The sequence below is a fragment of the Modestobacter muralis genome, from assembly GCF_010682105.1.
GTDB lineage: Bacteria > Actinomycetota > Actinomycetes > Mycobacteriales > Geodermatophilaceae > Modestobacter > Modestobacter muralis.
Window position 1 is genome coordinate 1 of record NZ_JAAGWH010000041.1, and the last position, 113,993, is coordinate 113,993.

A 113,993-nucleotide genomic window follows, 5' to 3' on the forward strand; every position below is an offset into this window, starting at 1 on the left:
CGCAGGCTCCGGCCCCACCTGAGCAAGGCCCCCGCTACCCCCTGCAGCGGGGCCCGACCGTCCTCGACCCGTCGCGGGGTCCGTGGTGCGCCGGCCGGGACGCAGGTCCGGCGGCCGGGTGCGACGTCCGCCGGAGGCCCCGAGAGGGAGCCGGGTGGGGGCTGGTCCCGGCAGGGGGGCGCCCGACAGGGGTCCGGGAGGTCCCCCCAAGGGGGTGAGTGGGCCGACACGCCCCCCTCTCGGTTGACCGGTCACCGGCCCCGGCCTACGGTCAGCGAATCACGTGCGTGGAACTCGACGAGCACCGTGGCGTGACCTCCCCGGCGCGAGCCGGGGACGGCCCAGGCGACAGTGCTGGGTGCGGGACCCTCGTCCCGGTCCACCCGGACCGCCGCGTGAGCGAGGACGAGAGCACAGCAGGGCCGCGCACGCGGCCGACGAGCGCCAGCGAGGAGTGCCCGTGAGCGACCACCACGACGGTTCGCAGGGTCAGCTGTTCAGCGACGCAGCGGTGGGTGCTCCCTCCTACGACGACATCGACAGCGACGTCGTCGGCTACCGCGGCCCGACCGCCTGCTCCGCCGCCGGCATCACCTACCGGCAGCTGGACTACTGGGCCCGCACCGGCCTGGTCGCCCCCTCGGTGCGCACCGCCACCGGCTCGGGCACCCAGCGGCTGTACTCCTTCCGCGACATCCTCGTGCTCAAGGTCGTCAAGCGGCTGCTGGACACCGGCGTCTCCCTGCAGAACATCCGCAAGGCCGTCGACCACCTGCGCACCCGCGGGGTCAAGGAGCTCTCCCACATCACGCTGCTGTCCGACGGCGCCACGGTGTACGAGTGCACCTCCGCCGAGGAGGTCGTCGACCTGCTCGCCGGCGGCCAGGGCGTGTTCGGCATCGCCGTCTCCGGCGCGCTGCGGGAGCTGTCCGGCGAGCTGGCCGAGCTGCCCGCCGAGCGGGTCGACGGCAGTGGTCCGGTCAACGCCGACGACGAGCTCTCCGCCCGCCGACGCCGCCGCGCCGCCTCCGCCTGAAGAAGGTCGAAGACCCCCCCAGCCACGGGGATGGGATCGATCCCATCCCCGTCCTGTGGCCCACCTCACGACCCCGTCGGACCCTCCGGCGGGGTCGTTGCACGCTGGTAGCGTCGGGCCAATGGTCGACCGTTCGTCCGAACTGGACGGAACCCCGCCCCGCACCACCCCGCCGCTGACCGGAGCGCTCCCGTCGCTTTCGGCCCTGTCCCCGCGGGGGGAGTTCGCGGCCCGGCACATCGGCCCGCGGCCCGCCGACACCGCGGCGATGCTCGAGGTGGTCGGCCACGCCTCGCTGGAGTCCCTCGCCGACGCCAGCGTCCCCGAGGGGGTGCGCGACCGCCGTCCGCTCGACCTGCCCGCCGCCGCCGACGAGGCCACCGTCCTGGCCCAGCTGCGCGAGCGCGCCGAGGCCAACGAGGTCCTCACCTCGATGATCGGGCTGGGCTATCACGGCACGCTGACCCCGACGGTCATCCAGCGCACCATCCTGGAGAACCCGGCCTGGTACACCGCCTACACGCCCTACCAGCCCGAGATCAGCCAGGGCCGGCTCGAGGCGCTGATCAACTTCCAGACGATGGTCGCCGACCTCACCGGCCTCGACGTCGCCGGCGCCTCGATGCTCGACGAGGCCACCGCCGCCGCCGAGGCGATGACCCTGGTGCGCCGGGCCGGCCGGGCCAAGGCCGACGCGGTCTTCGTCGTCGACGCCGACACCCTGCCGCAGACCCTCGCGGTGCTCCGCACCCGCGCCGAGCCCCTGAGCATCGGCCTGCACGTCGCCGACCTGTCCGCCGGCTGGCCCACCGACCTGCCCGCCGCCGGTGCCTTCGGCGTCCTGCTGGCCTTCCCGGGCGCCAGCGGTGCCGTGCGCGACCACCGGGCGCTGGCCGAGGCCGCACACGCCGCCGGTGCCTCCGTCGTGGTCGCCGCCGACCTGCTCGCCCTCACCCTGCTGGAGGCCCCGGGGGAGTGGGGCGCCGACGTCGCCTGCGGCACCACCCAGCGCTTCGGCGTCCCGATGGGCTACGGCGGCCCGCACGCCGGCTACCTCGCCGTCCGGCAGGGGCTGGCCCGCCAGCTGCCCGGCCGGCTCGTCGGGGTGTCGGTCGACGCCGACGGCGACGTCGCCTACCGGCTGGCGCTGCAGACCCGCGAGCAGCACATCCGCCGGGAGAAGGCCACCAGCAACATCTGCACCGCCCAGGTGCTGCTGGCCGTCATCGCCGGCGCCTACGCCGTCTACCACGGCCCCGAGGGCCTGACCGCGATCGCCGCCCGGGTGCACCGCAGCGCCCAGGCGCTCGCCGGGTGGCTGCGCGCCGGCGGGGTCCCACTGGTGCACGAGCAGTACTTCGACACCCTCGCCGTCTCCGTGCCCGGCCGGGCCGCCGAGGTCGTGGCGGCGGCGGTGGAGCGCCGGGTGAACCTGCGGCTGGTCGACACCGACACCGTCGCGGTGGCCTGCGACGAGACCACGACCCCCGCGGTCCTGGCGCTGGTGGCCGAGGCCTTCGGCGTGGCCGCCGACGTCTCGACCCTGGACGACGATGGCGCCGACGCCCTGCCGGTGCAGCTGCGGCGGGCCACCCCGTTCCTGACCCACCCGGTCTTCGCCCAGCACCGCTCGGAGACCGCGATGCTGCGCTACCTGCGCATGCTCAGCGACAAGGACCTCGCGCTGGACCGCACGATGATCCCGCTGGGCTCGTGCACGATGAAGCTCAACGCCGCCACCGAGATGGCCGCCATCACCTGGCCGGAGTTCGCCGGGCTGCACCCCTTCGCCCCGAGCGAGCAGGCCCGCGGCTACCACCAGCTGATCACCGAGCTGTGCGAGGGCCTGGCCGAGATCACCGGCTACGCCGCGGTCAGCGTGCAGCCCAACGCCGGCTCGCAGGGCGAGTTCGCCGGCCTGATGGCCATCCGGGCCTACCACGCCAGCCGGGACGACGCGGGCCGCGACGTCTGCCTCATCCCGTCCTCGGCGCACGGCACGAACGCCGCCAGCGCGGTGATGGCCGGCATGCGGGTCGTCGTCGTGGCCTGCGACGAGGCCGGCAACGTCGACCTTGCCGACCTGCGCGCCAAGGTCGCCGCCCACGCCGAGCGGCTCGCCGCCATCATGATCACCTACCCGTCGACGCACGGGGTGTTCGAGGTCGAGGTGCAGGAGATCTGCGCGGCCGTGCACGACGCCGGTGGTCAGGTCTACGTCGACGGCGCCAACCTCAACGCCCTGGTCGGGCTGGCCCGCCCCGGCCGGTTCGGCTCCGACGTCAGCCACCTGAACCTGCACAAGACCTTCTGCATCCCGCACGGCGGTGGCGGCCCCGGTGTCGGCCCGATCGGCGTCCGGGAGCACCTGGTGCCCTTCCTGCCCAGCCACCCGCTGGTGGAGACCGGCGGCACCGGTGCGGTCATCTCCGGGGCGCCCTTCGGCTCGGCCGGGATCCTGCCCATCTCCTGGGCCTACCTGCGGCTGATGGGCCCCGACGGGCTGCTGCGGGCCACCCAGCACGCGATCCTGGCGGCCAACTACGTCGCCGAGCGGCTGCGCCCGTACTACCCGGTGCTCTACGCCGGTGCCGACGGGCTGGTGGCCCACGAGTGCATCCTGGACATCCGGCCGCTGACCAAGGCCACCGGCGTCACCAACGACGACATCGCCAAGCGGCTCATCGACTTCGGCTTCCACGCCCCGACGATGAGCTTCCCGGTCGCCGGCACGCTGATGGTCGAGCCGACCGAGAGCGAGGACAAGGCCGAGCTCGACCGGTTCGTCGAGGCGATGATCGCCATCCGCGGCGAGATCGAGCAGGTCGCCAGCGGTGCGTACGACGCGACCGACAACCCGCTGCGCAACGCCCCGCACACGCTGAAGATGCTCAGCGGGGCCTGGGACCGGCCCTACTCGCGGGAGACCGCGGTGTACCCGGTCCGCGGCCTGACCGGGCGGGGCTACCTCGCGCCGGTGCGGCGGATCGACGGCGCTTACGGCGACCGCAACCTGGTCTGCTCCTGCCCCTCCCCGGAGGCGTTCGAGGAGCCGCACGTGCCGCACCAGCCGGTGGCCACCGAGCCCACCCGGGCCCAGGGCGCCCCCGACGACCTGGGGACGACCGCCGACGTCGTCGGCGCCCAGGCCTAGAGCCCGCCGTCCGGCGGCCGGTCGACCCGGCCGCCGGACGATGCGTCCACCGTCAGGCCCGGGTGGGGCGGATGAAGGCCGCGGAGTCGTAGTAGGTGCGCACGCCGGTGACCTGGTCGCCGACCACGTCGATGACGGTCACCCCGCTGTAGGTCAGCTCGGCGCCGTCGGTGAGCGTGCTGCGCGAGACCCACTCCAGCGACGAGCCGGTCTCACCGTCGAGGGTGGAGGTGAACTCGGTGGTGATGGTGCCGAACACCGAGCGGTAGTCGTCCCAGAAGACCCGGGCGCCGTCGGGCCCGGTCTCCTCCTGGTGCCGGTCCAGCTTGCGCAGGACGGCGCCGGGAGCGGTGAGCTCCACCATGGGGCCGGTGTCGCCGTGCTCGTCCAGGTGGTGCAGGGCGGCCATGAAACGGTCGCTGACAGCGCTCATCGGTTCTCCTCCAGGTGCCGGACCCTCTGCCCGTCCCTGGTGGCCTACCCGGTCGTGCGGCATCGACCCACCCAGCGCCCGTCGGCCCCGTCGCAGGGCCCCGCCGCGAGTTGAAGGACCCCGTCCTCCTCACCCCTCGCGAGCTCGGGGCGAGCCTCGGGACGGGGCCGGGGGCGACGGGGTCCTCTCAGAGCTTGCGGAGCAGGACCCGCCGCACGGAGTGGTCGGCGGACTTCTGCAGCACCAGCTTCGCCCGGGAGCGGCTCGGGGCGATGTTGCGGCGCAGGTTGGGCTCGTTGACGCCCCGCCAGATGCCCAGGGCGGTGGTGGTCGCCTCCTCGTCGGTGAGGTCGGCGAAGCGGTGGAAGTAGGCGCTGGTGTCCTGGAAGGCGGTGCGCCGCAGGGCGAGGAAGCGCTCGACGTACCAGCGGGAGATGTCGGCCTCGGTGGCGTCGACGTAGACGGAGAAGTCGAAGAAGTCCGACAGGAAGACCTCCGGCACCCGCCCGTCGGCGCTGCCACCGGCCTGCAGGACGTTGAGCCCCTCCAGCACGAGCACGTCGGGGCGGTCGACCACCTGCCGCTGCCCGGGCAGGACGTCGTAGGACTGGTGGGAGTACAGCGGGGCGCTGACCTCGGGCCTGCCGGACTTCACGTCGGCCAGGAAGCGCAGCAGGGCGCGGCGGTCGTAGCTCTCCGGGAAGCCCTTGCGCTCCAACAGCCCGCGGGACTCCAGCTCGGCGTTGGGCAGCAGGAACCCGTCGGTGGTGACCAGGTCGACCCGCGGGGTGTCGGGGGCGGCAGCCAAAAGCGCCTGCAGCAGCCGCGACGTGGTGCTCTTGCCGACCGCGACGCTGCCGGCCACGCCGATCACGAACGGCACCTTCTCGGTGCGGGCGCCCAGGAAGCGGGTCTGCTCGGCCCACAGCCGCCGGCTGGCGGTGACGTGCAGGTGCAGCAGCCGGGCCAGCGGCAGGTAGACCGTGGCCACCTCGTCGAGGTCGATGCGGTCACCGAAGCTGGCCATCGCCCGGACGTCGGCGCTGTTCAGCGGCAGCTCGCCCCCCGCGGCCAGGGCCCGCCAGGACCCACGGTCGAACGCGGTGAAGGGCGAGACCTGCGCTCGCGTTCCGGCCGTCACGGCGTTCATGGTGCCGTCTGCCCGCCCGGGCCCCCCCGACCGGGTGGTCCCAGGGCGGCTGGCGGCCCGCCCGGGGGGCCCGGGCGTCTAGGGTCCTGGGCGTGTCGTCGCCCGGGCTGCTCGACCGGATCGAGCGTTACTCCGCTCTCGCACCGCTGGCGGAGGCCCAGGTGCACCTCGTGGGTGCCCTCCAGGTCCCGATCGGCACGGCGGAGTGGCCCTTCCCGGCCCGCCCGGTGGCCGGCCGCGAGGCCGACGTCACCCGGGCCGACGTGCAGGCCGCGGTCGCGATGCAGGAGGCGGCCGGGCTGCCGGTGTCCCTGGAGTGGCTGGGCGACCGCTGCCGGGGGCTGGCCGCCGTCGCCCGCTCGACGGGGCTGGTCGTCGACGAGCTGCCGCTGCTGGTGGCCGACGACCCGCTGACGGTGCTGCTGCCCGCCGGCGTCCGGCTCTACCTCGTCGGCGCCGACGACCCTCGGCTGGGGCTGTACCAGCGGTTGACCGCCCTCGCCTTCGCCCAGCCCCGGCCGGTCGCCGTCCCGACCGGTGGGCCGTCGGCCCCCGGGGTGCCGGAGGTGGCCGCGGACGACCCGGGCCCGGAGCACGTGCCGGCGACCGAGGTGCTGCGCGAGCGGGTGGCCTCGGGACGCACGGTGATGATGGTGGCCGTCGAGGACGGCCAGCCGGTCGCCATCGGCTCCCACCAGCCCGTCGACGTCGACGGCACCGAGATCAGCGAGGTCGTCGGCGTGGCCACCCTGCCCCGCTTCCGCGGCCGCGGCCTGGGCGCCGGGCTCACCTCGGCACTGGTCGAGCACGCCCGGCAGACCGCGGACCTGGTGTTCCTCTCCGCCGGGGACGACGACGTCGCCCGGGTGTACGAGCGCGCCGGCTTCGCCCGGGTCGCCACCAGCTGCGTCGCCGAGCGACCGGGCGGCTGAGCGGTCCGGCGGGGGAGGGGAGCACCCGCCCCCGCCGCCGCGAGGTCAGTCGACCGAGAAGGTCGCGACGATCCGCGCCCGGGCCAGGGTGTGGCCGAACAGGTTGAAGCCCAGGTAGGCCGGGGTCGCCTCGGCCGGCACGCCCAGGTCGTCGGTGTCCAGGGCGTGCACGACCACGTAGTACCGGTGCGGGCCGTGCCCGGCCGGCGGGGCGGCGCCCACGAAGCCGGCGAACCCGGCGTCGTTGCGCAGCTGGACGGCGCCCTCGGGCAGCCCGCCCTCGGACGCACCGCTGGGCAGCTCGGTCACCGACAGCGGGATGCCGGTCACCGCCCAGTGCCAGAAACCGCTGGTGGTGGGGGCGTCGGGGTCGTAGACGGTGACGGCGAAGCCGCGCGTGCCCTCGGGGAAGCCGGACCAGGACAGCTGCGGGGAGCGGTCCTCGCCACCGGGGACGCCCATCGCGCCGCTGGTGTGCGGCGCCGGGAGCACCGCGCCGTCGCCGACGTCGGTGCTCGTGAGGTCGAAGGACGGCACCTGGGGCAGGAAGTCGTAGGGGTCGGGCGGGATCGGTCGACCGGTCATGCCGGGTCCTCCTCGGGTCGGGTGGCTCCCACGCGGTGATCGCGGGAGCGGCTGCTCCCGACACTAGGCAGGTCGGCCGTGCCCCGCCCGGTCGCCCCCACCCGTTCCGCGACCGCCCCCGGTCGTCCGGCCGTCGGGTCCGGGGACCGCGCCGTGCTGCTCCGGCGGCGCGCGGGTGCACCGGGCGGGCGACGGCTCCACCTCACCTCCCGTACGACCGTTATCCCCAACAACCGCGCCGACCGCCCGGCCCGCCGTCCCGGCCGGGGGAGCGGAGCGCTCCCGAGCGCGGACGCACGGCGCAGCGGCCAGCGGGGACACCGGCACCGGACGGGGCGGACGGCGCGGCGGGCTCCGGCAGGCTCACCAGGTGCCGGTCGGCAGCGCGCCGTACCGTGACGCCCGTGCTGGGACTCCCCGAAGACATCCGGGCCTGCTTGTTCGACCTCGACGGGGTCCTGACCCAGACCGCGAAGGTGCACCAGGCTGCCTGGAAGCGCACCTTCGACGAGTTCCTCCGGGGTCGGGACCCGTCGGCGGCCGAGTTCAGCGGCGACGACTACAACACCTACGTCGACGGGAAGCCGCGCAAGGACGGCGTCCGCGACTTCCTGGCCAGCCGGGGCATCACCCTGCCCGAGGGCAGCGACGACGACCCGGCCGACGCCGCCACCGTGGCCGGTGTCTCGACCCGCAAGAACGTGCTGGTGCTCGCCGAACTCGACGAGCACGGCGTCCAGGTCTACGAGGGCTCGATGCGCTACCTGCGCGCGGTCAAGGCCGCCGGCCTGGCCACCGCCGTGGTGACCGCCTCGGCCAACGGCGAGTCCGTGATCGCCGTCGCCGGGTTCGCCGACCTCATCGACACCCGCATCGACGGGCTGGTCGCCGCCGCCCAGGGGCTGCGCGGCAAGCCCGCGCCGGACCCCTTCCTGGCCGGTGCCCGGGCGCTGGGCATGGAGCCCGCGCAGTGTGCCGTCTTCGAGGACGCGCTGTCGGGGGTCGAGGCCGGCCGGGCCGGGGACTTCGGCTTCGTCGTCGGCGTCGACCGGGTGGGTCAGGCCGAGGGCCTGCGCGAGCGCGGTGCCGACGTCGTCGTGGCCGACCTCGACGAGCTGCTGGACGGTCAGCAGTGACCGCGGGCCGCGCGCACTTCGTCGTCGAGCCCTGGTCGGTCACCGCCATCGGGCTGGACCTGGCCTCCCTCGGCGTCAACGAGTCGGTGTTCGCCCTGGCCAACGGGCACATCGGCATGCGGGGCACCTTCGAGGAGGGCGAGCCCGTCGTCGTCCCGGGCACCTACCTCAACGGCTTCTTCGAGGAGCGGCCGCTGCCCTACGCCGAGGCCGGCTACGGCTTCCCCGAGCAGGGGCAGACGGTCGTCAACGTCACCGACGGCAAGATCATCCGGCTGCTGGTGGGCGACTCGCCCCTGGACCTGCAGTACGGCGACCTCATCGACCACCGCCGCACGCTGGACCTGCGCGACGGCGTGCTGCGCCGGACCACCGAGTGGCGCTCGCCCAGCGGCCGCCAGGTCCGGGTCACCAGCACCCGGCTGGTCTCGCTCACCCGTCGCTCGATCGCGGCCATCGAGTACTCGGTGGAGTGCACCGACGACCTCGGCGACCTCTACATCGCCCTGCAGTCGGACCTGCTGGCCAACGAGGCCGTCTCCACGACCGAGACCGACGACCCGCGGGCGGCCTCGGCCATGGACCGGCCGCTGGCCTCCGAGCTGCACGAGGGCTCCGCCCGCCATGCGGTGCTGGTGCACCAGACACGCCGCAGCCGGCTGCGGGTCGCCGCCGGGATGGACCACGAGGTGGAGATCCCCGACTCGGCGTCCGAGGAGCTCGAGGTGTCCCCGGACCTGGCCCGCTACCAGCTCGCCGCCCGGCTCCCGGCCGGCTCCAAGCTGCGGCTGGTCAAGTACCTGGCCTACGGCTGGTCCAGCCGGCGGTCCTCGGCCGCCATGCGCGACCAGGTGGAGGGCGCGCTGGCGACGGCGAAGCTGGCCGGCTGGGAGCGGCTGCTGCGGGAGCAGCGCGAGCTGCTGGACACCCACTGGGACGAGGCCGACGTCGAGATCGAGGGCGACGACGAGCTGCAGCAGGCCGTGCGGGTGGGCATGTTCCACGTCCTGCAGGCCGGGCTGCGTGCCGAGCGTCAGCCGATCCCGGCCAAGGGCCTGACCGGTGACGGCTACGACGGCCACACCTTCTGGGACACCGAGACCTACGTCCTGCCCGTGCTGACCTACACCGCCCCGCAGGCCGTGCGCGACGCGCTGCTGTGGCGGCACTCGATCCTCGACCAGGCCCGGGAGCGGGCCCGGGTGCTGGGGTTCGACGGCGCGGCCTTCCCGTGGCGGACCATCCGCGGGGAGGAGACCTCGGGGTACTGGCCGGCCGGGACGGCGGCGTTCCACATCAACGCCGACATCGCCGACGCCGTAGCCCGCTACACCGTGGCCACCCGCGACGCGGTGTTCGACCGTGACTACGGCACCGAGCTGCTGGTGGAGACCGCCCGGCTGTGGAGCTCGCTGGGGCACTTCGACGGCGAGCAGAACTTCCGCATCGACGGCGTCACCGGGCCCGACGAGTACACCGCCGTGGTCGACAACAACGTCTACACCAACCTGATGGCGCAGCGGAACCTGCGGGAGGCCGTCGCCGCGGTGGGCCGCAACCCCGACACCGCCGTGCGGCTGCAGGTCGGGGACGACGAGGTGGAGCGGTGGTCCCGCGCGGCGGAGGCCATGCGGGTGCCGTTCAACGTCGCGCTGGGCGTGCACGAGCAGTCCGAGGGGTTCACCCACCACGAGGAGTGGGACTTCGCCGGCACCCGGGCCGACCAGTACCCGCTGCTGCTCAACTTCCCCTACTTCGACATCTACCGGAAGCAGGTCCTCAAGCAGGCCGACCTGGTGATGGCGCTGCACCTGCGCGGGGACGCCTTCACCCTCGAGGAGAAGATCGCCGACTTCGCCTACTACGAGGCGCGCACCGTGCGGGACTCGTCGCTGTCCGCGGCGGTCCAGGCGGTGGTGGCCGCGGAGACCGGGCACCTGCAGCTGGCCCACGACTACTGGGGCGAGGCGGCGCTGACCGACCTGCAGAACCTGCACGGCAACAGCGGCCACGGCCTGCACATCGCCTCGCTGGCCGGTGGCTGGATGGTCGCCGTGGGCGGGTTCGGCGGGATGCGCGACCACGGCGGCCGGCTGGCGTTCGCCCCGCGGCTGCCCCCGCGGATCACCCGGCTGCGGTTCCGGATGGTCTTCCAGGGCCGCTGCCTGTCGGTCACGGTCACCCCGGACCGGGCCACCTACCGGCTGGTCTACGGCGACGAGCCGTTGGAGATCCACCACCACGGCCAGCGGGTGCTGGTCGCCCAGGACGGCGTGGACCTCCCGATCCCGCCGCCGCTGGACGTGGCCCCGGTCAACCAGCCGCCCAACGCCGCCCCCCGCCGCCGCAACCGCCCCACCAGCGACTGACGGCGGACCCCCTCGCCCAGCCACTGCGCGTACCCCGCGGTGGGTGGGCGAGGGGGTCGCTCCTCATGCCGAGATCTCGCGGTCGGTGACGCACTGACGGCGTCGTCCGCGCGGCTGCTCGCCCCGCCCGTCGGGGCGGGGCGAGATCTGCAGTCTCGTGGCCACCGACGCCGGGAGGCCACGAGTTCGCAGATCTCGCGGTCGAGTGGACGGCGTCCGGGCGCGGCGGGCCGGGCGGCCAACAGTTCGTGAACGGTCGGTGCAGCGCGTGTACGCAGGTCGGGACGGTGCAACATCCGGGCATGACACAGCTCCCGCAGGTGCCGCTCAGCCGACGGCGGTTCCTGGCGGCCGGGGCCGCCACGGGCGCGGCCGTCGTCCTCTCCGCCGCGGCGGGGGCGCCGGACGCGCGCGCCGCCGGGCCGGGACCCCGGGTGTACGTCCTGGTCGTCGACGGCTGTCGGCCCGACGAGATCAGCCCGGTGCTCACCCCGCGGCTGGCCGCGCTGCGCAGTGCCGGGACGACGTTCCCGCTGGCGCGCTCGCTGCCGGTGATGGAGACGATCCCCAACCACACGATGATGATGACCGGGGTGCGGCCGGACCGGACCGGCGTCCCGAGCAACTCGGTGTTCGACCGGGTCGAGGGCGTCGTCCGCGACCTCGACCGGCCCGGTGACCTGCGCTTCCCGACCCTGCTCGAGCGGCTGCGGACCGGCGCCCGGACGACGGGCAGCGTGCTGAGCAAGGAGTACCTGTTCGGCGTCTTCGGCACCCGGGCCACCTACCGCTGGGAGCCCTTCCCGCTGCTGCCGGTCACCGACCACGCGCCCGACGCGGCCACCACGGACGCGCTGATCGCCATGGTCGACGGCCCGGACCCGGACTTCGTGTTCACCAACCTCGGCGACGTCGACCGGTTCGGGCACGCCGACGTCACCGGCACCACCGTGCAGGCCGCCCGCCGGCTGGCGCTGGCCTCCACCGACCTGCAGGTGGGCCGGTTCGTCGACCACCTGCGGGCCACCGGCCGCTGGGAGCGCAGCGTGCTGCTGGTCCTGGCCGACCACTCGATGGACTTCTCCCTGCCCACGTCGACCATCTCGGTGAACCGGGTGCTGGCGCCGCGGCCGGACCTGCAGGCCTCGATCACGATCGCCCAGAACGGAGGCGCCGACCTGCTGTACTGGACCGGGCCGCCCGCCCGCCGCAAGGCCGGTCTGACCGAGGTCCGCCGGCTGGTGCAGGCCCATCCCGGCGTCCTGTCGGTGCACGTCCCCGGGTCGCTGCGGCTGGGTCCGGAGGCCGGGGACCTGCTGGCCTACGCCCGGCCCGGCTGGCGGTTCACCGACCCCGAGCCGACCTCCAACCCGATCCCTGGCAACCACGGGCACCCGGCGACCGAGCCGATCCCGTTCTTCCTCTCCGGCGGGCACCCGGCGCTGCGGCAGGGCCTGAGCAGCAGCGCCCAGGCGCGCACGGTCGACGTGGCGCCGACGGTGGGGGCGGTGTTCGGGCTGACCGCGCCGACCGGCGGCTACGACGGCGCCCCGCGGCGCGAGGCGTTCGTCGCGCTGCCGCTTCGCTGACAGGGCTGCGCGGTCAGTCCGGCTGACCGCGCAGCCCGGCTCGGATGAGCGGGATGGGGAACTGCGCGGCGCGCATCGGGTCCAGGGTGTCGTCGGTGATGCCGGCGGTGAACCGCTCGAAGCCGAACACCCGGAACAGGGCCTCGCGGCCGAACTTGGCGCTGTCGGCGACGAAGAACGCCTCGCTGGCGACCGAGAGCATCTTCCGCTTCAGCTCGATCTCGTAGCTGGAGGAGGCGTAGATGCCGTCGTCCATCACCGTGCCGGCGCCGAAGACCGCCACGTTGACCCGCATGTGCTCCAGCTGCTGGATCGAGGTCGGCCCCCACATCGCGTAGCCGGTGGGCAGCAGCTCCCCGCCGATGAACACCAGGTTGATCCGCGGCTTGCGCGCGATCTCCAGGCCGATGCACAGATCGTGGGTGACCACCGTCAGCCGGGTGTGCCGCAGGTGCCGAGCGACCGCGAGTGTCGTGGTGCCGCCGTCGAGCAGGATGGTCTGGCCCTCGAGGATCCGCTCGGCCATGGCCGCGCCGATCGCGTCCTTCTCCGCGCGGTGTGAGTCGTCGGTGCCGCGCACCGGGACGTCGTCCCCGCCGCGCACCGCCGAGGCACCCCCGCGACTCCGTTGCACCAGGCCGTCGGCCTCGAGCTTCTCCAGGTCGCGCCGGACGGTCGAGCTGTCGACGTCGAAGCGGCGGGACAGGTCGCCCACCCGCTGGAACCCGCTGTCGAGCAGCAGTTCGACGATGTCCTCCCGTCGACCCATGACCATCTCCCTCGAGTGTGAGCGTGCAGGTTAGCAGGGCCAACGACACTGCATCGTGCAGAAAGCTCTGGTGATCGCGCAGGATCGCGCAGCGACATGCGCGGATTTTGCCCGAGTGGTGCTCGACACATGCTCACAATCGGGCTACCTTCATGCAGCCGCCGGACAGAGCTGTTCGGCGCGCGGGCGCCTCGCGCGTCCGCGGTCGACACAAGGGAGTGGTCGAATGACGCGCAGGGGAACTGCAGGGGTCCTGGCCTCGGGCCTGGCTGTCGCACTGCTGGCCGGGTGCAGCTCGGTCGGCGGCGGGTCCACGGGCACCGCAGCCGAGGGTGGCGGCAGCGCCGCGCCGGAGGACCTCACGATGGTCACGGTGGTCAAGCTGACCGGCATCGCCTGGTTCGACCGGATGGCCGAGGGTGTGGACGCCTATGCCGAGCGCACCGGAATCGACGCCCGCGTCGAGGGCGGTGACGACGTCAGCCCGGAGAAGCAGATCCAGATCATCCAGGACCTGATCGCCCAGCGGCCCTCGGCGATCACCGTCGTCCCGAACTCGCCGGAGGCGCTGTCCAACGTGCTCGCCTCCGCGCGCAGCCAGGGCATCAAGGTCGTCTCGCACGAGGCGACCGGGATCGAGAACGTCGACGTCGACATCGAGGCGTTCGACAACGCCGTCTACGGCACCCAGATCATGGACGACCTCGGTACCTGCATGGGCGGCGAGGGCAAGTACGTCCAGTTCGTCGGTGGGCTGACCGCCAAGACGCACATGGAGTGGGTCGGTGCGGCCGAAGAGCACCAGAAGACCGAGTTCCCGGGCATGACCCGGGTCGAGGACCCGATCGAGAGCACCGACAACGAGAACGCCGCCTACGAGCGGGCCAAGGAGGTCCTGGCGAAGTACCCCGACATCAAGGGCTTCCAGGGCTCGGCCGGCAACGACGTCCCGGGCATCGCCCGGGCGATCGAGGAGGCCGGCCTGGAGGACGAGGTGTGCGTCATGGGCACGTCCATCCCCTCGGCGGCGGCCAAGTACCTGGAGACCGGCTCGATCGACAAGATCTACTTCTGGGACCCGGCCCTGGCCGGTGAGGCCCAGCTGGAGATCGCCCGCATCCTCTCCACCGGCGGGACGATCGAGGAGGGCACCGACCTGGGGATCGAGGGCTACGACTCGCTCAAGAAGCTCGAGGGCTACGACAACGTGTTCTACGGCGACGCGTCGGTCTCCGTCGACGCCAGCACCGCGTCCCAGTACGACTTCTGATCCCGTCCCGCGACCACCCGGTGCCTGGCGCGCGGTACGTCCCGCCGCCATGCACCGGGCACCGGAAGGTGCCCCATGACAACTCCTCCCTCCCCGCGCGAGTCGGTGCCGGTCCTGCAGGTGCGCGACATCGTGAAGACCTACGGCGGCGTGACTGCCCTGAACGGCGTGTCCCTGGACCTGTTCCCCGGTGAGGTGCTCTGCCTGGCCGGGGAGAACGGGTGCGGCAAGTCCACGCTCATCAAGATCATCTCAGGCGTCGAGAAGCCGGACTCCGGCGAGATCATCGTCGACGGGGTGGCCCACCCGGCCATGCAGCCGGCGGACGCCATCAAGTCCGGCATCCAGGTCATCTACCAGGACTTCTCGCTGTTCCCGAACCTCACGGTCGCGGAGAACATCGTCCTGACCTCGGCCGTCGCCGACCGGCGCCGGCTGTACTCGCCGGCCGGGTCCCGGCCCGCCGCGCAGGCCATCGTCGACGAGCTGGGCCTGGACCTGGACCTGGACGCGGACGTGGACTCCCTGTCGGTGGCCGACAAGCAGCTCACCGCGATCTGCCGGGCACTGGTCAGCGACGCCCGGGTCATCGTCATGGACGAGCCCACCACCGCCCTCACGCACACCGAGGTCGAGCGGCTCTTCGCCCTCGTCCAGCGGCTGCGCGACCGCGGGGTGGCGCTGGTCTTCGTCTCCCACAAGCTCGACGAGGTGCTCCAGGTGTCCCAGCGGGTCACCGTGCTGCGCTCGGGTCGGCACGTCATCACCGCCGACGCGGCCACCCTCGACCCGCGCTCCGTCGCCCGGCACATGACCGGCCGGGACGTCGACGACTCCCGATCGGTGGGCCTGGTGCCGGTCGAGGGGCCGCCGGTGCTCGAGGTCGTCGACCTGAGCCTGACCGGTGCCTACGAGGGCATCAGCTTCACACTGCGCCGCGGCGAGGTCCTCGGGGTCACCGGCCTGCTGGGCTCGGGCCGCACCGAGATAGCCGAGTCGCTGTTCGGCGTCCTCCCCGCCGAGCGCGGCACGGTCCGCGTCGACGGGCAGGAGGTGCGGCTGCACACGATCCGGGACGCCGTCCGCGCCGGCATCGGCTACGTGCCCGAGGACCGGCTGTCGCAGGGGCTGTTCATGGACCGCTCGATCGCCGACAACATGATCGCCGGGTCCCTGGACGCCCACCGCACCCGCTGGCGCACCGTCGACCGGGCCGGCACCCGGACCACCATCCGCGGTCTGTTCGACCGGCTGCGGATCAAGGCACCGAACGTCGCCGCTCCCGTGCGGTCGCTGTCCGGGGGCAACGCCCAGCGCGTGGTGCTGGCCAAGTGGCTGGCCACCAAGCCCAAGGTGCTCATGCTCAACGGCCCCACCGTCGGGGTCGACGTCGGCTCCAAGGAGGAGATCCTGGCCATCCTGCGCGCCGAGGCCGCTGCCGGCATGGGGGTCATCGTCATCTCCGACGACGCCCCCGAGCTGGTCGCCAGCTGCCACCGGGTCCTGGTCATCCGCCAGGGTCGTCTGGCTCACACCCTCGAGGGTGAAGGCATCAGCGTCGACACGATCCGTGAGCGGGTGGCGGCGTGAGCGGCGGGCTGGCCCGTTTCCGCGGCCGCAACAACGAGGGCGTCCTGGCCGTCGTGCTGCTGCTGCTGGTGGTCGGGATGTCGGTGGCCAACCCGGCGTTCTTCAGCCTGTCGACCGGCTTCAGCATCCTGCGGGGCTCGATCGTGCCGTTGGTGTTCGCCCTCGGTGTGCTGCTGGTGATCATTTCCGGCGGCATCGACGTCTCCTTCGCTGCGATCGCCGTCTTCGCGGCCTACACGACGGTGAAGGTCGCCGGCAGCACCGCGCTGCCGCTGGGAGTGCTCGGCGCGTTCGGGCTCGCCCTGGTCATCGGCGCGCTGCTGGGCCTGGTCAACGGCCTGGTCATCGCACGCTTCCGGCTGCCCACGCTGATCGTCACCCTGGGCACGCAGGGCATCTTCAAGGGCGTCCTGCTCACCTACGTCGGCGCCCGGTTCATCGCCGACCTGCCCGACTCCATGGCCGGGCTGTCGACGACCAACCTGCTGACGATCGGCTCCGGGCAGGGCCGCGCCCAACTGCACGTGCTGGTGCTGCCGGCGATCGCGCTCGCCGTGCTGCTGGCCTGGATGCTGCGTCGGACCATGTTCGGCCGCAGCATCTACGCCATCGGCGGGGACCAGGAGGCCGCCCGCCGGGCCGGCATCCGGGTGATGCGCACCCAGGTGTGGGTGTTCGCCCTCGTCGGCATGATGGCCGCGGCCGGCGGCATGTTCCACATGATCATGGGCCGCAGCGCCAACCCACAGGACCTCGTCGGCGGGGAGCTGGACATCATCGCCGCCGTCGTGCTGGGCGGTGCGTCGATCTTCGGCGGCCGTGGCTCGGTGCTGGGCACCGTGCTCGGCGTCCTGCTGGTCCAGGTGATCAACAACAGCCTGATCCTCGTCGGCGTCCCCAGCGCCTGGCAGCGCACCGCCGTCGGCGTGCTGCTCATCGTCGGCGTCGGCGTGCAGGCACTGGCGGCCCGGCGCTCGGCCCGCAAGGTCCATGCCAACGTCATCGACCAGCAGGAGGTGGCGGCATGAGCCGCACCGACCAGACCCCGCCGCAAGCCGTCGCCGACGGCGGACGGGCCCCGGGCTCGCTGCTGAGCCGGGTGCAGGCCGACCGCAGCGTCACGCGCATGGTCGTGCTCGTCGTGGTGGCCTTCGCCTTCTTCGCCGTGCTCAACCCCCGGGTGTTCCTCAGCTCCATCAACCTGCAGAACATCGCGATCTCCTCCCCGGAGATCGGGGTGCTGGCACTGGCGATGATGCTGGCGATGCTCACCGGTGGCATCGACCTGTCCCTGGTGTCGATCGCCAACCTCTCGGCGATCACCATCTCCACGCTGTTCACCGCGGTGGGGGAGAACGACCCGGCGCTGGCTCAGAGCCTGGCCCCGCTGTTCGTCCTCGCCGGGATCGGCGTCGGGCTGCTCGGCGGGCTGGTCAACGGGTTCCTGGTCTCCCGGGTCGGCATCACCCCGATCCTGGCCACGCTGGGCACCATGCAGGCCTTCAACGGCCTCGCGGTGGTGTGGACCGGCGGCACGGTGCTCTACGGGTCGCCGGACTCGCTGACCTCCCTGGGCCAGACCGCCATCGCCGGCGTGCCGGTGCTGTTCGTCGTCCTGCTGGTCACCGCAGCCGTGGTCGCGGTGGTCGTCAACCGGACGCCGATCGGGCGGAAGGTGCAGCTGCAGGGCGCCAACCCGGTCGCGGCCCGCTACTCCGGGATCGACAGCAGGCAGGTGCTCATGCGCACCTACCTGATCTCCGGGGCCCTCGGCGGCCTGGCCGGCGTGCTGTTCCTCAGCCGCAACCCCACCGCCTCGGCCGACTACGGCGCCTCCTACGTGCTGCTGGTCATCGTCATCGCGGTGCTGGGCGGCACCAACCCCAACGGCGGCTTCGCCACCGTCACCGGCGTCGTCCTGGCCACCCTCACGCTGCAGATCGTGGCCAGTGGGTTCACCGCGATCCGCCTGTCCTCCTACCAGTACGCCATCGCGCAGGGAGCCATCCTCATCGCCGTCATGGTCATCGACCAGGTGCGGTGGCGACGCCGGCCCCCCCGGCGCAGAGCCGGGACGTCGCAGGCCTCCACCCCTGCCTGACGCCGACCCCGCCGCCCCTCCCCGGACCCAGAAGGAAGTGACCGCACCGTGAAGAAGATCATCAACACCCCCGAGGCGTTCGTCGACGAGATGATCGAGGGGATCCTGCTGGCCCACCCCGACCAGCTGCGCACCCCCGGCGACGACCCGCGCGTCCTCGTCCGTGCCGACGCCGGCGCCCCCGGCCGGGTCGGCATCGTCACCGGTGGCGGCTCGGGCCACCTGCCGCTGTTCAAGGGCTACGTGGGCACCGGGCTGTGCTCGGGCGTGGCCATCGGCAACGTGTTCAGCTCCCCGAGCTCCCAGCAGGTGTTCGAGGCCACCCAGGCCGTCGACGGCGGCGCCGGCGTCCTCTACCTGTACGGCAACTACGGCGGCGACGTCTTCAACTTCGACCTCGCCGCGGACCTGTCCGAGCTGGAGGACATCACCACCCGCACCGTCGTCGGCCGCGACGACGTCGCCAGCCAGCCCAAGGAGCGCAAGGCCGACCGGCGCGGGGTCGCCGGCATCTTCTTCGCCTACAAGGCCGCCGGCGCCGCCGCCGAGCGCGGCGACGACCTGGACACGGTCGCCGCGATCGCCGAGGACGTGGTGGAGCACACGGCCACCATGGGCATCGGGCTGTCCCCGACGATCCTGCCGACCACAGCTCAGCCCAGCTTCACCCTGGAGGACGGTGAGATGGAGATCGGCATCGGGATCCACGGCGAGCCCGGCATCCACCGCGGGATGCTGGAGACCGCCGACCAGATCGCCGACCGCATCGTCGGCGCTCTCGTGGCCGACCTGGAGCTGACCGCCGGCGCCCGGGTCGCCGTCCTGGTCAACGGGATGGGAGCCACCCCGCTGGAGGAGCTGTACGTGCTCTTCCGCCGGGTCCACCAGGTGCTGTCCGGCCTGGAGGTCACCATCGCCCGCAGCTACGTGGGGGAGTACGCGACCAGCTTGGAGATGGCCGGCGCGTCGATCTCACTGCTCGCCCTGGACGACGCCCGTCTCGCGCTGCTGGCCGCCCCGGCCCGCTCGCCGTTCTTCGAGGAGGTCTGACCGTGCTGGCCACCGAGCTCAACGAGTCCATCCGCCGCAGCCTGACCGAGCTGGTCCGCTACGCCGACGAGCTGCGCGACCTGGACCAGGCCCTCGGCGACGGCGACCTCGGGATCACCGTCTCCCTGGGCGCCACCGCGGTGATCGCCGCGCTGGAGGAGCTGCCGGACGCGGCGACCCCGGCCGAGATCGCCAAGGCCTGCGCCAAGGCCTTCGCCAACGCCAACCCCTCGACGATGGCGGCCCTGGTCGCCGGCGGACTGCTGGCCGGGTCCAAGACCTGGACCGACACCACCGAGGTCGACGTCGCCGCGGCCGCGCGCTTCATCCGGGCCGGCGGGGCCAACATCGGCCAGCGCGGCAAGACCGAGCTGGGGGACAAGACGATCCTCGACGCGATCATGCCGGCCGCCGACGCCCTGGAGGCCGGGGGTGACGCCGTGACCGCACTCGACGCCGCGATCGCCGCCGCCGAGCGCGCGGTCGTCGAGACCCGCGGCCTGCAGTCCCGCCGGGGCCGGGCCTCCTGGCTCCAGGAACGCAGCATCGGGCTGCAGGACCCTGGCGCGACCGCGTTCTGGCGGTACCTGCAGTCCTGGCGCGCGGCCAACGTGGCCGGCGCAGAGCAGCTGAGCGGAGAACTCGCATGACATCGATCGCCTTCATCGGCCTGGGCACCATGGGCCGCGGCATGGTCGGCAACCTGGTCCAGGCCGGTCACGACGTCACCGTCTGGAACCGCAACCCCGCGCGCGCCGAGGGCGTCGACGGGGTGACGGTCGCCGGCAGCATCGCCGAGGCCGTCACCGGCCGGGACGTCGTCCTGTACTGCCTGGCCGACGACGCCGCGGTCGAGGCTGTGGTGTTCGCACCCGGTGGGGTCCTGGAGAGCGTGGGCACCGACACCGTCGTCGCCGACCTGTCCACGATCAGCGTCGGGCTGTCGGACCGGGAGACCGCCGCCTTCGCCGAGCGCGGCGTGCCCTTCCTCGACGCCCCGGTCTTCGGGTCCAAGGGCGAGGCCGCCGCCGGCGGGCTGTGGATCGTCGTCGGCGGTGAGGCTGCGGTGCTCGACCGCGTCCGGCCGGTGCTCGAGGCGCTCAGCGAGACCGTGCACCACCTGGGCGCCGGTGGCTCCGGGGCGCGGATGAAGTTGGTCGGCAACCTGCTGGTCGCCGCGCAGCTGCAGGCCCTGGGTGACGCGCTCACCCTCGCCCGGGCCGCGGGCCTGGACCTGGCCCGGGTGCTCGACGTGGTGTCGGTGACCGACTTCCGGTCCCCGATCTTCGACGGCGTCGGGGCCTCGGTGCTGGTCGGTGACTACTCGCCGTCCTTCGCCCTGGACCTGATGCTCAAGGACGCCCGGCTCATCCAGGACCTCGCCTCGACCGTCGGCGCCCCGGTACCGGCCACCGACCTGGTCGAGCAGACGCTGGTGACCGCCGTGGAGCGCGGCTACGGCAACGAGAACGCCTCGGCGCTGATCAAGGTCATCGCCGAACGCGCCGGCGTCCAGCTGCCGACCGCGTAGTCGGCGTCCGGGTCGCCGTCCGCACCGGACGGCGACCCGGACCGCTCGGGCCCCCGGGTCCGCCGGCCGGGGGACACGGACGCCATGGCGTGCGCCGGCCGGCGGGCCGCGGGTCCCGCTCAGGGGAGCAGCCAGTGAGTCCCGAGCACCAGCGCGCCGCCGTCCACCAGCAGGAACAGCCCCACCCACAGCAGCCCCGGCAGCCGGGTGAGCCGGGCCAGTTGGTCGGCGTCGGAGTCCTGCGCCGTGCCCCGCCGCCGGGAGCGCTGCAGCTCCAGCACCGTGCGCGGGGCGGCCAGCAGCAGGAACCAGGTGACGCCGTGGGCGAAGGCGGCCTGCCCCTGGGCCGGCATCCACCAGGTGGCGGCGAACACCAGTGCGCCGGTGGCCAGCACCGACCACAGGCCGTACCAGTTGCGGATCTGCACAAGCAGCAGCGCGAGCAGCAGCAGCAGCACCCACAGCAGCCCGACCGCGTACCCGGCGGCCAGCAGCGCGGCCGCCCCCAGCCCGAACAGACCCGGCCCGGTGTAGCCCGCCGCCGCGGTGAGCACCATCCCCGGTCCGGTGGGCCGGCCGGCCGACACGGTGACCCCCGAGGTGTCCGAGTGCAGCCGGATGCCCGCCAGCCGGCGCCCGGTGACCAGCGCGGCCAGCCCGTGCGCGCCCTCGTGGGCGATCGTCACCGCGTGCCGGGAGGACCGCCACAGCGCCGGGGAGAGCACCAGGAGCGCGGCCAGGGCGGCGCTGAGGGCCAGCACCCACGCCGGCAGCGGGGGAGAGGTGGCGCTGACCCGGGTCCAGAACTCCTCGACGGCCGCCATGCCCCGATCATGACCAGCCCGGCTGTGCGCGGGCCCGGCGGCGCGCGGGGGACCCGCGTGCCACGTCCCACCCAGTGGACCGCGATGCTGTGCCCCATGGAGAGTGCTGCACCGGCACCCGCAGTACCGGAGACCCCGGAACTGCCGGTGACCGTCTCGTTCACGCGGCGCGCCGACCCGGCGCACGCGATGGAGATGACCGCCTGGATCCGGGCGGGGCTGACGATGGCCGAGGGCTTCCCCGGCTTCCTGGGGGGCGGCTGGGTCCGTCCCCGGCACGGCGCGGACGAGTGGCACATGCTGTGCCGGTTCGCCTCGCCGGCCACGCTCGCCGCCTGGGAGGCGAGCTCCGAGCGCCGCTGGTGGCTCGGCTCGGCCCAGGGCCTGGCGGAGGTGACCCGCACCGAGCGGCGCACCGGCATCGAGGGCTGGTTCGACGTCCCCGTCGACGCCGCGACCGAGCTGCCGTCGGCCCCGCCGCCGCCCGCCCCACCGCGATGGAAGCAGGCCGTCACCATCTGGCTGGTCTTCTTCCCGCTCAACCTGCTCGCCACGGTCACCCTGGGCGCGCTGCTGGCCGACGTGCACGTCGTGCTGCGGGTGGCGGCGATGACGCTGACCCTCACCCCGCTCATGACCTACCTGCTGCTGCCCTGGATGACCCGCCGGCTCGGCTGGTGGCTCCAGGGCCGCCGCTGGCGGGACCGCCGGATCGCCTGAGGCCCGCTGGGGGCCGCGCACGCGACGCGGCCCCCGACGGACCGGGCTGCCCGTCCTGCGGCCGTTATCCCCAACGACCACGCCGCACACCCGCCGGGGAAGACCAGCCACGACGGGGGAGGGGCCCCGGTCCGCCCGGGCCGCTCAGACCAGGTCGGCGTCGTGCACGAGCAGCGCGATCTGCACCCGGTTCGCCAGCTCGAGCTTCACCATCAGCCGGGACACGTGCGCCTTCACCGTCGCCACGCTCAGGTACAGCTCGGCACCGATCTGCGCGTTGGACAGCCCGCGACCCACGGCCAGCGCCACGTCGCGCTCCCGCTCGCTGAGTGCCGCCAGCCGGTCCCGCGCCCGCTGCTGCCGCGCCTCACCCGGTGCCACCGCCCCGGCCGCCGACACGTGCGCGATCAGCTGCCGCGTCACGGTCGGTGAGAGCATCGGCTCCCCGTCGGCGACCCGGCGGACCGCGTCCACGATCGCCGCCGGCGGGGTGTCCTTGAGCAGGAACCCGCTGGCACCGGCCCGTAGCGCCCGCAAGACCTGGTCGTCCGCGTCGAAGGTGGTCAGCACGATCACCGCCGGGGCGTCGGGTGCGCGCATCAGCGCCTCGGTGGCGGTCAGCCCGTCGGTGCGCGGCATCCGGATGTCCATCAGCACGACGTCGGGCCGGGTGCGCTGCACCGCCGCCGGCACCTCCGCACCGTCGGCCGCCTCGCCCACCAACTCCAGGCCCGCGGCCCCACCGAGCACCATCCCCAACGCCGAGCGCACCAGGGCGTCGTCGTCCACCACGAGCACCCGCACCGGCCCGCTCGTGCCCGTCCCGCTCACGCCGGCCACGGCAGCGTCGCGGTCAGCCGGAACTCCCCGTCCGCCGTCCAGCCGTGCGCCAGCCCGCCACCGGCCAGCGTGACCCGCTCCAGCAGCCCGATCAGGCCCGTCCCGGCCCCGGGCAGGGCGTCGGCGTGCACCCCGCCGGTCCGGGCGGGGTTGCGGACGTCGACGGTCAGCCCGGTGCCCGGGCCACCGGTCACCGCGACGGTGGCCACGCTGCCGGGGGCGTGCTTGCGCACGTTGGTCAGCGCCTCCTGCACCACCCGGTAGGCGGTCCGGCCGGTCACCGAGGGGGCGGCACCGAGGTCGGCCACCCCGTACTCCGCCCGCACCCGCAGCCCCGCCTCCCGGCTCTCCTCGACCAGGGCCGGGACGTCGGCCAGCCCCGGCTGGGGTCGGGTCTGGCCGCCCTCGTCAGGCGACTCCCGCAGCACCCCGATCACCTCACGCAGGTCCTCCAGGGCCTGTCGGGCGCTGGCCCGCACCACCCCGGCCGCCGCGGCGACCTCGGCCGGCGGGGCGTCGGGCCGGAACTCCAGCGCGCCGGCGTGCATGCTCAGCAGCGACAGCCGGTGGGCCAGGACGTCGTGCATCTCCCGGGCGATCCGGGTGCGCTCGGTGTGCCGGGCCTGCTCGACCCGCAGCAGCTGCTCGCTCTCGGCCCGCACCGCACGCTCCCGCAACGACACCACCAGCTCCCGCCGCGCCCGGATGGCCATGCCCCAGGCCACGACGGCCGCCGTCACGAGCACACCGAAGACCACCACCCAGACGAACGAGAGGTCCTCGGCCGGCCGCAGCAGTGCGAAGACCGCGCTGCCGGCCAGGTTGGCGGCGGCGACGGCCAACACCACGGTCGGCCGGCGGTGCACCGCGACGGTGAACAGGGCGATCAGGGCGGCCGGGGCGACCATCTCGGAGAAGCAGCCGATCACCGCGAGCAGCAGCGCCACCGCCACCGGCCACTCCCGGCGCCACCACAGCGCGAGGGTGGCCGCGCCACCGACCGCGATGTCGGCGAAGACCAGCACGGCCGCCGGCGGGTCCGGCTCGCTCACCGTGATGCCCACCAGGACCAGGCCGGAGGCGACCGCGAGCAGGAAGCAGGTGACGTCGACGACCCAGTCGCGCGCCGAGCGCCGGGAGCGGGGCCGAGGGCCGGAGGGCACCGGGGCCGGCAGCGGCCAGGCGTGCTCGCTGCTGCCCGGGACGGCCTGTTCGGGCAGCCTGGTGGTGGTCACCCCGCCGAGGTTACGGACGGCGGGACCCGGCAGGAACCGACCGAAGTAGGGGGCCGGTGCGACCTGTGGCCCACCCGCCGGCGACCGAGGTGACCGTGGCCGCCGACTCCTGGGCGATGTGCCCGATCCCGTCCGGCGGCCAGGCTCGTCGGCATGATCACCGTCGACCACCTCACCAAGCGCTACGGCGCCCGGACCGTCGTCTCCGACGTGTCCTTCACCTGCACACCGGGGAGCGTGACCGGCTTCCTGGGTCCCAACGGCGCGGGGAAGTCCACCACCCTGCGGGCGCTGGTCGGGCTCACCGTCCCGACCAGCGGTACGGCCACCATCGCCGGCCGCGCCCACCGTGACCTGCCCAACGCCGGCCGGCAGGTCGGCGTCCTGCTCGACGCCGGTGCCCAGCACGCCGGCCGCACCGGCCGGGAGACACTCACCCTCACCGCCATGGTGCTCGGCGTGGACACCGAACGGGTCGACGAGGTGCTGGGGCAGGTCGGCCTGGCCGGGCGCCCGGCAGGCACCCGCGTGGGCAGCTACTCCCTCGGGATGCGCCAGCGGCTGGGTCTGGCGGGCGCACTGCTCGGGGACCCGGAGGTGCTCGTGCTCGACGAGCCGGCCAACGGCCTGGACCCCGAGGGCATCTGGTGGATGCGCGGGCTGCTCCGTGGGTTCGCCGACCGGGGCGGGACCGTGCTGCTCAGCTCCCACCAGCTGCGCGAGGTGGAGGCGGTGGCCGACCAGCTCGTGGTCATCTCCGGCGGCCGGATCGTGGCGCAGGGGAGCAAGACCGAGCTGCTGGGCCGCCGCGGGACCGTCGTCCGCGGCCCGGACCGCGCTGTGCTGGCCCGTGCGCTGCAGACGGCCGGCATCGCCGTCTCCGCCGGTGACGACGACGCCCTGGTCGCCGACGCCGACCCGCTCGCCGTCGGGCAGGCGGCGGCCGCCGCCGGTGCGGTCCTCACCGAGCTCGGGCAGGCCGGCGGCGAGGGCCTGGAGGAGTTGTTCCGGGCGCTCACCGCGTCTCCCGGTACCGGCACGCAGCAGCCGGCGGTGGCGGCATGAGCACCGCGGTCCTCGAGACGAACCCGCGCCGGCTGACCGGGCCGGGAACGCCGCCGTCCCTGCTCCGGCTCACCCGGGTGGAGCTGCGCAAGTCCTACGACACCCGGGCCGGGCGGTGGCTGCTGGTCGCGATCGCCCTGGCGGCCGCCGCCACGGTCGCGCTGGCCCTGTTCACCGGGCACGACGCGATGGGCCTGGCCGACCACCTCGAGCTCACCCAGCTGTCCACCAGCCTGCTGCTGCCGGTGCTCGGCATCCTGCTCGTCACCAGCGAGTGGTCGCAGCGGACGGCGATGACCACGTTCACGCTGGTGCCCCGGCGCTCCCGGGTGCTCTCCGCGAAGGTCCTGGCCGCCTCCGCCCTGGCCCTGCTCGGGGTGGTCGCGACCCTGATGACCTCGGTGGTGGCCGTCGTCCTCACGCCGCTGGTGACCGACGGCGCGCGGGACTGGTCACTGGGTGCGGCCGAGCTCGGCCAGGTGGTGCTGCTGCAGCTGGTCTACGTGCTGTCGGGGGTGGCGTTCGGCATGCTGCTGCTCAGCTCGCCGCTGGCGATCGTCCTGTACCTCGTCCTGCCGACGGTGTTCACGATCCTGGTCAGCACGGTCGGGGCGCTGGACTGGGTGGCCGACTGGCTGGACCTGACGACGGCGAGCGCCCCGGTGTTCGACGGGGGACTGGACGCCCAGGGGTGGCTGCAGCTGGCCACCGCGACCGGCCTGTGGCTGGGGCTGCCGATGGGGCTGGGCTGGCTCCGGATCGAGCGGGCCGAGATCTCCTGACGCATCCCGACACGTCGGGGTGGGCCGGCACCAGTCGGCTCACCCCGACCTCGCCCGTTGACACCGTTATCCCCAACAACCCGCTCGTTGACCGGCCGACGGGAAGACAAGCAACAATCGGGGGAGGAGCGCAGGCCGCGAGGTCGATGGACCGGTGTACGAGGTGCACACCCGGACACCGGTCTGCATTCCGTCACAGTCGTGGGGTCGGCCCCTCAGGGCCACGGCGCCGCACCCGCCCGGAGGAGAGGCTCTGGACCGCTCCGACGTGGCCGGCGGCCTCACCACCTCACCAGGGGAGGGGCGGACACCGCCACGGAGACCTGGACGGCCGCTGTCGCACGTCTGGTCCTCGATGCGGTTGCCGTGAGCGGTCTCGACCAGGAGCCGGCGGTGGCAGCCGTCCCAGGGGTCGAGCCACAGCTCGCTGACCCGTTCGGTGGACGTCACCGTCGCCGGCCGACCTGCCGATGACGTGGATGCAGCACCACCTTGTCCATCACCGTTATCCCCAACATTTTGCCATACACCAACTACGGAAAAACCAACCATCACCCACCAACGACGGGGGGCCTGGCCGCGGTCCAGGGGAGTGGTCGCGGTGCGTCATCCCGTCCGCTGGACGGCGCGGGAGTACAGCGCCGACCAGTCGGACAGCAGCTGGAGCAGCTCCGGGGGTGACTGCACGGTGAACTCGTGGCCGAGGGAGCCCAGGGCCATGGCCGGCCAGCTGAGGTCGTCAGCGGTCATCTCGAGGCGACAGCTGGTCGGTGAGACGGCGGAGACAGTGCCCCAGCGGCTCACGTGCGCGACCACCTCGGCGGCCGGTGCCGCGACGAGCACCTCCACCCGGTAGGGGTCGCGTCGGCCGTGCAGCCCGGCCAGCACGAAGGTGGCGGCGTCGGCGGCCGGCAGCCGGCGGGGGGCGAAGTGCTGCCCCGTGTTCGCGGCCTCCGCCAGGCGGTCCAGCCGGAAGGTGCGCCAGTCCCCGCGGCCGAGGTCGTAGGCGACGAGGTACCACCGCTGTCCGACCGGCACGAGTCGGTGCGGCTCGACGTGCCGGTCGCTGTGCGCGCCGTCGGAGGCGACGTAGTCGAAGGTGAGCCGCTCGGCGTCCCGGCAGCACTGGGCGACGGTGGTGAGCGCGAGCGGGTCCACCGGCTCGGTGCCGGCCTCGCCCCAGGCGGCCGGGACGGTGACTGCCTGTAACGCCTCCACGCGGCGACGCAGGCGCTGCGGCATGACCTGGACGACCTTGGTCAGCGCCCGCACGGACGCCTCGGCCATGCCGCTGACCGACGAGTGCGTCGCCGACCGGAGCCCCACGGCCAGGGCGACGGCCTCGTCGTCGTCGAGCACCAGCGGCGGCAGGGAGACCCCGTGGGTGAGCTGGTACCCGCCGTCGACCCCCCGGCTGGCCGCCACCGGGTAGCCCAGCTCACGCAGCCGCTCGATGTCACGCCGCAGGGTGCGACCCGAGACGCCCAGCCGGTCGGCCAGGTCGGCGCCTGGCCAATACCGCTGGCTCTGCAGCAGGGACAGCAGCCGGAGCGTGCGCGAGCTGGTGTTGGCCACCGGGCCATCCTGCCCTGTCTCAGGACAGGAAATGACCGCAATGACCCCTAGCGTCATCCGTACCACCGACGACAGGGGCACCCGCCATGACCACCACCGACACGACCACCCACCCAAGCCCGTCGCACGGCACCGACCCACTGGACCGGGAGCGCACCGACCTGCTCGAGAGCCTGGGGCGCCACCGCTTCTTCCTCCGCTACACCGTCCGGGGGCTGACCGACGAGCAGGCGAGGCTGCGGCCGACGGTCAGCGAGCTGTGCCTGGGCGGGATCGTCAAGCACGTGGCGGCGACCGAGGCCACCTGGGCCGACTTCATGGTCCGCGGAGCGGCCGCCTTCCCGACCGTCGACTGGACCAGCCCCCAGATGGCCGAGACCTGGGCCGCCGAGCACCACCTGCTGCCCGAGGAGACCCTCGCCGGCGTCCTCGAGCACTACGCCGCCGTCGCCGCCCACACCGACGACCTGGTGCGCACCCTGCCCAGCCTCGACGCCGACCACCTGCTGCCGAAGGCGCCCTGGTTCACCCCTGGTGGCCGCCAGTCGGCGCGACGGACCCTGCTGCACCTCATCGCCGAGACCGCCCAGCACGCCGGCCACGCCGACGTGATCCGCGAGACCCTCGACGGCCAGAAGACGATGGGCTGACCGGAAACGCGGTGCGCCGCCGTCGGTGGGCGACCAGGATGACCCGGTGCACCCACCCCGACCCGACTGGCCTGACGTCACGGAGCGTGACCACTGGACGGCGGCGCTGGCGGACGTCGCGGCGCGGATCGAACGGGACAGGGGAGTGGCCGACCCCTGGCGGCTGGACGTCGAGCACTCCCTCCTGTGGGCGCAGTACGGCGGCACGCGCATCGCCGTCGCCGGACCGGACGCCGATGTCCGCAGCGCCGAGGAGCTGTTCGAGCAAATCGACTCCTGGGTGGCGTTCGAGAGACACGCCGGACCCGGCCAGGTGCTCGAACGCGATCGGCAGGCGGTGGCCGACTGGCGCGCTCAGCTGGCCGTCCAGCAGCCGCGCTACCAGGCGGCCACCGCCCGGGTGTTCCTCGACATCCGGGCAACGACCACCATCGACCTCGGCTGGCGGGTGGCCGTACACGAGGAAGAGCTCGACTGGGCAGCGCTCCGCAGCCAACTGCCCCCCGAGCTGCTCGGCGCCACAGAGGGAACCACGGGCGGCATCGCCGGCCACGAGTTCGTCGGGCCCGGCCCCTGGCCCGACGGCCCGCCGACCCGGCCGGTGCCCTTCCCGCAGCTATACCTGGAGACCCGCACCGCTTCCGGACGGGGTTCCGACGACGTCCTGGACGTGGCCACGGACCTCGACGATGCAGTGTGGGAGGTGGCCGCCACCGTCCAGGACCTGGTGATGGAGGAGGTCCACGGTGCCTGGCCCGCATGCCCGGGGCACTGGCACCCGATGCAGACGGGGCCGTCTTCCTCCGGTCCTGTGTGGCGCTGTCCCGCCGACGAGCGGGTCGCCGTCCCGATCGGCCGGCTCGTCGAACTGGTGGCGTCCGAGGGAGACGCGCAGGCCTGAGACCTGTCAGTGGTCGGCAGTAGCGTCACAGACGTCGCACCGGCCCGTCCGAGCAGCAGGGAAGTCCCCATGACCACGCTGACCGATCGTCCGAACACCGCCCTCCTCGTCGTCGACGTCCAGCAGGGCGTGGTGACCGGCGCCCACCAGCGCGACCCCGTCGTGGCCAACATCGGCGCCCTGGTCGACCGGGCTCGGGACGCCGGTGTCCCGGTCGTGTGGGTGGCGCACTCCGACGAGGAGCTGCCCCAGGACAGCGACGATTGGCAGTACGTGCCCGAGCTCGCCCGTCAGGAGTCCGAGCCGCTGGTGCACAAGCACTACGGCGACGCGTTCGAGGGCACCGACCTCGAGGCCGTCCTGGACGCGGCCGGCGTCGGCCGCCTGGTGGTCGCCGGCGCCGAGTCCGACGCGTGCATCCGGTCGACCATCCACGGTGGCTTCACCCGGGGCTACGACGTGACCCTGGTCGGCGACGCGCACACCGCCGGGGACAAGTCCGCCTGGGGTGCTCCGCCGGTCGAGCAGGTCATCGCGCACACCAACCTGTACTGGCGCTTCCAGGCGGCACCCGGACGGTCGGCCGGCGTCGTCGAGACCAAGGACGTCACGTTCACCGGCTGAGCCCGGGGAGGGGGCGTCCTCTCCGCTACTTGACATAATGTCGATTATCGGCGCACCGGATCCAGCCCGAGAGGGGCAGTCGAGCGGGGTTCTGCTCAAGGTCAGCCGAGACCCGATGGACCCGCGCCGCGACGTCCGCGCTGACATGGACCCGACCACCGGGTCGACATCGCGGACGGCCGAGCGATCGACGCTCGTCAGCGGCCACGTCGTCCGCCCGACGCAAACCCGGCGACGTCCGCGGGTCGTGTGGCGACGATCGTTCGTCGTGGACACCTGGATCGATCCATCGAGAAGTTGATCATCGTGGCGTGCTCGGTCATCCGACATGAGGTCACCGTCCCGACCATCCGAGCCCTCAGGGCACCTCAGGCCTCTTCCCGGTCGGTCCACCTGGACCACCCTGGTTACGTCACGCTGACGTAATGGGCTGTGATTCGGTGGTCTCAGGGAGCGCCAATGGCGAACCCTTCGTAGGGTCGAGCCATGAACATCCGACGCCCGGTGGCAGCCCTGTTCGTCGCGCTGGCTCTGGTCGGTGGGCCGGCCACGATGACCGCCTGCAGTGCGGCCGGCGGTGGTACCGAACGCAACGACGGCGACAGCAGCGACAACGAGACCGCGAACACCGGCGGCAGCGACCCTGGTGGCACCTCGCAGGGCAACCTGCCCAGCAACCAGAACAAGGAGCCCGACGGCGAGAACGAGTCCGGCGACGACGAGGGCAACAACGGCGGCGACAACAGCTCGGACGGCTGAGCGAACCCCGGGGCACCCCTCCCCTGCGCGACCTCGGCGACCCTGCTCATTGCGTCACGTCACGCAATGAGCAGGGTCAGCCTGCGTTCTTGCCGTTGAGCCACAGCCGGTCCAGCCGGCCGGTCGAGCGCACCAGCTCGGCCAGTGACTTCTCCAGCTCGGCCTTGGTCGGCTTCTCCGACAGCACGGTCTGCACGTCCTCGATGGCGCAGCGGAGCTGGTAGAGCCGGTCCTGCAGGCCGTCGAGCTCGGCCCGGGTCACCAGCACCACGTCGTCGGACAGCCCGGCCTTCGCCGTCGCCGACCGCTGCTCGTACGCCCGCTGCCGGCACGCCTGGCCGCAGTACAGCCGCGGGCGGCCGACCGACTCCTGAGCGGGCAGGACGCTGCGACACCAGCCGCAGCGACGTTCCTCGCCCTTGGTGCGTCGGGTCCGTGCGGCCGGACGGGCCACGGCCTCGTGCTCTACAGCCACGGCAGCGACGGTAGACGCCCGGTACGACAGGACGACAATGGACACGCCAGGGCGGCGGTGCACGCGGGCACGGTCAGCCGCCGAGCACCCGTTCCACCCCGTTCGGTGCCCGGCACTAGCGTGGTGGTGTGCCGGGCCCGCGTTATGCATTCCTCGACGGCCCGACCCCGGTGGCGATGGCCCACCGCGGTGGCGCCATCGAGCACCTGGAGAACACGTTCCCGGCCTTCGAGGAGTGCGTCGCCCTCGGCTACCGGTACCTGGAGACCGACGTCCGGGTGACCTCCGACGGTGAGCTCGTCGTGTTCCACGACGCCACGCTGGACCGGGTCACCGACCGCACCGGCCGGGTCGAGTCGATGCCGTGGCGGGAGCTGCAGACGGCGCTCATCGGGGGCCGCGAGCCGATCCTGCGGCTGGAGGACCTGTTCGGCGCCTGGCCGGACGTGCGGTTCAACCTCGACATCAAGGCCGCCGGCGTGCTGGCGCCGCTGGTGCGCACCGTACGGCGGCTGAAGATCGAGGACCGCATCTGCCTGGGCTCCTTCTCCGACGCCCGGATCGCCGCGGCCCGCCGGGTCTTCGGCCCCGCCGTGTGCACCTCGCTGGGGCCGAAGGGGGTGGCCGCGCTGCGGCTGTCCTCCTACTCCCCCCGGGCCGCCGGGCTGGTGCGCATCCAGGCCGGCTGCGCCCAGGTGCCACTGGCGCTGGGTGGGCGGCCACTGGTCGACGAGCGGTTCATCGCCGCCGCCCACGCCCGCAGCCTGCAGGTGCACGTCTGGACCGTCGACACGGAGTCCGAGGCCACCGAGATGCTCGACCTGGGCGTCGACGGGCTCATGACCGACCGGCCGGCGATGCTGCGTGACCTCCTCATGGCCCGGGGTCAGTGGACCGGCGCGTGACCCGGTCCAGGACGGCGGGGGCGGCCGGTCGGCTGGGCCGCTGGCACCTGCCGACCCCTCCCCTCCCGGCCCAGCTCGCCGACCAGGTGGGCCCGGCCGACCCGGAGTGGTTCCCCCGTGAGCTGGCGGTCGCCGCGGCCCCGACGTGGTGGGCGTGGCGGTTCGTGCTGGACCGGCTGTCCTGGGTGCCACTGGCCTTCGGTCGGCTGCAGCTCACCGGGAAGGTGCCCGCGGAGCTGCTGGACGGTCCCCTGCTGCTGGCGGTCAACCACATCGGTGACTTCGACCCCTTCCTGGTCGGCGTCGCGCTGCACCGGGCCGGGGTGCAGCCCCGGTTCCTGGTCAAGAGCGGGCTGATGGACGTCCCGGTCCTCGGGGCGCTGCTGGAGCGCTGCGGCTGCATCCGGGTGGAACGGGGCACCGACCTGGCCGGGCACGCCGTCCGGGTGACCGAGGTGGCTCTGGCGGCCGGTGCGCACGTGGTCGCCTACCCCGAGGGGCGGATCGGGCTGACCGGTGACGGGTGGCCCGAGCGCGGGCGCACCGGGATGGCCCGGATGGCACTGGCCGCCGGCATCCCGGTCATCCCCGTCAGCCAGTGGGGCGCGCACGAGGTCGTGCAGTACGGCCTGGGCCGGGGCAAGGTCAGCAGCCTGCTCACCGCGCTGTGGCGCCGGCCCGCGCTGCGGGTGCGCATCGGCCCCCCGGTCGACTTCACCGACCTGCGGCCCGGCCGGCTGGGCGACGCCAACCGGGCCCGCACCCGGATCGACGCCGCACTGACCCGGGGGCTGGCGCCGCTGCGGGCAGGTGAGCCCACCGACCGGATCGCCCACGGCGACCTCACCCGGCCCACGACCGCCAGGGCGGCCTTCCCCGGCGGCGTGGTCCCGCCCGAGATCCCGTGACCTGCGGCGGATCTCGTGACCGGCCGGTGCTGGACCGGGGTGCCGGTGCCTGACACGCTGCGCCGGTGAGCGCCCTCCCTCAGGTCGAGTCCGCCCCCCAGCCCGACCGTGCGCTGCGCCGCGAGCGGGCCGGCTGGTACTCCTACGACTGGGCCATGTCGGCCTTCAACACCACGGTCATCAGCGTCTTCCTGGCCCCGTACCTGACCTCGGTGGCCGAGGCGGCTGCCGACGCGCAGGGCCGGATCCACCCGCTGGGCATCAGCATGCCGCCGGGCAGCCTCTTCGGGTACGTGGTGTCGCTGTCGGTGGTGCTGCAGGTGGTCGTGCTGCCGCTGACCGGTGCGGTGGCCGACCGGTCCGGGCGCAAGCGCCAGTTGCTGGCCGCGTTCACCCTGATCGGGTCGCTGTGCACGATGGCGCTGTTCTTCCTCTCCGGCGACGGCTACCTGCTGGGGTCGGGGCTGTTCATCGTGGCCAACATCGCCTTCGGTGCGGCCACGGTCGTCTACTACTCGTGGCTGCCCGACCTGGCCGCCCCGGACGAGCGGGACGCCGTCTCCAGTCGTGGCTGGGCGCTGGGCTACCTCGGCGGGGCGCTGCTGCTGGCCGCCAACCTGGCGCTCTACACGCAGTACGAGTCCTTCGGCCTCACCGAGGGCGAGGCGGTGCGGATCTGCCTGTCCTCGGCCGGGGCGTGGTGGGCCGCGTTCGCGGTCGTCAGCATCGCGCTGCTGCGCAACCGCACGCCGTCGGGGGACGTGGCGCCCTCCACCGGGGCGGCGTTCCGGGCCAGCCTCGGGCAGCTGCGCAGCACCCTGCAGGACATGCGGCAGTACCGGCTCACGCTGTGGTTCCTGGGCGCGTACCTGCTGTTCAACGACGGCGTGCAGACCGTCATCACCGTCTCGGCGCAGTTCGGCTCCGAGCAGCTGGAGCTGTCCCAGACCACCCTGGTGTCCGCGATCCTGCTGGTCCAGGTGGTCGCCTTCGTCGGCGCCCGCGCGATGGGCCGGATCGCGGAGTCCGCCGGGGCCAAGCGCACCGTGCTGTGGTCGCTGCTGGTCTGGGTCGGTGTCCTGGTCGCCGCCGTCTTCCTCACCCCGGGTGCCGCGGTGCAGTTCTACCTGCTGGCCGTGGTCATCGGCTTCGTGCTCGGTGGCACCCAGGCGCTGTCGCGGTCGCTGTTCAGCCAGCTCATCCCGCCGGGCAAGGAGGCGGAGTACTTCGGCTTCTACACGATCTCCGACCGCGGGACGAGCTGGCTGGGCACCTTCCTGTTCGCCCTGACCTACCAGCTGACCGACTCCTATCGGTACGCGATCATCAGCCTCGTCGTGTTCTTCGTCGTGGGCGGCGTCCTGCTCGCCCGGCTGGACATGCGCCGCGCCATCGTCGAGGCCGGCAACACACCCCCGGAGCGTCTGTGACCCCCGTACCACCCGCCGCCGACCTCGCCGGCCCCTCCGTCGTCCCGGCCTCCGGTGACCGCCGGCGGCACCCGGCGCCGGCGCACCTGGTGTTCTTCCACGGTCCGATGGACTGCGGGAAGTCCACCCTGGCCCTGCAGGTCGACCACAACCACACCCGGCAGGGCCGGCACGGGCTGCTGCTGACCCAGGGCGACCGGTCCGGCACCCCGCAGATCAGCTCCCGGGTCGGGTTGCGCCGGGAGGCGGTCGAGCTGGACGGCGACACCGACCTGCGGCTGCTGGTGCGCGACCGCTGGGCGGCCGGGCACCGCGTCGACTACCTGATCGTCGACGAGGCGCAGTTCCTTACCGGCGCCCAGGTCGAGCAGCTCGCCGAGCTCGTGGACACCTCGCACGTCGACGTCTACGCCTTCGGGCTCACCACCGACTTCCGCACCCGGCTGTTCCCCGGCACGCAGCGGCTGTTCGAGCTGGCCGACGACGTCCAGCGGGTGCAGGTCGAGGTGCTGTGCTGGTGCGGCCTGCCCGGTCTGCTCAACGCCCGGGTGGTGGACGGCGCGATGGTGCGCGAGGGCGCGACCGTGGTGGTCGCCGACACCGCGCCGGCGTCGCTGGCCGGTGAGGAGGCCGATGTCGACGGGGCGGCCGTGCGCTACCAGGTGCTCTGCCGGGGCCACTACACCCGCGGCCAGCTCGAGCCCACCCCGACCGGTCCCGGGCAGTTGTCGCTGCGCTGAGCTCCCCCGCACGGGGTGGACGAGCGCTCGAACACCACTCCATGCGATGATTGACCGCTGTCGACACGGAATTCTTTGCATTCTCGTGTCGTTCATCTTCCTAGACACCCGCACCGCACGCGTGAGCGTGTGGTGGTCCGGGCAGTCCTGTAACGACCTACATAAGCACGAGAGGACGGTGTGCCATGGGCGAGCGATCCCTGCGTGGAAGCCGACTGGGCAGCGTGAGCTACGAGACCGAGCGCAACACCGCGCCCATCGAGCGGCAGTACGCCGAGTACCGGTGCGCTCAGGGGCACCTCGTCACGGTGCCCTTCGCCGATGACGCCGAGCTCCCCGACACCTGGGAGTGCAAGTACGACGGTTCGGCCGCCAAGCTCGTCGGTGGCGCCGAGCCGGCTCCCAAGAAGGTCAAGCCCCCGCGCACGCACTGGGACATGCTCCTGGAGCGCCGTTCGGTCGACGACCTCGAGGAGGTCCTCGCCGAGCGCCTCGAGGTGCTCCGCGGGCGCCGTACGCGCGCCAGCTGACCAGCAGAAACGGAACGGCCCCGGTGGGATCTCCCACCGGGGCCGTTCCGCGTCCGGGGTCCTCCCCTCAGGGAGCGACCTCTCCCTCGATGACCCGGGTGGCCGGGCCCGCGCGGTAGGGCTCGGCCGGGCCGGTGACCGTCTCGGTGCGCACCGAGCGCACGTGCACCGGGCCGCGCAGCCGGTCGGGCAGGTTGCGGAGCAGGACGCGGGCGAACAGCGCCCGGGGCAGGGCGCGGGTGAACGGCAGCAGGCACAGCAGCCCGAGCAGGTCCCCGACGAAGCCCGGCAGCACCATCAGCAGCCCGCCGACGGCGACCAGCCCGGCGTCACCGAGTGCCCGGCCAGGCGCCCGGTGCTCCTGCGCGCGCAGCCGCAGCTCCCCCAGCGCCGCCCGCCCCTGCCGGGCGAGCAGCAGGGCACCCAGAGCGCTGGTGGCCACGGTGGCGAGCAGCGTCCAGCCCAGCCCGATCCAGGAGGCGACGAGGACGTAGACGACGACCTCGGCGAGCGCGCCGAGACCGATCACCGTCCGCAGCCGGGACGGCCGGCGTCGGACCGGGGTGTACGTGGTGGCCATGCGTGTCCTCCTCCGCCCGCCGGACGGCAGTGGTCCTGCCTCCCGCACGGGTCGTCACCGGGTGCAACGAACGGGACGGCGATCGTGCTCCCGCCGTCCGCTGCCGGCGTACCGGCGGGTCAGGCCGCCGACCGACGACGCCGGAGCACCGCAGCGAGGACGGCGCCCAGGCCCAGCGCGGTGAGCAGCCACTCCGGGGTGGCCCCCAGGCGCTCGGCGACCGTGCGCTGGTCCCGCTGGGCGATCGGCTCGACGAAGGTGTCGGCGGTGTAGAGCGTCGACTCGTGCACGACGGTGCCGTCCGGCGCCACGATCGCGCTGATCCCGCTGGTGGCCGCGACGACCACGGTGCGCCCGAACTCCACCGCGCGCAGCCGGCTCATGGCCAGCTGCTGGACGCTCTCGTCGGTGTACCCGAAGGTGGCGTTGTTGGTCTGCACGACGAGCATCCCGGCGCCGGCGTCGACGACGTCGGACACCAGCCCGTCGTAGGCCACCTCGAAGCAGATGACGTCACCGACCCGCGCGCCGCCGACGTCCAGCGTGCCGACCCCGGTGCCCTGGGTGAAGTCCCGGCGCACCAGGTCCACCTTCTCGCTGAAGAAGCGGAAGAAGGGGCGGTAGGGCACGTACTCGGCCAGCGGTACCGGGTGCCGCTTGACGTAGGTGTCGCCCGGCCCGGTGACCGGGTCCCACACGATGCCGGTGTTGGACAGCTTCTCGCCCGGGCCCTCGACCACCGCGCCGACCAGGACGGGGACGCCGATGGCGCGGGCGGCCCGGCTGATCACCCCGGCGGCGTCGGCGTTGCGGTAGGGGTCGATGTCGGAGCTGTTCTCCGGCCAGATGACCAGGTCGGGCTGGGCGGCCTCGCCGCGGGCGACGGCGTCGGCCAGGGCCAGGGTCTGGCCGGCGTGGTTGTCCAGCACGGCGCGGCGCTGGGCGTTGAAGTCCAGCCCGGCGCGGGGCACGTTGCCCTGGATCACCGCGACGGTGCGGGTCGGGCCGCCCTCGGTCAGCGAGGAGCCGGCCAGCGGCAGTCCGGCCAGCACCCCGACCAGCGGGACGGCGAGGACGCCGACCAGGGCCAGCACCGCCGCCCGCCGTCCCGGTCGGCGGCGGACCACGGCGAGGACGCCGGCGGCCAGCAGCGTGCCGGTGAGGGCGACGGCGAGGCTGACCAGCGGGACGCCGCCGTACGCGGCGAAGGCGGTGAAGGGGCCCTCGGCCTGGCTGAAGCCCAGCCGCCCCCAGGGGAACCCGCCGAACGGCGCCCGGCCACGCAGTGCCTCGTCGGCCACCCACAGCGCGGCGGCCCACAGCGGCCAGCCCGGCAGCCGGGACACCGCGGCCGCGGCCCCACCGAGCAGGGCGAAGTACAGCGCCTCGAACACCGCCAGCGCCAGCCAGGGGAAGGCGCCGACGTAGATGCCGGTCCAGGACAGCAGCGGCAGCATGAACACCAGGCCGAGGACCAGCCCCAGCCAGGCACCGCCGCGCACCCGCTGCCCGCGGACGGCCAGGGCCAGCGCCGCCGGGCCGAGCACGGCCAGCAGGGACAGGTCGTGCCCGGGGAAGGCGAGGAACAGCGCGAGTCCACCGGCGGCGGCCAGGACGGTCCGCCAGGGCCACCGCACCCGGGAGCGCCGCCGCTGCTGCTCCGCCGGGACGCCGGGCGTGCCCGCGTCGACCGGGCCGGCCGAGACCGCTGACGCCACGCCCACCTCCTGCTCGTCTGGTCCGGTCCGCGCTCGGACCGGCCGCCGACCATCATCCCACCCGCTGCGCCGTCCCCGGCCGACGTCCCGCCGTGGGTGCGGCGGGCCGGTGCACCCACGGCGGGGCCGGCGGGCGCCCGGCGGCGGGCTCAGGCGCCGGGCAACAGCGGCTCGCCGGCCACCAGGAGGTGTCGGCAGACCGGCCTGGCCCGCTCGGCCAGCACGGCCGACAGGGTGGACCCGGTGGACCACAGGGCCAGGTCGGCGGGGGCGCCGACGGCCAGCGGGCCCTCCGGGTGCTCGGACCGCGCGGCCGCCCACCCGCCGTGGGTGGCGGCGTCGAAGGCGTCGAAGGGCCGCATGCCCGAGCTGCGCGTGGTGTGGTCGACCGCGGCGTGCACCCCGCCCCAGGGGTCCAGCGGGGTCACCGGGGCGTCGCTGCCGAGCGCGACGGTCACGTCGGCGTCGACGAGGTCGGCCAGCGGGTTGACCCCGGCCGCCCGGTCGGCCCCCAACCGCTCGGCGTACATCCGGGACGGCCCACCCCAGGTGGCGTCGAACGCCGGCTGGACGCTGGCGACCATGCCGAACCGGCGCATCCGGTCGATGGCGGCGTCGCCGACCATCTCCACGTGCTCCAGCCGGTGCCGGCAGGCCCGGACGGCGTCGCGCCCCAGCTCCTCGACCACCGCGGCGACGGCGTCCAGCACCTGGTCGACGGCGGCGTCGCCGATGCAGTGGAAGCCGGCCTGCAGCCCCGCGGCGGTGCACGCCCGGACGTGCTCGACCAGTGACCCCAGCTCGAACCGCAGCGACCCGGAGGTCTCCGGCCGGTCGGTGTAGGGCTGCGACAGCGCCGCGGTGTGCGAGCCCAGGGCACCGTCGCAGAACAGGTCACCACCGGCACCGGTCAGCCCGAGCTCCCGGACGACATCGAGCCCGCCCCGCTCGGACAGCTCGCCCCAGTAGCCGACCACCCGCGGGCCCGGGGTCCCGGCGACCAGCTCGAGCAGCTCGGCGAGGTCGGTGGCGCTGGAGACCTCGGGGCCGGCCATCTCGTGCACCGTGCCGATGCCCAGGGCGGCCGCGGCGGCCAGGGCGGCGCGCTGGGCGCTGCGGCGCTGGTCGGCCGGCACCGAGCCGTAGGCGGCGTTGCGGGCGGCGGAGTGGGCGTCCAGCCGCAGCCGCCCGTCCGGGCTGTACCCGGCCAACTGGGTGATGCCGGGGACCCGGTCCAGCAGGGCAGTGGAGACCGTCGCCGAGTGGACGTCGACCCGGGCCAGGTAGGCCGGCCGGTCCCCGACCACGGCGTCGAGGTCGGCGCGGGTCAGCCCGCGGCCCTCGGGCCAGTCGGTCTCGTCCCAGCCGGTGCCCAGCACGGTGCCGGTGGGTGCGGCCGCAGTCTGCCGGGCGAGCAGCGCGACGGCGTCCCGCAGGCTGGCCGCGGCGTGCAGGTCCAGACCGGTCAGCGCGAGGCCGGTGGCGGTGGCGTGCACGTGGGCGTCGACGAACGCCGGGGTCAGCAGCGCACCGGCGCCGTCGAGGACCCGGTCGGCGGCCGGGGCGTCGGCGGCATCACCCAGCCAGCTGATCCGCCCCGCCTCGACGTGCACCGCCCGGCCGGGACGGTCCCCGACCGTGACGTCGGTGACGAGCAGCCCGCTCACCGCGCCACCCGCGCGTCGACCATCGCCTGCACGCCCGGCGTCCGCCGGTACAGGTCCAGGGCCAGGGCCGCGTGCCCCGGCGTGTAGCCGTTGCCCACCAGCATCGTCACGTCCGTCGCCATCCCCTCGGCTGCTCCGGCCGCTGCCTGGCTGGCGGGAGCCGGGGAGAAGAAGACCACGGTGCCCCCGTCGGCCGTCGTGAGCACCGCGGCCTGCTCCGCCCCGGGGGCGTCGACGCAGACGACGGTGACGTCGACCGGCTCCCCGACCGCGGCGGCGACGGCCAGCGGGTCGCTGGTGTCGGCCACCACGACGAGGTCGGCGAGCCGGGCCGCGCGCAGCTCGGCGGCGTCGGCCTCGGTGGCCACCACGCCCACCAGCCGCCCGGCGCGGGCGTCCCGGGCAGCGGCCAGGCTCAGGCACCCCGAGCGGCCGGCGGCACCCAGGACGGCGACGGAGGGTCGGTGACCCGACCGGTGGACGGCGCGCTCGGTGGCCGCCGGGGCGCCGCAGACCTCCAGCACCGCCAACGCCGTCTCCTGGGGCAGGTCCTCCGGGAGGACGGCGGCGACGGAGCGGGCGAAGAGCACCGCGGTCCCCGTCGTGGGCACGTGCCGGCTGGCGCCGTCCCAGGAGGCCAGGCCGTCGGTGACCCGCAGCGGCACCCCGGTCAGCGGGACCAGTGTGACCACCCGCTGACCGGCGTGCAGGCCCAGCGGGGAGTCCAGGCCGGCCTCGTCCACGACGCCGATGACCATGCCGCGGGGGCCGACGTCGAGCTTGCCGTCACGCTCGATGCCGGCCAGGACGGCGGCTCGCACCGCGTCGCCGTCGGCACCGTGCTCCGTGGGGTCCCAGGTCGCGGCGTCGAGGTCGATGCGGTGCACGTCGACGCGCACCTCGTCCGGGGCGAGCCGGGGGTCGGCGTCCAGCCGCCGGGCCGCCGCGGGGAGCACCCCGACCGGGTCGAGCGCCCGGTGCACACCCAGGCTGCGGTGCAGCACGCTGTCGAGCACGTGGAGTCCCTCCGTCGTCCCGGACCCGCGCCCGGGGTGCCCATCGTCCCCGAGTGCGCGTTTCCCCGCGGCCGGACGGCGGTAGCTCTCCCCGGTGGAGCTGCTGTGCACCGACCGGCTGCGCCTGCGGGCCTGGACCACCGCGCCCGCCGACCTCGCGCGGCTGGCCGACGTCTACAGCCGCGACGAGGTGACCCGCTGGCTGGGTGGGCCGCCCACCGTCTCCCCCGCCGAGCTGGTCGAGCGCTGGCGGCTGGTGCACGAGCTGAACCCGGTGCACGGCTGCTGGGCGGTCGACCGGCTCGACGGCGGGCCACCGGCGGGCACGATGCTGCTCAAGCCGCTGCCCAACGGCGTCGGTGAGGTCGAGGTCGGCTGGCACCTGCACCCGGACAGCTGGGGCAACGGCTACGCCACCGAGGCCGCGCGGGCGGTCGTCGAGCGGGCCTTCGACGAGGGGCTGCTGGAGGTCTACGCCGTCGTCCGGCCGGGCAACGAGCCCTCACTGGCGGTGTGCCGGCGGCTGGGGATGCAGCCGCTGGGCCGTACCTCCCACTGGTACGGCACGGAGCTGGAGTCCTTCCGGCTCGAGGCGCCGGCGGTCTGAGGGCGGAGGGGGCGGCGTGGACTGGGCAGTGGACCCCGGCGCCTGGGCCGGCCGGCTGGTGTTCACCCGCGGCCTGGCACTGGTGTACCTGCTGGCCTTCGTCGCCGCGCTCCGGCAGGCACCGGCGCTGATCGGCGCGCACGGGCTCACCCCCGTGCCCCGGTTCCTCCGCGCCACGTCGTGGCGGACCGCCCCCAGCCTGTTCCGGCTGCGCTTCTCCGACCGGCTGCTGGGCGCGGTCTGCTGGACCGGCATCGTGCTGTCGGCCGCGGCGCTCGTCGGGGTCGCCGACCGGCTGCCGATCGCCGGGTGGATGGCGCTGTGGGCGGTCCTCTGGGCGCTCTACCTGTCCCTCGTCAACGTCGGGCAGATCTGGTACGGCTTCGGCTGGGAGTCGCTGCTGGTCGAGGCCGGGTTCCTCGCCGTCTTCCTGGGGCCGGCGCACGTCGGGCCGCCGCTGCTGGGCCTGTGGCTGGTGCGCTGGCTGCTGTTCCGGCTCGAGTTCGGCGCCGGGCTGATCAAGATGCGCGGCGACCGGTGCTGGCGGGACCTGACGTGTCTGGCCTACCACCACGAGACCCAGCCGATGCCCAACCCGCTGAGCTGGTGGTTCCACCGGCTCAGCCCGCGGCTGCACCGGGTGGAGACGCTGGCCAACCACGTCACCCAGCTGGTGGTCGTGTGGGGCCTGCTGCTGCCCCAGCCGATCTGCGGGATCGCGGCCGCCGTCATGGTGGTGACCCAGGGCTACCTGCTGATCAGCGGCAACTTCGCCTGGCTCAACGCCCTCGCCCTGGTGCTGGGGCTGGCGCTGCTCGACGGGCGGTGGCTGGCCGCTGTGCTGCCGGTCGAGCGGCCCGCGGAGCTGAGCTCGCCCACGTGGTTCAGCGTGCTCGGCCTCGTGGTGGCTGCCGGCGTGGCGGTGCTGAGCATCGGCCCCGTGCGCAACATGCTCTCGCCCCGGCAGCAGATGAACACCAGCTTCGACCCGTTCCGGCTGGTCAACAGCTACGGGGCGTTCGGGTCGGTCACCAAGGTGCGCCGTGAGCTGCTCGTCGAGGCCACCGACTCCCTCGGACCGGACGCCGAGTGGCGGGAGTACGAGTTCCGCGGCAAGCCCGGCGACGTGCACCGCCGCCCGCCCCAGTGGGCGCCCTACCACCTGCGGCTGGACTGGCTGATGTGGTTCGTGGCGCTCTCACCGGCCTACGGCCGCGCGTGGCTGGTGCCCTTCCTGCGCACGCTGCTGGAGGCCGACCCCGCCACGTTGCGGCTCTTGCGGTCCGCGCCGTTCGGTGCCGCGCGCCCGGCCGCCGTCCGGGTGCTGCTGTACCGCTACCGGTTCACCACCCGCGCCGAGCGGCGGGCGACCGGCGCCTTCTGGCACCGCACCTACGAGCGGGAGCTGGTCGGCCCGCTCACCTCTGACGACGTCGCCCAGCGGGTGCGCTGAGCGCCCCTCACCGGCGGGGCAGACGTGCCCGGAGCCGGGCCAGCCGTCCCGTCTTCGGCACGACGACCTTGTGGCCGGCGGCGTTCCGGTCGTCCAGCACGGCGGCCACCTCGGGGGTCGGGGCGGTGCCTCCCAGGTGGGCGGGCAGCCACCAGCGGTCGTCGTCCCCGGCGGGCTGGTCCGGGTAGGTGCGCTGCGCCTCCTCGACGAGGGCCTCGATCGCCGCCTTGGTGCGGCGGAGCAGCGCTTGCACCTTCTCCCCCGGCTCGGGCACCAGCGGCTCACCGATGATCACGGTGACCGGGACGTTGCGGCGGAACCTGACCTTCTGTCGCTTGGTGGCGATCCGCTGACCGCCCCAGACGGCGGCGGGCAGGATCGGTACCCCGGCGTCGACGGCCATGCGGGCGGCGCCGGCCTTGAGCTGCTTGACGACGAACGAGCTGCTGATCGTGGCCTCGGGGAAGACCCCGATGACGTGGCCGTCCTTGAGCGACGTCACGGCCGCCTCGAAGGCGGCGGTGCCGGCGGAGCGGTCGACCGGGATGTGCTGCATGGCGCGCATGAACGGGCCGGAGAACCAGTGGCCGAACACCGAGGCCTTCGCCATGAAGCGGACCAGCCGGTGCTGCGGCAGGGCGGCCAGCCCGAGGAAGGTGAAGTCCAGGAAGCTGACGTGGTTGCTGCAGATGATCGCGCCACCGGTGGCGGGCACGTGCTCCTGGCCGCGGACGTCGAACCGGAAGCGGAACAGTCGGAAGACGATCAACGCGAACCGGATGACGAACCGGTACGGACGGTCCCGCCGGTCCGGGCGGTCACCGAACAGGTCGCGGCGGACGACGTCGCCCCAGCTGGCCGTGTACATGACAGCGGACCCTAGCCAACGCCGCAGACAGCCGTGTCGTGCGTCCTCCTGCGGGCGACCGCCGGCGCCGCTCGGGCTCGCCTGGTGGTCCTCGGCGCTGCGGCGCCCGGAGGGTGCCGTACGTCTTTCGTTTGTGATGCATAAGCTTCGTTGGGGATAACGGAGCACGTGAGTCGTTGTGTGCGAGTGCCGGTGTGCGCGCCCTCGCCGAAGCGGACATCGGCAGGACCGCCGGCCGTGCGAACCCCCGCGACTCCCGGTGGCCAGCGCCGCTCGGACGGCGCGGCCGTGGACCAGCTGCTGACCCATGGCCGACCCGGTGTCCCGGTGACGAGGCGGGTCACCGGCGGCCGAGCCCGTCGCTGGCACCGGGTCGGCGACCTGTCCCGACTCGTGCACTGCTGCCGCACACAGGACGAGGGCCTCCTCCTCTGTCCCGCGCTCAGTCGTCCAGGACGCGGTGTCGTCCGTCAGGACCTGCGCGAGGTCGTGCGTGCCATCCCGCGTGGCCGAGCGGTCGAACAGTGCCCCACGCCTCAGGGCCAGCAGCCCCCTTGTCAGCGCGTGTGTCGTCCGCGTTGGCGGTTGGTGTGTTCGTTGTCTTCCTGTGAATTGCGGCGAGAGCGTCTGTTGGGCATAACGGGTCAAGAGGATGCGGACGGTCATCGGGGCCGCACCTGCTGATCGCGCACCGGCCGGCGCGAGGGTTGCGCGCTCCGCCTGCGCAGCCCAGCGGCGGCGCCGTACTGGTGTGACGCTTCTCCGGCAGCCCTCGCCTGCTCCCCGCTCCGGCGATCGCAGCGGTCGGGACAGGCCCCGCTCCCCCGTGCCGGTCGTCGTCCCGCCAGCCACCGGGACGACCGTCGCCGCGCCGGCATGACCACTCGGCGACCACCCGACGATGGACGGCCCTGAGGCCGGCCCGTTCGCGCGTCGATCACTCCACGGCAGGGCGCCCCTTTCCTCGCTGCTCGGCTCTTCACCTCAGGGCGGCGAGGCGAAAGTTGGGGATAACGGTCTAGAAGTTGCGGCTTGGGGCAGTTGCATCTCTCGGTCGCCCCCCGGTCGTGGGCTAAACGGTCAGAGCACCTCCTCTCTCAGCGCTCGGGTGTCGAGCCGAGATCTAGACCCGCCCATGAGCGCTCTGACGCCGAGCTGGTCAGCCGCTACGGGCCTGGATCGGCGCCTGTGGTGCGACTCCCCCGGTGCCGGGTCCGGCGTGCCATGCTGAGTCGGTAGTTGGGGATAACGGTATGGTGGGTTCATGACCGAGGGCTTCCATCCCGCGCTGCCCGACATGCCGTCGCCGCCGGCCGTCCGCGGCTGGAACCGGCTGCGGGCGCCACTGGGCTACCAGGACCAGTGGCGGCGGCTGATGGAGGCCGCACTCGAGCTCGACCTGGGTCCTGACGACCTGGCGCACGCCGGCCTCGACCCGCTCGCGTCCGCCCGGGACTGGAAGCCGGCGACCGTCGCGCTCTACACCAAGGTCGCCCGCTACGGCGGCCTGCAGATGCCCCAGCCGCGCACCCCCGAGCCCGACCCGGTGACGCTGGACCTGCGCGAGCTGACCCGCGTCCGGGGCGAGGCACCCGAGCACCTCCGCACCGTCGCCTGGTGCGCCATCGCGCTCGGCTGGCCGGGCACGGTCGGGCAGTTCCGCTCGCTGCGCCGTGACCAGGTGACCGCGACCACCCGCCGGCTGCTGGTGTCCACCGACGACGGCGACTGGGCGGTCCCCGGTGCGCTGACCGCCTGGCATGCCTGGGAGGAGGTGCGCAACCGCTTCCCGGCGCTGGAGTCCAGCCCCTGGGTGCTGCCGGCGCTGCGACGCGGACCGGGCCCCACGTCGCACGTGGGCGGGAAGCTGTCCACGCAGGCCCTCCAGGTCACCTTCACCAAGCACGCCGTCCGGACCGCTCTGCAGCTGCAGGCCTCCGCCGCCCCCTCGCAGACCGCGACGGCGGAGTCGCTGGCCAGTCACTACGCGCGACTGTCCTACGACTCCTACCGGCGGCTGGTGCTCAGCAGCGGCGTCGAGCCGGTGGCGCCCCGGGGGGCCGTCCGGGCCGAGCGCGCCGTGCGACGGGCGGCCCGGCAGGCCGACTGAGGCCTCAGCACAACGACAGCTGCTCCGGCTCCTCGTGCACCACCGGCGTCGCCGGCACCAGCTCGGGCAGGCTGCCGGCCGGGAAGGACGCCGCCGAGTCCCCCGGCAGGCCCAGCGAGCCGTCCTCGCCGATGCCCCGCGCCGCTCCCCCGCTCGCCCGGTCCAGGCCGTGGGCGGCGAGCAGCGGTGCGACCCGCGCGGCCAGCCAGGAGCGGTACTCCGCGGGCACGTAGGCGCCCCGGCCGTACAGCTGCTGGTATCGCCCGACCAGGCCCGGGTGCTCGCGGGCGAGCCAGCTGGTGAACCACTCGCGGGCGCCGGGACGCAGGTGCAGCGGGACGACGGTCACCCCGGTGGCGCCGGCGGCGGCGATGGCCCCGATCGCGGCGGCCAGGTGCTCCCGCGAGTCGGTGAGCCCGGGCAGGACCGGGGCGAGGAAGACCCCGCACGGCAGCCCGGCCTCGGTGATCGCCCGCACCAGGTCCAGCCGGGCCCGGGGCGTGGGCACGCCGGGCTCCAGGGCGGTGTGCAGCCCGTCGTCCCAGATGGCCATGGACACCCCCATGCCGATGGGGACGTCGCGCGAGGCGGCGGCCAGCCGCGGCACGTCCCGCCGGGCCAGCGTGCCCTTGGTGAGCACGGAGAACGGCGTGCCGGAACGGGCCAGGGCGTCGATGACGCCGGGCATCAGCTGGTACCGGCCCTCGGCACGCTGGTAGGGGTCGGTGTTGGTGCCCAGCGCCACGTGTTCCCGCTTCCAGGACGGCCGGGCCAGTTCCCGGCGCAGGACGTCGACGAGGTTGGTCTTGACCACGATCTGCTGGTCGAAGTCGGTGCCGCTGTCCAACTCGAGCCACTCATGCGTGCCCCGCGAGTAGCAGTAGACACACGCATGGGAGCAGCCACGGTAGGGGTTGATGGTGTGACCGAACGGCATCGCCGAGTCCTTGGGGACGGCGTTGAGCGCGCTCTTGGCCCGCACCTCGTGGAACGTGAGGCCCGGGAACTCCGGGACCTGCACGCTGCGCAACAGCCCCCGGACGTCGGGCAGCCCGGGCAGCGTCGTGGGCTCGTCGAGGTCCAGCCGTTGGGCATCCCAGCGCATGCCCCCATCCGAACACATGTTCGACCAGCTGTCGACCACCAGCCCTCGGCCCCCTCGCAGGGTCCCGCTGCGAGCGTGCGAGCGGTGGGTCAGGCCCTGCTGCAGGGGCCCGTGCTGAGCTCGCGGAGCACGGGGGGCAGCAGGGTCCTTCCACCTTCGTCTACACCGGCGGCCGGTTCTCGTATGCGGTCGAGAGGACCACCGTCGTCCGGGTGCTGACGTTGGCCACCGCGCGGATCTCGTGCAGCAGCGCCTCGAGCGCGTCCGGCCCGGCCACCCGCACCTTGAGGATGTAGCTCTCCACCCCGGCGACCGCGTGGCACGCCTCGACGGCGGTGAGGTGCGCCAGCAGGGCCGGGGCGTCGTCGGGGTGCCCGACGTCGATGGGCGTGATCGAGACGAACGCGGTCAGCGGCAGGCCCAGCGCCCGGGCGTCGACCTGGGCGGCGTAGCCGGTGATCAGCCCGCGCTGCTCCAGGCGGCGCACCCGCTGGTGCACCGCGGAGACCGACAGCCCGACCAGCTCGGCCAGCTCCGTGTAGCTGGCCCGCCCGTCCCGGGACAGCGCGGCCAGCAGCGCCCGGTCGACGTCGGGGGCCGCCGGCTGGCCGCCGGGCTCAGGCGCCGAGCTCGACGAGGCCACGGGGACGGTTGTTGAGGACGCGGACGCCGTCGTCGGTGCACACCACGATGTCCTCGATCCGGGCGCCGTAGCGCCCCTCGAGGTAGATGCCGGGCTCGACGGAGAACGCCATGCCCGGCTCCAGCGGCAGGTCGTTGCCGGCCACGACGTAGGGCGCCTCGTGGGTGTCCAGGCCGATGCCGTGCCCGGTGCGGTGCACGAAGTGCTCGCCGTACCCGGCCTTGGTGATGACCCCGCGGGCCACGGCGTCGACCTGGGCGCAGGTCACCCCCGGGCGGACGGCGGCGACCGCGGCCGCCTGGGCGCGCTCCAGGACGGCGAACCACTCCTTGAGGCCCCGGGCGGCCATCCCCCCGACGATGTAGGTGCGGGTGCAGTCGGAGCGGTAGCCGCTGGCCGTCTCACCGCCGATGTCGACCACCACCAGGTCGCCGGCCTCCACGACCCGGTCGGAGAGCTCGTGGTGCGGGCTGGCCCCGTTCGGGCCCGAGGCGATGATCGTGAAGTCCACGGCCACGTGTCCCTCGGCGAGGATCGCGGCGGCGACGTCCGCGCCGACCTCGGCCTCGGTGCGCCCGGGGCGCAGCCACTCCCCCATCCGGGCGTGCACCCGGTCGATGGCGGCGCCGGCGGCGGCCAGCTCTTCGACCTCGGCCGGGGTCTTGACCATCCGCAGCCGGTCGATGACCGGGCTCGCCAGCTCCAGCACCGAGCCGGGCAGCGCCTGCTGCACGCCCAGGGCGTGCTCGGCCCAGGTGCGCGAGCCCACGGCGACCCGGGTGGGGGCCGCGCCGAGGCGGGCGGTGACCGCGGCGGCCAGCACGGCGAAGGCGTCGTCCGTCTCGTCCCAGGCCAGCAGCTCCAGGCCCAGGGCGCCCGCCGGTGAGGCGCCCACCATCGGCGCCTCCAGCCGCGGCACCACCAGCAGGGGCTCGCCCCGGCGCGGCACGACCAGCGCGGTCAGCCGCTCCATCGCGTGGGCGTCGTAGCCGCACAGGTAGCGGAGGTCGGCGCCGGGGGTGAGGACCACGACGTCGATGCCGAGCTCGTCGGCCACGGCGCGGGCGGCGTGCACCCGGTCGACCGACACCAGGGGGGACGAGGGAGCTGGGGTGGCGGACACGTCGGCAGACTAGCCAGCGGATGTGACGACCACCGCCGCCCGTGTTCGTCCCGTTACCGTCCCCGCGTGACCACGATGCTGCTGGACGCGGCGAGCCTGTACTACCGCGCCTTCTACGGGGTGCCCACGACCGTCACCGGCCCGCACGGGCGGCCGGTGAACGCCGTCCGGGGCTTCCTGGACATGACCGCCCGGCTGGTCGTCGCCCACGCACCCGCCCGCCTGGTGGCCTGCTGGGACGACGACTGGCGGCCGGCGTTCCGGGTGGCGGCGCTGCCCACCTACAAGGCGCACCGGGTCGCCCCCGCGGGCGGTGAGGAGACCCCGGAGGAGCTCGCCCCCCAGGTGCCCGTGCTGGTCGACGTCCTGGCCGCCGCAGGGCTCGCCCGGGTCGGCGCGCCCGGGTACGAGGCCGACGACGTGATCGGCACGCTGGCCACCCGGGCCCGCGGCCCGGTCGACGTGGTGACCGGCGACCGGGACCTCTTCCAGCTGGTGGACGACGAGCGCGGGGTCCGCGTGCTCTACACCGCGCGCGGCATCAACGACCTGGAGTTCGTCGACGAGGCCGCGGTGGCCGCCCGCTACGGCATCCCCGGCCGCAGCTACGCCGACTTCGCCGTGCTGCGCGGTGACCCCAGCGACGGACTGCCCGGGGTGTCCGGGGTGGGCGCCAAGACCGCGGCGGCGCTGATCAACGAGTTCGGCTCGCTGGCCGGCATCCGCACGGCCGTCGCCCGCACCGTGGTGCCCCGGGCGCCGCTCACCGCCGCGGTGCTGAAGAAGCTGCAGGCCGCCGGCGACTACCTGGACGCCGCGCCCGAGGTGGTCGCCGTCGTCACCGGCATCGACCTGCCCCCGGTGGACGGCGCCCTGCCGCGGCACCCCGCCGACCCCGACGCGCTCGCCGCGCTGGCGGCCGAGCACGGTCTGGAGTCCTCGGTGCGCCGGCTGGGTGCGGCCCTGGGCTGGCCGCAGGACTGACCGGCCCGGGGGTCAGCGGTCGGTCCAGGTGTAGGCGCCCTCGTCGTCGGTGACCCGGATGGTGACGGTGACCCGCTCGTCGTCGTCGGTGCGGCCCTGGCACTGGTAGCTGCGGCCCACCTCGACGGTCATGTCCTGGCCGCAGTCCAGGTCCAGCGCCACGCCCTCGATCTCCTCGAACTGCTCGGCGACGTCACGCTGCACGGCGTCGGGGTCCAGCCGGGTTCCCCCGAGCCCGGAGCCCTGGGCAAGCGCGGCGACGACCAGCACCGCGAGCGCCAGGATCCCGACCACCAGCGCCAGCCGCCGCTGCGAGCGTCGGCCGGCGGGCTCGGGCGGCTGCCCCCAGCCCGCCGGCGGCTGGCCGGGGAACTGACCGTGCGCCTGCTGGCCGTACTGGCCGGGGGGCCCGTACTGGCCAGGTGGCCCCCACTGCGGCTGGCCGTACTGCGGCTGCCCGTACTGCGGGCCGTACTGGCCGTGCGGGCCGTACTGGCCGTGCTGGCCGTACTGCGGCTGCTGGCCGTACTGGTCGGGCGGGTACTGCTGCGGCTGCCCGTACGGAGGACGGCCGTACTGCGAGGGCTGACCGTAGGGAGGCTGTTGCCCGTACGGGGGCTGACCGTAGGGAGGCTGGCCGTACGCAGGCTGCCCGTACGGAGGCTGCTGGCCGTACGGGGGCTGCCCGTGCCCCGGCTGCTGGCCGTACTGCGGCGACGGCGGACCCCAGCCAGGCGCGGCCGGGCGACCCTCCTGTGCGGCTGGGTCCTCGTGCCCCCGGTCCGCGGGCTCGTCCGGCTCCCGGTCCCACGGCGTCCAGTCGGGCCGGTCCCGGTCCTGCGGCGGCTGGCTCATCGTCGCTCCTCGTCGTGGGCCCGGCCCCGCTGCGGGGCGCGCGCGGCGATCGTGCCCTACCCGGTGACCGAGGCCGACACGACCCCGCGCCGCACCCGGCCCACCGCCGACCGGGCGATGCCGGCCAGCGGCTCGTCGGCGATCTTGGCCAGCTGGTCGAGCAGGTCGATGAGCTGGCGGGCCCAGCGCACGAAGTCCCCGCCCGACAGCTCCGTGCCGGCCTGTTCGGCGCCGGCGAGGACCCGGTCCAGGGTCTGCCCGTCGGCCCAGCGGTAGGCCGCCCAGACGAACCCGAGGTCCAGGTCGCGGGTGACCGGGACGCCGTGGTCGCGCTCGACGTCGGCCAGCCGCTCGTGCACCCGGCGCATCTCCGCCAGCGCCCCCGTCACCTTGCCGGCCGGCACCGAGGGCTGGGCGACGGTGTCGCGCCGCGCCTCGAACACCAGCGCGGACACCACCCCGGCCAGCTCGGCGGGGGTGAGCCCGCGGAAGACCCCGGCGCGCAGGCACTCGGCGGTGAGCAGGTCGGTCTCCGACCAGATCCGGCCCAGCCGCCGTCCGGCGTCGGTGACCAGCTCCGGGCGCTCGTCGACGTCCGGGGCGACCACCGGCTCGGGGACGAGGTAGCCCAGCTCGGTGAGGACGTCGCAGGTGCGGTCGAACTGGGCGGTGAGCGACCCGGTGCGCTCGGCGATCTGGCGGCGCAGCTGCTCGGCCTCGCGCAGCACCCGCAGCCAGCGGTCGGCGGCGCGCACCCGCTCCTCACGGTCGGGCAGCGCGTGCACCGGGTGGGCGCGCAGCGCGTGCCGGAGGTCGGACAGCACTGGGTCGTCGTCGGCGCCGGAGCGGCCCCGGGTCCGGCGGGCGCCGAGGTCGTTCTCGGTGCGGGCGTTGCGCAGCGTGGAGGCCAGGTCGCGGCGGGCGTGCGGGCTGCGGTGGTTGAAGTTCTTGGGCACCCGCAGCCGGGTCAGCGCGGTCACCGGGGTCGGGAAGTCACCAGAGCCGAGCCGGCCGGCCCACTTGTCCTCGGTGAGCACCAGCGGGTTCGGGTCGGCGAGTTCGGTCAGGCCGGGGTCCAGCACGACGGCCAGGCCCTGCCGGCGTCCGCTGGGCACCCGGATGACGTCACCGGCCCGCAGCGCGGCCAGGGACTCCGCGGCGTCGGCCCGGCGCTTGGCCTGGGAGTCGCGGGACAGCGCCTTCTCCCGCTGGGAGATCTCGCTGCGCAGCCTCGCGTAGCCGGCCACGTCGAACACCTGGTCGGCCAGGCCGCCGCGCACCTCGGCCTCCAGCCGGGCGGCGTCCTCCTCGTGCCGGGCGGCGGAGCGGGCCAGGCCGACGACGGAGCGGTCGGCCTGGAACTGGGCGAAGGAGGCGGCCAGCAGCTCCCGGGCGCGCTCCCGGCCGAAGGCGCCGACCAGGTTGACGGCCATGTTGTAGCTGGGCCGGAACGAGGAGCGCAGCGGGTAGGTGCGGGTGCTGGCGAGCCCGGCGACGACGGCCGGGTCGACCCCGGGCCCCCAGACGACGACGGCGTGCCCCTCGACGTCGATGCCGCGGCGCCCGGCCCGGCCGGTGAGCTGGGTGTACTCCCCCGGCGTCACCTCGGCGTGCTCCTCGCCGTTCCACTTGACCAGCTTCTCGAGCACGACGGTGCGGGCGGGCATGTTGATGCCCAGGGCGAGGGTCTCGGTGGCGAACACGGCCTTGACCAGTCCGCGGACGAAGCACTCCTCGACGGTCTCCTTGAACGCGGGCACCAGGCCGGCGTGGTGGGCGGCGAACCCGGCGAGCAGGCCCTCGCGCCACTCCCAGAAGCCCAGCACGTGCAGGTCCTCGTCGGGCAGCGCCCCGGTGCGCCGGTCGATGATCTCGGCGATGGCGGCGCGCTCGTTCTCATCCGTCAGCCGCAGACCCGAGGCCAGGCACTGGTGCACCGCGGCGTCGCAGCCGTTGCGGCTGAACACGAAGGTGATCGCGGGCAGCAGGCCGGAGCGGTCCAGCCGCTCGATGACGTCGGGCCGGGACGGCGGGGAGTAGCGCGGCTTGGAGCCGAAACCGTTGCGGCCGTTGCCGCCACCGCCGTGCCAGGAGTCGAAGCGCCGCTCCTGCTCGTGCACGTAGCGCACCAGCTCCGGGTCGACCACGGCCCGGCCGCGCTCGCGGGTCGACAGCCCCCGGGGCGTCTGCTCCCACTCCCCGGCGTGTGCGGCCGGGCGCAGGGCGAACAGGTCGAACACCCGCCCACCGACCAGCATGTGCTGCCACAGCGGGATGGGCCGGATCTCGCTGACCACGACCCGGGTGTCCCCGCGCACGGTGACCAGCCAGTCGGCGAACTCCTCGGCGTTGCTCACCGTCGCCGACAGCGACACCAGCCGGACGTGCTCGGGCAGGTGGATGATCACCTCCTCCCAGACCGCGCCGCGGAACCGGTCGGCGAGGTAGTGCACCTCGTCCATGACCACGTAGCCGAGGTCGGTCAGCGCCGGGGAGTCGACGTAGAGCATGTTGCGCAGCACCTCGGTGGTCATCACGACCACGGGGGCGTCGCCGTTGATCGCGTTGTCGCCAGTCAGCAGGCCGACGCGGTCGGCCCCGTAGCGCTCGCAGAGGTCGCTGTACTTCTGGTTCGACAGCGCCTTGATCGGCGTCGTGTAGAACGCCTTGCGGCCCTCCTGCAGGGCCTTGTGGACGGCGAACTCCCCGACCACGGTCTTCCCGGCACCGGTCGGGGCGCAGACGAGCACGCCGGACCCCTCCTCCAGCGCCTCGCACGCCTCGACCTGGAAGGGGTCCAGGGAGAAGCCGAGCTCGGCGGTGAACTCCGACAGGGTGGGGTGTGCGTTACGCCGGCGGGCAGCCGCGTACCGCTCAGCCGGGCTGGACATGCCCCCACAGTAGGGACCTGTCAGCCCTCCGCCACTCGCACGCTCGCGCGGGCCCTGCTGACGGGCCGGACGACGACGGCGGGTCGACGGCGGGCGTCAGGCGCGGGGGGTGCCGGGCTCGTCGAGGGGGCCGGCCCGGACCACGCCGGGTGCCTCGAGCGGGCTGGACACCACCGTGTCGGGGGCCTCCAGCGGGCTGGACGTGACGCGCTCCGGTGCGTCGAGCGCGCCGGCGTCCAACGGAGTCGCGGCCGCGATCGCCGGGGAGGCCTCGTCGTCGTCGAGCCCGGCCAGCCCGTCGGCGGCCGCCCGCTTGGCCCGCCGCTTGTCCACGACCCGGGCGACCTGGATGGCGAGCTCGAACAGCAGGCACATCGGCGCGGCCATCAGCAGCATCGTGAACGGGTCCTGCGTGGGGGTGATGAACGCGGCGAAGACGATCGTGAGGAAGTACAGCCAGCGCCGGCTCTTGGCCAGCACCGCGTAGGACAGGACGCCGATCAGGTTCAGCGCCACCGCGATGAGCGGCAGCTCGAAGCTGACGCCGAAGGCGACCAGCAGGGAGATGACGAAGCCGATGTAGTCCTGGGCGGTGAGCGCGATGGTGACGCCGTCACCGGCCAGGCCGAGCAGCAGCTCCAGGCCCTTGGACAGCGACACGTAGGCCAGCGCCGCACCGAGGACGAATAGGCTGGAGGAGGCGGTCACGAACCCGACGCCGTAGCGCTTCTCGTTCTTCTTCAGGCCCGGGGTGAGGAAGGCCCAGATCTGGTACAGCCAGAACGGCGCCGACAGCACGATGCCGACGATGAAGGCGATCTTCAGGCGGATCAGCGCGCCGCCGAAGACGTTGGTGACCAGCAGGTTGCAGTCGCCATTGGCGTTCGTGCCGAGCCCGCGCAGGTCGGGGTCGAGCCCGCAGTAGGGCGCGCGGATGAACTCGCCCAGGCCGTGGTCGTACCACCAGAACGCCACCGCGGTGCCGATCAGCACGAATAGCAGCGCGACGCCGATGCGGTTGCGCAGTTCGCGGAGGTGGCCGACGAGGCTCATCGTCGCCGCGGCGTCCCTCTCGGGACGCCGCGGAGCACGATCGCGGGTGCGCCCTGCCAGGGTCACGGGCGGCGGGTGGTGCTGCGGGTCAGCGGGCGGTGTCGGCGGAGGCCGCCGACGTGCGGGCGCGCTCTGCGGCGGCGCGGGCGGTGGCTGCCCGGGCCTCGGCGGCAGCCGCCTCGGCCTCGAGGTCGACCGGGGTCACCGGGGTGGCGCCGGCCACGGGCGAGGGGGCCACGATCTGCCCGGTCACCGGGGTGGTGCGGGCCTCGTCCTTGGCGCGGACGTCGTCGTCCTTCATGCCCTTCATCTCGCTCTTGAAGATGCGCATCGAGCGCCCCATCGAACGGGAGGCGTCGGGCAGCTTCTTGTAGCCGAAGAGCAGCAGGACGGCCAGGATGATGAGGCCGATCTCCATCGGGCCGAGGTTCATCGGGTCCTCCGAGTCGTTGGGGCGAGCAGCGCCGACTCTACGCCCGGCCCCTGTGGGGTCCAGGTCTCGCCGAGCCTGTACGTGCGGCGTCCACCTGCAGTTCAGGACGGCGTCGCCGAGGCGTTCGCACCCGGGACGCCGACCGGTTCAGTCCGTGGACGCCGGACGCTCGGCCCGCGCGGCGGCGGCGCGGGCCGCGGTGGCCTGCGCCTCGGCCAGCAGCGGGGCGGCGTCGCGCTCCAGCGCGCGCAGCTCCCGGCCCAGCCGCCCGGCCGCGCCCAGCACGTTGTAGGCCAGGGTGCCCAGCACCAGCAGCACCAGGACGGCGACGGCGATCCACACGATCAGCAACACGGGCCGACCCTAACGGTCCCCGGCCGCCGCGGCCCTCAGTCGGCGTACCGGGCCAGGGCCGCGCGGGCCTCGCCGGCGACCTGTGCGGCGAGCTCGGCCGGGGAGTCGACCAGCGCTGCCCCGCCCAGGGAGGAGACCAGCCGGCGGGCCCAGGACAGGTCCGACGTCCTGATCGCCACGGCCAGGCCCCCGGCCGGGTCGTCGACCTCCTCGACGTCCTCGACCGGGTAGTAGTCGGCCACCCAGCGCGCGGTGCGGGCCAGCCGCAGGCGGACCAGGGGTGACCCCGCGCCGGGCTGGTAGAGCCCGGAGTCCAGGTCGCGCTCGGTCGCCTCGGCCGGCGGGGCGGCCGGGGAGTCGAGCACGGTGGCCTCGTCGATGCGGTCGAGGCGGAACAGCCGGGTGCCCTCGACGTTGCGGCACCACGCCTCCAGGTACCAGCGGCCGTCGACCAGCAGCAGCCGCATCGGGTCGACGGTGCGCTCGGTGCGCTCGTCGCGGCTGGGGACGTAGTAGTGCAGGTGCAGCGCCCGGCCCCGCTCGAGCCCGTCGCGGACCACGGCCAGGGACTGCTCGGCCGCGCCCACGCTGACCGCGACGGGTGCCTGGACCTCCCCCGGGTGCCCGGCGGCGGCCGAGACCTTGGCCAGGGCGCGGCTGACGGCCTCCCCCTCGGCCAGCCCAGGCATCTCCAGCAGGGTGCGCAGCGCGACGATCAGCGCCACGGCCTCGTCGGTGCTCAGCCGCAGCGGCCGCACCATGCCCGCGGTGAAGGTGACCCGCACCCGGTCGCCCTCGAACGCCAGGTCGATGAGGTCACCGGGGCCGTGCCCGGGCAGCCCGCAGACCCACAGCAGGTCCAGGTCGCGGCGCAGCTGGGCCTCGGTGACGCCGAAGTCGCCGGCGGCGTCGGCCAGCCGGACCCCGTCGGGGCGGGCCTGCAGGTACGGGACCAGGGTCAGCAGCCGGGTCATCCGCTCGGCGGTGCTCGGGGCCGTCATGCCGGCTCCCCCAGCGCGGCCAGCCGGGTGAGCCGCTCGATCACGGCGGCGCGCACGCTCTGCGGTGCCTCGACCAGCACGTCGGCACCGTAGGCGGCGAGGGTGTCGGCCAGCTGCTCGGGCTCGGTGGTGCGCAGCTGCAGCCGGTCGTCGCCGTCCTCGGCGGCGCCCAGCGGCTCGGCGGTGCGGCGCAGCCCGATCGCCGTCCCGGGGCTGGCGCGCACGACCACCAGCTGCTCGGCGCGGGACTCCTGCCGGGCCACCACCGCGGCCAGGTCCAGGTCGGCCGGTGGGGAGAACGCGCCGGCCGGGCCACTGGCCTTCGGCGTCCCGGTGACCCGGGACAGCCGGAACACCCGGGGGGCCCGGCGGTCGAGGTCGTGCCCGACCAGGTACCAGTGGCCGTGCCAGGCGACGACGCCCCAGGGCTGCACCCGGCGGCGGTGCGGGGCCTGCTCGTCGGGACGGCGGTAGTCGAAGGTGAGCACCCGGCGGTCGCGGGCGGCGACGTAGCAGGGCTCGAAGGCGGGCTCGCCGGCGTCCAGCCGGGGCTGGATGGGCACCCCTCGGCCGGAGTCGACCTCGATGCCGGCGGCGCGCAGCTTCACCAGTGCGCTCTGCGCGGCCCCGGCCAGCTGCGCCGACTGCCACAGCCGCAGCGCCAGGCCGACGGCCGCGGCCTCCTCGCCGGTGAGGGTGATCTCGGGCAGTTCGTAGTCGACGCGGGCGATCCGGTAGCCGTCCTCGGTGTCGAAGGCGCTGGTGCGGCCGGTCTCCAGCGGGACGCCGATCTCGCGCAGCTCGGCCTTGTCGCGCTCGAACATGCGCTTGAAGGCCTCGTCGGCGCGCTCGGTGCCGTCGTCGGGCTCATAGCCGGGGACGATGGACCGGATCTTGGCCGCCGACACGTACTGCCGGGTGCCGAGCAGGGCGATGACCAGGTTCACCAGTCGTTCTGCCCGCTTGGCTGCCACGCGCACAGGCTAGTGCCCCGCGCGTGTCGGGCTGCTCCTGAGGCGGGGCCCTCAGCTCCCCTACTCTGCTCCGGTGACCGACGCCCCCTCCCCCGCCCCCGGCTCGCGGATCCGCTGGCGCCGCGGTGAGGTGACCGGGCTCGGCCGGACGTGGCACGACGCCCGCGAGCTGACCGTGGCCGTGCCCGGCGACGGCGCGGTCCCGGCACTGGCGCACCCGTCGGTGGTCGGGTCCCCGCAGGTGGGCGACACGGTGCTGCTGAACACCACGGCGTGGGCGCAGCACCTGGGCACCGGTGGGTACGCCCTCGTCGTCGCCGTCCCCGACCGGTTGCCGCTGGACCCGACCGGCCCCGGGCACCTGGTGAAGGGCCGCTACGGACCGCTGCAGGTGACCGCGCCCGGCGTCGACGAGCAGGGCAGCGCGCACCACGCGACCATCGCCGAGGCCGAGGACCTCGACGGGATGCCGGTGGTGGTGGCCGACCTGCACTCCGCGCTGCCGGCGGTCGTGGCCGGGGCACACGTCACCGACCCGGCGCTGCGGATCGCCTACGTGATGACCGACGGCGGCGCGCTGCCGGCGGCGTTCAGCCGGACCCTGGACGCACTGGCCGGCTCGCTGGTGGGGGTGGTGACCGTCGGGCAGGCCTTCGGCGGTGACCTGGAGGCGGTCACCGTGCACACCGGGCTGCTGGCGGCCCGGCACGTGCTGCACGCCGACATCGCCGTCGTCACACAGGGCCCGGGCAACCTCGGGACCGGGACGCCGTGGGGCTTCTCCGGCGTGGCGGCCGGGGACGCGTGCAACGCCGTGGCCGTGCTGGGGGGCCGCACCATCGGGGCGCTGCGGATCTCCGACGCCGACCCCCGGCCGCGGCACCGCGGGGTCTCCCACCACTCGCTGACCGCGTTCGGCCGGGTGGCGCTGGCCGGGGTGACCCTGGTGGCGCCGCGCGGGCTGGGCTCGGAGCTGGGCAGCCAGATCGAGGAGGACCTGGCCGGGCAGCCCGAGCGCAACCCCGTGGAGTGGGTGGACAGCGCCGGGCTGGACGACGCGCTGGCCGCCTCCCCCGCGCAGCTGTCGACGATGGGCCGCGGGCTGGCCGAGGACCGCGCCTACTTCCTCTCCGCCGCCGCGGCCGGCCGCTACGCCGCACAGATCACGCTCTTCGGCCCGCCCCCGGCCTGACCCGCCGCGCTGCGCCGTCCCGCTCTGCACGCGTTCCGTGCGCACTGCTCGTGCTGCAGGGCAGGTGAGGCGTACGGAACGCCTGCGACGCCGTCAGGCCCAGCGGCGGAAGCCGCCCTCGGCGTCGAGGGTCTGGCCGGTGACCGAGCGGGCGTCGGGGCCGGTCAGCCACGCCACGACACCGGCCGCCTCCTCCGCGGTGTTCCACCGGCCGCGCGGCATGGCCCGGGCGACCAGGTCCGCCTGCGCGGGGCCGGCCCACCCGGTGTCGGTCGGGCCGGGGTTGAGGCAGTTGCAGGTGATGTCGGCGTCGCTGAGCGCGTCGGCCAGCGACAGGGTCATCTGCTGGATCGCGCCCTTGCTGATCGCGTAGGGCAGTTCGTCGGCCATCGGGCCCTGGTGCTGCCCGGAGGTGAACAGGACGACGGAGCCCGGTCCGGCCGCGGGCTCGTACTGGGCCGCGAAGGCCTGGGTGAGCAGCAGGCTGCCCCGGGTGTTGACGGCGAAGCAGGCGTCGACCTCGGCGGCGTCGACGTCGGCCAGCCCGCCCCGGGCGCTGCGGGCGTGGGCGGCGACCAGGGTGCTGAGCGGGCCGACGGCGTCCCGGGCGGCGGCGACCAGTGCGGCCGGGGCGGCGGGGTCGGCCAGGTCGCAGCTGACGTGCGGCGGGTCGCCCAACGCGGCGAGGACGGCGGCCAGGTCGTCGCCGCCCCAGGGCTGCTCCGCGTCGTGCGCGGCCCAGGAGGAGACGACGACCCGGTCGCCACGGTCGAGGAGCCGCCGGGCGATCGCTGAGCCGATGGAGGCCCGGCGGCTGACGCCGGTGACGAGGACGGTGCCCATGACCGGAGTCTCCCGGGCCGGCCAACCGGTTTCCTCAGATCGGCGCCCAGTGCGGAGGGTCGTCGTCCAGACGCCGCCAGTGGGTCGGCTCCCTGAGCTCGGGCAGGTCGGTGAGCCACCAGGTGGCGTCGGGAGCGGCGCCGGCCAGCACGGTGTGAGCAGCCGTCCCCGGCACGGGAAGAGCCCGCCCGACGGTGGACAGGTAGCCGTCGACGGTGAGGTGGACGGCGTCGAACTCCTCGGCCATGGACGACCAGTCCGGGAGGATCCAGTCGGCGTCCTGCCCGGTCGTCCGGTACCAGTCGTGTCGCCGGGACGCCGTCGCCGGCAGCGGGTGCCGGCCGACCAGGGCCGCCCAGTCGTCCGGTCCGGTGACCTCGTGCACCCGGGCGCCCGCCGGGACCGGCACCGGCCAGCTGCGGGCCGTCGCCCAGCCCCACCCGTCCTCGACGAGGACCAGCCCGGCCGGCGCCGGCAGCTCCTGCCCGTCGAGGTCGGCGACACCGGGGATGCGCCGGCTGGTGACCACCACCGCCGACGTCGCCGGCGTGCACCACCACCGACCGCTGAGCAGGGCGTCGAGGTCCCGCGGCCGGTCAGCGGCGGCCCGGCGCTCGTCGGCGCCGGTGTCCGTGCGCCAGTCGCGCAGCGCGGCGTGCACCCCCGCGGTCTGCGGGGACGTGTACCGGGGCGGGTCGCCCGCCGGCCAGGCGACGGCGTGCTGATCGCTGCGGGCGAGCGGGTCGGCCCACCACCGGGTGTCCGGGGCGGCCGTGACCGTCTCGGCCACCGGCGCCAGCAGCGCCGCGAGGGCCGGGTCGGCGAGCAGCTGGTCGGCGTCGTCCGGTGGCTGCCAGTACATCGCCCCGTCGACGGACGTGACCAGGGCCTGGAGGACGTCCGCCCGGCCGATCGAGGAGAGGTCGGTGGCGGCGACCTGGGCGGCGAGTGACGCGTGCACCTCCAGCGCCTCGACGCGGCCCACGGGGTACCCACTGACGCCCTGCCGCCAGGTGAGCGGCGGCCACCCCCACGGACCCGCCCCGGCCACGACGATCTGCAGGCACAGCCGGCGACCGCGCGGGCCGGCCAGCAGGGCGTCGGCGCGGCTGGTCACCGCGGCAGTCTGCCGGACTCGTCACATGCTGGAGATCAGCTTCTCCACGCGCTCGTCGACGGACTTGAACGGGTCCTTGCACAGCACGGTGCGCTGGGCCTGGTCGTTGAGCTTGAGGTGCACCCAGTCGACGGTGAAGTCCCGCCGCTTCTCCTGCGCGCGGCGGATGAACTCACCGCGCAGCTTGGCCCGGGTGGTCTGCGGCGGCACGTTCTTGGCCTCGAAGATCGCCGGGTCGTGGGCGACCCGCTCGACCTGGCCGGCGTTCTGCAGCAGGTAGTACAGGCCACGGTCGCGGCGGATGTCGTGGTAGGCCAGGTCGAGCTGGGCGATCCGCGGGCTGGACAGCGGGAGGTCGCGCTTGGCCATGTAGCGGTGGATCAGCGAGTGCTTGATCGCCCAGTCGACCTCGCGGTCGATCAGCGACAGGTCACCGGTGTCGACGGCCTTCAGCGTCCGGCCCCACAGCTCCAGCATCTGCCGGTGCACCGGGCCGTAGCCCTCACGGTCGACGAACTCGGCGGCCCGGTCGTGGTACTCCTGCTGGATCTCCAGCGCCGACATCTCCCGGCCGTTGGCCAGGCGCACCCGGCGCCGTCCGGTGAGGTCGTGGCTCATCTCGCGGATGGCCCGGATCGGGTTCTCCAGCGTCATGTCCCGGATGGGGACGCCCTGCTCGATCATCCGCAGCACCAGGTCGGTGATGGTGACCTTGAGCAGGGTGGTCGTCTCGCTCATGTTCGAGTCGCCGACGATGACGTGCAGTCGGCGGTACTTCTCGGCGTCGGCGTGCGGCTCGTCGCGGGTGTTGATGATCGGCCGGGAGCGGGTGGTGGCGCTGGAGACGCCCTCCCAGATGTGCTCGGCCCGCTGGCTGACGCAGTAGACGGCGCCGCGCGGGGTCTGCAGGACCTTGCCCGCGCCCACGACGATCTGCCGGCTGACCAGGAACGGGATGAGGACGTCGGCCAGGCGGCTGAACTCGCCCTGCCGGCCCACCAGGTAGTTCTCGTGGCAGCCGTAGCTGTTGCCGGCGGAGTCGGTGTTGTTCTTGAAGAGGTAGATGTCGCCGAACACGCCCTCCTCGTTCAGGCGCTGCTCGGCGTCGATCATCAGGCCCTCGAGGATGCGCTCCCCGGCCTTGTCGTGGACGACCAGCTCGGTGACGTCGTCGCACTCGGCGGTGGCGTACTCGGGGTGGCTGCCGACGTCGAGGTAGAGCCGGGAGCCGTTCCGCAGGAAGACGTTGGAGCTGCGCCCCCAGGAGACGACCCGGCGGAAGAGGTAGCGGGCCACCTCGTCCGGGGAGAGCCGGCGCTGGCCCTGGAAGGTGCACGTGACGCCGTACTCGGTCTCGATGCCGAAGATCCGTCGTTCCACGGTGCGAGCCTAGGCGCACGATCCGGCGTCGCGCTCGTGCGCTCGCACTCCGTCGGCACGGGTCCCCCTCCCCCGCGCCGGTGCCCCGCGGACTGTCGGTGATCGAGGGGACAGTGGTGGCGTGCCGCTGCTGCCCGCTCCTCCGTCCCCGTCCACCGGCGCCACCCCCACCGACGTCGCCCGGTGGGTCGCCGCGCACCTCGGCGACCTCACCCGCGAGGGCCCCGACGGCGTCGCGCCCGGCGTCGTCCGCGGCGGCCAGAGCGCCGCCGACGCCGCGCTGGCCGCACTCGACGTCAGCGGCTACGCCGGCAACCGGAGCACCGTGCTCCCGGTGGCCCGACGCGGGGCCAGCCGGATGTCGCCCTACATCCGGCACGGGCTGCTGCCGCTGCCCGTGGTGTGGACGGCGGTGTCCGGCGCACCGCCGCGTGACCGGACGAAGTACCGCGACGAGCTGCTGTGGCAGGAGTTCGCCCGGCACCTCTACGCCCGGGTGGGCCGGCAGCTCGGCACCGAACTGCGCCATGCCCAGCCTGACGTCGCGGTGCCGGCCGGGGCACCGTGGGCCGACGACCCGTGGCCGGCGGAGATGAACTGCACCGCCACGGTCGCCAGGGAGCTGCGCACCGACGGCTGGCTGGTGAACCAGACGCGGATGTGGCTGGCCTCCCAGTGGTCGGTGCGCGCGGGCGCCGACTGGCGGGCCGGGGAGGACGAGACCTACGTGCACCTGCTCGACGGCTCGCGGGCGGCCAACCGGCTCGGCTGGCAGTGGACCGTGGGCACCGGCAGCGGAAAGCCCTACGGGTTCAGCCGCTGGCAGGTGCAGAAGCGGGCGCCGGAGCTGTGCCGGGGCTGCGCGCTGGCCGATGCCTGCCCGATCGAGCAGTGGCCCGACGCGGACACCGGTCCGCGCGTCGCGGGCCCCGACCTCGGCCGGGCGCCGGTGCCCGCCGGGCCGGTCGAGGTCGAGGGCGGCGGGGCGGCGCAGGTGTGGCTGACCGCGGAGTCGCTGGGCACCGCCGACCCGGCGCTGGCCGCAGACCCCGACCGCCCGGCGGTGTTCGTGTTCGACGAGCCGCTGCTGGCCCGGCTGCGGCTGTCGGGCAAGCGGCTGGTGTTCCTCGCCGAGACCGTGGGCGAGCTGGCCGCCACCCGGCCGGTCGAGGTCCGCCGGGGTGCGGTGGACAGCGAGCTCGCCGGCCGGTCGCTGGCCTCGACGTGGGCGCCGGTGCCCGGCTGGCAGCGGCTCGCCGGCCGGCTGCGGCCGACCGAGGTGCACCCGTGGCCGTGGCTGGTGCGCCCGGGCACGGTGTCGGTGAGCTCGTTCAGCGCCTGGCGCCGGGACAGCGGCCGCGCCGTCCCCCGCTGACCCCGCGGACACGGCGCGGCTGAGGGGTACCGGCCGGACCGGGCGCTGGGTGAGGTGGTCGAGCCGGGGCCCCGGCAGGTGACGCCGGGGCTCCGGCGGGGTCAGCTGGCGGTGTCGCCGAGCCGGTCGGCCTCGCCGTCATTGCCGGTGCCGCCGTCGGTGCCGTCCTGGGTGGCCGGGGCGACCTCGGCACCGCCACCACCGGCTCCGCCACCACCGGCGGTGTCGATGTCGGCCGGGTCGCCGAGGCCCGGCGGGGTGCCGGGCTCAGGGCGGCTCGGGGCGTGCGCCGGCTGAGGGGACTCGTCGGCGGCCGGATCGGCGGCCACGGCGTCCGCCTCCGGCGCCTGCGGGTCGAGCAGGGTGCGCAGGGCGGCCCCGACGACACGCCTGAACGCCCGCTTGGGCCGGCGGCGGTCGAGCACCGCGACCTCGAGCTGCTCGGCGGGCATGCGGTCGTGGCCCCCGCCGTTGGCCGCGGTCGCCGAGCTCACCGTGGCCAGCGCGGCGACGCCGACCGCCAGGGCCTCTGCGAGCGGCAGGCCCGCCCGGAAGGTGTTGCGCAGGTGGCCGGTGACCGCCTCGGCCTGCCCGCCCATCACCACGAAGTCGGGCTCGTCGACGATCGAGCCGTCGAAGGTGAGCCGGTACAGCTGGTCGGTCTCCGCCGTCGCGCCGACCTCGGCGACGCAGAGCTCGACCTCGTAGGGCTTCATCTGCTCGGTGAAGACCGCGCCCAGGGTCTGTGCGTAGGCGTTGGCGATGACCCGGCCGGTGACGTCGCGCCGGTTGTAGGAGTAGCCGCGGACGTCGGCCAGCCGGATGCCGGCGACCCGGAGGCTCTCGAACTCCGAGTACCGGCCCACGGCGGCGAAGCCGATCCGGTCGTAGAGCTCACTGACCTTGTGCAGCGTGGAGCTGGGGTTCTCGGCGATGAACAGGACGCCGTCGGCGTAGGTGAGGACGGCGACGCTGCGGCCCCGGGAGATGCCCTTGCGGGCGTACTCGGAGCGGTCACGCATGACCTGCTCGGCGGAGGCGTAGTAAGGCATCGTCATGGGTCAGCCCTCCTCGTCCTGGCGGGCGGACCGCTCGGTGATGATCGTGTCGGCGACCGCGGCCACCTCGGCGTCGGTGAGCCGGACGGCGCCCTCGGCGTCGACGCGGTAGACGATCGGGTACAGCCGGCGCACCGGGTCGGGACCACCGGTCGCGGAGTCGTCGTCGGCAGCGTCGTAGAGGGACTCGACGACGCTGTGGGTGGCCGCCTCGGCGGAGAGCCCGGGCCGCCAGGTCTTCTTCAGCGAGTTCTTGGCGAACAGCGAGCCGGAGCCGACCGAGGCGTAGCCGCGCTCCTCGTAGTTCCCGCCGGTGACGTCGTAGCTGAAGATCCGGCCCGGGCTGGTGCCCTCGGCGGCGTCGAGGTCGTAGCCGGCGAAGAGCGGGACGACGGCCAGGCCCTGCATCGCCGCACCCAGGTTGCCCCGGATCATCGCGGCGAGGCGGTTGGCCTTGCCGTCGAGGGACATGGTCATCCCCTCGATCTTCTCGTAGTGCTCGAGCTCGACCTGGTAGAGCCGGACCATCTCGATCGCGATGCCCGCAGCCCCGGCGATGCCGATGACCGACCAGGAGTCGGCGGCGTAGACCTTCTCGATGTCGCGGCTGGAGATCAGGTTGCCCATGGTCGCCCGCCGGTCACCGCCCATCAGCACGCCGCCGGCGTAGGTGGCCGCGACGATGGTGGTGGCGTGCGGGGACAGCTCCCCCACCGGTACCGCAGGCAGTGTGCGGCGACCCGGCAGCAGGTCAGGGGCGCTGGAGCCCAGGAAGTCGGTGAACGAGGAGCCCACCCGGTCCAGGTACGCGGGCGAGAAGCCGCTCCGGCCCGTTGACGCGTCGGTCACCCATCCACCTCTCTCGCCGCCAGGGGTGCACGGCCTCGACTGCACAGGCTCGCCCGTCGGGACACCGACGGACCTCGTTGCGACCCTACCGGCGGGCTCGTCGACCGGTTGGTCACCGTCGCTGACCCGGGACCGGCCCGGCGAGCTGACCAGCCCTATGCGCCTCGAGGTACCGGGCCGCTGCCCGCAGGAGCGCGGGGTCGTCCTTGAACTGCCCCAGGCCGCCGTTGCAGTTGAAGCACAGCAGGTCACGTACGGCACCGGTGGCATGGTCGTGGTCGACGTGGGCCGCCGGAGCGGCTCGACAGAGCCCGCAGAGGCCGCCCTGGTCAGCGAGCATCGCGTCGGCCTGGGCTGCGGTGATGCCGTATCGCCGTCTCAGGTGATAGGTCCGCTCGCCACCCACAGCTTCCTTGGACGTCCGCCCCCTGGCGTTGTGGCAGGGCTTGCAGTAGCTGTTGATGCCGCTCTTGTTGCCGGCGTTCCGACCGAATGCAGAGAGCTCTTTGACCGTCCCGCAATCCGGACACCACTTACTGCCCACAGGAACCACCGTGTCGCGAGCGAATCGCGCCCGCGGACCACCCGTACGACGGTCTCGACTGGCCCGGTGACGCCGACGCGCGTGGTCTCTGCAGTAGAACGCGTACCCGTCACGACTGTTGCTGTTCTTCGTGAAGTCCGTCAACGGGCGGGCATGGCCGCAGTCGCGGCACACCTTGCTGTCCATGACAGCAGCCGATACTAGATGATCTTGATCACTGACCCCCTTTTTGTATATAAGATTTCACGAATTCTTCTGCATTCTCTTCCAATACGCCGTCAATTTCGTCGAGAAGTGAGTCGACGTCGTCGGTCACCTCCTTGGTGCGCTCGGAGACCTCGGTGTCGACCGAGGCCTCCACCTCCTCGGTCTCCTCGCGTGAACGCGTCGACCGCTGCTGCCCGCCGGTGTCCCTCGTGGCCATCTCACCCTCCGGTGTGTGGTGTGGGTCCTGTTGCAGCGAACCTACTCGCGGGATGTGACAGTCCGCCGTCGATCTGTGGACGCCTGCTGCCGCTACCGTCGCGGCATGGCCGAGCGCTCAGCCCTCAGCGGTCTGGTCGTCCCCGTGCCGGAGGCCGAGCCCGTGGTGGCCGCCCACCGCAGCCGGCTGGACGCGAACGCCGCCCTGGGCGTCCCTGCACACGTGACGGCCCTCTTCCCCTTCGTCTCCCCCGCCGACCTCACCGCCGACGTCCTCGCCCGCGTCGCCCGGGTGGTCAGCGCCGTCCCGACGTTCGACCACCGCTTCGGTCGCACCGACTGGTTCGGCGACGACGTCCTGTGGCTGGCGCCCGACGACCCGGCACCCTTCGTCGAGCTGACCGAACGGCTGCACGCCGAGTTCCCGGACCACCCGCCCTTTGGTGGGGCCTTTCCCGAGGTGGTCCCGCACCTGACGGTCGGCCACGGGCACCCGCGCCCGGCCCTGACCGAGGCGGAGCTCGCCGTCCGCGCCGGCCTCCCCGTCTCAGGGACCGCGACCGCGGTGCACCTGCTGACCGAGGACGAACCGGGTGGCCGGTGGACGCTCCGGGCTCGCTTCCCTCTCCGCTCTCGCTGAGCTCTCCTGTGCTGCGATGATCGGCGCGGTGTTGGGGATAACGGCCGTAGACCGGGAACTGGTGAGATGCTTGCGCCGCGGCGGCGCTCCCTCGGGGCGCCCGAGGCGCGGCCCGACGACGGAGGCACAGATGACCGAACACGACGTCCGGACCTGGGTGGCGCAGACCTGTGAGGGCCTCGCCGACCTGTTGAGCGACGACACCTGGGACGCCCCCTCGCTCTGCGCCGGGTGGCAGGTCCGGCACGTGGTGGCGCACGTGACCATGCCCGCGCGGCTCACCCCGGCACAGTTCGGTGCAGAGATGGCCGCGGCCCGCGGCGACTTCGGTGTCCTCTCCGACACCGTCGCCGCCCGGGACGCCGCGCTGCCCCCAGCCGAGCTGCTCGCCGCCCTGCGCTCGCCGCAGCTGCACGACTGGCAGCCGCCGGGCGGTGGCGCGGCCGGGGCGCTGAACCACGCCGTCGTCCACTCCCTGGACGTGACCGTCGCCCTCGGCGCACCGCCGACCGCCCCCGCCCCCGCGCTGACCGCCGTCCTAGACCAGCTGGCCGACGGCACGGTTTTCGGGCTCGACCTGACCGGCGTCCAACTGGAGGCGACCGACGGGAACTGGGGCTCCGGCGAGGGGGACGTCGTCCGCGCCGACAGTGGCGAGCTCGTCGCGCTGCTCGCCGGCCGCACGCTCCCCGACGGCCGGGCCCTCCCCCGGGTCAGCGCGCGGTGATCGTGTCCACGAGCTCGGCGGCGGTCGAGGTCGAGTCGAACAGCGCACCCACGTGCTCCCGGGTGCCCCGCAGCGGCTCCATGGTCGGGATGCGCACCAGGTTCTCCCGGCCCACGTCGAACACCACCGAGTCCCAGGACGCCGCGGCCACCTGGGCCGGGTAGCGCCGCAGGCACTCACCGCGGAAGTAGGCCCGGGTGTCGGTGGGCGGGGAGGTCATCGCGGCGGTGACCTCCTCGTCGGTGAGCAGACGCTGCATCGACCCACGCGCCACCAGCCGGTGGTACAGCCCCTTCTCCGGCCGGACGTCGGAGTACTGCAGGTCGACCAGCTTCAGCCGCGCATCCCCCCAGGACAGCCCGTCGCGCTGCCGGTAGCCCTCGAGCAGCCGCAGCTTGGCCGGCCAGTCCAGCCGGTCGGCCAGCCGCATCGGGTCGATCGAGAGCTCGTCGAGCACCTCGCCCCACCGGGCCAGGACGTCGGCGGTCATCGGGTCGTCGTCGCCGCGGGAGGCCACGAACGCCCGGGCCTGGGCCAGGTACTCCTGCTGCACCTCCAGCGCGGTGAGCCGCCGGCCGTCGCGCAGCCGCACCCGGTGGGTGAGCGTGGGGTCGTGGCTGATCGCCTGCAGCGCCGCGACCGGCTCCTCGATGGTGAGGTCCGCAGGTAACGCCCGGGCCTCGATCATGGCCAGCACCAGCGCCGCCGTCCCGACCTTGAGGTAGGTGGACAGCTCGGAGAGGTTGGCGTCGCCGATGATCACGTGCAGCCGGCGGTACTCGTCGGGGTTGGCGTGCGGCTCGTCGCGGGTGTTGATGATCGGCCGCTTGAGCGTGGTCTCCAGGCCCACCTCGACCTCGAAGAAGTCCGCCCGCTGGGAGAGCTGGAACCCGTCGACCCGGCCCTCGACGCCGATCCCCACCCGGCCGGCACCGGCGAACACCTGGCGGGTGACGAAGAAGGGGATCAGCCCGCGGATGATGTCGATGAACGGCGTCCGGCGGCTCATCAGGTAGTTCTCGTGCGCACCGTAGGAGGCGCCCTTGCCGTCGGTGTTGTTCTTGTAGAGCTGGATGGGCTGGGTGCCGGGCACCTGCGCCGCCCGGCGGGCCGCCTCGGCCATCACCAGCTCACCGGCCTTGTCCCACAGCACGATGTCGCGCGGGTTGGTGCACTCGGGCGTGGAGTACTCCGGGTGGGCGTGGTCGACGTAGAGCCGGGCGCCGTTGGTGAGGATGACGTTGGCCATCCCGGCGTCGTCCTCGACGTCGTTGTGGTCCAGCGCCGTGGCCGGGGACAGGTCGAAGCCCCGGGCGTCGCGCAGCGGCGACTCCTCCTCGAAGTCCCACCGCGGCCGGCGCCGGCTCGGCGCCCCGGCCACCGCCCAGGCGTTGACCACCTGGCTGGACAGGTTCGTCGGGTTCGCCCCTGGCTGACCCGGTACGGAGATCCCGTACTCGAGCTCGGTGCCCATCACCCGTCGCACGCTCATGCGGCTCAGGTTAGGCGGGCCCGGTGGACGGCCGGTGGACGGACGACGACCTGCGCTCCCCCTGCACCGATGACTGTCCCCCTGCACCAACGCTGGTGCGGGAGGACAGACGGTGATCAGGTCACCTGATCACCGGCTGCGCCCCGACCGGGACCGGACGGGGACGGCGAACGGCCCCTGCCGCGGGTGCAGCAGGGGCCGTTCGGGACACCGTCGGTCGTCAGAGGTACTGGCCGGTGTTGGTCGCGGTGTCGATGGCGCGGCCGCTCTCGGCGCCCTTGCCGCTGATGAGCGTGCGGATGTAGACGATCCGCTCGCCCTTCTTGCCCGAGATCCGCGCCCAGTCGTCGGGGTTGGTCGTGTTGGGCAGGTCCTCGTTCTCCTTGAACTCGTCGACGCAGGCGGTCATCAGGTGCCCGACCCGCAGGCCGCCGACGCCGGTCTCCAGACGGTCCTTGATGGCCATCTTCTTCGCGCGGTCGACGATGTTCTGCAGCATGGCGCCGGAGTTGAAGTCCTTGAAGTAGAGGACCTCCTTGTCACCGTTGGCGTAGGTCACCTCGAGGAAGCGGTTCTCCTCGGTCTCGGTGTACATCCGCTCGACGGTGCTCTGGATCATCCCGGCGATGGTCGCCTCGCGGCTGCCGCCGTGCTCGGCGAGGTCGTCGGCGTGGATCGGCAGCGTGGTGGTGAGGTACTTGCCGAAGATGTCGCGGGCCGCCTCGGCGTCCGGCCGCTCGATCTTGATCTTCACGTCGAGCCGACCCGGGCGGAGGATCGCCGGGTCGATCATGTCCTCGCGGTTGGAGGCGCCGATGACGATGACGTTCTCCAGCCCCTCCACGCCGTCGATCTCGCTCAGCAGCTGCGGCACGATCGTGGACTCGACGTCGGAGGAGATGCCGGACCCGCGGGTGCGGAAGATCGAGTCCATCTCGTCGAAGAACACGATGACCGGCGTGCCCTCGCTGGCCTTCTCCCGGGCCCGCTGGAACACCAGGCGGATGTGCCGCTCGGTCTCCCCGACGTACTTGTTGAGCAGCTCGGGGCCCTTGATGTTGAGGAAGTAGGACTTCCCCTGGCTGCGGTCGGCATCGCCGTTGAGCTCGGCGACCTTCTTGGCCAGGGAGTTGGCCACCGCCTTGGCGATGAGCGTCTTCCCGCACCCGGGCGGGCCGTAGAGCAGGATCCCCTTCGGCGGGCGCAGCTCGTACTCGCGGAACAGGTCGGCGTGCAGGAAAGGCAGCTCCACGGCGTCGCGGATCTGCTCGATCTGCCGGGAGAGCCCACCGATGTCGGAGTAGTCGATGTCGGGGACCTCCTCCAGCACGAGCTCCTCGACCTCGCTCTTGGGGATCCGCTCGAACACGTAGCCCGACCGGGGCTCCAGCAGCAGCGAGTCACCGCTGCGCAGCGGCTGCCCCTCCAGGGAGTCGGCCAGCCAGACCACCCGCTCCTCGTCGGTGTGCCCGACGACCAGCGCGCGGCGCGGCATGCCGGGCAGCGGCTCGAGCAGCTCCTTGAGGAGCACCACGTCGCCGGCCCGCTCGAACCCGCGGGCCTCGACGACGTTCATCGCCTCGTTGAGCACGACCTCCTGGCCGTGCTGCAGCTCGGCGACCGCGACCTCCGGGGACACCGCGACGCGCAGCTTGCGGCCAGCGGTGAAGACGTCGATCAGACCGTCCTCGCAGCGGTCGAGGAAGACGCCGTAGCCGTTGGGCGGCTGGGCCAGCCGCTCGACCTCCTCCTTCAGCGACACCAGCTGGTCGCGCGCCTCGCGGAGCGTGCCGGCCAGCTTGTCGTTGCGGTCGGAGAGGAAGGCCGCACGCGCCTCTGCCTCGGACAGCCGCTCCTCCAGCGCGCGCACCTGGCGCGGGCTGTCGGACACCTTGCGTCGGAGCAGGCCGATCTCCTCCTCGAGGTAGGAGATCTGGCTGACCAGCGAGGCGACGTCACGCTCACGTCGCGCACGGAACTCGTCGGGACCCAGGGCCATCGCGCACCTCCACAACCATCGGGGGGAGAGCCAGGACGCCAATCTATACACGCCGGGACCGACCGTGCCGCGCCTCGCAGGGCGGCTGGGCACGGTGGGTCCCGGCGTCACCGGCCCGACACGTGCCGGCGTCCGCGAACGGGTCAGACGAGCTTCTTGCGGCGCTGCCGCATGGGTGCCACGGCCCCCTCGGCGAGCCGGCGGGCGGTGACCAGGAAGGCCGTGTGGGCGACCATCCGGTGCTCCGGGCGCACCGACAGGCCCTCGGCGTGCCAGGGGCGCAGCAGCGTCTCCCAGGCGTAGGGCTCGGTCCACAGGCCCTGCGCGCGCAGCGCCTCCACGTAGACCGACAGCTGGGTGGTGGTGGCGACGTAGCCGACCAGGACGCCGCCGGGCCGGAGCGCGGCGGCCACGGTGGGCAGCACCGCCCACGGCTCGAGCATGTCCAGGACCACGCGGTCGACGGTCTCGGTGGCCGGGTGCTGGTCGAGGTCGCCCAGCCGCAGCGACCAGTTGGCCGGGATCTCGCCGAAGAAGGCCCCGACGTTCCCGCGGGCGACGTCGGCGAAGTCCTCGCGGCGCTCGTAGCTGGTGAGCGTCCCGTGCTCGCCGACGGCGCGCAGCAGCGAGCAGCTCAGCGCCCCGGAGCCGGCGCCGGCCTCCAGCACCCGCATGCCCGGGCCGATGTCGCCGAAGCCCACGATCTGGGCGGCGTCCTTGGGGTAGATGACCTGCGCGCCGCGGGGCATGGACAGCACGAAGTCGGCCAGCAGCGGGCGCAGCGCCAGGTAACCGGTGTTGGCCGTCGAGTGCACGACCGACCCCTCGGGCGCGCCGATGAGGTCGTCGTGGGCGATGGCGCCGCGGTGGGTGTGGAACTCCCTGCCCGCCTCCAGGACGACGGTGTGGTGGCGCCCCTTGGGGTCGGTGAGCTGCACCCGGTCGCCGACGACGAACGCGCCCTCCACCGGCTCGCCCGGCACGGTCGGCACCGGGTCGGCCGGCACCGGCTCGCCCTCGACGACCACCGGCTCCAGCGGGACGTCGGCCAGCACCTCGCTCGCGGTGGGGGTCTGGTCGGGGGCGTCCTGCGGGTGCTCGGTCTCGTCGCTCACGTACCGGGAGGGTACGGACGGCGGGACGCCGCACCGCCGGGGCGGACACGCGGAACTGTCGGAGGGCCGACCTAACCTCGGTCCCATGACGGCCACGCTGGACACCCACGAGTCCGTGGAGCCCCTCGCGACCGGGGCCACCGCGGCGAGCCTGGTGGCACGCACCACGTCCGCCGACACCGCTCCCCGCCGCCCCTCGCTGTCCCCCTCCCGGGCCGCGGACTTCAAGTCCTGCCCACTGCTGTACCGCTTCCGCACCATCGACCGGCTGCCGGAGAAGAAGTCCCGGGCCGCGGTGCGCGGCACGCTGGTGCACTCGGTGCTGGAGAAGCTCTACGACCTCCCGCCGGCCGAGCGCACCGTCGACGCCGCCCAGACCCTGGTCGAGCCGGCCTGGGCGGAGCTCCGCGAGGAGCCGGGCGTCGCCGAGATGTTCGAGCTGCCCGAGGGCGCCGAGCCACCGGAGGACAAGGACAGCCTGGAGTCCTGGCTGGCCTCGGCCGGCGAGCTGGTGGAGACCTACTTCCGCCTCGAGGACCCGACCCGCATCCAGCCCGCGGGCCGTGAGGAGCTGGTCGAGGTGACCCTGCCCGACGGGCTGCTGCTGCGCGGATTCGTCGACCGGCTGGACGTCGCCCCCACCGGCGCGCTGCGGGTGGTCGACTACAAGACCGGCGGGATGCCGCGTGAGGCGTTCGAGGGCAAGGCGCTGTTCCAGATGAAGTTCTACGCGCTGGTGCTGTGGCGCACCCGGGGCGTGGTGGCCGCCCAGCTCAAGCTGCTCTACCTCAAGGACGGCGACGCGCTCACCTACTCCCCTGACGAGGCCGAGCTGCTGCGGTTCGAGCGCACCCTGCAGGCGATCTGGTCGGCGATCGAGCGGGCCGTGGCCACCGGTGACTTCCGGGCGAACAAGAGCAAGCTGTGCAGCTGGTGCGACCACCAGGCGCTGTGCCCGGCCTTCGGGGGCACCCCGCCGCCGTTCCCCGCCGAGGCCGCCGCAGCCGCCGGCTGGCGCACCACCCTGGCGGTCACTCCAGTCTGACCGCAACACCCCGCCGCCGGCACGAGATGGCGGCGGGCACCTGGTCCGCGTCGTCCACCCGGGGCTGGCAGGCGTCCGGGTGGGTCAGTCGAGCAGAGCGGCCAGGTCGGCGGCCGTCAGGCCCGCCAGCGTCGTCCGCAGGGTCAGCCCGGGCTGTGGTTGCAGTCGCTGTACCAACGGGATCCCGAGCACCGCGACACCGGCGGCCAGCCCGGACGCCGTCCCGACCTGGGAGTCCTCGATGACGAGGCTCGACCTCGGGTCGACCCCCAGATCCGCCATGGCCTTGCGGTAGGGCGCCGGATCGGGCTTGAGCGCGCCGGCCTCGGTCCCGCACACGGTGACGTCGAAGGGGTCCACGCCCAGCTCGGCGGTGATCCGGTCGAGCACCAGGGTGGCGACCCGCCGGGGCGTGGTGGTCACCAGCGCGGTGCGGAGGCCGGCGGCACGGACGGTGTTGATCAGCTCCCGGGCACCGGGTCGCCAGGGCATGCCGCGGCTGGTCATCAGGGCCGCGGTCTCGTCCTCCACCCAGCGGGCGTCGGCCTGGAGGTCCTGCGCGGCCGGGTCCATACCCAGGTCGGCATAGATGATCTCCATGGAGGCGAGCATCGACGTCCCTGCGGTCTGCTCCCGCGCCTCGTCGGACAGGGTGCCGCCCAGCTGGGTGGCGAGGGCGAACATCGCCTCGCCCCACAGCTCCTCGGTCTCCACCAGAGTGCCGTCCATGTCGAACAGCACTGCCTGCAGTCGCTGTAATGGGGCGGACGGACCAGCGGGGCTCGATGACACGCTGGGCAGTCTAGGGACAGGCCACCCAGCGGGCCGCCGGTCGACTCAGGCCGCGCGGGTGCCGGTCATCGTCGCGAACACGATGACGTTGTCCTCGTAGCTGCGGGCCGCCGAGTCGAACGCGCCCCCACAGGTGATCAGCCGGAGCTGCGCGTCCGGGGTGTTGCCGTAGACCTCGATGGTCGGGAAGTCGTCCTTGGGGTGGACCTCCACCCGGTCGACGGCGAACACTGCCACCGTGCCGTCGGCTCGGGTTACCTCGACCTCGTCACCGGGCTGCACCGCGCCGAGGTCGAAGAAGACGCCCGGTCCGGCGGCGGCCGAGTCGACGTGGCCGAGCAGCAGGGCCGGGCCGACCGCGCCGGGTGCCGGGCCGCGCTCGTACCAGCCGGCTTGGTCGTTCGGACCCAGTGGCGGGACCTCGACGGTGCCGTCGTCGTTGAGGCCGAGCTGCAACAGGTCGCTGGTCACCCCGATGGAGGGCACGGCGAGGGAGACCGGTGCGGCCACCTTCTCGGCCGGCGCCGTGCTCGTGGCGGCCGGCGGGGCTGCGGGCGCCACCGGAGACGGGGCCGCGGTCGAGGGGGCGGCCGACGAGGGTGCCGCCGACGTCGTACCGGGGTCGCCGGCTGCAGCCGGCTGTGGTGCGCGCTGCTGTCCGGTGACCGCCACGACGACGGCGACGAGGGCGACGACGGCCAGGACCACCGCCAGCAACGTCCAGGTGCGGGATCTCGGCCGACGGCCGGTGGGCTCGCTCACGACGGTCCTTCCAGGAGGGGACGGGCGGAACAGGACAAGCAGGGCGCTACAGGAGGAGCAGGGCGGGACGGGACGAACGGGGAAGGGCCGCCCGGGGTGGTCACCCCGGGCGGCCCGAGCCGGATCAGGCCTGGTCGGCCTGACGACGGCGGTAGGCGACGGCACCAGCGGCAACGGCACCAGCGGCGGCCAGGGCACCGACGCCCATGACCGCGGTGTTCTCGGTACCGGCAGTGCTGCCGGCACCGGTCTCGGCGCCACCGATCGGCGCGGCACCCATCTGGGCGACCTCCAGACCGCCACAGGCGGCGGGGGCGGTGGCCTCCATGGGCAGGGACGGGTCGAGGTCGCTCTTGACGTCACCGTCGTAGGCGCCAGACCCGTCCTTGTCCACACCGTGCAGGACGATGACGGCCGTGCCCGCCTCGAACGCGTCGCGGACGTCGTCGGTGACCTCGAAGGTGCGGTCGTAGCTGATCGAGCCGCCCTCGGCGGTCGGGAAGCGGTCGATGGCCAGGCCGCTCTCCGGGCTGGTGTCACCGCTGGTGGTCAGCGACGTGCCGATGGCGCCGTAGTACTTGGCCGCCTCGGTCACGCTCACCCAGCCGTCCTTGTCGGCGTCGTCGGCGAGGTCGTTGGTCGGGCAGGTGCCCATGGCGCCGATGTGGAAGTGCTGGGCGTGCGGCGCGCCGGCGAGCAGCCCGGACGCCTCGATCATGACGGTCGCGGTGTTGCCGTCGAGGGTGACCATGCCGGTACCGGTGACGCCGGAGGCGTTCACCGAGCCCAGGCTGGCCTGGTAGCTGTGCGCCCCGTCGTCCGCCGAGGCGGCGGTCATGGTCAGCAGCGGGAACGCCGCGGCGATGGCCACGGCCGGGAGTGCATATGCCTTGCGCATGGTGTGCTCCTGTGTCTCGGAGTGCTGCCACGACCCGTCGGGCGGTGACAGCGGGCGGCGGTGGTCGCCACTCGCCCTCGTCGTCAGCGGGCGCGTCGGTGCGCCCGCCGTGGAACTGGTCCCGGATGACCCGGAACGCCGACAGGTCCCCCCAGCGGGATCACTCCCGCTGCCGCGCCGACTGCAGGGTCTTCGGCACGGGGTGCCAGATCGGTTCACTGTCCCGGCTGAACCGGCTGAGGACGAGCTGTGCAGACGCCCCGACCACCCGGTCCCCTGCGGCCCGGCGAACCGGGACCCCCGTCGCTGACGAACACCGGTCATGACCGCCCCGCGAGCGCTGCCGCCCAGCCGTCGGACCGTTCCGGGCCCACGCCGGTGCCAGGTGCTGGAGGTCGGTGCGCTGCTCGCCGTGTTCCTCGGTACGGGGACGTCGCCGGCCCAGGCGCACGACGGTCTGGTCGACACCACCCCGCTGAACACCGAGGTCGTGACCGCCTCCCCGGCGACGGTGGAGCTGACGTTCACCGGGGAGCCGCTGCCGCTGGGCACCGAGGTGCTGGTGCTGGGCGCGGACGGCACCACGGTGTCCACCGGTGCGGCCGAGATCCGCGGCGCCAGCGTCGTCCAGGCCGTGACCGGGTCGCTGCCCTCGGGCGAGTACACCGTCGAGTGGCGGAGCACCTCCTCCGACGGGCACCCGCTCACCGGCAGCCACACCTCCACCGTGGCGGTCAGCAGCAACCTCGCCGCACCCGGCCCAGCAGTCACTGGGACGACGGGGGCGACGGACACCGCGACGGCGACCGCCTCGGCCGCCCAGCCCACGGACGACGGCCTGCCCACCGGCTGGCTGGTCGCCGGCGTGCTGGCCCTCGGCGCCGTCGGCGCTCTGGTCGCCCTGCGCAGGCGGGCATGAGCAGCACCGCGCCGGTGCGCCCGGCGCCGCCGGCAGCTGCGCCGGCCCTGTCCGGCCGGCCCCGCGGGCGGACGGCGGCCTGGCTCGCCACCGCAGCCGCCCTGGTCCTCGTGCTGCTCGGCGGGCTCGCCGTGGGCGGGAGCGGCGCGCAGGCCGTGCCCGACGGGCTGAGCGACGCCGGTCCGCTGGTCGACCTGGGCGCCCCGGTGGTCACGCTGGTCGGCCGGATCGCCGCCGTGGCCACCCTCGGTGCCCTGCTGTTCGCCACCGTCCTGCTGCCCGGCCGCGCCGGCGGCCTGGCACCCACGTCCCGGCGGGCCGTGCGCGCGGCCTCCGTCTGGGCCTCGGTCTCTGCGGCGGCGACCGGGCTGGGGGCGGTCCTGACCGTCAGCCGGCTGGTGGGCCGCCCGCCGACGGCGCTGCCCTGGTCCGGGGTGCGGGTGTTCCTGACAGACACCGGGGCGGGGCAGGCCGTCCTGCTCGTGCTGGGGCTGACCGTGCTCGTCGCCGCAGGAGCGCGCCGGTGCGCCGGTGTGCCCGGCGCGTGGGCGCTGCTGGCGGTCGCGCTGGCCGCGCTGGTGGTGCCGGCCGTGCTCACCGGGCACTCCTCGGCGGCCGAGGACCACCTGTTCGCGGTGACCACGCTGGTCGTGCACGTCGTCGCAGCGAGCGTGTGGGTCGGCGGCCTGGGGGCCCTGCTGGTGTACGGGCGCCGGGACGAGGGCCTGCCCGCTGCCGTGGGCCGGTTCAGCGCCCTCGCACTGCTGTGCTTCGCAGCGACCGGGGTGACCGGGCTGATCGCCGCGTCGGTGGTGCTCGGCGGCCCCGGGGCCGTGCTGGCCGCCGTGGGCACCGGCTACGGCTGGCTGCTGCTGGGCAAGACGCTGGGGCTGGTCGCCCTGGCCGTGCTGGGCTGGCAGCACCGCCGCCGCACCGTGCCGCAGCTGCGGGCCGGCCGGCCCGGCGCGTTCCGCCGCTTCGCCGTGGTCGAGCTGTTCGTCATGCTGGCCACCGTGGCGCTCGCGGTCGCGCTGGCCGCCTCCCCTCCCCCGGCGGCCGCCGCACCGGCGGCCGGCAGCGCGTCGGCCGTCCCCGCACCCACCGCCGGCGCACCCGCGGCGGCGTCCGCGGACCCGATGGCCGGCCACGACCACGGCCCGCTCACCGTGGGCGTGCTCATCGACGACACCCGCTTCCACGTCGCCCACCCGGTCGCACCGGGGTCGCGGGTGACCGTGTTCAACGGCAGCGACCAGGAGGTGACGATCACCGCCGCCGACGGCTCCTTCGACGTCACCGTCCCGGCCGGCTCGCTGATGACCTTCCCCGCCCCCGAGCAGCCCGGCGAGCACCCCTTCACCAGCCGCCACTCCCCGGCCTACGCCGACGTCCTGGTCGTCGAGTGACGAGTCCACCCCGCGGTCCAGCCCGGACCCGGGGGTCCACCCTCCAGCGTGCGGACCATGAGCGTGTCGCTACGACCACGGACCGCGGACGACCTGGAGGTCCTGTTCCGCATCGCCGCGGAGCTGGCGACCTGGGAGGAACGGACTCCCGGCATGCCGGCTCCGCTGACCCGGGACCGGTTCGATGCCCGGCTCGCGGAGACCGCCGCGGGCGATCCCGGCGAGAGCGGTGTCCCCTTCGTCGTCGACCTGGACGGTGCCGCGGTCGGCAGCGCCGTGCTGTTCGGGTTCGACCGGTTGGCCCACCACGCGGAGGTCGGGATCAGCCTGCTGCCCGAGGCCCGCGGCCGCGGCATCGGGACCACGGCCCTCACCCAGCTCGTCGAGTTCGGCTTCGTGCGGTGCAACCTGCGCCGCGTCCACCTGCAGGCGATCGCGTCGAACACCGGCGCGATCCGCGCCTACGAGAAGGTGGGTTCGTGGTCGAGGGCCGGCTCCGCGAGCACGCCTGGGTCCGGGGTGCCTACGAGGACGTCGTGCTGATGGGGCTCCTCCGCTCCGACCACACCCCCAGCGCGTGACCCGCCCGGCCCCGGTGCAGGCCCCCGCCGCGAGCTTGCTCGTGGCGGGGGCCTGCACCGGGGTCCTTCATTCGTCCTCGGTGCGGTAGCCCAGGTTCGGCGACAGCCAGCGCTCCGCCTCGGCGACCGTCCAGCCCTTGCGCCGGGCGTAGTCCTCGACCTGGTCGCGACCGACCCGGCCGAGCACGAAGTACTGCGACTGCGGGTGGGAGAAGTACAGCCCGCTGACCGCGGCACCGGGCCACATGGCCATGCTCTCGGTCAGCTGGATGCCCACGCTGTCCTCGACGTCCAGCAGCTCCCAGATCGTCTGCTTCTCGGTGTGCTCGGGGCAGGCGGGGTAGCCCGGTGCCGGCCGGATGCCCGCGTACTTCTCCGCGATCAGCCCGTCGGGGTCCAGGGACTCGTCGGGGGCGTAGCCCCAGAACTCCGTGCGCACCCGCTCGTGCATCCGCTCGGCGAAGGCCTCCGCCAGCCGGTCGGCCAGCGACTCCAGCATGATCGCGTTGTAGTCGTCGTGGTCGGCCTTGAACGCAGCGACCCGCTCCGCCGACCCCAGCCCCGCGGTGACGGCGAAGGCGCCGACGTGGTCGAGCAGCCCGGTCTCCCTGGGTGCGATGAAGTCGGCCAACGACTTGCGCGGTGAGCCGTCCCGGCCCTCGGTCTGCTGGCGCAGCTGGTGCAGGGTGGTGCGGACGGCGGTGCGCGTCTCGTCGGTGTAGACCTCGATGTCGTCGCTGCCGACCTGGTTGGCCGGGAACAGCCCGAAGACGCCGCTGGCCCGCAGCCAGCGCCCGGCGATCAGCTCGTCGAGCATCTGCTGGGCATCGGCGTAGAGCCGGCGCGCGGCCTCACCGGTGGTGGGGTTGTGCAGGATGTCGGGGAACCGGCCGCGCATCTCCCAGGCGTTGAAGAACGGCTGCCAGTCGATGTAGGAGCGCAGCTCCTCCAGCGGGTAGTCGGTAAAGGTCCTCACGAACTGGGTGGCCAGGCCGTGCTGGTGGTCGCAGTCCGGGCCGGAGCAGACGTCCTTCGCCTGCTGCAGGAGCATCCGCGGCCGCGGGGGGCGGTACTCGCTCCAGTCGACCGGGGTCGCGGCCGCGCGGGCCTCGGCGAGGGGCAACAGCTTGCGGCTGTCGGTGCGGGCGGCGTGCCGCTCCCGGAGTGCCGCGTAGTCGGCGTCGGTCTCGGCCAGCAGGGCTGGGCGCTGCTCGTCGGACAGCAGCGCCGCGACCACGGGCACCGAGCGCGAGGCGTCCTTCACCCAGATGACCGGGCCGGAGTACTTCTGCGCGACCTTGACCGCGGTGTGCGCCCGGGAGGTGGTGGCCCCACCGATCAGCAGCGGGATGGTGAAGCCCTGCCGCTCCATCTCCGAGGCGAGGTTGACCATCTCGTCCAGCGACGGGGTGATCAGCCCGGAGAGCCCGATGACGTCGGCGCCCTCGGCCTTGGCGGCGTCCAGGATCTTCTGCGCCGGGACCATGACGCCCAGGTCGACGACGTCGTAGTTGTTGCACTGCAGGACGACGCCGACGATGTTCTTGCCGATGTCGTGGACGTCGCCCTTCGCGGTGGCCATGACGACCTTGCCGATGCTGCGCTCGACGTCCCCGGGCTGCTTCTCCGCCTCGATGAACGGGATGAGGTGGGCGACCGCCTTCTTCATCACCCGGGCGGACTTCACCACCTGCGGCAGGAACATCTTCCCCTGCCCGAACAGGTCGCCGACGACGTTCATGCCGTCCATCAGCGGGCCCTCGATGACCTCGATCGGCCGGCCACCCCGCGCGCTGATCTCCTGGCGCAGCTCCTCGGTGTCCTCCTCGACGTTGGCGTCGATGCCCTTCACCAGGGCGTGGGTGATCCGCTCCCCCACCGGCAGCGACCGCCACTCCTCGGTGGCGACCTCCTTCACCGAGCCGTCGCCGGCGAAGTCGTTGGCGATCTCCAGCAGCCGCTCGGTGGAGTCCGGACGGCGGTTGAGGATCACGTCCTCGATGCGGTCGCGCAGCAGCTCGGGGACCTCGCTGTAGACCTCCAGCTGGCCGGCGTTGACGATCGCCATGTCCAGCCCGGCCGCGATCGCGTGGTAGAGGAACACCGAGTGGATGGCCTCGCGCACGGGGTTGTTCCCGCGGAAGGAGAACGAGACGTTCGAGACGCCCCCGGACACCAGCGCACCGGGCAGGTTCTGCTTGATCCAGCGGGTGGCCTCGATGAAGTCCAGCCCGTAGTTCGCGTGCTCCTCGATGCCGGTGGCGACGGCGAAGATGTTGGGGTCGAAGATCACGTCCTCGGCGGGGAAACCGACCTGGTCGACGAGGATGTCGTAGGCGCGGCGGCAGATCTGCGTGCGGCGCTCCAGGTCGTCGCCCTGCCCCTGCTCGTCGAAGGCCATGACGACGACCGCGGCGCCGTACTTGCGGCACAGCCGGGCATGGCGGACGAACTCCTCCTCGCCGTTCTTCATCGAGATCGAGTTGACGATCGCCTTGCCCTGCACGTTCTTGAGGCCGGCCTCGATGACCGCCCACTTCGAGGAGTCGATCATCGTCGGCACCCGGGAGATGTCCGGTTCGGAGGCGATCAGCTTGGTGAAGCGGTCCATCGCCTCGACCCCGTCGATCATCCCCTCGTCCATGTTGATGTCGATGACCTGCGCGCCGGCCTCCACCTGCTGGCGGGCGACGGCGAGGGCGGCCGGGTAGTCACCGGCCTTGATCAGGTTCCGGAAGCGGGCGGAGCCGGTGATGTTGGTGCGCTCACCGACGTTGACGAACAGGCTGGTCTCGTCGATGGTCAGCGGCTCCAGGCCGGACAGCCGCAGCGCCGGCCGCGGCGCGACCGGCGTCCGGGGCGCCTTGTCCGCCACCGCCGCGGCGATGGCGGCGATGTGCGCGGGCGTGGTGCCGCAGCAGCCGCCGACGAGGTTGACGAAGCCGGCCCCGGCGAACTCCTCGAGGACAGCCGCGGTCTCCTCCGGCGACTCGTCGTACTCACCGAAGGCGTTGGGGAGTCCGGCGTTGGGGTAGCAGGAGACGAACGTGTCGGCGACCCGGGCGATCTCGGCGATGTAGGGCCGCATCTCCTTGGCGCCCAGCGCGCAGTTCAGGCCCACGAGCAGCGGGTGCGCGTGCCGCACCGAGTACCAGAACGCCTCGGTGACCTGGCCGGACAGCGTGCGACCGGAGGCGTCGGTGATGGTGCCGGAGATCATCACCGGCCAGCGGCGGCCACGCTCCTCGAAGAGCGTCTCCAACGCGAAGATCGCGGCCTTCGCATTGAGGGTGTCGAAGATCGTCTCGATCATCAGGACGTCGGACCCACCGTCGACCAGCCCGTTGGCCTGTTCCACGTACGCGGCGACCAGGTCGTCGTAGCTCACGTTGCGCGCACCCGGGTCGTTGACGTCGGGCGAGATGGACGCCGTCCGGCTGGTCGGGCCGATGGCACCGACGACGTAGCGCGGCTTGTCGGGGGTGCTGAACTCGTCGCACGCGGCGCGGGCCAGCCGGGCCGAGGCGAGGTTCAGCTCGTAGGCCAGCTCGGCCATGCCGTAGTCGGACAGCGAGATCCGGGTGGCGTTGAAGGTGTTGGTCTCCAGCAGGTCCGCCCCGGCCTCCAGGTACTCCCGGTGGATGCCGGTGATGATCTCCGGGGCGGTGATGCTGAGCAGGTCGTTGTTGCCCTGGACGTCGCTGGGCCAGTCGGCGAACCGCTCCCCGCGGTAGCCGGCCTCGTCGGGCCGGTCGCGCTGGATCGCCGTGCCCATGGCGCCGTCGAGGACCAGGATGCGCTGGCGCAGGGCGGCGGTCAGCGCCTCGGTGGCGTCGGGGCGGAGCTCGGCGGGCAGTCCGGGAGAGAACTGGGGCACAGGTGCGTCCTCGGGTCGTCGATCGGGCACGGGATCACGGGCGTCCGGCGCCAGGGCCCTGGCAACGCCGACGGGCAGCAGCGCCTCGTCGTCCTCGAACAACGTCTCCCATCGTCCCACTCCCGTCCACCCCCGTGCCGGAGGCCGCCCGCCGTCCACGGGTCCGCCGTCCACGGGGTCCCGGCGGGCCCCGACCCCGGCGCGAGATCGACGTAGGCTCGACCGGTGATCGATCCGAAGTCCGACGCAGACGACCTGCCCGAGCTGGACGACCCCGTGGTCGTGGTCGCGTTCGAGGGGTGGAACGACGCCGGGGACGCCGCCACGGGTGCCGTCGAGCACCTGGAGCTCAGCTGGGACGCCACCCCGCTCGCCGCGCTGGACCCCGAGGACTACTACGACTTCCAGGTCAACCGCCCCACCGTCTCCCTGATCGACGGCGTCAACCGCCGCCTGGAGTGGCCGACCACCCGCATCTCGGTCGCGAAGCCCCCGGGCAGCGACCGGCACGTCGTGCTCATCCGCGGCATCGAGCCCAACATGCGCTGGCGCAGCTTCTGCGACGAGCTGATCGAGCTGTGCCAGGAGCTGGGCGTGACCACCGTGGTCGCGCTCGGCGCGCTGCTGGCCGACACGCCCCACACCCGCCCCACGCCGGTCAGCGGCTCGGCCTACGACGCGGAGTCCGCGCGCCAGTGGGGGGTGGAGACCTCCCGCTACGAGGGGCCGACCGGCATCCTCGGCGTCTTCGCCGACGCGTGCGTGCAGTCGGGCATCCCGGCGGTGAGCTTCTGGGCCGCGGTGCCGCACTACGTCTCCCAGCCGCCCTCGCCGCGGGCCACCATCGCCCTGCTCACCCGGGTGGAGGAGGTCCTGGAGCTCACCGTGCCGCTGGGCTCGCTGCCGCAGCAGGCCGACGAGTGGGTCACCACGGTCGACGAGATGGCCCAGGAGGACGAGGAGGTCGTGGAGTACGTGCGCTCGCTGGAGGAGCGCGCCACCGCCACCGACCTGTCCCAGGCCAACGGTGACCAGATCGCCCGCGAGTTCGAGCGCTACCTGCGCCGCCGCGGCGGCACCGCGGGCACGAGCTGACCCCTCCCTGGGACCACCACGGGCTGGTGGTGGTCGTCCGCTGCGGATGACCACCACCAGCCCGTCCTCGTCTTCCGGGGTCGGCGAGGCGAGATCTGCGGTCTCGGGGCCTCCTGCCCGCGGAGACCCCGAGAACGCAGCACCCGTCAGGGGACCCGTGCGGCGCCTCAGCGGCCGCGCAGGGTGCTCAGCGCCTGCGAGCGGCGCGCCACCAGCTCGGCGTAGGTGCCGTCGCGCTCGGCCCAGCGGTGCATCCGCACGCCCTCGACGAGGACCTCTCGCAGGTGCTCACGGCGCTCGCCCGCGTCCTGCAGCTGGACGACGACGAGCACCGGTCCCTGGTCGACCACCGTCCACCACCCGGTGGGCGGCCAGCTGCGGCTGCACCGCGTCCTAGGGGGTGACCAGCAGCGGGCGCATCCGCACCGACGCGGTGTCGTCGAAGAGCCGGTCGTGGGTGGCCAGGGCGAACCGGTCGGTCATGCCGGTGACGTGGTCGACGACCTGGGTGAGCAGGTCGGCCTCGGTGTCGCGGTAGGTGGCCGGGATGAGCTCGGGGTGGGCCAGGTGGTGGTCGACGAGCCGGCGGATGACGTCGATCGCGATGTGCTTCTGCCCGGCCGCGGTGTCGGACTCGTACACCCGGGCGAACATGAAGGCCCGCAGCTCGGCCATCGCCTCCAGCGCCTCCGGGGCCATGACCACCGCGCCGGTGGCGTTGCCCGGGGACAGGCTGCCCTCGACGACGGCGGAGATCATCGCGCCGACCATCGCGCTCCCCGGGGCGCCGAACACCCGGCGGGTGCTGGCCGGCAGCTCACCGACGGACAACACCCCGGCGCGGACGGCGTCCAGCGCGTCGTGGGAGAGGTAGCCGATCCGGTCGGCGTACCGCACGCACTCGGCCTCCCGGGTCGCCGGCGGCGGGGTGATCTTCCAGCTGTGCGCCCGGATGCCGTCCCGGACCTCCCAGGTGAGGTTGAGGTCCTCGAGCACCTCCACGATCCGCACACCCTGCGCGGCGTGGTGCCAGCCGCCGGCGACGTAGGGCTCCAGGGCCGCCTCGCCGATGTGCCCGAACGGCGAGTGCCCCAGGTCGTGGCCCAGCGCGATCGCCTCGGCCAGGGTCTCGTTGAGCGACAGCGCGGCGGCCAGCGACCGGGCCACCTGGGTGACCTGGAGGGTGTGGGTCAGCCGGGTGACGAAGTGGTCGCCGTCGGGGTTCAGGAAGACCTGCGTCTTGTGCTTGAGCCGGCGGAAGGCCTTGGCGTGCAGGATCCGGTCGCGGTCCCGCTCGTACGCCGTCCGCAGCGGGTCCTCCGGCTCCGGCCGGGCCCGGCCGCGGGTGCGCACCGAGCGGGCCGCGGCGGGCGCGAGCAGCTCCTCGGCGGCCTCACGGGCACGGCGGTCGGCGAGCCGGAACGGGGCGGCGGGCGCGCTCATGCCCGGCACGGTCTCATGCCGACAGCGCGATGCCGAGCAGGGCGTCGACGAGGTCACCCACCACGGTGGGCGACTGCTCGTCCCAGTCGTCGGGCGTGTCGGGGGCGTCAGTACCGGCCAGGGTGGCGGCGGCCCAGGCGTCGACCGCGGCGAGGGAGCCCGGGGTGTCCAGGTCGTCGGCCAGCCGCTCGCGGACGGTGATCAGCACCGGGCCGGCCGGGGCGCCCAGCGGCAGGGCCACCGCGCGCTGCCAGGTGGCCAGCCGCTCCTCCGCCTGCACGAGCAGGTCCGGGGTCCAGGCGCGGTCGGTGCGGTAGTGCCCGGACAGCAGGGCGAGCCGGATGGCCATCGGGTCGACGCCCTCACCGCGCAGCCGGGACACGAACACCAGGTTGCCGCGGCTCTTGCTCATCTTCTCGCCGTCCAGGCCGATCATCGCCGCGTGCACGTAGGCCCGGGCGAAGGGCTTGGTGGCCGTCAGCGCCTCGGCGTGGACGGCGGAGTACTCGTGGTGCGGGAAGACCAGGTCGCTGCCCCCGCCCTGCACGTCGAAGCCCATGCCGATGGTGTCCAGGGCGATGGCGGCGCACTCGATGTGCCAGCCGGGGCGTCCGGCGACCCCGCGCGGGCCGGGCCAGGACGGCTCGCCCTCCCGGGCACCGCGCCACAGCAGCGGGTCGAGCCGGTTGCGCTTGCCCGGCCGGTCGGGGTCACCGCCCCGCTCGGCGGACAGCCGCAGCATGGTCGGCTCGTCGTAGCCGGACTCGGCACCGAACCCGGGCGCCTGGGAGACGTCGTGGTAGACGTCGCCGGTGCCGTCGTCGAGGGAGTAGGCCAGGCCCGCGTCCCACAGCTCCTCGACCTTGCCCACGATCTGCGGGATGGCCTCCACGGCGCCGACGTAGTCGTCGGGGGGCAGCACGCGCAGGGCGGTCATGTCCTCGCGGAACAGCGCGGTCTCCCGCATGCCCAGGACGATCCAGTCCTCGCCGTCCCGGTCGGCCCGCTCGAACAGCGGGTCGTCGACGTCGGTGACGTTCTGCACGAAGTGCACCGCGTGCCGGGCGTCGCGCCAGATCCGGTTCACCAGGTCGAAGGCCAGGTAGGTGGCGGCGTGACCGAGGTGGGTGGCGTCGTAGGGGGTGATCCCGCAGACGTACATCCGCGCGGTGCGGCCGGGGGTGACCTCGACGACCTCTCCGCGGGCGGTGTCGAACAGCCGCAGGGCCGGACCGGAACCGGGCAGCATCGGGATCAGTGGGGCGGGCCAGGAGTGCACGTGGCGAGGGTAGAACCGCATCCCGACAGCTCCGCACGGCACCCGGTCGCACCCGTCCCGGCGGGGCGTGTTCAGGGCCAGGTGGTGGCGTACCGGTCGAACTGCTCACCGGTCTGCACGCCGACCACGCAGAACAGCAGGCCGGAGGGGTCTTTCATCTGCCAGAAGCCGCCCATGTCGGCCATCCGCAGCGCACCGAGCGCTTCCAGCCGGGCGACCTCGGCGTGCACGTCGTCGGTCTCGATGTCGACGTGCCAGCGCGGCGCGGTGCCCGGGCCGGTGCGCTGGACCTCCAGGTGGAACCCGTCGGCGAAGGAGCCCAGCGAGGACCACACGTCGTCGGTGGGGTCGCCACCGACCGGGTGCCCGGTGGCCGCCGACCAGAACTGCTGCCCACGGTCGTGCAGGTGCGGGGGCAGGTCGATGAGCAGGACGGCGAGACGACTGCGGTGCGGCACCGGCCCACCCAACCAGCGCACGCCCGTCGGGGGCAATGCGCTCCGGCCCCAGGCCGCGGTGGCCTCGGGGCGGCGTCCGGGCTCACCGTGCGTGCTCCTGGCTCAGCGCACACCGTGAGCCAGGAGCACGCATGATCAGGTCACCTGATCCCGGCGGACCTCAGAAGGGCGGCCAGGGGAGGGCGGGCCAGTCGCCGGAGGGCTGCGGGTGCAGCTTCGTGCGGAGCAGGTCCTCGACGCGCTGCTGGGTGCGCCGCACCTCGCGGCGGGTGAGGTGGGAGTGCAGCTGCTCCCCCAGCTCGCCGCGCAGCTGCCCGGCCAGCCGTTCCAGCACCGCCAGGTGCTCCAGCAGCAGCGGCTTGCCGGCCCAGCGCCACAGCAGGGTGCGCAGCTTGGGGTCGACGGAGAAGCAGATGCCGTGGTCGACGCCGTACACGTGGCCGTCGCGCATCGGGATGATGTGGCCGCCCTTGCGGTCGGCGTTGTTCACGACCGCGTCGAACACCGCCATCCGGCGCAGGCCCGGGTCGTCGGCGCGGACGAACTCGGCGAGGTCGACGGCCGGGTCGGCGTCCATCCACAGCTGCACCATGCCGGTGCCGTAGGGCCCCTCGCGCAGCACCGTGGGCGGGACGACACCCCAGCCGGTCGCCTCCGACACCAGGTGCGCGCTGATCTCCCGGCCGGCCAGCGTGCCGTCGGGGAAGTCCCACAGCGGCCGCTCACCGGCCACCGGCTTGTAGACGCACGTGGCGCCCAGGGTCTCGGTGCGGATGGCGGCGATCAGGGTGACGTTGCTGGCGTCCAGCAGCCGGCCCTCGAGGTCCAGCGCGCCCTCGCGCAGCAGGGTGGCCACCTCGTCGGGACCGTCGGGGGCGCGGCGGTCGCCGTGGTCGAAGGTGGTCAGGTCCAGCTCGACGACGTCACCGTCGTCCTCGTACTCCTCGTCGTCGTACTCGACGACGGGCTCGTTGTCGGCCACCAGGTCCTCCAGCCGGTCGTCGCGGGGGCCGGAGCCCGGGTCGGGCGGGCCCGTCACCGGGCGCCCCCGTGCCGGCCGCGGGTCAGCGGCGGTAGCCGTTCTGCCGGGGGCAGACGTGCCCGGAGGGGTCCAGCGGCAGGGAGCACAGCGGGCAGGAGGGCCGGCCGGCGGAGATGACCCGCCGGGCGCGGGCGACGAAGGCGCGGGCGGCGGCCGGGGTGATGGTCACCCGCAGCGCGTCGGGGCCCTCGTCGCTGTCGGAGAGGATCACGTCCTCCTCGATCGGCTCCTCACCGGCGGCGACGGCCTCGACGACGACGGCCGCGGACTCGCCGTCCCAGGCCAGGCCCATCGCCGCGACGCGGAACTCCTCGTCGACGGGGGCGGTGAGCGGGGCGAGGTCGTCGACGTCGGCGTCGGGCGGGACGACGACGGAGGCGCGGGTGGCGACCTCGTCGAGCAACTCGCTCATGCGGTCGGCCAGCACCTGGACCTGCGACTTCTCCAGCGCGACGCTGACCGTGCGGCCGGCGGCGTCGGAGGCCTGCAGGTAGAAGGTGCGGTCACCGGGCTGACCCACCGTTCCCGCGACGAACCGGGAGGGACGGTCGAAGGTGAAGACCTGACGAGGCACGGTGCCAGGTTACGCGGCGCCGGGGCCCGCGCCGCCGCCGACGACCGCGTCGGAGCTGACCTTGCGCCGGCCGCGCTTCTTCGGCGGCGGCGGGATCAGCGCGGCGACGTCCCCACCGGTGTCGTTGACCCGCACGACGAACGGGCGGGTGTCGGTGTAGGTGACCACCGAGATCGAGGCGGGGTCGACGACGATCCGCTGGAAGGAGTCCAGGTGCATGCCGAAGGCGTCGGCCAGCACGGCCTTGATCACGTCACCGTGGCTGCAGGCCATCCAGACGGCGTCGGGTCCCAGGGTCGCGTTCCACTCCCGGACGGCGGCGACCGCGCGGGCCTGGGTCTGCGCCAGGCCCTCCCCTCCGTCGCCGGGGAACACCGCGGCGGAGGGGTGCTGCTGCACGACCTTCCACAGCGGCTCCTTGGCCAGCTCCTTGATCGGCCGGCCGGTCCAGTCGCCGTAGCGGGCCTCGCCGAGCCGGTCGTCGGTGCGCAGCTCCAGCTCCCGGCCGGCGGCGCGCTGGGCCTCGAGGACGGCGCCGGCGGTCTGCTGGCAGCGCTCCAGCGGGCTGCTCACGACCGCCGCCAGCGGGACCGCCGACAGCCGCTGGGCGACCGCGGTCACCTGCCCCTGCCCGGTCTCGTCGAGCTGGACGCCGGGGGTCCAGCCGGCGAGCACGCCGGCGGTGTTGGCCGTCGTCCGGCCGTGCCTGAGCAGGATGACGGTGGTCACGGTTGGAGCGTAGGCGGCCCGGCGGCTAGGCCCCGGAGTTCGGGTCGAGGACGCCGGTGCCGACCAGCACCAGGATCAGCAGGCCCAGCACGACGCGGTAGACGACGAACGGGGTGAAGCTGCCCCGGTCCAGGTAGCGCAGCAGCCAGGCGATGACGACGTAGCCGACGGCGAAGGAGATGACGGTGGCCAGCAGGGTCGGGCCCCACTCGATGCCCCCGTCCAGGGACTGCTGCACCTGGTAGAGCCCGGACCCCAGGACGGCGGGGATGGCCAGCAGGAACGAGTAGCGCGCCGCCGCGGACCGGGAGTAGCCGAGGAACCGGCCGGCGGTGATGGTGCCCCCGGAGCGGGAGACGCCGGGGATCAGCGCGAGCGCCTGGGCGAACCCGTAGGCCAGCCCGTGCCGCGGCGTGAGGTCGCTGAGCTCCAGCTTCCCGCTGCTCATCCGGTCGGCGGCGTAGAGGATCAGGGAGAACAGCACCAGGGCGATCGCGACGATGCGCAGGTCGCGGAAGGTGGTCTCGATCTGGTCCTGCAGCAGCAGCCCGAGCACGATGATCGGGATGCTGCCGATGATGATCAGCCAGCCCATCCGGGCGTCGGCGTCGCGCGGGCGGTCGCGGTGCAGCAGCGAGCCCACCCAGGACCTGATGATCCGCGCGATGTCCTTGCGGAAGTAGATGAGCACCGCGAGCTCGGTGCCGATCTGGATGATCGCGGTGAACGCCGCACCCGGGTCCTCCCAGCCGAAGAGGTCACCGACGATGCGCAGGTGGGCACTCGAGCTGACCGGGATGAACTCGGTGAGCCCCTGCACCAGCCCCAGGAACGCGGCCTCGAACCAGCCCACGGGTCAGCCCTGCCGGGGAGGACGGGAGGCGGACGGGACGACGGCGCGAGGGCATGACACGGCAGGCACCCTAGGGGTCGGACCTGGCAGTCCCCTCGCGACGCCCCGCGCGGCCGCCTCGGTGGACGGTCGGTGTCGGTGGGCACCGGTAGGTTGACCGGTCGTGGAACAGCGGGCGCTCGGGCGCAGTGGGCTCGTGGTCTCCCGGCTGGCGCTGGGCACGATGACGTGGGGCCGCGACACCGACGAGGACGAGGCCGCGCTGCAGCTCACGGCCTTCGTCGACGCCGGCGGGACGCTGGTCGACACCGCCGACGTCTACGCCGACGGGGAGAGCGAGCGCACCCTCGGGCGGCTGCTGGCCGACGTCGTCCCGCGCGCGGACGTGCTGGTCGCCACCAAGGCCGCCGGGCGCACCGGACCCCGCCCGATGGGCCGGGGGTCCTCCCGCGGGCACCTGCTCGCGGCACTCGACGCCTCGCTGGAGCGGCTGGGGCTGGACCACGTCGACCTGTGGCAGCTGCACGCCTGGGACGACGCCACCCCGCTGGAGGAGACGCTGGCCGCCTGCGACCTCGCGGTGTCCTCAGGCCGCGCCCGCTACATCGGGGTGAGCAACTTCTCCGGCTGGCAGACCGCGCAGGCCGCGACCTGGCAGCGCGCCTGGCCCGGCCGCACGCCGATCGTGAGCACCCAGGTCGAGTACTCGCTGCTGCAGCGCGGCGTCGAGCGCGAGGTCGCCCCGGCCGCCGAGGCGCTCGGGCTGGGCATCCTGCCCTGGTCACCGCTGGGGCGCGGGCTGCTGACCGGCAAGTACCGGCACGCCACCCCCGAGGACTCCCGGGCGGCGTCCCCGCAGTGGCAGGGCTTCCTGTCCCGGCTGCACTCCCCCTCCGCCGACCGGGTGGTCGAGGCGGTGGTCACCGCCGCCGAGGGTCTGGGCACCAGCCCGCTGGGCGTGGCGCTGGCCTGGCTGCGCGACCGGCCCGGCGTCGTCGCCCCGGTCGTGGGCGCGCGCACCGCCGTCCAGTTGCAGGAGACACTGGACGCCGACGGCGTGCGCCTGCCACCGGCGATCGTCACTGCGCTGGACGACGTCTCGGCGCCGCACTTCTCCTATCCCGACCAGCGGCCGGATCCCTCATGAGCAGCCCCTCCCCGACCGGTGACCCGGTCTTCGCCGCCTTCTGCGCCGCCGGTCTGTGGCCCGGTCTGGGCAAGCGGGCGGCGGCCGAGCTGCCTGCCGCCGGCATCACCAGCCCCGACGAGGTCTCCGCCGACCGGCTGCTGGCGCTGCCCCGGGTGGGCAAGCAGCGGGCCGAGCGGCTGTTCAGCTCGTTCCTGGCCGCCGGTCCCACCTACGAGGTGGTGGAGCTGCTGGTCGGGGCCGGGCTCAACGCCCGGCTGGCGGTCAGCTCCGCCGACACCCTGGGCCCCGACGCCGCCCGCCGGCTGCGCGACGACCCGTGGGCGCTGCTGAGCCTCACCGGCGTCACCCTCGCCGACGCCGACCGGCTGGCGATCACCGTGCTGTCGGGTGCCGACCGGCAGGACTCCCGCCGCGGCCGGGCGATCGTGTCCCTGACGCTGCGCACCGCGACCCGCGACGGGCACACCGTGCTGCCGGCCGACCTGGTGGTGGCCGCGCTCCAGGCCGAGGGGGTCGCCGACCCGGCCGCGGCCGTGCTGGCCGCGGTGGAGTCCGGCGACGTCCTGGACCACGAGCCGCCCTTCGTCGAGCCGGACGAGGACGCGGAGGAGATGCCCGAGCCCGACCCGGCGCTGCGGATGCTGTCGCTGGCCCGGTACGGCATGGCCGAGGAGGCCGTGGCGGAGAACGTGCACCGGCTGGTGGCCACGAGCCGGCGGATCGCCGACCCCGCGTCGGTGCGGTCGGTGGCCAAGGGGCTCGACCCGGCGCAGCAGGCGGCGGTCGCGCAGGTGCTGGGCGCGGGGGTGTCGCTGCTGACCGGCGGCCCGGGCACCGGCAAGAGCCGCACGGTCGCCTCGCTGGTGAAGCTGCTGGAGGCCAAGGGCACCGAGGTGGCGCTGGCCGCCCCGACCGGCCGTGCCGCCAAGCGGCTGGAGGAGCTCACCGACCACCCGGCGGTCACGGTGCACCGCCTGCTGGGCGCCCAGGGCATGACCGGTGGGTTCGCCCGCAACGAGGAGTGGCCGCTGGACGCCGACGTGGTGGTGGTCGACGAGGCCTCCATGCTCGACGTCGAGCTGACCGCGGCCCTGCTGGAGGCCTGCCCGGACGGCACCCACCTGCTGCTGGTCGGCGACCCGGCGCAGCTGCCCTCCATCGGGCCCGGGCACGTGCTCGGCGACCTGATCGACTCACGAGCCGTCCCGGTCACCGAGCTGACGACGCTGCACCGGCAGGCGGCCGGGGGCGCCATCGCCCGGCTGGCCACCGGCGTGCGCGGCGGCGAGCTGGTGCACGTGGAGTCACCCGACCGCGAGGTGGTGATCGTGCCGGCCACCGGCAGCGCCGAGGCCGCCCGCCGGGTGGTGCAGCTGGTCACCGACTCCATCCCGCGCGCGCTGGGCATCGACCCGGCGACGGTGCAGGTCGTCACCCCGGTGCACCGCGGGCCGGCCGGCACGATCGAGCTGAACAAGGCGCTGAAGGCCGCGCTCAACCCCGGTGACGGCACGGTGTTCGGCTTCGACGTCGGCGACCGGGTGGTGGCCACGGCCAACCACCTGGACCTGGAGCCCATCGGGTTCGCCAACGGCGAGGTGGGCGTGGTGACCGGCACCGGCGAGGGCTCGCTCACCGTCGACTTCAGCTCCGGCCCGGTCACGGTGAACGGCTCGGCGCTGTCGGACCTGCGGCACGGCTGGGCGATCACGGTCCACCGGGCGCAGGGCTCGGAGTGGCCCGGGGTGGTCGTCGTGCTGCCCCCGGAGGCCGGCGGGATGCTGTCGCGGCCGCTGGTCTACACCGCGCTGACCCGGGCGCAGAAGCACCTGTCGATCGTGCACGCCAGCGGTGCCGCACTGGCCCGGGCGGTGCGCGAGGTCGACGTCCGGCCGCGGCGCACCCGGCTGGCCACCCTGCTGGCCGAGCTGACGGAGTGAACCACCCCATCGGGTGACCCGCGTTTGACCGGTTGATCTTGAGGGCATCGATGCGCCCATGGGCATCATCGGTTTCCTCGTCTTCGGTCTCGTCGTCGGCGCGCTCGCGCGGCTCATCAAGCCCGGCAAGCAGAACCTCAGCATCCTGGCCACCCTGGCGCTGGGTGTCGTCGGCTCGCTGATCGGTGGCTTCGTCGCCAAGTTCTTCGGCACGGGTGGCTACTTCGAGCTGAACATCCTCGGCGCCATCGTGGCGATCATCGCCGCCGTCCTGCTGATCGGCGTCGCCGAGGGCCTGAGCAGCGGCCGCCGCTCGGTGCGCTGACGCACCAGCTCTCCTGCACCATCGCCTGCCCGGGGCGCCGACCACAGTTGGTCAGCGCTCCGGGCAGCTGCGTCCTGCGGCACACAACAGCCGCTGCACGGCCGCACCGAGGTCCTCCGGACCCGACACCGGCGACGGGAACGGCACCCGCACGTCGCGGTGCCCGGCCGGCTGCTCCACCCGCAGCCGGAAGCCGAACCGGTCCAGGCCCAGCGGCCGGACGACGCCGCCGGCCACCCACTCCCGCGGCACCCGGGACGCCAGCAGGGCCAGCTGCTCGGGGTGGGACTCGTCGAGGTGCTGGAGCATGGTCGCCTCCACCCCCGCCAGCGGGTCGGGGGCGGCGGCCAGGTAGTCCTCGGGGTCGAGCTCGGTGACGGCACCGCACTCCCCCAGCACCACCTCGGCCAGGTCCAGGGACAGCAGCGTGGCCGTGGAGCCGACGTCGAGCAGCGCGCCCACCGGGGCGGCGTCGGCGAAGGCCAGCAGCGCCTCCTGCCGGTCGGCCGGGTCGACCGGGGTCAGCCAGCCCGAGAGCCAGACCTGCGCGCGGACGGCGTCGTGCAGCGGCACCGGCGCGTGGTCGGTGACCATGAGCAGCGCGGCGAGGTCGCCGTCGGCGGAGCCGCGGACCGCGGTGCACACCTCCCCGTCGGTCGGGACGACGAGCAGCACCTGACCGTGCGCGGTGGTGGTGTGCGCGAGCACCCGGCTGCCGTCGATGCCGGCGGCGCAGATCGCGGCGGCCGGGCGGCTGGCGACGGTGCGGGCCCGCTCGGGGGCGCCGGGCCGCAGGGCGGCGGCGCTGGCGGGGCGGATCGATCGTGTCATGCGGCACTCCGGGCTCAGGCCGACTCGTCATCGGGGTAAGGTGAGCCTAACCGAACTCGGAGGTCCTGTGAACAACTCCCGCCCCAAGGTCCGTCGCAGCCGCGCGCTGGGCATCCCGCTCACCCCGAAGGACGTGCGCTACTTCGAGCGCCGCCCGTACCCCCCGGGTGAGCACGGTCGCAAGCGCCGCGTCGCGAGCGACTACTCGACGCGGCTGAAGGAGAAGCAGCGGCTGCGCGCCCAGTACGACATCAGCGAGACGCAGCTGCGCAGCGCCTTCGACCGCGCCCGGCGCAGCGGCGGCAAGACCGGCGAGGAGCTGATCACCCACCAGCTGGAGGCCCGGCTGGACGCCACCGTGCTGCGCGCCGGCTTCGCCCGCACCATCTACCAGGCGCGGCAGGTCGTCAGCCACCAGCACGTGCTGGTCAACGGCGTCCGGGTGGACCGCCCGAGCTACCAGGTGCAGCCCTACGACGTCGTCGAGATCGCCGAGAAGAGCAGGGCCAAGCCGCCGTTCCAGGTCGCGGCCTCCGGTGCGCACGCCGCCGCCCCGGCCTACCTGGAGGTCCAGCTGTCGCGGCTGCGCTGCGTGGTGGCCCGCCGGCCCCGCCGCGACGAGGTGCCGGTGATCTGCCAGGAGCAGCTGGTCGTCGAGTACTACTCCCGCTGACTCCGAGCCGGCCCGTGCGCCCGTACGGGCCGGCTCAGGACGCCGGGGCGCCGTTGCGCTCGACCGCGCGCTGCGGCCCGGTCCGCAGCCGCCAGCCCGCGACCGCTGCTGCGGTGTAGAGGGCGACGGTGAGCCAGTTGACGTCCGACCAGCGGCCCTGCGCGACGGCGAGCACGACCCGCCCCACCACCAGGCTGGCCCAGGTCACGAGCAGGACGACGAGCCAGCCGCGCAGCCGCGGCCGGGCCGCCCGCCGCCGCCTGTCCAGCGCCATGAGCCGCTGCGCCCACTCGACGGCGACCGGCCGCAGCGCCGGCTCCTCCACGGTGCGGCCCCAGCGCACCGCCCGTCCGACGAGCGCCGCCTGGGCCGTGGTCAGTCCGTGCTCGCGGGCGACGGCCCGGGCCAGCGCCTCGCCCTCGGCGGCGACGTTCGGAAGGTCCAGGGCGCTGCGCCCGCCCAGCCACCAGGCCGCCAGCGGCAGCACGAGCAGGAACAGCCCGATGGTCAGCCAGGCGATGATCACGCCGCGATGATGACCGCGGGCAGCCGTGGCCGGCCCGGTCGCGGGCCGGAGGTCACCCGCCCGGGCGGTACCCGGCGGGCGCCGGTCCTGCTCGCCCGGGGGTCAGTCGCGGACGTCGTCCTCGTCGACCGGGACGGCGGCCTGCTGCTCCAGCACGTCGAACTCGTCGGCCTCCGCGGCGGTGTCCCGGGTACCGCCGGTGCTGCCGCGCACGGCGGCCAGCTGCTGCTCGATGCCGTCGGCCTCCGGGACGTCGTCGGCGAGCGGGCGGACCTCCCCGGCGAGTTCGGGGTCGGCCGGGCTGGTCAGCCGCTGCTGCTCCAGGCGGTCGGCGTCGGTGGCTCCGGGATCGGTCACGGTGGTCTCCTGGCTGCTCGGCGGGCCCGGCCCGGCGCCGGCACCCTCGCCGTCCTCCCCTGCCCGGGCGGACGCCGCACGACACCCGCGCAGGTGGCCGGGTGGTGAGCACCACGTGCCCATGGGGCGTCCGGCGGGCACAATCGTGGGCGTGTCAGCGCCCGGCGAGTACGAGTACGCCCCGCTGCGTCTGCCCGCCGGCATCTCCCGGTCGGCCGCCGCGCAGCTGATGAGCATGCAGGCCGACACCGGCGGCTGGGAGCTCGCCCGCCTCCAGGCCTTCGCCGACGGTACGCGGAAGGTGATCATGCGGCGGCGGATGCGGCTGTCGTACCTGCCCCGCCCCATGATCTGACCCGCCCACACCGCCCGGGCAGCCGTGGCGGGCCGGACGGCGGCGATACGCTGCCGGTTCCCCGTCGGCGTCCTCCGGCCCGGCGGTCGGTGGCGAAGGCGTGAGGGGCGATGTGGTCCGGCGGGTGAGCAGGCGGCACCTGTTGCCCGTCGGCGTCCTCGGCTTCTGCACCGCGGTCGACCTCGCCGCCGGTCCCGACCAGGTGCTCATCGGCCTGCTCGCGATGGGCCCGCTGGTCGCCGCCGTGGTGCTGGGCCGGGGCGCCACGATCGGCTACGGCCTGGCGGCGTTCGCGCTGGCGGTCGTACTGGGGTTCTACGACCGCCAGTACACCGACGAGGCCCTCCTGGGGCAGTCGTTCCGGTTGCTGGGCATGGTGGTCAGCGGCGTGATCGCGGTGCTGGCGTGCACGCTGCGGCTGCGCCGGGAGGACGTCCTCGCCCGACTCAACACTGAGGCGGCCACGTCCCGCGCCGCCGTGCAGCTCGCGGCCAGCCTGCAGCGCAGCCTGCTCACCGAGCCCCCGGTGGTGCCCGGCCTGGAGATGGCCGTGCGCTACCTGCCGGCCATGCAGCACGCCCAGGTGGGCGGTGACTGGTACGACGCGTTCCCGCTGGCCGACGGGACGACGATGCTGGTGATCGGCGACGTCGCTGGCCACGACGTCGCCGCGGCCGCGATCATGGCCCAGGCCCGCGGGGTGCTGCGCGGCATCGCCACGACCGTGACCGGCTCCCCCGCCGCGGTGCTGTCCGCGCTGGACCGCGCGCTGCTGCAGCTGCGGGTGGAGACCCTGGTGACCCTCACCGCCGCGACGGTGCGCCCCGGCCCGGCCGGCGGGACGACGACCGTCACGTGGTCCAACGCCGGGCACCCACCGCCGGTGCTGGTGGGGGCCGACGGCACGGTGTCGGTGCTGCGCACGCCCCCCGACCTGCTGCTCGGGATCTCCGCGAACGCCCGCCGGGCCGACCACGCCGCCCAGCTGTCCCCCGGCGACACGGTGCTGCTCTACACCGACGGGCTGGTGGAGCGCCGCGGCAGCACGCTGGACGAGGGCACGGTCTGGCTGGTCGAGGCGCTCGCCCCGCTGGCCGGGCGGCCGCTGGAGGAGCTGTGCGACGTCCTGCTGGAGGGCATGGCCGGGGCGGTCCCGGACGACGTGGCCCTGCTCGCCGTCCGGGTGCGCGCCTGACCTGTCAGACCTGGCGCAGGAACCGGTCCAGCACCCGGATGCCGAAGTGCAGCGAGTCCACCGAGATGCGCTCGTCGATGCCGTGGAACAGCGAGGCGAAGTCCAGCTCGGCGGGCAGCTTGAGCGGGGAGAACCCGAAGCACCGCATGCCCAGGGTCTCGAAGCTCTTGGCGTCCGTGCCGCCGCTCATGGTGAACGGGACCGCGCGGGCGCCGGGGTCCTCGGCCTTCAGCGCGGCGACCATCAGGTCGACGGTGGGGCCGTCGAAGGTGGTCTCCACGGCCCGGTCGTGCACCAGCCACTCGCGCGTGACGCCCTCGCCGATCAGCTCGTCCAGCTGCTTCTCGAACGCCTCCTCCTGCCCGTAGAGGAAGCGGCCGTCGATGGTGGCGCTCGCGGTGCCGGGGATGACGTTGGCCTTGTAGCCGGCGTCGAGCATCGTGGGGTTGGCGGTGTTGCGCAGGGCCGCGCCGATCATCCGGCTGATGCTGCCCAGGCGGGCCAGCGCCTCCTCCGGGGAGTCCGGGTCGATCTCGATGCCGTAGGCGTCGCTGACCGCGTCGAGGAACTCCCGCATCGGCGGGGTGAGCACCGTGGGCAGCCGGGTCGAGCCGATCCGGGCCACCGCCTCGGCCAGCCGGGTGACGGCGTTGTCGTCGTGGACGAAGGAGCCGTGCCCGGGCCTGCCACCGGCGGTGAGCTTCATCCAGGCCAGCCCCTTCTCCGCGGTCTGCACCAGGTACAGGCGCAGGTCGTCGCGGACGGTGATGCTGAAGCCGCCGACCTCGCTGATCGCCTCGGTGCAGCCCTCGAACAGGTCGGGGTGCTCGTCGACCAGGAAGTGGGCGCCCTTGCGGCCGCCGGCCTCCTCGTCGGCGACGTAGGCCAGCACGATGTCGCGGTCGGGCTTGACGCCGGTGCGGGCCCAGTCGCGCACCAGCGCGAGGGTCATGGCGTCCATGTCCTTCATGTCGACCGCGCCGCGGCCCCAGATGTAGCCGTCGCGCTCCTCCCCGCCGAAGGGGTGCACGCTCCACTCGCTGGCGTCGGCCGGGACGACGTCGAGGTGCCCGTGCACCAGCAGCGCCGGGCGGTCCCGGTCGGTGCCCTCGATCCGGGCGACCAGGCTGGCGCGGCCCGGCTCGGACTCGTGGATCACCGAGCTGATGCCCACCTCGTCGAGCTTGGCCGCGACCCACTCGGCGGCCTTGCGCTCGCCCGCGCTGGTGGCGGTGTCACCGGTGTTGGTCGTGTCGATGCGGATCAGGTCCGACAGCAGTTCCGCGACCTCGGACTGGGCTCCGGCGAGTGGGGTGGGGCTCGTCTCCGACATGCCGCCGATCCTGCCACCGGCCCCTGCGCGTGACCCGACGGAGCCTCGGTTATGCTCTTCCACGGCGCTCTTCGGTGCGCCTCACCTGTCCGGGTGGCGGAATGGCAGACGCGCTAGCTTGAGGTGCTAGTGCCCTTTATCGGGCGTGGGGGTTCAAGTCCCCCCTCGGACACAGAGTCGACTCCCACGGTCTTCGGTCCGGCGGGTTCTCCGCGCCCAGCGTCGGCACGTCCACTCCAGGCCTGCGGGTGGGTGCCGCGTCCGCAGGTTCCCCGTACGTGGTCCGAGGTCGACCGGACCGGGGACGTACTCCTCGAGCGCCGGCCATCCTGCCCGCCGGCGTACCGCGCCACCCGCATGGCCGGCCGGCGCACGGACCCCGCAGACTGGGGCGTGCTCACGACTCGGAAGCGCTCGATCGCCCTCGTCCTGCTGGCTGCCGGGGTGGCGACAGCAGCCTGCTCCGGCGGCGAGCCGACGGGCGGCGCCACCGCAGGGGACGCGGTCACCGCTGCGCGTACCGCGGCCTCCCCCCGTCAGGCGGACCCCGCACAGTTCGCCACGGCGGTCGGCGATCCGCGCACCTTCGCGATCAACGTGCACGTGCCCGACGCGGGCTCGATCCCCGGCACCGACGTCGCCATCCCCTACGACCAGATCCAGATGCGCGCGGCTCAGCTCCCCCGGGACCGCAGCACACCGTTGGCCGTGTACTGCCGCAGTGGCCGGATGAGTGCTGAGGCCCTGCCGGTGCTCACCGAGCTGGGCTACACGGACGTCGTGGAACTCAGCGGCGGCATGGACGCCTGGGTGGCAGACGGGCGGGAACTGCTGCCTCCGGTCGGCTGATCGGTCGGCCTGCGTCCCCCCAGCCGGTGGGTCGGGCACCGAGCCAGCGGTCGGCCGGACGACCGGCTCCGCACGGAACCGTCAGCGCAGGTAGGACACCACCGAGGTCATGCCGAGTTCTGCGTGGTAGACGTTGTGGCAGTGGACCAGCCACTGACCCGGGTTGTCGGCGTCGAAGTCCACTGCGAGCTTCTGCATCGGCAGCACGTTGACGGTGTCCTTGCGCAGGCCCCGGCCGGGCTGGTCGGCGACCGCGAAGGTGTGCCCGTGCAGGTGCATCGGGTGGAACATCATGGACTGGTTGTCGAACACCAGGCGCACCCGTTCGCCGCTGCGGATGTCCAGCGGCTCGTGGTCGGGGAACGCCTTCCCGTTGATCAGCCAACGGCGGCCGCCATCGCCCATGGCGAGTGCGATGTCCAGGGTCCGGTCGGGGCTGCGGCTGGGCAGCGCGACCTCATCGGTCGGCGAGAGGTCGCTGTAGGAGAGCAACCGACCGGTCAGCTCGGTCGGCCGGGTGTCCGGGGCGGGCGCTCGGCCTGATGCCGTCCGCAGCAGCGCGAAGCCGGCCGGGTCGTCCTTGCCCTCGGGGAACGCGACGATCGGGAAGGCGCCGTCCCCCGCGGTGACGACGACGTCGTACCGCTCGCCCATGCCGATGATCAGGGAATCGACGTCGACCGGTCGGACGGGGAAGCCGTCCGCGTGCGTGACGGTCAGCCGGTGGCCACCGATCGCGAGACGATAGGCGGTGTCACCCCCGGAGTTCACCATCCGGAACCGGATGCGCCGGCCGGGGGCGGAGGTGACCGTGAAGGGCGCCGCGGGCAGTCGACCGTTGATCAGGTGGGCGGGATAGGCCACGTCGCCGGTGTCGTCGCCGAGCGGCTTCTGCGGATCGGCCGGCCCGGCGCCCCCCATGTCCCCCATGTCCATGTCCCCCATGGACATGCCGTTCATGCTCATGCCGTCGCGGCGGAACCCGGCGAGCAGGTCGTCCGGGGCGGCACCGAGGCCGTCGGTCCAGTCGTCGAGGACCAGGACGACCTCCTCGTCGTAGTTCGCCGGCTCGGCCGGGTCCTCGACGACCAGCGGCGCCTGCAGGCCCCGGTCGAGCTGCACTCCCACATGGGGGTGGAAGAAGTAGCTGCCGGCGTGCGGCAGGACGAAGCGGTACTCGAACGTGCCGCCGGGCTCGACCGGGTCCTGGGTCACTCCGGGGACACCGTCCATGTCGTTGCGGAGGGCGACACCGTGCCAGTGGATCGACGTGGCCTCCGGCAGGTCGTTGGTCAGGATCACCCTGAGCTCGTCACCGACGGTGGCGCGGATCTCCGTACCCGGCAGCGAACCGTCGAAGGCCCACGTCTGCACGGTCCTCCCGCCCAGGTCGATGGTGGCCGGGGCCGCCCGGAGACTGCGGCGCACCACCTGTCCGGTGGTGGCTCGGGCGGCCTCCGCCTCGGCGACTGCGACCGACGTCGGACCGATCGGCGCAGCCTGGGCGTTCGAACCGCCATCGCGGAACCGCGTACCGACGACGCCACCCCCGACCACGAGCGCACCGACCCCGCCGAGCTGGAGGAAGCGACGGCGGCTCAGCGGCATGCGATCCGACGGGGCGTTGGGCACGGCATGGCCTCTCGGGCTCGACGACGGCTGGGCCCGGGGGGCTTCCGCGCCACCGCGGACGACGCCGACCGGGAACCGGCACAATCATGTCTGCCACTACGACTGCCGCGTAGTTGTGCGAGATCGGCCGGTGGCCGGGGCCCGACCTGAGGACGCCCCGGTGCGCTCCCACGGGCGGCGGTCGATGTCTGCCAAGGGGAGTCGACGCGCTCGCCGGCGACGCCGTGGGCCCGCCGCGGCTCCCTGCCGCTGCCGTGCCACTGCGTCGGCCCGACCGGTCGCTGGTGGTCCCGGGGCCGACCACCGGCGTCGAGCTCAGCTCGGGCCGTACCTAAGGTGATGGGGTGACCCGCCCCGACTCGGACGGGCGAGGGCGCCCACGCCGCACCATCGTCGTCGCAGCTGCGTGGATCCTGCCGCTGCTCGCCGTCGTGTCGCTCACGGCTCGGGCAGCCATCGACCTGGTCGGGCAGCAGAGGCAGGACGGGCCCCCCGCGACGCTGTTCGATCCCCGCCCGGGCCCGACGTACAGTTCCGTGCCCGCCGGCGACGCCGACCAGGTGCACGATGCGCTCCACCGTGTCGGTGAGACCTGCGCCCAGGCCCCGGAGACGCGCGCGCCCGACTCGCCGGCTCGCGACGTGGACGTGATCATCGACTTCGCGCGCCGCCATCCGGACGGCCAGTTCGACATCGATGACGAACAGGGCACCGCGCTGTCCCTGCTCCTGGTGGTCCGGGAGGAGCTGCAGTCCTGTGACCCGGCGCTCGTCCCTCGAGTCGACGCACTCATCCCGTCGCGCCATGTGACGTCCACCGCGCCGGGGGCCTGAGGCAGACCCCGGTGAACTTCAACGGGCGCATTCACTACTAGCGCGGGTAGTAGTCGACGCGCTCCGTAGTCGCCGCACCGATTCCACACATCCGTCACGCCGATCGACCGTCGAGGCGTACGTCTCGGGTAGCCCCGTCGAGAGCGGCCCGGACCCGGGCCGCCATCGGTGCGGTTGCTCGGTCATGGCCGCCGCAGACGACCAAGGAGTCCTTCGTGCCCTCTGCCTCGACCCACTCCCCCGCGCGCGGCCGGCTGGCCATGGCGGTGATCGGCACCAGCGCCTGGACCGCGTTGCTCATCGCCTCCGGCGGTCTCCCCCAAGCCGCTGCCGACAGCCACACGAGCGCGCCGGCCAGCTCGGCGCCGGCGAGCAGCCCGGCGCCGAGTTCCAGCGCCCCTCAGGGCCAGACGGCCAGTCCGACCGACGTCAGGTTCGCCTCGATGATGGCCGCCCATCACCAGATGGGGATCGAGCTCACCCAGATGGCGATGGACAAGTCGAGCACACCCGGCGTCCGGGAGATCGCGCAGGAGGAGATGCAGTCGCAGCAGGAGCAGCTGCCCACCCTGAAGACCATCGCGGCATCGGGCTCCGCGACCCATGAGCAGGAGGCGCCGCTGATGACGTTCAACCAGCAGGAGATGGACGAGCTGGAAAGCCTCACCGGTGAGGCCTTCGACATGAAGTGGCTCGACGTCTTCAGCAGCCACCACATGGCGGCGATCATGATGGCCGACACCGCGCTGCCGGGTGCGACCAGCGACGAGGCGAAGGCCGTCGAGCAGGAGATCCACGACGGCCAGCTGGAGACGCTGCAGAAGATGAACACCCTGCGCGACCAGCTGCGCGGTTCCCAGACGTCCGTGGTGCCCAGCGGTGCTGCCGACACCGGCGGCGGCAGCACCGCCGGCCTGGAGGACACGGGTCTGCTCGTCGGCGGCGGTGCGCTGCTGGCCACCGGGCTCGCTGTCGGCGCCGTCGCCGTCCGGCGCCGCGCGGCGACCAGCCGCTGACGCCACACCCCGGTCGACGCAGATGACCAGCGACGAGCAGCACGCCCACCGCCGGCCCGTGATGTCCGTGGTCGCCGTGCTGCTCGTCGTGGGCGGCCTGCTGGCCCTGATCACCGGCTTCAGTGCCCAGGTCGAGCCACCGCCACCGCCACCGCCCGCGTCGGCGGTGGCGCCCGCGGCGATCCCGGGTCGGTCCGAGCCGGCAGGAGCGCCAGCGGACCCGACGGGACCGTCGTCACCGACCGCGTCGGCCGTGGTGCCAGCGCTCCCCGGGTCCGTACCGACGCGGCTGGACATCCCCGCCATCGGCGTGGCGTCCGACCTGCTCCAGTTGGGCCTCAACCCGGACGACACCGTGGAGGTGCCCCCGCTGAGCAAGGACTCCCCTGCCGGCTGGTACCAGTACTCGGTCGCGCCCGGGGAGGTCGGGCCTGCGGTGGTCCTGGGACACGTGGACTCCGCCGAGTACGGACCGGGCGTCTTCTTCGAACTCGGTGCGCTGCTGCCCGGGGACAGCGTCTCCGTCACCCGCGCCGACGGCGTCACCGCCGTGTTCCGGGTCGACCGGGTCGCCAGCTACCCGAAGGCCGCGTTCCCCACCGACGAGGTGTACGGCGACACCGCACGACCGGAGCTGCGTCTGATCACCTGCGGAGGGACCTTCGACAGCGACTCGCGGAGCTACCTGGACAACGTCATCGTCTTCGCGTCCTTCGTCGGTCCCGCATGAGGCGACCAACGTCCCTGGATCACACCCGGGTCGCCAGGTCGGCTGTTCCGGCCGCCCCGCTCTCGCGGACTGCCGGCAGTGGTGGCGGCCTTCACTGACCGGCCAGGACAGCCCCGAGGATGAAGACGACAGCGGCGGCTGGGTATCCGGCAACCAGGTCCACGAAGCCGGAGGGCTGGTCACCGAAGGCGCCGATGTGGCCGAGCCAGTGCGTGACGGCGATGAGAACGCCCAGCGCCATCAGGACCTGTCCGATGCGGACGTTCCGGCGCTTACGGCGATAGGCCCGCAGGCGTTCGGCGTCCCGCCGTTCCGCGGTCGGCCCAGCAGTGGTCCCCGGACCGTCAGCCTCGCGTCTGCCCCTCATGACCCGCCTCCTGCCCGTGTGCAGGCATCGCCCCCGCACTCATGACGACCCCGACGGGAGCGTCCCTACTAGCGACATTAGTAGACGCTCGAGGAGACGGTCCACCTCGCCACACAGGGGACGGCATCGGTCACAGCCCCGGCCGTTGCTCGGCTTCGCCGTACACCTCTCCACCAGACCGACGCCTGCGACCGGTGGAGCACTGCGGCCGTATCACGTCCCCTCCTGCCGGAGGGGGGCGACCCGCCGGTCAGCGCCGGGGCGTCACGCCCCGGCCTGGAGACGGAGGCCGGCGAGCGGGAGGTCACGGCCCGCGAGGGACTGGTCGGCGTCGTCGTGCACGGCGAACTCGTCGACGACGGTGTTCACGACGGGGAAGCCACCGGGTCGAACGGGCGCCTCGTCCGCGACACCGGCGATGTGGCCTCACGGCCGACCGTGCCGTCGAGGGCCCCCTGCGGCGGCTGCTGCCCCGGTCGGCCGCGGTGCCGATCACGAAGCCCGGCACGGCCGAGAAGGCGTGGAAGCTCCGCCTGGGCGTGAGGTCCAGCCGCAGCACCTGCTCCCCCAGCAGCGCGTAGAGCAGCAGCGCGTTGGGCGCCCACTCGCTCCCCTGAGGCGGCCTGCTGCTCGCCGCCGGGTCGGCCGCCGACGGCTCGGCCGCTGCCGCGTCCTGCTCGTGGACTCGCCGCTCTCGGCTCACTCAACCGGTTGCCGTGGCCGTGCGGACGCCGGGTGCGCTGGTCGCGCTGCGCGGCGCGCTGGGTCGTGCGGCCGTGGCGACGGCCCCGATCACCAACTCGCCAGCCTTCCGGCTCCTCGAAGCCGAGGCCCTGCGTATGCGGGCGATGACGGTCACGATCGTCGTCGGCATGAACGGCTTCGTCCTCGGGCCGGTGCTGGGCGGCACGGCGTTGGCGCACGTGTCGTGGCAGTGGCTGCTGGTGGTCAACGCACCCATCGCACCCATCGCGTGGGTCGGCGTGCGCCTCGGCGTCCCGGCCGACCGTCCCGAGGACCGCACCGGCGACGCGCCGGACCTGCTGGGCGCCGCGCTCAGCATCGCCACGATCGGGCTGGCCTGCCACACCCTGACCAGCGGCGTCGAGCACGGCTGGCTGGAACTGCCCACCTAGAGCTCCGCCGCGGTCGCCGGACTCGCACTCGCACTTGCCGCCGCATTCCGCCACGAGCGTCGCATGCGCCAGCCGATGCTGGACCTCACCGTCTTCGGCGGGGGCACCGTCCGGAGCGCAACGCTCGGTCAGCTCGGCACCTCGGTCGCGCTGGCCGGCGTCCTGTCCGAGCCCATCCTGCACGTACCGGTACACCTGCACCTGGAGCCCCGTGCATGCCTGGCCGGTCAAGTTCCCGCTCACCCTCACGACGATCGCCGCCACCCCGTCTCCGAGGCCTCGCCAAGCGGTTCGGCCACCGCGTCGCCTGCCTGGTCGGCGCCGCCCTGCTGGCCGGCGCCCTCGCCGGCGTGGCCATGAGCCTCGACCACGGCTACCCCGCGGTCGCCGCCCGCATGGCACGCTGACCATCGGCCCACGGACGGTGATGACCATCTGCGCGGTCACGATCGTCAGCGCCTGCCGAACGACCGCACCTCCCTGGGCGCCGCGCTCAAGGACCCCGCGCAGGAGGTCGGGAGCAGTGTCGGCACCGCTGTCGTCGTACTCTCATCGCCGCACTCGGCACCGTCGCCCCGCCCGCCGGCGCGTGGAGCTGGTCGGCTTCTTCTCCCACGGGGACGAGTCACCTGTGCCGCACTGGCGGTGATCCTCGGTCCGATCGCCGGTCTCGGCTCGCTGACCCTCATCGACTCCCGGGCCACGGACGACCACGTCCGCGCCGGCGGCCGCCAGGTCCGAGGCGATGGCCCGGCCGATCCCGTCGCCCGAGCCCGTGACCACGGCGGTCCTGCCGTCGATGCGTGTCGTGTGCGGGTGCTCCAGTCGCGGGAGCGAGGTGCTCGTCCCGCGCATCCAAGCACCGGCCGCCCGGAGGTCAGCTGCGCGTCAGGCCCGCTCGCAGCTCGTCCATCGTCTGGGCCAGGCTCACCCGCGGCGTCCAGCCCCAGCGGCGCGCCCGGTCGGTGCGCAGCTGCCCGGTCCACACCGGCTCGTCGGTCCAGTTCGGCTCGACACCCAGGGCGTCGGTCACCGTGCCGAGGTAGTGCCCCCACGTCGCCGGCTCGCCCGCGACCAGGACGGCGGTCGTGCTGCCGGCCACCGGCCCCTGCTCCGGGTCCTCATCGGTCGCGATCGCGCCGGTGGCGAGGTCGGCGACCAGTGCCGCCAGGTCCTCGACGTGCACCCACGCCCACGACCTGGCGGGGTTCTCCCGGCGCGCACCGGTGCGGGCTTCCTCCGGTCGCAGCGTGTTCCAGACCGACGTCGGCCCGGCCCCCGTGATCGCCGGCGGGCGGACCAGCACGGTGGTGAGACCACCGACCTCGGCGAGCGCGACGTCGGTGGCGTACTTCGTGTCGGGGTAGTCGCCGCTGCCCTCCGGGAGCAGCATGCCGTCCTCGGCGATGTCGCCCACGCCGGCCGAGCGGTCGTGGACCCCGGCCGTGGACAGGTGCACGAACCGGTCGACGCCTGCGTCGCGGGCCGCACGGGCAAGGACCGGCGTGCCCTCCACGGCCACCCGGTGCTGCACGTCCCGGGGTGAGCCCATCGGGTGCACCGTCGTGACGACGGCGTCGGCGCCGGAGACCACCGTGGCGGCGAAGGCCTCGTCGGCGAAGTCGCCGACGTGCTCGACGACCCCGTCGAGCACGGGTGCGGTGCCCGCGCGCCGGACGACGGCGCGCACCTGCGCCGACCGCTGAACCAGGGCGCGGCACACGGCCGCGCCGACGAGTCCGTTGGCGCCGGTCACCACGACGACGGGAGAGGAGCTGCTCATGAGCTCCACCCTGCCACTGGCCGCCCGGCGTCCTCCCGACAGCGCCGGCCCCGAGGGGTCACCCGGGACGGCGTTCCCGCCGGTCGGTCACCGACGTCCGGGCGGCCGCGGCCAGGACGTGCGGGCGCAGCAGCGCCGTCGGCCGATCGAGCATGCCGTAGACCCGGATGTCGACGTCAGCCACCGCCGGGTCCCAGGTGGCGGCAGCCAGCACCCGGTCGAGGAAGCCGTACTGCAGCCGCGCCGCGACTCCTGGCCGCGCACCGCCGGCGGCGGGGAAGCACGTGTCCTGGTTCGTCGAGACCGACCACGGGAGCACGTTCCGCCGCGCCAGGCGTCGCTGGAACCGCGCGGCGAGGCCGTCCAGCCCACCCTCGGGGAACCGGCGACGCTGGCCGCGGAGGCACTCGTCCAGCGTCTCCACACCCAGGGCCGCGGTCGTGATGCCCTGCCCGTACACGGGGTTGAAGGCGCAGACCGCGTCGCCGAGGACCACGAACCGCTCCGGCCAGCGCTGCATGCGGTGGAACTCCCACCGCCGGTTCGTCGTCCCCCGGTGGGCGACGGCCGGGCCGAGCGGTTCGGCGTCGGCGATCGCCTCGGCGATGAGCGGGTGGGGCAGGCGGCGCGCGAAGGCGGTGAACCCCGCGTCGTCAGTGGGCGGGTGGTCACCCCCGGCGCCCATCAGCGCCAGCATCCACCGGCCGCCCTCGACCGGGTAGAGGTACCCGCCGATCCGGCTCGACGGTGGCTGCGCCAGCACCATCGCCGCCTTCCAGTCGGCGGTGAGCCCCTCGGGCACCCGGTAGGTCCGGGTCGCATAGGCGAGCTGGGGGTCGATCAGGATGAGCCGGGGCGTCCCGTAGCCGAGCTCGGTCAACCACGCCGGGGCACGCGAGCCCCGTCCGGACGCGTCGACGACGAGGTCCGCGTCGACCTCCGCCTCGGCGCCGTCGCGGTCCCGGGTCACCAGCCCGACGACGCCACGGTCGTCGGCCCGCAACCGGGTCACCTGACGTCCGGTGACGAGCGTGACACCGGACAGGGCGCACAGCCGCCGGCGCACGGTGGCCTCGATCAGCGGCCGACTGGCCGACAGCGCCTCGAAGCCGACCGCGCGCCGGTCGACCAGGCCGGCGGGTGTCAGCATCTGCACGTCGCCGGGGAGCTGCAGCAGGACCGCCCCGGCCGCCAGCAGGTCGCCGCCCCACCCGGGGAACAGCGCCTCGATGCTCTGCCGGCCGCGGGCCAGCAGCACGTGCAGCTGACGCCCGTGCGGCACCCCCCGCCGGGCGTCCGCGCCGTCCGGGAGCTCGTCCCGTTCCACCACCGTGACCTGCGGGAAGTGGTCGGCCAGCACCCGGGCGGCGAGCAGACCCGCCATGCTCCCGCCGATCACCACCGCGTGCGCGGCGCGATCCGCAGGGGCACCTGATCGACGGCGCGCGACCAGGCCGGGGCGAGGTGGGACGGCAGGTGACCGGGCCACGGCTGGCTCCCTCCGCCGGGGGCGGTCGGAGGGACCGCCCGGGCAGGACAACGGTCCCAGGAGCGACCCTCACGGGGAAGCCCCGTCGGCGACCCTGCGGAGCGGCCAGGTCAAACCGGGGGCGCGGCGCCGGTCGGGGCGGTGCGGGTGGGCCGGCAGACGAGCACCGGGCAGGGCGCGGAGTGCTGCACCCGCGCGGCGGTGGTGCCCAGCAGGATGGTCGCGGTCAGCCCGCGCCCGCCCGACGCCAGGGAGATGAGCCCGGCGCCGACCTCCTCGGCCGCCCGGATGATCTCCGCGGCGGGCGAGCCGCTGCGCACCCGCCGGTGCACGGTGGGGCCCCAGCCGTCGAACACCGCCGCCACGACGTCGACCGCGGCCGCGGCGTCGGCCTGGAAGCTGATGTCGGTCGGTTCGGCGTTGCGGCGCCCGGGGAGCTCGTTGGCGAAGGGCACCGCGGCGTACGGGCTCACGACGGCGACCACGGTGACCTCGGTGATCTCCCGGCCGTCGGCGATCTGCTGGAACTGCTCGGCGGCGGCCAGCGAGGCCTGCGACCCGTCGGTGGCGACGACGACGTGCACGCTCACGCCCTCCCATCGGTCTCGGTGGTGACGGCGGCCGGTGGCCGGCGCCCCGTGCTGACGCGCTCGGCGAGGTACAGGACGACGCCGAGGGCGAGCAGTCCGGCCACCCACAACAGCGACCCGGGGTCGTCGTAGAGGGTGTAGACCAGCACGACCAGGTTGCCGACGATGCCCAGGTAGAGCAGCGGCGTGCTCGCCCGGTAGGTGTCCGGGGTCTCGTCGCTGCCCCGCAGCCTCAGGCAGGCGACGATGACCAGCGCGTAGATGAAGAGCAGGAACACCACGGTGATGGTGGCCAGCCGGTCGACGACGTCGAGCTCGGAGCCGGTCAACTGGATGACCGCACCGATCACCAGCAGTGAGCCGACGACGCAGACCCCGAAGAGCAGGGCCACGTAGGGGCTGCGGCGGGTCGGGTGGACCTTGGCGAAGACCCCGGGGACGACGTCCTCGCGGGCCATCCCGTAGAGGATCCGGGACTGGGCGACGACGGTGACCAGCGCGGTGTTGCTGATGGCGACCATGGCGATGAGGCCGAAGACGACGAGCATGACGTCCACCGGGACAGGCAGCAGGTCGGCGCGGATGACCTCCAGCAGCGTGTTGCCCGACAGCGTCTCGATCGGCACGGCCAGCGCGGCGGCGAGGGAGACCAACACGTAGACCGCACCGGCGGTCACCATGCCGCCGATCAGCGCCCGCGGGAAGGCCCGCGAGGGGTCGATGGTCTCCTCCGCCACGTTGGCCGCGTTCTCGAACCCGGTCATGGCGAAGAAGGCCAGCGAGACGCCGGAGACCACGGCGATGGCCTTGCTGCCCTCACCGCTGAACTCCAGGAGCACCGCGGGGTCGGAGATGCCCTGGACGAGGGCGATCACGCCGATGACCATGATCAGGAGCAGGCCGCTGAGCTCGATGAACGTCAGGACGACGTTGAGCCCGACCGACTCGCTGATCCCGATCAGGTTGATCACCGTGATGACCGCGATGAAGGCCAGCGCGATCAGCAGGGTGGGGATGACAGCGTCCTCGGACATCCCGACGACGCCGGCGAAGTAGCGGACGAAGCCCGAGGCCAGCGAGCCGACGGCGGCCATGTTGGCCGAGAGCATGCAGATGGTGATGAAGAAGGTCAGCACCGGACGCCGGAACGCCTTGTTGACGTACAGCGAGGCGCCGGCGGCCTGCGGGTACTTGGTCACCAGCTCGGCGTAGGCCAGGCCGGTGACGGCGGCGACCGCGACCCCGGCCAGGAACGCCATCCAGAACGCCCCGCCCACGGCGGCGGCCACCAGGCCGATCAGCACGTAGATGCCGGAGCCGAGGACGTCGCCGACGACGTAGAAGTACAGCTGCCTGGCCGTGATCGAGCGCTTGAGTTCGCTGCGCTCGGCGCTCCCCGCTGCGGCGGACGTCGTCATGCAGGCCGAGGCTAGGGCCACGCTGTGACGTGCGCGTGTCGATCGCGCACGCGATGCGCTCCGGCCGGGCACCGGGTGTTCCCGGTGCCCGGCCGCGGCGCCTAGTTGCTGGCGTCGCCGTAGTTGAACGTGGTGGTGCAGCCGCCGTCGACGGGCACGATCGAGCCGGTCATGAACGACGACGCGTCGGAGGCGAGGAACAGCGCCACCGCGGCGACCTCGGCGGGCTGGGCCTGACGGCCCAGCGGCTGCCGGGCGGCGGCCCGCTCCCGCACCGCGGTCGCCGCGGCGAAGTCCTCCTCGCTCAGCGTCGGCCCCCGGCGGCCCAGGCCGGTGTCGATGTAGCCGGGGCAGATGGCGTTGACCCGGATGTTGTCCGGCCCGTAGTCCACGGCCAGCTGGCGGGTCAGGTTGATGATCGCGCCCTTGGACGCGCAGTAGGCCGGCGCCTTGGGGGCGCCGATCAGCCCGTAGGTCGAGGCGATGTTCACGATCGCGCCGCTGCCGGCGGCCAGGAAGTGCGGGATTGCGTACCTGCTGCACAGGAACGTCCCGCCCAGGTTGACCGCGATCACGCGGTCGAAGTCCGCGGGCTCCACCTCGTGCAGCCGCAGCTGCGCGCCGCCCCCGCCGGCGTTGTTCACCAGGACGTCGAGCCCACCGAAGCGGTCGACGGCGGCGGCGATCAGCGCCGCGGCCTGATCGGGCACCGCGACGTCGGCGGCCACGAACACCGCCGACCCGCCTGCCTCGGTGATCTCGGCGACGGTGCGCTCGCCGTCGTCGGTGAGCACGTCGGAGACGACCACGTGCGCGCCGGCCGCCGCGTACGCCGTGGCGATGGCCCGGCCGATCCCGTTGCCCGAGCCGGTGACCACGGCGGTCCTACCGTCGATGCGTGTCATGTGCGGGTGCTCCAGTCGGACGAGGGCAGTTGGTGCACGCATCCAACACGGCCCCTCCGGTCACCGGTCCAGCAGCTCCCGGACGGTCCGGATGACCAGCTCGGGGTCGTGCGCGGCCATGAAGTGACCGGCCGCCGCCGACCGCGCCGGGACGCCCCCGGATCAGACCGGCGCGGGTCGCGGGCCGTGCTCGTCGAGCCAGTCGAGCACCGCCAGCCGGGTCGCGCCGGAGAGCCGGTGCCAGTCGACCAGCGGCACCCGCGGCACCCCGGCGGCGCGGCAGGCGGCGGCCAGCGCCCCGGCCGGCGTCTCGGGGTCCCAGGCCGGGTCGAACACGACCGTCGGGCGGTCGGCCGCAGCAGTGAGCAGGTCGGCCACGGTGTAGTCGGGGCGGGTCCGCAGCAGCGGCTCGCCGCAGCTGGGCGCGACCAGCACCGCACCGGCCACCGGCACCTCGCCCGGGCCGGCGCCCAGGGCGAGCACGTGCAGCGCCACCAGCGCCCCGGTTCCGTAGGCGGCGAGCCACACCCGGTCGTGCCCGGTCGCCGCTGCCGCGACCGCGGCCACCGCGCCCGCGTCGGCGGTCATCCGGCCCAGCGGCGAGGACCCCCGGCCGGGCTGCTCCCCGTAGCGCGGACCGCTGCCCACCGGGTCGGCGCAGGCGACCGACCAGCCGGCCGCGGCCAGCTGCGCGGGCAGCGGCTCGGCCTGCTCGTAGCCGGCCTGCCACCCGGTCGCCGCGCAGGGCGGGCCCAGCCACAGCACCAGCCCCCGCCCGTCCCCGCCGTCCGGCGGGCGCAGCACGGTGACCGGGACGCCGTCCGCCGTCTGCAGCCCCTGCTCCGCTGCGCGGGGCACCGGCACGACGGGGCGCCCGGCCCGGCCCAGGGCCACGCGGACGGCGCCGCGCAGCTCCGCACCGCGGACCGGCCGCGGGCCGGGTCGCACCCGGTCGGCCGGCCAGACGAGCGGTGCCGGCACCACGGGCGCGGGCACGCGGCGGCGGGGCGGACCGCCGAGGACCGACTGGGCCCAGTCCAGCTGGGCGGCCACCGCAGACTCGTCGGCCCGGTGCCCACCGGGCCGCAGCGCCAGCTCCAGCGCGTCGCCCCGGCCCAGCAGGGTGAAGGCCTCCCGGGCGGCGTCGACCGCGGCGCGGGCGGCCGGGACGCGCTCCACCGGGTCCGCCACGGCCACCGACACGAACACCGGCCGGGGTGCGGCCAGTGCGAGCAGCTCGTGGGAGTCGGTGGGCAGCCGGTGCTCGCGCCCGGCGAACCAGCGCAGCCCCGGGTGGTACCAGCCCGGGTAGTACCGGGTCAGCAGCTCGACCCCCTCACCGAAGTGCCGGTCGGTGCACAACCGGGCCGGGACGGCGCCGAGCACGCCGCTGGAGCTGGACACCACGCCGGCGAACCGGTCGTCGGTGGCGGCGGCCAGCAGCGCGGTCTTGCCGTTGCGGCTGTGCCCGCCGACCAGCACCCGGCGGGCGTCCACGCCCGGTGCGTCGGTCAGCGCGTCGAGCACCCGGGACAGCGCCCACGCCCGCCAGGCCAGCCGCCCGGCGACCAGCGAGGGGAACGCCCGCTCCACGGCCTCGGTGTCGTCGTCGCCGTCCGCGGCCGACACCAGGCAGGCACCCCACCCGCGGGCCAGCGCCGCCTCGGCCCAGGGACCGTGACTGGACTGCAGCAGGTACACCGGCACGTCGCGGCGCACCCCGGCCGCGGGCACCGGCAGCAGCAGCCGCGCCCGCACCGACCAGCCGTCCCCGACGACGAGGTCGCGCACCTCCACGCCACCGGCCGTGGTCACCCCGGTGACCCGGACCGGGGTGCGGCGCGGGGCCGGTGGGGTCGTACCCGTGAGCCACCGGCGCCAGCGGGCGCGCCGCACCGTGCGCCGGGCCGGCCACGCCGCGGCACCGGCCGCCCCGGCCGGCAGGCCCTCCACCGGCGACCACAGCCCGGTGCGCGCCGGCAGCCGGGCGAAGTCCGGCGCCAGCTCACCGCCGGACGCCCGCCAGGCCTCGAACGGCTCGCTCGGTGGCAGGGCACCGGCGAGCTCCGCGGTGTACCGCCGCCGCCGCGCTGCGGCCGAGCGGCCGTCGAGCCCGTCCAGCCCGTCGAGTCCGTCGGCGGGGCGGCCGGACAGCGTCTGCGTCATGCACCCGCACGCTAGGACCGGGGTGTGTCGGCCGCGGTGTCACACGTGTTGCGTCCGTGCTGCGCGGGACGCGGCGGGCAGGGACAGTGGCGTGGTGCGCGTGCTGCTGGTGATGACCGACGTCGACTGGTACGAGAACGCCGGCTACGCCGACGCGTGGGTGCGGGCGCTGGAGGCCGAGGGCGCCGAGGTCGAGCGGCTGGCCCGGGTGCCCGCCGACTGGCCGGTCACCGGCCCTCCCGCGGGTCGCTACGACCTGGCGATCGCCCACGTGCTGGTCGAGGAGGTGGTGGCCTACGCGCCGACCTTCGCCCTGGCCACCCTGCTCGAGGCCGCCGGCGTCCCGCTGCTCAACCCCGTCGCGTCCCTGGTCGCCTCGGCCGACAAGCTCGTCACCCACGCCGTGTGGGCCGCCGCCGGCCTGCCGCAGCCGGCGGCGTGGGACCTGGCGGAGGTCCGCGACTGGCCGATGCCCGGTCGGCAGATGGTGCTCAAGCCCTCCCTCGGCGACGGGGCGCGCTACATCGAGCTGGTCGCCGACCTCGACGCCGCGCGCCGGGTCGAGGACGGCTGGCGGGCCGACGAGGCGGCCGGCGGTCACCGCCGCGGCACGTCGCTGCTGCAGGAGTGGATCGCCGAGCCCGCGTGCGCCCGCGTCTTCGCCACCCCCACCACCACCTCGCTGGTCTACGAGAAGTCCCGGGACGAGGGCGCACTGGTCACCCACGGCACCACCTACCCACGCGTGTACGAGGCCTCGCCAGAGCTCGCGCAGCTGGCCCAGCGCATGGTCG

Annotated in this window: 109 protein-coding genes and 1 tRNA gene (1 of these 110 running past the window's edge); 51 read left to right on the forward strand and 59 right to left on the reverse strand. The window is 73.9% G+C overall.

Annotated features, from left to right (window positions below):
- Positions 1-460 precede the first annotated feature (460 nt).
- Complete coding sequence (locus tag GCU67_RS14535) at positions 461-1,036, forward strand: MerR family transcriptional regulator (RefSeq protein ID WP_163611939.1); 576 nt, start codon at positions 461-463, stop codon at positions 1,034-1,036.
- Between the two features lie 121 nt (positions 1,037-1,157).
- Positions 1,158-4,190: an aminomethyl-transferring glycine dehydrogenase gene (gcvP, locus tag GCU67_RS14540; protein ID WP_163611940.1), complete on the forward strand. Its 3,033-nt coding sequence runs from the start codon at positions 1,158-1,160 to the stop codon at positions 4,188-4,190.
- 52 nt (positions 4,191-4,242) lie between these two features.
- Here gcvP and GCU67_RS14545 read toward each other — a convergent pair whose 3' ends face one another.
- Both GCU67_RS14545 and coaA read right to left on the reverse strand, forming a co-directional pair.
- Positions 4,243-4,623: a nuclear transport factor 2 family protein gene (locus tag GCU67_RS14545; RefSeq protein WP_163611941.1), complete on the reverse strand. Its 381-nt coding sequence runs from the start codon at positions 4,621-4,623 to the stop codon at positions 4,243-4,245.
- Positions 4,624-4,810: 187 nt separating this feature from the next.
- The gene (gene coaA, locus GCU67_RS14550; protein ID WP_163611942.1) at positions 4,811-5,773 is read right to left on the reverse strand and encodes a type I pantothenate kinase; all 963 of its coding nucleotides are present in this window, start codon (positions 5,771-5,773) and stop codon (positions 4,811-4,813) included.
- 92 nt (positions 5,774-5,865) lie between these two features.
- Between coaA and GCU67_RS14555 the strand changes: the two genes are divergently transcribed.
- Positions 5,866-6,705, forward strand: a complete 840-nt coding sequence (locus GCU67_RS14555; RefSeq protein ID WP_163611943.1) for a GNAT family N-acetyltransferase — start codon at positions 5,866-5,868, stop codon at positions 6,703-6,705.
- Between the two features lie 45 nt (positions 6,706-6,750).
- Here the strand turns inward: GCU67_RS14555 and GCU67_RS14560 are convergent, their stop codons facing one another.
- Entirely contained in the window at positions 6,751-7,290 is a 540-nt protein-coding gene (locus GCU67_RS14560) for a YbhB/YbcL family Raf kinase inhibitor-like protein (RefSeq protein ID WP_163611944.1), read from the reverse strand.
- 404 nt (positions 7,291-7,694) lie between these two features.
- On the opposite strand from GCU67_RS14560, the gene GCU67_RS14565 reads away from it, so the two are divergent.
- From GCU67_RS14565 to GCU67_RS14575, 3 genes are all read left to right on the forward strand, one after another.
- Complete coding sequence (locus tag GCU67_RS14565) at positions 7,695-8,426, forward strand: beta-phosphoglucomutase family hydrolase (protein WP_163611945.1); 732 nt, start codon at positions 7,695-7,697, stop codon at positions 8,424-8,426.
- Complete coding sequence (locus tag GCU67_RS14570; RefSeq protein ID WP_163611946.1) at positions 8,423-10,795, forward strand: glycoside hydrolase family 65 protein; 2,373 nt, start codon at positions 8,423-8,425, stop codon at positions 10,793-10,795. Before GCU67_RS14565 ends, GCU67_RS14570 begins: the two co-directional genes overlap by 4 nt.
- A 302-nt stretch (positions 10,796-11,097) precedes the next feature.
- Entirely contained in the window at positions 11,098-12,384 is a 1,287-nt protein-coding gene (locus tag GCU67_RS14575; RefSeq protein WP_163611947.1) for an alkaline phosphatase family protein, read from the forward strand.
- Between the two features lie 13 nt (positions 12,385-12,397).
- On the opposite strand, the gene GCU67_RS14580 is transcribed toward GCU67_RS14575, so the two are convergent.
- Entirely contained in the window at positions 12,398-13,153 is a 756-nt protein-coding gene (locus GCU67_RS14580) for a DeoR/GlpR family DNA-binding transcription regulator (RefSeq protein ID WP_163611948.1), read from the reverse strand.
- A gap of 226 nt (positions 13,154-13,379) precedes the next feature.
- Between GCU67_RS14580 and GCU67_RS14585 the strand changes: the two genes are divergently transcribed.
- The 7 genes from GCU67_RS14585 (at position 13,380) to GCU67_RS14615 (ending at position 20,695) form a co-directional block, all read left to right on the forward strand.
- On the forward strand, positions 13,380-14,423 hold the full coding sequence (locus GCU67_RS14585; RefSeq protein ID WP_163611949.1) for an autoinducer 2 ABC transporter substrate-binding protein: 1,044 nt from the start codon (positions 13,380-13,382) through the stop codon (positions 14,421-14,423).
- Positions 14,424-14,498: 75 nt separating this feature from the next.
- A complete protein-coding gene (locus tag GCU67_RS14590) occupies positions 14,499-16,013 on the forward strand; it encodes a sugar ABC transporter ATP-binding protein (protein ID WP_163611950.1) in 1,515 nt (504 codons plus the stop codon).
- Positions 16,010-17,041 (forward strand): ABC transporter permease, encoded by a 1,032-nt coding sequence (locus GCU67_RS14595; protein ID WP_211661418.1) that lies wholly within the window; start codon positions 16,010-16,012, stop codon positions 17,039-17,041. Before GCU67_RS14590 ends, GCU67_RS14595 begins: the two co-directional genes overlap by 4 nt.
- Positions 17,038-18,114, forward strand: coding sequence for an ABC transporter permease (locus GCU67_RS14600; protein ID WP_211661419.1), 1,077 nt, complete (start codon positions 17,038-17,040; stop codon positions 18,112-18,114). The genes GCU67_RS14595 and GCU67_RS14600 overlap by 4 nt, the downstream gene beginning before the upstream one ends.
- 48 nt (positions 18,115-18,162) lie before the next feature.
- Positions 18,163-19,164 (forward strand): dihydroxyacetone kinase subunit DhaK, encoded by a 1,002-nt coding sequence (locus GCU67_RS14605; protein WP_163611951.1) that lies wholly within the window; start codon positions 18,163-18,165, stop codon positions 19,162-19,164.
- 2 nt (positions 19,165-19,166) lie between these two features.
- The gene (locus GCU67_RS14610; protein ID WP_211661420.1) at positions 19,167-19,814 is read left to right on the forward strand and encodes a DAK2 domain-containing protein; all 648 of its coding nucleotides are present in this window, start codon (positions 19,167-19,169) and stop codon (positions 19,812-19,814) included.
- Positions 19,811-20,695 carry an NAD(P)-dependent oxidoreductase gene (locus tag GCU67_RS14615; RefSeq protein ID WP_163611952.1) on the forward strand — a complete coding sequence of 295 codons (885 nt, stop codon included), beginning with the start codon at positions 19,811-19,813 and terminating at the stop codon, positions 20,693-20,695. Before GCU67_RS14610 ends, GCU67_RS14615 begins: the two co-directional genes overlap by 4 nt.
- Before the next feature lie 119 nt (positions 20,696-20,814).
- Here the strand turns inward: GCU67_RS14615 and GCU67_RS14620 are convergent, their stop codons facing one another.
- On the reverse strand, positions 20,815-21,519 hold the full coding sequence (locus GCU67_RS14620) for a M50 family metallopeptidase (RefSeq protein ID WP_163611953.1): 705 nt from the start codon (positions 21,517-21,519) through the stop codon (positions 20,815-20,817).
- 96 nt (positions 21,520-21,615) lie between these two features.
- Between GCU67_RS14620 and GCU67_RS14625 the strand changes: the two genes are divergently transcribed.
- Positions 21,616-22,239 carry a putative antibiotic biosynthesis monooxygenase gene (locus GCU67_RS14625; RefSeq protein WP_163611954.1) on the forward strand — a complete coding sequence of 208 codons (624 nt, stop codon included), beginning with the start codon at positions 21,616-21,618 and terminating at the stop codon, positions 22,237-22,239.
- Positions 22,240-22,383: 144 nt separating this feature from the next.
- Here the strand turns inward: GCU67_RS14625 and GCU67_RS14630 are convergent, their stop codons facing one another.
- Together GCU67_RS14630 and GCU67_RS14635 are read right to left on the reverse strand one after the other, a co-directional pair.
- On the reverse strand, positions 22,384-23,070 hold the full coding sequence (locus GCU67_RS14630) for a response regulator transcription factor (RefSeq protein WP_338105025.1): 687 nt from the start codon (positions 23,068-23,070) through the stop codon (positions 22,384-22,386).
- Entirely contained in the window at positions 23,067-24,314 is a 1,248-nt protein-coding gene (locus GCU67_RS14635) for a sensor histidine kinase (RefSeq protein ID WP_338105026.1), read from the reverse strand. Before GCU67_RS14635 ends, GCU67_RS14630 begins: the two co-directional genes overlap by 4 nt.
- Positions 24,315-24,467: 153 nt before the next feature.
- Between GCU67_RS14635 and GCU67_RS14640 the strand changes: the two genes are divergently transcribed.
- Together GCU67_RS14640 and GCU67_RS14645 are read left to right on the forward strand one after the other, a co-directional pair.
- Positions 24,468-25,379, forward strand: a complete 912-nt coding sequence (locus GCU67_RS14640) for an ABC transporter ATP-binding protein (protein WP_163611955.1) — start codon at positions 24,468-24,470, stop codon at positions 25,377-25,379.
- Positions 25,376-26,161: an ABC transporter permease gene (locus GCU67_RS14645; protein WP_163611956.1), complete on the forward strand. Its 786-nt coding sequence runs from the start codon at positions 25,376-25,378 to the stop codon at positions 26,159-26,161. Before GCU67_RS14640 ends, GCU67_RS14645 begins: the two co-directional genes overlap by 4 nt.
- Before the next feature lie 606 nt (positions 26,162-26,767).
- Here GCU67_RS14645 and GCU67_RS14650 read toward each other — a convergent pair.
- Positions 26,768-27,736 carry a WYL domain-containing protein gene (locus GCU67_RS14650; protein WP_163611957.1) on the reverse strand — a complete coding sequence of 323 codons (969 nt, stop codon included), beginning with the start codon at positions 27,734-27,736 and terminating at the stop codon, positions 26,768-26,770.
- 86 nt (positions 27,737-27,822) lie between these two features.
- Here GCU67_RS14650 and GCU67_RS14655 point away from each other — a divergent pair, with 86 nt between their 5' ends.
- From GCU67_RS14655 to GCU67_RS14670, 4 genes are all read left to right on the forward strand, one after another.
- On the forward strand, positions 27,823-28,386 hold the full coding sequence (locus tag GCU67_RS14655; RefSeq protein ID WP_163611958.1) for a DinB family protein: 564 nt from the start codon (positions 27,823-27,825) through the stop codon (positions 28,384-28,386).
- A gap of 46 nt (positions 28,387-28,432) precedes the next feature.
- Entirely contained in the window at positions 28,433-29,287 is an 855-nt protein-coding gene (locus GCU67_RS14660) for a hypothetical protein (RefSeq protein WP_163611959.1), read from the forward strand.
- Positions 29,288-29,356: 69 nt separating this feature from the next.
- On the forward strand, positions 29,357-29,911 hold the full coding sequence (locus GCU67_RS14665; protein ID WP_163611960.1) for an isochorismatase family protein: 555 nt from the start codon (positions 29,357-29,359) through the stop codon (positions 29,909-29,911).
- 486 nt (positions 29,912-30,397) lie between these two features.
- Entirely contained in the window at positions 30,398-30,670 is a 273-nt protein-coding gene (locus GCU67_RS14670) for a hypothetical protein (RefSeq protein ID WP_163611961.1), read from the forward strand.
- Between the two features lie 76 nt (positions 30,671-30,746).
- On the opposite strand, the gene GCU67_RS14675 is transcribed toward GCU67_RS14670, so the two are convergent.
- A complete protein-coding gene (locus tag GCU67_RS14675; RefSeq protein ID WP_246215156.1) occupies positions 30,747-31,145 on the reverse strand; it encodes a hypothetical protein in 399 nt (132 codons plus the stop codon).
- A 128-nt stretch (positions 31,146-31,273) separates the two neighbouring features.
- Between GCU67_RS14675 and GCU67_RS14680 the strand changes: the two genes are divergently transcribed.
- The 5 genes from GCU67_RS14680 (at position 31,274) to GCU67_RS14700 (ending at position 35,658) form a co-directional block, all read left to right on the forward strand.
- A complete protein-coding gene (locus GCU67_RS14680) occupies positions 31,274-32,050 on the forward strand; it encodes a glycerophosphodiester phosphodiesterase family protein (protein ID WP_163611962.1) in 777 nt (258 codons plus the stop codon).
- Positions 32,047-32,958 carry a lysophospholipid acyltransferase family protein gene (locus tag GCU67_RS14685; RefSeq protein WP_338105027.1) on the forward strand — a complete coding sequence of 304 codons (912 nt, stop codon included), beginning with the start codon at positions 32,047-32,049 and terminating at the stop codon, positions 32,956-32,958. Before GCU67_RS14680 ends, GCU67_RS14685 begins: the two co-directional genes overlap by 4 nt.
- Before the next feature lie 65 nt (positions 32,959-33,023).
- The gene (locus GCU67_RS14690) at positions 33,024-34,388 is read left to right on the forward strand and encodes an MFS transporter (RefSeq protein WP_163611963.1); all 1,365 of its coding nucleotides are present in this window, start codon (positions 33,024-33,026) and stop codon (positions 34,386-34,388) included.
- The gene (locus GCU67_RS14695) at positions 34,385-35,128 is read left to right on the forward strand and encodes a thymidine kinase (protein WP_163611964.1); all 744 of its coding nucleotides are present in this window, start codon (positions 34,385-34,387) and stop codon (positions 35,126-35,128) included. Before GCU67_RS14690 ends, GCU67_RS14695 begins: the two co-directional genes overlap by 4 nt.
- A gap of 185 nt (positions 35,129-35,313) precedes the next feature.
- Entirely contained in the window at positions 35,314-35,658 is a 345-nt protein-coding gene (locus GCU67_RS14700) for an RNA polymerase-binding protein RbpA (protein ID WP_036332628.1), read from the forward strand.
- A gap of 67 nt (positions 35,659-35,725) precedes the next feature.
- On the opposite strand, the gene GCU67_RS14705 is transcribed toward GCU67_RS14700, so the two are convergent.
- The 4 genes from GCU67_RS14705 to GCU67_RS14720 all read right to left on the reverse strand — a co-directional run bounded on the left by GCU67_RS14705 (position 35,726) and on the right by GCU67_RS14720 (position 40,639).
- Entirely contained in the window at positions 35,726-36,238 is a 513-nt protein-coding gene (locus tag GCU67_RS14705) for an FxsA family protein (protein WP_163611965.1), read from the reverse strand.
- Positions 36,239-36,357: 119 nt separating this feature from the next.
- Entirely contained in the window at positions 36,358-37,956 is a 1,599-nt protein-coding gene (gene lnt / locus GCU67_RS14710; protein ID WP_163611966.1) for an apolipoprotein N-acyltransferase, read from the reverse strand.
- Between the two features lie 149 nt (positions 37,957-38,105).
- Complete coding sequence (locus GCU67_RS14715; RefSeq protein ID WP_163611967.1) at positions 38,106-39,623, reverse strand: amidohydrolase family protein; 1,518 nt, start codon at positions 39,621-39,623, stop codon at positions 38,106-38,108.
- On the reverse strand, positions 39,620-40,639 hold the full coding sequence (locus tag GCU67_RS14720) for an L-erythro-3,5-diaminohexanoate dehydrogenase (RefSeq protein WP_338105028.1): 1,020 nt from the start codon (positions 40,637-40,639) through the stop codon (positions 39,620-39,622). The genes GCU67_RS14715 and GCU67_RS14720 overlap by 4 nt, the downstream gene beginning before the upstream one ends.
- Positions 40,640-40,733: 94 nt before the next feature.
- On the opposite strand from GCU67_RS14720, the gene GCU67_RS14725 reads away from it, so the two are divergent.
- Positions 40,734-41,246: a GNAT family N-acetyltransferase gene (locus GCU67_RS14725; RefSeq protein WP_163611968.1), complete on the forward strand. Its 513-nt coding sequence runs from the start codon at positions 40,734-40,736 to the stop codon at positions 41,244-41,246.
- 16 nt (positions 41,247-41,262) lie between these two features.
- On the forward strand, positions 41,263-42,699 hold the full coding sequence (locus tag GCU67_RS14730) for a lipase maturation factor family protein (RefSeq protein WP_163611969.1): 1,437 nt from the start codon (positions 41,263-41,265) through the stop codon (positions 42,697-42,699).
- Between the two features lie 7 nt (positions 42,700-42,706).
- Here GCU67_RS14730 and GCU67_RS14735 read toward each other — a convergent pair whose 3' ends face one another.
- Complete coding sequence (locus tag GCU67_RS14735; protein ID WP_163611970.1) at positions 42,707-43,567, reverse strand: lysophospholipid acyltransferase family protein; 861 nt, start codon at positions 43,565-43,567, stop codon at positions 42,707-42,709.
- Positions 43,568-44,831: 1,264 nt separating this feature from the next.
- Between GCU67_RS14735 and GCU67_RS14740 the strand changes: the two genes are divergently transcribed.
- The gene (locus tag GCU67_RS14740) at positions 44,832-45,677 is read left to right on the forward strand and encodes a hypothetical protein (protein WP_163611971.1); all 846 of its coding nucleotides are present in this window, start codon (positions 44,832-44,834) and stop codon (positions 45,675-45,677) included.
- 4 nt (positions 45,678-45,681) lie between these two features.
- On the opposite strand, the gene GCU67_RS14745 is transcribed toward GCU67_RS14740, so the two are convergent.
- From GCU67_RS14745 to GCU67_RS14755, 3 genes are all read right to left on the reverse strand, one after another.
- Positions 45,682-46,782 (reverse strand): Rv2578c family radical SAM protein, encoded by a 1,101-nt coding sequence (locus GCU67_RS14745; protein WP_163611972.1) that lies wholly within the window; start codon positions 46,780-46,782, stop codon positions 45,682-45,684.
- Between the two features lie 160 nt (positions 46,783-46,942).
- The gene (locus tag GCU67_RS22860; protein WP_163611973.1) at positions 46,943-47,425 is read right to left on the reverse strand and encodes a winged helix-turn-helix transcriptional regulator; all 483 of its coding nucleotides are present in this window, start codon (positions 47,423-47,425) and stop codon (positions 46,943-46,945) included.
- Complete coding sequence (locus GCU67_RS14755) at positions 47,400-48,548, reverse strand: M24 family metallopeptidase (protein WP_338105029.1); 1,149 nt, start codon at positions 48,546-48,548, stop codon at positions 47,400-47,402. The genes GCU67_RS22860 and GCU67_RS14755 overlap by 26 nt, the downstream gene beginning before the upstream one ends.
- A gap of 75 nt (positions 48,549-48,623) precedes the next feature.
- Here GCU67_RS14755 and GCU67_RS14760 point away from each other — a divergent pair, with 75 nt between their 5' ends.
- Positions 48,624-49,532, forward strand: a complete 909-nt coding sequence (locus GCU67_RS14760; protein ID WP_163612059.1) for a 5'-3' exonuclease — start codon at positions 48,624-48,626, stop codon at positions 49,530-49,532.
- Positions 49,533-49,544: 12 nt separating this feature from the next.
- Here GCU67_RS14760 and GCU67_RS14765 read toward each other — a convergent pair whose 3' ends face one another.
- From GCU67_RS14765 to GCU67_RS14795, 7 genes are all read right to left on the reverse strand, one after another.
- On the reverse strand, positions 49,545-50,387 hold the full coding sequence (locus GCU67_RS14765) for a DUF4333 domain-containing protein (RefSeq protein ID WP_163611974.1): 843 nt from the start codon (positions 50,385-50,387) through the stop codon (positions 49,545-49,547).
- 56 nt (positions 50,388-50,443) lie between these two features.
- Positions 50,444-53,278, reverse strand: a complete 2,835-nt coding sequence (locus tag GCU67_RS14770; RefSeq protein ID WP_163611975.1) for a DEAD/DEAH box helicase — start codon at positions 53,276-53,278, stop codon at positions 50,444-50,446.
- A gap of 96 nt (positions 53,279-53,374) precedes the next feature.
- Positions 53,375-54,331: a twin-arginine translocase subunit TatC gene (gene tatC, locus GCU67_RS14775; RefSeq protein WP_163611976.1), complete on the reverse strand. Its 957-nt coding sequence runs from the start codon at positions 54,329-54,331 to the stop codon at positions 53,375-53,377.
- A gap of 88 nt (positions 54,332-54,419) precedes the next feature.
- A complete protein-coding gene (gene tatA, locus GCU67_RS14780) occupies positions 54,420-54,764 on the reverse strand; it encodes a Sec-independent protein translocase subunit TatA (RefSeq protein WP_163611977.1) in 345 nt (114 codons plus the stop codon).
- Between the two features lie 147 nt (positions 54,765-54,911).
- Positions 54,912-55,118, reverse strand: coding sequence for a hypothetical protein (locus GCU67_RS14785; RefSeq protein ID WP_163611978.1), 207 nt, complete (start codon positions 55,116-55,118; stop codon positions 54,912-54,914).
- A 35-nt stretch (positions 55,119-55,153) separates the two neighbouring features.
- Positions 55,154-56,119, reverse strand: coding sequence for a helix-turn-helix transcriptional regulator (locus GCU67_RS14790; RefSeq protein ID WP_163611979.1), 966 nt, complete (start codon positions 56,117-56,119; stop codon positions 55,154-55,156).
- Positions 56,116-57,093 (reverse strand): WYL domain-containing protein, encoded by a 978-nt coding sequence (locus GCU67_RS14795; RefSeq protein ID WP_163611980.1) that lies wholly within the window; start codon positions 57,091-57,093, stop codon positions 56,116-56,118. The genes GCU67_RS14790 and GCU67_RS14795 overlap by 4 nt, the downstream gene beginning before the upstream one ends.
- A 73-nt stretch (positions 57,094-57,166) precedes the next feature.
- On the opposite strand from GCU67_RS14795, the gene GCU67_RS14800 reads away from it, so the two are divergent.
- Positions 57,167-58,285: a DUF3866 family protein gene (locus tag GCU67_RS14800; protein WP_163611981.1), complete on the forward strand. Its 1,119-nt coding sequence runs from the start codon at positions 57,167-57,169 to the stop codon at positions 58,283-58,285.
- 93 nt (positions 58,286-58,378) lie between these two features.
- Here the strand turns inward: GCU67_RS14800 and GCU67_RS14805 are convergent, their stop codons facing one another.
- From GCU67_RS14805 to pafA, 3 genes are read right to left on the reverse strand one after another with little or no spacing between them, the layout of a single operon-like run.
- Positions 58,379-59,128, reverse strand: coding sequence for an SDR family oxidoreductase (locus GCU67_RS14805; protein WP_163611982.1), 750 nt, complete (start codon positions 59,126-59,128; stop codon positions 58,379-58,381).
- Positions 59,129-59,162: 34 nt separating this feature from the next.
- Positions 59,163-60,245, reverse strand: a complete 1,083-nt coding sequence (locus tag GCU67_RS14810) for a hypothetical protein (protein WP_163611983.1) — start codon at positions 60,243-60,245, stop codon at positions 59,163-59,165.
- Positions 60,246-60,266: 21 nt separating this feature from the next.
- Positions 60,267-61,625, reverse strand: coding sequence for a Pup--protein ligase (gene pafA, locus GCU67_RS14815; protein WP_163611984.1), 1,359 nt, complete (start codon positions 61,623-61,625; stop codon positions 60,267-60,269).
- A gap of 121 nt (positions 61,626-61,746) precedes the next feature.
- On the opposite strand from pafA, the gene GCU67_RS14820 reads away from it, so the two are divergent.
- Complete coding sequence (locus tag GCU67_RS14820) at positions 61,747-63,000, forward strand: FAD-binding domain-containing protein (RefSeq protein ID WP_163611985.1); 1,254 nt, start codon at positions 61,747-61,749, stop codon at positions 62,998-63,000.
- A 101-nt stretch (positions 63,001-63,101) separates the two neighbouring features.
- On the opposite strand, the gene prcA is transcribed toward GCU67_RS14820, so the two are convergent.
- From prcA to GCU67_RS14840, 4 genes are all read right to left on the reverse strand, one after another.
- The gene (gene prcA / locus GCU67_RS14825; RefSeq protein WP_163611986.1) at positions 63,102-64,058 is read right to left on the reverse strand and encodes a proteasome subunit alpha; all 957 of its coding nucleotides are present in this window, start codon (positions 64,056-64,058) and stop codon (positions 63,102-63,104) included.
- A gap of 3 nt (positions 64,059-64,061) precedes the next feature.
- Complete coding sequence (gene prcB / locus GCU67_RS14830) at positions 64,062-64,907, reverse strand: proteasome subunit beta (protein ID WP_338105030.1); 846 nt, start codon at positions 64,905-64,907, stop codon at positions 64,062-64,064.
- A gap of 112 nt (positions 64,908-65,019) precedes the next feature.
- Positions 65,020-65,451: an endonuclease VII domain-containing protein gene (locus tag GCU67_RS22865; protein WP_338105031.1), complete on the reverse strand. Its 432-nt coding sequence runs from the start codon at positions 65,449-65,451 to the stop codon at positions 65,020-65,022.
- Between the two features lie 214 nt (positions 65,452-65,665).
- Complete coding sequence (locus tag GCU67_RS14840; RefSeq protein ID WP_163611988.1) at positions 65,666-65,875, reverse strand: ubiquitin-like protein Pup; 210 nt, start codon at positions 65,873-65,875, stop codon at positions 65,666-65,668.
- Between the two features lie 105 nt (positions 65,876-65,980).
- Here GCU67_RS14840 and GCU67_RS14845 point away from each other — a divergent pair, with 105 nt between their 5' ends.
- Entirely contained in the window at positions 65,981-66,514 is a 534-nt protein-coding gene (locus GCU67_RS14845) for a 2'-5' RNA ligase family protein (protein WP_163611989.1), read from the forward strand.
- A 130-nt stretch (positions 66,515-66,644) separates the two neighbouring features.
- Complete coding sequence (locus tag GCU67_RS14850) at positions 66,645-67,241, forward strand: maleylpyruvate isomerase family mycothiol-dependent enzyme (RefSeq protein WP_163611990.1); 597 nt, start codon at positions 66,645-66,647, stop codon at positions 67,239-67,241.
- Here GCU67_RS14850 and dop read toward each other — a convergent pair.
- The 3 genes from dop to GCU67_RS14865 form a co-directional block, all read right to left on the reverse strand.
- Entirely contained in the window at positions 67,228-68,733 is a 1,506-nt protein-coding gene (dop, locus tag GCU67_RS14855) for a depupylase/deamidase Dop (protein WP_163611991.1), read from the reverse strand. The genes GCU67_RS14850 and dop overlap by 14 nt on opposite strands.
- 220 nt (positions 68,734-68,953) lie before the next feature.
- Complete coding sequence (gene arc / locus GCU67_RS14860) at positions 68,954-70,732, reverse strand: proteasome ATPase (protein WP_163611992.1); 1,779 nt, start codon at positions 70,730-70,732, stop codon at positions 68,954-68,956.
- Between the two features lie 143 nt (positions 70,733-70,875).
- Positions 70,876-71,847: a tRNA (adenine-N1)-methyltransferase gene (locus GCU67_RS14865; protein WP_460695128.1), complete on the reverse strand. Its 972-nt coding sequence runs from the start codon at positions 71,845-71,847 to the stop codon at positions 70,876-70,878.
- An 85-nt stretch (positions 71,848-71,932) separates the two neighbouring features.
- Between GCU67_RS14865 and GCU67_RS14870 the strand changes: the two genes are divergently transcribed.
- Positions 71,933-72,892, forward strand: a complete 960-nt coding sequence (locus GCU67_RS14870) for a RecB family exonuclease (RefSeq protein WP_163611993.1) — start codon at positions 71,933-71,935, stop codon at positions 72,890-72,892.
- Positions 72,893-72,976: 84 nt separating this feature from the next.
- Here GCU67_RS14870 and GCU67_RS14875 read toward each other — a convergent pair whose 3' ends face one another.
- From GCU67_RS14875 to GCU67_RS14885, 3 genes are all read right to left on the reverse strand, one after another.
- Entirely contained in the window at positions 72,977-73,684 is a 708-nt protein-coding gene (locus tag GCU67_RS14875; RefSeq protein WP_338105032.1) for an HAD family hydrolase, read from the reverse strand.
- Positions 73,685-73,729: 45 nt separating this feature from the next.
- Positions 73,730-74,446, reverse strand: coding sequence for a class F sortase (locus GCU67_RS14880; protein WP_338105033.1), 717 nt, complete (start codon positions 74,444-74,446; stop codon positions 73,730-73,732).
- Positions 74,447-74,570: 124 nt separating this feature from the next.
- The gene (locus tag GCU67_RS14885; protein WP_163611994.1) at positions 74,571-75,344 is read right to left on the reverse strand and encodes a hypothetical protein; all 774 of its coding nucleotides are present in this window, start codon (positions 75,342-75,344) and stop codon (positions 74,571-74,573) included.
- Between the two features lie 385 nt (positions 75,345-75,729).
- On the opposite strand from GCU67_RS14885, the gene GCU67_RS14890 reads away from it, so the two are divergent.
- The 3 genes from GCU67_RS14890 to GCU67_RS14900 are packed head-to-tail and all read left to right on the forward strand — an operon-like array spanning position 75,730 to position 78,212.
- Positions 75,730-76,263, forward strand: coding sequence for a copper resistance protein CopC (locus tag GCU67_RS14890; RefSeq protein ID WP_163611995.1), 534 nt, complete (start codon positions 75,730-75,732; stop codon positions 76,261-76,263).
- The gene (locus GCU67_RS14895; protein ID WP_163611996.1) at positions 76,260-77,669 is read left to right on the forward strand and encodes a copper resistance D family protein; all 1,410 of its coding nucleotides are present in this window, start codon (positions 76,260-76,262) and stop codon (positions 77,667-77,669) included. The genes GCU67_RS14890 and GCU67_RS14895 overlap by 4 nt, the downstream gene beginning before the upstream one ends.
- Before the next feature lie 57 nt (positions 77,670-77,726).
- Positions 77,727-78,212 (forward strand): GNAT family N-acetyltransferase, encoded by a 486-nt coding sequence (locus GCU67_RS14900; protein ID WP_163611997.1) that lies wholly within the window; start codon positions 77,727-77,729, stop codon positions 78,210-78,212.
- A gap of 105 nt (positions 78,213-78,317) precedes the next feature.
- On the opposite strand, the gene metH is transcribed toward GCU67_RS14900, so the two are convergent.
- Entirely contained in the window at positions 78,318-82,127 is a 3,810-nt protein-coding gene (gene metH / locus GCU67_RS14905; protein ID WP_163611998.1) for a methionine synthase, read from the reverse strand.
- Between the two features lie 225 nt (positions 82,128-82,352).
- On the opposite strand from metH, the gene GCU67_RS14910 reads away from it, so the two are divergent.
- Positions 82,353-83,222: a PAC2 family protein gene (locus GCU67_RS14910; RefSeq protein WP_163611999.1), complete on the forward strand. Its 870-nt coding sequence runs from the start codon at positions 82,353-82,355 to the stop codon at positions 83,220-83,222.
- Between the two features lie 167 nt (positions 83,223-83,389).
- Here GCU67_RS14910 and GCU67_RS21425 read toward each other — a convergent pair whose 3' ends face one another.
- The 8 genes from GCU67_RS21425 to GCU67_RS14950 form a co-directional block, all read right to left on the reverse strand.
- On the reverse strand, positions 83,390-83,572 hold the full coding sequence (locus GCU67_RS21425) for a hypothetical protein (protein ID WP_211661423.1): 183 nt from the start codon (positions 83,570-83,572) through the stop codon (positions 83,390-83,392).
- Positions 83,573-83,615: 43 nt separating this feature from the next.
- Positions 83,616-84,665: an HD domain-containing protein gene (locus GCU67_RS14920; protein ID WP_163612000.1), complete on the reverse strand. Its 1,050-nt coding sequence runs from the start codon at positions 84,663-84,665 to the stop codon at positions 83,616-83,618.
- A gap of 13 nt (positions 84,666-84,678) precedes the next feature.
- On the reverse strand, positions 84,679-85,944 hold the full coding sequence (gene mshC / locus GCU67_RS14925; protein WP_338105034.1) for a cysteine--1-D-myo-inosityl 2-amino-2-deoxy-alpha-D-glucopyranoside ligase: 1,266 nt from the start codon (positions 85,942-85,944) through the stop codon (positions 84,679-84,681).
- A 71-nt stretch (positions 85,945-86,015) separates the two neighbouring features.
- Positions 86,016-86,402 (reverse strand): VOC family protein, encoded by a 387-nt coding sequence (locus tag GCU67_RS14930; RefSeq protein WP_163612002.1) that lies wholly within the window; start codon positions 86,400-86,402, stop codon positions 86,016-86,018.
- A 160-nt stretch (positions 86,403-86,562) separates the two neighbouring features.
- Positions 86,563-87,441: an SCO1664 family protein gene (locus tag GCU67_RS14935; protein WP_338105035.1), complete on the reverse strand. Its 879-nt coding sequence runs from the start codon at positions 87,439-87,441 to the stop codon at positions 86,563-86,565.
- 25 nt (positions 87,442-87,466) lie between these two features.
- Entirely contained in the window at positions 87,467-88,018 is a 552-nt protein-coding gene (locus GCU67_RS14940; protein ID WP_163612003.1) for a DUF3090 family protein, read from the reverse strand.
- Between the two features lie 9 nt (positions 88,019-88,027).
- Positions 88,028-88,747, reverse strand: coding sequence for an MSMEG_4193 family putative phosphomutase (locus tag GCU67_RS14945; RefSeq protein WP_163612004.1), 720 nt, complete (start codon positions 88,745-88,747; stop codon positions 88,028-88,030).
- Positions 88,748-88,772: 25 nt separating this feature from the next.
- Positions 88,773-89,600, reverse strand: a complete 828-nt coding sequence (locus tag GCU67_RS14950; protein WP_163612005.1) for an undecaprenyl-diphosphate phosphatase — start codon at positions 89,598-89,600, stop codon at positions 88,773-88,775.
- 163 nt (positions 89,601-89,763) lie between these two features.
- Here GCU67_RS14950 and GCU67_RS14955 point away from each other — a divergent pair, with 163 nt between their 5' ends.
- From GCU67_RS14955 to GCU67_RS14965, 3 genes are read left to right on the forward strand one after another with little or no spacing between them, the layout of a single operon-like run.
- The gene (locus tag GCU67_RS14955; protein ID WP_163612006.1) at positions 89,764-90,747 is read left to right on the forward strand and encodes an aldo/keto reductase; all 984 of its coding nucleotides are present in this window, start codon (positions 89,764-89,766) and stop codon (positions 90,745-90,747) included.
- A complete protein-coding gene (locus GCU67_RS14960) occupies positions 90,744-92,690 on the forward strand; it encodes an AAA family ATPase (RefSeq protein WP_163612007.1) in 1,947 nt (648 codons plus the stop codon). The genes GCU67_RS14955 and GCU67_RS14960 overlap by 4 nt, the downstream gene beginning before the upstream one ends.
- A 58-nt stretch (positions 92,691-92,748) precedes the next feature.
- Positions 92,749-93,015 carry a GlsB/YeaQ/YmgE family stress response membrane protein gene (locus tag GCU67_RS14965; protein WP_211661424.1) on the forward strand — a complete coding sequence of 89 codons (267 nt, stop codon included), beginning with the start codon at positions 92,749-92,751 and terminating at the stop codon, positions 93,013-93,015.
- 51 nt (positions 93,016-93,066) lie between these two features.
- On the opposite strand, the gene GCU67_RS14970 is transcribed toward GCU67_RS14965, so the two are convergent.
- Complete coding sequence (locus GCU67_RS14970) at positions 93,067-93,846, reverse strand: DUF2470 domain-containing protein (protein ID WP_163612008.1); 780 nt, start codon at positions 93,844-93,846, stop codon at positions 93,067-93,069.
- A 67-nt stretch (positions 93,847-93,913) separates the two neighbouring features.
- Between GCU67_RS14970 and rpsD the strand changes: the two genes are divergently transcribed.
- The gene (rpsD, locus tag GCU67_RS14975; RefSeq protein ID WP_163612009.1) at positions 93,914-94,519 is read left to right on the forward strand and encodes a 30S ribosomal protein S4; all 606 of its coding nucleotides are present in this window, start codon (positions 93,914-93,916) and stop codon (positions 94,517-94,519) included.
- Between the two features lie 34 nt (positions 94,520-94,553).
- Here rpsD and GCU67_RS14980 read toward each other — a convergent pair whose 3' ends face one another.
- Both GCU67_RS14980 and GCU67_RS14985 read right to left on the reverse strand, forming a co-directional pair.
- Positions 94,554-95,045 (reverse strand): hypothetical protein, encoded by a 492-nt coding sequence (locus GCU67_RS14980; RefSeq protein WP_163612010.1) that lies wholly within the window; start codon positions 95,043-95,045, stop codon positions 94,554-94,556.
- A gap of 102 nt (positions 95,046-95,147) precedes the next feature.
- Complete coding sequence (locus tag GCU67_RS14985) at positions 95,148-95,402, reverse strand: hypothetical protein (RefSeq protein WP_163612011.1); 255 nt, start codon at positions 95,400-95,402, stop codon at positions 95,148-95,150.
- Positions 95,403-95,553: 151 nt separating this feature from the next.
- Here GCU67_RS14985 and GCU67_RS14990 point away from each other — a divergent pair, with 151 nt between their 5' ends.
- Together GCU67_RS14990 and GCU67_RS14995 are read left to right on the forward strand one after the other, a co-directional pair.
- Entirely contained in the window at positions 95,554-95,757 is a 204-nt protein-coding gene (locus GCU67_RS14990) for a DUF5703 family protein (protein WP_269175748.1), read from the forward strand.
- 124 nt (positions 95,758-95,881) lie between these two features.
- Entirely contained in the window at positions 95,882-96,952 is a 1,071-nt protein-coding gene (locus tag GCU67_RS14995) for a PP2C family protein-serine/threonine phosphatase (protein ID WP_338105036.1), read from the forward strand.
- A gap of 4 nt (positions 96,953-96,956) precedes the next feature.
- Here GCU67_RS14995 and GCU67_RS15000 read toward each other — a convergent pair whose 3' ends face one another.
- Entirely contained in the window at positions 96,957-98,285 is a 1,329-nt protein-coding gene (locus GCU67_RS15000) for a M20/M25/M40 family metallo-hydrolase (RefSeq protein WP_163612013.1), read from the reverse strand.
- 87 nt (positions 98,286-98,372) lie between these two features.
- Between GCU67_RS15000 and GCU67_RS15005 the strand changes: the two genes are divergently transcribed.
- Positions 98,373-98,457 (forward strand) — tRNA-Leu (locus GCU67_RS15005).
- A gap of 221 nt (positions 98,458-98,678) precedes the next feature.
- Complete coding sequence (locus tag GCU67_RS15010) at positions 98,679-99,134, forward strand: rhodanese-like domain-containing protein (RefSeq protein WP_211661425.1); 456 nt, start codon at positions 98,679-98,681, stop codon at positions 99,132-99,134.
- Positions 99,135-99,215: 81 nt separating this feature from the next.
- On the opposite strand, the gene GCU67_RS15015 is transcribed toward GCU67_RS15010, so the two are convergent.
- Positions 99,216-100,742: a multicopper oxidase family protein gene (locus tag GCU67_RS15015; protein WP_163612015.1), complete on the reverse strand. Its 1,527-nt coding sequence runs from the start codon at positions 100,740-100,742 to the stop codon at positions 99,216-99,218.
- Positions 100,743-101,110: 368 nt separating this feature from the next.
- On the opposite strand from GCU67_RS15015, the gene GCU67_RS15020 reads away from it, so the two are divergent.
- The 3 genes from GCU67_RS15020 (at position 101,111) to GCU67_RS15030 (ending at position 103,345) form a co-directional block, all read left to right on the forward strand.
- Complete coding sequence (locus GCU67_RS15020; RefSeq protein ID WP_163612016.1) at positions 101,111-101,599, forward strand: hypothetical protein; 489 nt, start codon at positions 101,111-101,113, stop codon at positions 101,597-101,599.
- A 215-nt stretch (positions 101,600-101,814) separates the two neighbouring features.
- A complete protein-coding gene (locus GCU67_RS15025; RefSeq protein WP_163612017.1) occupies positions 101,815-102,615 on the forward strand; it encodes a DUF305 domain-containing protein in 801 nt (266 codons plus the stop codon).
- A 22-nt stretch (positions 102,616-102,637) separates the two neighbouring features.
- Entirely contained in the window at positions 102,638-103,345 is a 708-nt protein-coding gene (locus GCU67_RS15030) for a class F sortase (protein ID WP_211661426.1), read from the forward strand.
- 91 nt (positions 103,346-103,436) lie between these two features.
- On the opposite strand, the gene GCU67_RS15035 is transcribed toward GCU67_RS15030, so the two are convergent.
- The gene (locus GCU67_RS15035; RefSeq protein ID WP_211661427.1) at positions 103,437-103,586 is read right to left on the reverse strand and encodes a hypothetical protein; all 150 of its coding nucleotides are present in this window, start codon (positions 103,584-103,586) and stop codon (positions 103,437-103,439) included.
- An 842-nt stretch (positions 103,587-104,428) separates the two neighbouring features.
- Here GCU67_RS15035 and GCU67_RS15040 point away from each other — a divergent pair.
- Positions 104,429-104,848, forward strand: coding sequence for a hypothetical protein (locus GCU67_RS15040; protein ID WP_163612018.1), 420 nt, complete (start codon positions 104,429-104,431; stop codon positions 104,846-104,848).
- Positions 104,849-105,397: 549 nt separating this feature from the next.
- On the opposite strand, the gene GCU67_RS22505 is transcribed toward GCU67_RS15040, so the two are convergent.
- The 7 genes from GCU67_RS22505 to GCU67_RS15075 form a co-directional block, all read right to left on the reverse strand.
- The gene (locus GCU67_RS22505) at positions 105,398-105,703 is read right to left on the reverse strand and encodes an SDR family NAD(P)-dependent oxidoreductase (RefSeq protein ID WP_163612019.1); all 306 of its coding nucleotides are present in this window, start codon (positions 105,701-105,703) and stop codon (positions 105,398-105,400) included.
- Between the two features lie 22 nt (positions 105,704-105,725).
- Entirely contained in the window at positions 105,726-106,631 is a 906-nt protein-coding gene (locus GCU67_RS15050) for an NAD-dependent epimerase/dehydratase family protein (RefSeq protein ID WP_163612020.1), read from the reverse strand.
- A 58-nt stretch (positions 106,632-106,689) separates the two neighbouring features.
- Entirely contained in the window at positions 106,690-108,120 is a 1,431-nt protein-coding gene (locus GCU67_RS15055; protein ID WP_338105037.1) for an FAD-dependent oxidoreductase, read from the reverse strand.
- 110 nt (positions 108,121-108,230) lie between these two features.
- The gene (locus GCU67_RS15060) at positions 108,231-108,710 is read right to left on the reverse strand and encodes a universal stress protein (protein ID WP_211661428.1); all 480 of its coding nucleotides are present in this window, start codon (positions 108,708-108,710) and stop codon (positions 108,231-108,233) included.
- A complete protein-coding gene (locus GCU67_RS15065) occupies positions 108,707-110,128 on the reverse strand; it encodes an APC family permease (protein ID WP_163612022.1) in 1,422 nt (473 codons plus the stop codon). The genes GCU67_RS15060 and GCU67_RS15065 overlap by 4 nt, the downstream gene beginning before the upstream one ends.
- A gap of 101 nt (positions 110,129-110,229) precedes the next feature.
- Positions 110,230-111,033, reverse strand: a complete 804-nt coding sequence (locus GCU67_RS15070; RefSeq protein ID WP_163612023.1) for an SDR family NAD(P)-dependent oxidoreductase — start codon at positions 111,031-111,033, stop codon at positions 110,230-110,232.
- Between the two features lie 162 nt (positions 111,034-111,195).
- Positions 111,196-113,199 (reverse strand): glucuronyl esterase domain-containing protein, encoded by a 2,004-nt coding sequence (locus tag GCU67_RS15075; protein WP_163612024.1) that lies wholly within the window; start codon positions 113,197-113,199, stop codon positions 111,196-111,198.
- A gap of 91 nt (positions 113,200-113,290) precedes the next feature.
- Between GCU67_RS15075 and GCU67_RS15080 the strand changes: the two genes are divergently transcribed.
- Positions 113,291-113,993 carry the 5' portion of an ATP-grasp domain-containing protein gene (locus tag GCU67_RS15080; protein WP_163612025.1) on the forward strand. It continues 188 nt past the right edge of the window, so 703 of the gene's 891 nt are visible here — the first part of the coding sequence; it begins with the start codon at positions 113,291-113,293; its stop codon lies beyond the right edge, outside the window.

Coding starts and splice junctions, on each gene's coding strand:
- GCU67_RS14700 (WP_036332628.1), top strand. CDS start 35,314: ATGGGCGAGCGATCCCTGCGTGGAAGCCGACTGGGCAGCGTGAGCTAC.
- GCU67_RS14735 (WP_163611970.1), bottom strand. CDS start 43,567: ATGTACACGGCCAGCTGGGGCGACGTCGTCCGCCGCGACCTGTTCGGT.
- GCU67_RS14970 (WP_163612008.1), bottom strand. CDS start 93,846: ATGACACGATCGATCCGCCCCGCCAGCGCCGCCGCCCTGCGGCCCGGC.
- GCU67_RS14545 (WP_163611941.1), bottom strand. CDS start 4,623: ATGAGCGCTGTCAGCGACCGTTTCATGGCCGCCCTGCACCACCTGGAC.
- GCU67_RS14870 (WP_163611993.1), top strand. CDS start 71,933: ATGACGGCCACGCTGGACACCCACGAGTCCGTGGAGCCCCTCGCGACC.
- GCU67_RS14620 (WP_163611953.1), bottom strand. CDS start 21,519: ATGGCGGCCGTCGAGGAGTTCTGGACCCGGGTCAGCGCCACCTCTCCC.
- GCU67_RS14920 (WP_163612000.1), bottom strand. CDS start 84,665: ATGAGCGCGCCCGCCGCCCCGTTCCGGCTCGCCGACCGCCGTGCCCGT.
- GCU67_RS14895 (WP_163611996.1), top strand. CDS start 76,260: ATGAGCAGCACCGCGCCGGTGCGCCCGGCGCCGCCGGCAGCTGCGCCG.
- GCU67_RS14840 (WP_163611988.1), bottom strand. CDS start 65,875: ATGGCCACGAGGGACACCGGCGGGCAGCAGCGGTCGACGCGTTCACGC.
- GCU67_RS14740 (WP_163611971.1), top strand. CDS start 44,832: ATGACCGAGGGCTTCCATCCCGCGCTGCCCGACATGCCGTCGCCGCCG.
- GCU67_RS14770 (WP_163611975.1), bottom strand. CDS start 53,278: ATGTCCAGCCCGGCTGAGCGGTACGCGGCTGCCCGCCGGCGTAACGCA.
- GCU67_RS14805 (WP_163611982.1), bottom strand. CDS start 59,128: ATGGGCACCGTCCTCGTCACCGGCGTCAGCCGCCGGGCCTCCATCGGC.
- GCU67_RS14765 (WP_163611974.1), bottom strand. CDS start 50,387: ATGAGCCAGCCGCCGCAGGACCGGGACCGGCCCGACTGGACGCCGTGG.
- GCU67_RS14760 (WP_163612059.1), top strand. CDS start 48,624: ATGCTGCTGGACGCGGCGAGCCTGTACTACCGCGCCTTCTACGGGGTG.
- GCU67_RS14585 (WP_163611949.1), top strand. CDS start 13,380: ATGACGCGCAGGGGAACTGCAGGGGTCCTGGCCTCGGGCCTGGCTGTC.
- GCU67_RS14625 (WP_163611954.1), top strand. CDS start 21,616: ATGGAGAGTGCTGCACCGGCACCCGCAGTACCGGAGACCCCGGAACTG.
- GCU67_RS14590 (WP_163611950.1), top strand. CDS start 14,499: ATGACAACTCCTCCCTCCCCGCGCGAGTCGGTGCCGGTCCTGCAGGTG.
- GCU67_RS14615 (WP_163611952.1), top strand. CDS start 19,811: ATGACATCGATCGCCTTCATCGGCCTGGGCACCATGGGCCGCGGCATG.
- GCU67_RS14965 (WP_211661424.1), top strand. CDS start 92,749: ATGGGCATCATCGGTTTCCTCGTCTTCGGTCTCGTCGTCGGCGCGCTC.
- GCU67_RS14745 (WP_163611972.1), bottom strand. CDS start 46,782: ATGCGCTGGGATGCCCAACGGCTGGACCTCGACGAGCCCACGACGCTG.
- GCU67_RS14655 (WP_163611958.1), top strand. CDS start 27,823: ATGACCACCACCGACACGACCACCCACCCAAGCCCGTCGCACGGCACC.
- GCU67_RS14600 (WP_211661419.1), top strand. CDS start 17,038: ATGAGCCGCACCGACCAGACCCCGCCGCAAGCCGTCGCCGACGGCGGA.
- GCU67_RS14560 (WP_163611944.1), bottom strand. CDS start 7,290: ATGACCGGTCGACCGATCCCGCCCGACCCCTACGACTTCCTGCCCCAG.
- GCU67_RS14900 (WP_163611997.1), top strand. CDS start 77,727: ATGAGCGTGTCGCTACGACCACGGACCGCGGACGACCTGGAGGTCCTG.
- GCU67_RS15070 (WP_163612023.1), bottom strand. CDS start 111,033: ATGACACGCATCGACGGTAGGACCGCCGTGGTCACCGGCTCGGGCAAC.
- GCU67_RS14960 (WP_163612007.1), top strand. CDS start 90,744: ATGAGCAGCCCCTCCCCGACCGGTGACCCGGTCTTCGCCGCCTTCTGC.
- GCU67_RS14575 (WP_163611947.1), top strand. CDS start 11,098: ATGACACAGCTCCCGCAGGTGCCGCTCAGCCGACGGCGGTTCCTGGCG.
- GCU67_RS14885 (WP_163611994.1), bottom strand. CDS start 75,344: ATGCGCAAGGCATATGCACTCCCGGCCGTGGCCATCGCCGCGGCGTTC.
- GCU67_RS14705 (WP_163611965.1), bottom strand. CDS start 36,238: ATGGCCACCACGTACACCCCGGTCCGACGCCGGCCGTCCCGGCTGCGG.
- GCU67_RS14850 (WP_163611990.1), top strand. CDS start 66,645: ATGACCGAACACGACGTCCGGACCTGGGTGGCGCAGACCTGTGAGGGC.
- GCU67_RS15015 (WP_163612015.1), bottom strand. CDS start 100,742: ATGCCGCTGAGCCGCCGTCGCTTCCTCCAGCTCGGCGGGGTCGGTGCG.
- GCU67_RS15000 (WP_163612013.1), bottom strand. CDS start 98,285: ATGTCGGAGACGAGCCCCACCCCACTCGCCGGAGCCCAGTCCGAGGTC.
- GCU67_RS14645 (WP_163611956.1), top strand. CDS start 25,376: ATGAGCACCGCGGTCCTCGAGACGAACCCGCGCCGGCTGACCGGGCCG.
- GCU67_RS15065 (WP_163612022.1), bottom strand. CDS start 110,128: ATGACGACGTCCGCCGCAGCGGGGAGCGCCGAGCGCAGCGAACTCAAG.
- GCU67_RS15030 (WP_211661426.1), top strand. CDS start 102,638: ATGACCAGCGACGAGCAGCACGCCCACCGCCGGCCCGTGATGTCCGTG.
- GCU67_RS14640 (WP_163611955.1), top strand. CDS start 24,468: ATGATCACCGTCGACCACCTCACCAAGCGCTACGGCGCCCGGACCGTC.
- GCU67_RS14665 (WP_163611960.1), top strand. CDS start 29,357: ATGACCACGCTGACCGATCGTCCGAACACCGCCCTCCTCGTCGTCGAC.
- GCU67_RS15035 (WP_211661427.1), bottom strand. CDS start 103,586: ATGGCGCTGGGCGTTCTCATCGCCGTCACGCACTGGCTCGGCCACATC.
- prcA (WP_163611986.1), bottom strand. CDS start 64,058: ATGACGATGCCTTACTACGCCTCCGCCGAGCAGGTCATGCGTGACCGC.
- gcvP (WP_163611940.1), top strand. CDS start 1,158: ATGGTCGACCGTTCGTCCGAACTGGACGGAACCCCGCCCCGCACCACC.
- GCU67_RS14580 (WP_163611948.1), bottom strand. CDS start 13,153: ATGGGTCGACGGGAGGACATCGTCGAACTGCTGCTCGACAGCGGGTTC.
- GCU67_RS14670 (WP_163611961.1), top strand. CDS start 30,398: ATGAACATCCGACGCCCGGTGGCAGCCCTGTTCGTCGCGCTGGCTCTG.
- GCU67_RS15075 (WP_163612024.1), bottom strand. CDS start 113,199: ATGACGCAGACGCTGTCCGGCCGCCCCGCCGACGGACTCGACGGGCTG.
- arc (WP_163611992.1), bottom strand. CDS start 70,732: ATGGCCCTGGGTCCCGACGAGTTCCGTGCGCGACGTGAGCGTGACGTC.
- GCU67_RS15050 (WP_163612020.1), bottom strand. CDS start 106,631: ATGAGCAGCTCCTCTCCCGTCGTCGTGGTGACCGGCGCCAACGGACTC.
- dop (WP_163611991.1), bottom strand. CDS start 68,733: ATGAGCGTGCGACGGGTGATGGGCACCGAGCTCGAGTACGGGATCTCC.
- tatA (WP_163611977.1), bottom strand. CDS start 54,764: ATGAACCTCGGCCCGATGGAGATCGGCCTCATCATCCTGGCCGTCCTG.
- tatC (WP_163611976.1), bottom strand. CDS start 54,331: ATGAGCCTCGTCGGCCACCTCCGCGAACTGCGCAACCGCATCGGCGTC.
- coaA (WP_163611942.1), bottom strand. CDS start 5,773: ATGAACGCCGTGACGGCCGGAACGCGAGCGCAGGTCTCGCCCTTCACC.
- GCU67_RS14790 (WP_163611979.1), bottom strand. CDS start 56,119: ATGACGGCCCCGAGCACCGCCGAGCGGATGACCCGGCTGCTGACCCTG.
- GCU67_RS14845 (WP_163611989.1), top strand. CDS start 65,981: ATGGCCGAGCGCTCAGCCCTCAGCGGTCTGGTCGTCCCCGTGCCGGAG.
- GCU67_RS22505 (WP_163612019.1), bottom strand. CDS start 105,703: ATGCGCGGGACGAGCACCTCGCTCCCGCGACTGGAGCACCCGCACACG.